This is a genomic window from Streptomyces sp. JJ38, assembly GCF_019303475.1.
Classification (GTDB): domain Bacteria; phylum Actinomycetota; class Actinomycetes; order Streptomycetales; family Streptomycetaceae; genus Streptomyces.
In genome coordinates this window covers 162,078-252,120 of sequence record NZ_JABLSI010000013.1, presented here as the reverse complement: position 1 = coordinate 252,120, position 90,043 = coordinate 162,078, and the positions used below count along the sequence as shown (strand labels likewise).

Here is a 90,043-nt window from a genome sequence, read left to right as displayed (position 1 = left end):
GGTGCGGCGGCCTCCGGCGGTGCGGCGGCCTCCGGCGGTGCGGCGGCCTCCGGCCGTGGCCGGGCTGGCGACGGCGTGCCGGCGAGTCGGTCCAGCACGACCAGCAGACGCGTTCCGGCCGCCCCCACCGCCGTCATCAGGGTCCGCAGAGCGGGCAGCAGCGCCTGGACGAGGTAGGCGAAAGCCCCCAGCAGCGCCCCCGGGGTCACTCCCTGGCGCAGCAGCCAGGGAGTGGCCACCAGGAGCAGGGCGACGGGGAGCTGACCCGCCACGCCGAGCGCCACCGTACGCGCGGCGGCCCAGCGGGCCAGGGAGCGCGCCGACGACGCGGCCGCCTCGACCAGCGGCGCCGCCTCTCCCTCGGCCTGCTGCCGCGTCCCGCACGCGGCGATGTCGCGCAGCCCGCCGCGCAGCGCACCGGCCCGGTCGGCGAACGCCTCGTCCCGGTCCAGGAACCGCCGTTGTGCTGCTGCCATCGGCGCCAGGGTGCACAGGAACAGCAGGAGACCGGCGGCCAGCGGGGGAAGCACCACCAGCAGGAACTGCGGGGCGAGGGAGGCCAGGCCCACCAGGGCGCCGAGCGCGGTGAAGACGAAGGAACGGGTGGTCAGGACGAGGCCCGCGAAGCTGTCGCGGGCGATCTCGGTCTGCTGGGTGAGCCGGGACACCACCGCGCTGTCCGCGCCCGCCGCAGAGCCGCCGCCCGCGCGTGCGGGGTCGGCCGTCGCCCGGTACAGCGCGCCCGTCACCGCCCGGCGGACGAGCCCGTCCCGCAGCGGCTCGGTCAGTTCCGCCAGCGCGCCGAACACGGCCCGCACCACGGGACCACTCACCAGGACGGCGAGGGCACCGGCGCCCAGCCAGAGGAGACCGACTCCGGAGTTGCCGGCCAGGAACCCGTCGTCCAGCGCCCGCGCCAGGGCGTAGCCGCTGAGGAACGTCCCCCCCGACTCCAGCAGGGACAGCAGTGCCAGGCGGACGAGTACCCGGGTGCGGTGGCGCAGGAACCGGCGGGCCTGGGGCAGCAGGCGACGCAGTGCGCCCCGGCCCGGTCGCGGTGCTCGGCTCATCTCCGGCTCCGTTCGTGGGCGGTGGCGGCGCCCGCCGCGGCGTCCGCCTCAGCGCCGGACTCGGCAACGGACTCGGTCTCGCGCGCGGCGCCGGGCCCCGCTCCGGACCCCGCTCCGGACCCCGCGTCGGCTTCGGCGAACACCGCCCGGTAGTGCGGGTCGTGGCGGAGCTCGGCGTGCGGGGCGACGGCACGGACCCGGCCGCCGTCCAGCCAGACCACCAGGTCCGCGCGGGCGGCCGTGGCCTGGCGGTGAGCGACGATCAGCCGGGTTCCGGGGCGTACCTCCCGCGCCAGCGCCCGGTCCACCTCCCGCTCGGTCGCGGTGTCCAGGCTGGAGGTGGCGTCGTCCAGGATCAGCAGCCTGCCGGCGTGCGCGAAAGCCCTCGCCAGGCCGAGCCGTTGGGACTCCCCGCCGGACATCGGGGTCAGGGCGAGTGAGGTGGCGTACGCGTGCGGGAGCCGCCGGATGAAGCCGTCGGCCCCGGCCGCGCGGGCCGCCGCGACCACCCGGGAGGGCGGGGCCGCCTCCGCGCCCCAGGCCAGGGCGTCCTGAACGGTGTCGCCGAAGAGAACGGGCCTGCTGAAGGCATAGCCGACCTCGCGGCGCAACGCGGCACGGGGCACCGAGGCCAGCTCGACGCCGTCGAGCAGTACCCGGCCCTCGTCGGGGTCGGCGAGCCGCCCGGCGATCGCGGCGAGGGTGCTCTTCCCGGCTCCGGAGTGCCCGACGACCGCCGCGGTCACTCCTCCCGGAACGGTCAGATCGACATCGTCCAGCAGGGTCCGGCCCTCGCGCGACACCCGAACGTTGCGCAGGTCCAGTCTGCCCGGCCCGGCCGCCGGAAGCGGGGCCGTGCCGTAGGTGACGGGCGGCACGGCCAGCAGCTCGGCGAGCCGGACTGCCGCGACCCGGCCCTGCACCAGCGCCTGGAGATGACCGGCGACCGCCCCGGCTCCGGCCGCGAGCGCCGCGTACCTGGCGGCCGCCAGCAGTTCCCCGACGCTGAGGCGGCCCTCGGTGAGACCGAGGCCGCCGACCGCCAGTACCGCGGTCACGAGGAGCGGCATCAGGACGCCGCCCCGGGCGACCGCCCGTCCGTACGCGCTCCACATCCGCCGTCCCTGGACGCCGAGTTCCGCCAGGGGAGCCAGCACGCGCCGCCGCTCCTGGTCCTCCGTCCCCGCCGCGGCGATGGTGTGTGCTCCGGCCAGGGCGTCCAGCAGCCGCGACGCGATGTCCGACTGGACGCGTTGATAGTGCGTCACGCTCTCGGCGGACCGGCGGGCGAAGGCCCGCAGCAGCAGCACCAGCGCCGGAAGTCCGACGGCGAAGGCCAGGCCGGTGCGGACGTCGATCAGGAACAGGGCGATCAGTCCCCCGGCCGGCGTCAGCAGCGAGGCGACGAGCCGCGCCCCGGCGGCCGGCCCGGCGCCCGCCTCGGCGGTGCGGGCCGAGAGCAGCGTGGCGGCGTCACCGGGAGTGACCCGGGAGAGTCGGTGCGGGGCGGCGGCCAGCAGCGCCTGGAGGCCCCGGGTACGCAGCCAGGCGGTCGAGCGGCCCCCCACCGCCCCGGCCAGATAGGCGAGCGCGGCCTCCAGAAACACGTCGGCGGCCATCAGCGTGACGCAGAGGGCCAGCCATCGGCCGGCGCCGGGACGGCCCTCCATCAGCAGGTCGAGGGTGTGTCCCAGCACCGCCGGCAGGGCCAGGGCGGACGCGGCGGAGAGCGTGGCACACAACAGGACTCCCGCGGTGCCGAACCTGGCGTGCCAGGCGGTCCGCAGGAGCAGTCGCCGTCCGGAGGTGCCACTCCCGGCGGGCCGGGGAGGAGCGGGCGCCATGGGCGGTATCTCCTTGCTTCGGACGGACGGCGGTTCCACGGCCGCGGCCCCGGGGCGCGCGGCGGCGCGGCCAGGGCCCGGACCGCCACGGGCCTTCGGCTATGCGACGGCGGCCGTGTGCGGTCCGGGCCCTGTGGAGCCGGTGTCAGCAGGTGGTGACGCTCAGGGAGCTGTCACCGCAGAGCAGCAGGCTGGCCTCGCTGCCGTGGGCGGTGTCGCCCATGGCCTCGTCCTTCACGGTCTCCATCGTCTGCAGGTCGAGAAGGGTCATGATGGTTCCTCTCCACTCGGGATGGTGTTGCGTTTTTCCTGCTTCGGCCCCCTGTTGGGAACCGGTCCGTGGGGCCGCCCCGGGGGCGGCAGGAAGGGCAGCGCGGCCGGGTGTCCCGGCTGTGCCGCGGCCAGCGCCAGCAGCACACCGGCGGAGCCCGTGGCGAGATCCATGGACAGCCGCATCATCTGCTCTCCGGGAAAGGCCAGATGGCCTTGGAAGTTCATGGCGTGCCAGGCCAGCGCCCCGGACTGGCGCTGGAGGTCGGCGGCGCGGGCGCCGGGCGCGGTGGTGCGGCCGAGGTAGAGCACCATGCCCGCCAGGCCGCGGAACAGCCCCGGCTGGGCGTAGAACCCGGCCCGCGCGGCGCGGACGATCCCGGTCCGGGCCCGTTCGAACCGCTCGTCCGGGCGGTGGGCCAGGTAGTCGTCCAGGACCATGCCGACGCCGACGCTGCCCGCGCCGACGTAGGGCAGGGTGCGCCAGCCCTCGTCGGTGTGCAGGGCGCCGCCGGGTCGGGTGACGCACCGGTCCAGGTCCTGGCCCAGCGCGTCGGCGGCCAGGTCGAGGAGGGATGCGTCGCCGGTGTGCTCGTACAGCCGGATGCCCAGGAGCGCGGGCCCGGTGGCGCCGCGTAGCAGGCCGGTGTGCGCAGAGCCGTCCGGGCCGGTCGGCCGCTGCCGGGCCTGGATGATCTCGGCGCAGCGCAGGGCCGCTGTGCGCAGCTGGTGCTCGCCGGTGGTGGCGGCGAGCGAGTCCAGGGCCAGGCCGAACCCGGCGAGGCCGCCGTGCAGGCCGGACGGCAGCGACTCCCAGGGCTGGTCGAGGGCGAACTCCACCAGGGAAAGGGCCTGGTCGCGGTGGCCGAGGTGGTCCAGCGTCCAGGCGAGGCCCGCCAGTCCGTCGTAGAAGCCCAGCGGGGTGCCGGACGGGGGCTGCTTGGCGCGGGTCAGCAGCCACTCCTCGGCTTCCAGGCACCTCGGCGCGCCGCTGGCGGAGAGCGCGTACAGGACTCCGGCCGCGCCGTGGGCGAACGACAGGCCGCCGCCGGTCGCGGTGAACTGGGCGATGTCGCCGGGGAAGCAGCGGTCCTCGCGTTCGGGAGTCACGGAGGCCGCGATGCCGCGTGCCAGCGACTCCCCGCTGTACGGCCAGTCGCCGGGGTCGACCGGGGGTATGCGCCGACCGGTCTCCCCCTGGGCCGGGGTCCGGAGGATCTCCGCCACGCCACGCCGCAGAAACGCTTCGGCTTCCGGGAACCGCCCGGCCGCCACCTCGGCCAGATGGGCGGCCTTGGTCCGGTCGATGGCGAGCAGGCTGGTCAGCGGCAGGAACAGGGCGAGGCGCAGACAGGCGAGCGCGTACCGGTCGATGTCGAAGCCCCGGAGACCGGGCGGGGCCACGAAGGCGGGGTGGGCCACCGTCTGGCGTCCGGCGTCCGCGACGTCCTGGGCGACCTCGAAGTCCAGCAGCACCACGGAGGATTCGTCCTCGGAGACCATCACGTTGAAGAGGTGCAGGTCGTGGAAGACGATGCCGCGCGCGTGTACGGCCTCGACGGCCTGTTCCACCAGTGCGTGCATCCGCATCGCCCACCGCGCGTACTCGGCCAGCCGCTCCGGCTCGGGTTCGGGGTCGATGAGCGGGTGGCGCTGGGCGAAGAAGGAGTTGAGCGGCTTGCCGTCGATGTACTCCAGCACCAGGAAGTGGTGGTCCCCCAGGACGAAGGTGTCCTTCACCTCCGGCGCGCAGCTCAGGCCCGACAGCCGCTCCAGTGCCCGGCGCTCCCGGTGCAGGCGTTCGACCGCGTCGGCGCCGTCCGCCGCCAGCCCCGCGTGCGGCCGGGCCTCCTTGAGCACCACCCGTTCCCCGGTCCGGGTGTCACGCGCCTGGTACACGCCGCCGCCGTTGGAGAAGTGCAGCGCCCGCTCGATCGTGTAGGGCAGGCCGGTGACGTCGACCGCGGAGCGCGCCTCGATGTGCGGCTGGAGGAACGCCGGGACCGTGACCCATTCGGGCACCCGGAAGGCGTTACCGCGCTCGTCCGGCACCAGCACGCCTTCCGGCGTCTCCACCGCGGGGACGGCCTCGCCGGCGTCGTCGTAGGCGTGGCGCCGGGTGAAGCTGCCGTAGCGCAGGTACACCGGGCCCTGGTTCCAGCGCACGTCGCTGAGGATGTAGGGGCCCGGCTCGCCGGCCAGCAGACTGTCGAGGTCGCGTGCCGTGGTCTCGCACGCCGCCTCGTCCGGCGGGTAGACGGTGACGAACTTCCCGCTGGCGCCGCGGTTGGCGTACTTGGCGTTGCGCAGCCGCAGGAGGTGCGGCCCGGGAACGAACTTGAAGGCGAGTCCGCGCTGGACGCAGTACTCCCACACCCGCTCCAGCACCGACTCCGCGTTCCGCAGGGTGGCCGATATGTGGATCTTCCAGCCCTGCTTGGGGAGTTCGGCGTCCTCAGGACGCAACGCGAGCCAGTCGCCGGCCCGGTGCGTGCGCCAGCCGTCCGGCACGGGGCGGGCGGCAGCCCGGTACTCGGCGGACGACCGGCCGTCGTCGGAGGCGGTGGCGGGGCGCCGAGGGGTGTCGTAGAAGAACTGGTCGGTGCCGCAGAACGCCGCGTACCCCTGGTTCACGCGCACTCCCTTCGGACGATTGTCTCCGCAGGGCGTCACTCACCGTGTCGCCGTGAGTACGTTTTCACGACGCGGCGGCGCGCCAGTAGTCACAAGTGTCACCGTCCGGCCGTGCGCTACTCACACGTACGTTCCGCCCGGGGCGGCTCCGTTGACGCAGCGGCGGCGCGCACGGAGCCATGAAGACGACCTTGCCGGGCCGTGCCAACACCACCGGGGCTGCATGCCGTTGCCGCGCACCCTGGCACGCGGAGTGCGCGCGCCCGCAGGCCCGATCCCCGGCACACGGGCACATGAGGCGAGGGAGGGTGACACGAGGCGATGCATACGCGTCGACCTACGCAAGAACGGCTCTGACCGGCATTACTGCTGGTCAGAGCCTTGATTCCGAAGCACCCCCCGGCAGGGTTCGAACCTGCGCACACGACTCCGGAGGCCGGGGGACACCCACACGTTCCCGCAGGTCAGAGCGCTTCCTTGCGGGAAGGCCAGTCGGCCATTCCGCGCACACCCCGCAGCGATGAAGTGCCCTATTTGCGAAGGAGATCGCGTTTCGCCCGCCCATTGGCGTCAATCCAGCCCGTGCCGGTGATCAGGATCGCGCCCACATCGCTCCATGGATCGCGGACATCGCGGCGGTGCCCGGCCTCGGGCCTTGGCTGCACCAGTCAGAGCGATGGCGAGCCGCGGGTCACAAGGGCGCTCGCCGAGTACCACAGAGTGCAGGGCGACCTCGCGCTTGGCCCTGCTGGTTGAGTCGGTGATTTGTGACGAAATCACCATCTCGAGCGAACACCCCGTCTCGTCGATGGGCTAAGGCGTGCGCCGGCCAAAGCCTGGTGGCCGCAGAGCCGGGCGTTGCGTCGATGGCGCGCTTGCCCATGGCAGAACGGCGTTGGAGAGAAGGGACGGCGTAGCGCCGCTGGTCTCGTGATCGGCCCGACGGCCATGCGGAACAACTTGTTAACCCTGTTGGGCGTTTGACGAGGTAACGGTGGACTGTGCAACATCAACTGGGCGGGGGGCAGTTAGCGAGTCCGTTAGCTCAATCTTTGAGCACCGAGCTCGGAGATGTTGGAGCCGCCGGTCGCAGCTGGTCGCGCTATCATACCCGCGAGCCGTGCTCAAGTTCGTGGCAGGCGATTCGGGGGAGTGGATGGCGTTCACACCAACACGGCGGGCAGATCTCCCGTCTTCGGCGCGACCGACGCGGCTGGCGATCCTGCGCCCTGACAATGACCTACTTTGCCTGCTCGATGCCGACTACACCAAGGAGAGGTCCTACTCCCAACCTTGCCGCGACTGGCCTGAGGTCAAACCACATCTCGCGGTCGTGCTTGCTCCTTCCGGCCAACAGGGTGACGAAGCTGGTCCGGAGCAACCGGAGCGGATCTGGGGGCTGGGCATCGTGCGCCCTGCTCACGAGACCGACCGGGACCGGAAGGTCATCGTCACCCGGGCACGAAGGATTCGGAGCCTGGTGCCCTTCTCAGGACTCTGGTGCTCCGCCGGCGAGCGAGACGACTCACTCGCCCGGTCCTTACCGGAAAGCGGTCCTGTCACGGTCGGCGCGGACGTCGTGCTCGCCAATCTGCGACGTATCGCCCCTGACGTCGAAAGAGAAGTCCAGAGGCTGTTGCCACTGCTCGACGACGGCGAAGGCTGGAGTGACCGGGAGCTCCGGTGGCGCGATGAGCGTGACGCCCTGCTGCTCTTCGCCAAGATCGCTGGGCTGGCCCCGAACGACTTCGCGCCGGTGCACAGCTGGGAGAAGACGGTCGCCCGGGGAGGCTTCCTGAGCGGGTTCACCGGGACTGCGGTTCAGCCGACGCTCGACGACATCCGCGGACGAGTAGCGGAGAGGTTCAGCGGCGTCGGTGAGACCGTGGTCCAGACGTTCGCGAGCGGCAGAGGTCGCCAAAACTATGACTTCGAGGCCACGTCGGTAACCGGTCAGCGGGTGGTCGACGGCGGGGAGAGCTCCCTCGACGCCTACTACTACCACGTCGGCACCCAGACGCTCATCGTACTGCGCTACCTGAGTCCTGGCCCGAACGGACTCTTGTCGTGCGCCACCCGGCACAGTCTGGACGACTTCCTCGACCGTGTTCGCCGCTTGCCGAGACCCATCCGGGGCAGCGCTGACGACTACGGCCTGCTGGACGATCCGCTTTTTCTCCGCGTTCACGACCACGTGCCCTTCACTGCTGCCCTACACCGGACGAGCTCTGGTGCCATCTACCCCTACGGCCAGATTGCAGCAGCCGACTCGACCGCGGCGGAGGCTGGCCTCTCAGGTCCGTCCGTCGATGCCCTCACCCGCCACCTGGTACCGACCGACTTCGCCCGGCTGGTGCGCGACGGCTGGTTCGGTGCGCGCGACGTGCCCATCGAAGTGGCCTTGGGCTGGGTGGAGGCCACTGTCGATACGGTCGGTGTCGCTCTAGTGGTCGCCGACTTCAGCAGTCGGCCGCGCGGCAACGGCTCAGGGATCGGGACGCGGGCTCAGGGCATCGCATGACAGCACCAGAGAAAAGGCAACCATCCATGGCCACCTCGGCGGCGGACACGCCTCGCCAGGTAATGCAGGTCCGCGAGCAACTGCACGAGACTTTTCACGGGGTGATCGACGACAGTGACATCGCCCACTTTCGCGGGGGCAACTACGAACAGCGTTTTCTCTCCCGCGCCCTCGCGGCCCTCGCGGTACGACGCGTGGCTCAATGCACTGTGGCCGAGGCGGCCCAGTTCGTCACGGACGGTATCGCGGACCAGGGATTGGATGCCATCGCCCCTCTGCCGGAGAGCGGGCAGGCTCTGCTCGTCCAGGCGAAGTGGAGTGACAAAGGTACGGCAACCTTCGACGTGGACGCTGCCAAGACGATGGTCGACGGCCTGAATCGGATCGACAATGAGCTGTACGACCAGTTCAACCAGCGTGCGGGTGCCCTCGCCCTGGAAGCCAGGCCGTTCATCGTCAACAGCAAGGCAACTCTGGTCATCGCACTGATGGGCACGGTGAAGCCCTCCCCGCCCGCAGTCGAGGTTCTCGAGAACGCTCTCGGCGAGTTCAACAAGTATGGCGCCCGCTTGAGCATCGAGGTGCTGTACGCCGCAGACTTCCACGACCAGGTTCATGCCGACCTTCGGCCGGAACCGATCCGCCTCGACGTACGTCTTGACGACTGGTATCAGCAGAAGGGGCCGCTTGAGGCCTATCAGGGCACGGTCTCCGCCGAGAGCGTTGCCGAGTGGTACGAGACGCACGGTAGTGGCCTGTTCGAGCAGAACCTCCGGGCCCCGCTCGGGCCCACCGTCACCAATGCGGAGATCGGTCAGACCCTCACATCAGATCCGACCAAGTTCTGGCATCTGAACAACGGTGTCACCATGATCTGCGACTCGCTCACGGCAAGGCACGACAGCGCCAAGTCACCGCAGAGCAGACCGACCACTCTCACCGTGACGGGTGCGAGCATCGTCAACGGCGCCCAGACGGTTCGGGCTGTCGCCAGGGCCATGCACGACGACGGCGAGGCCGCAGCCAACGCCACCCTCAGTATCAAGGTCATCAACACGCAAGAGGACCGGAAGTTCGGAGTTCAGGTCTCGCAGGCGGCGAACCGGCAGAACGCCATTGAACAGCGCGATCACATCGCGCTCGAACCCGTGCACCAGGCCATCAAAGCCAACCTGCGCGCCGAACTGCGGAAGCAGTACGTGATCAAGCGGGGAGAGCCGGTCGCCGCACCTGAGACCGGCTGTTCACTGGACGAACTCGCTCTGGCCCTTGCCTGCCTGTATCCGGATGCCGCACAAGCCGCCCGGGCCGCCAGTTCCACGGAGAACCTGTGGGAGCAGGGCTCCACGGGTAGCCACACCCTGCTGTTCAAACGCGAGCCCTCTCCGCAGAAGGTGTGGCGCTCCGTGCTCACACTGCGCGCGGCGCGGAGCGCGGTCTACAAAGTAGGCGGTAACGGCCGCGAAAAGCAGAACAGCCGCGAGGCGGCAACAGCGGAGCACGGCGGCTTTCTCGTCACCCACCTGGTTTTCCATCATCTCGGCGCCACGAGCATCGACGACCCCGACTTCGACTGGCACAGCGAGGTCCTGGAGAAGGTCCCCGCGCTCGTGCCAGAACTGGTGCGGCGGCTGACGCACCTGGTCGTCGCGCGTTACGGGCCCCGTCCTCAGATCAGGACCGCCTTCCAGACCGAGAAGACGTGCCGAGAACTCGCGGAACACGTCCTCGGCGACCTGGCCGACGGGGTCGCCGTTCCCGCACCTCCCAAGAAGGAGCGCAAGCAGCGCCGCAGGAACACGGTGCCGCTTCTGGTCGACCGCCGTGCCATCAAGGACGGAGCCCCACTCCGGTACGTGGCTCAGGGCGAGCCCGAGCGCGACGCCATGGAAGGATGGCTCGCCGAGGACGAGAGGCGACGCCAGGCGACCTGGGTCAATCACCGCACCAAGTCGATCCTGTGGGCGTACGACGAGCAGCAGTACTCGCCGTCCGGGCTGGTGTCGAAGATGTGGGCAGACGCCGAGTGGGACGATCGCCCGGTGGCCAACCAGGGGACGACTCGCTGGTTCCTTGCGGATGGCCCCAGCCTGTGGGGCCTGGCCCAGGGTTTCCACAACGAGGAGGAGGAAGAGGGCGAGGACGAGGAATGACGGTACCTGCGGACGTCAGGAGAGGCCTGGCCCCTCCGGGCGGTGCAGCCGGGCGAGGAGGTCGGCGATCTCGCGGGTCTCCTCGTGGTCCTCGCCGAGGACAATGCACATGTCCTCGTGGAGGGCGTCGAGGACGCCCTCGGCCTCGGCGCGGCGGCCCTCGGAGAAGAGGAGGACGCCGATGCTGCGGCGCAGGTCGAGGGCGGTCGCGGAGGCGTCTCCAGCCGCGTCGGACACGACCTCCAGGACGGCCTGGAACTCCCGTAGCGCGGCGGTGGCCTGGCCGAGGTTGGCCCGGCAGTGGGCGGCGTGCCGACGGCACTCCAACGCGTTCTTGCTGGACGGTCCCGCCGTACGGACGTAGATGGCGGCCAGCGCGTCGAACTCTGGCAAGGCGCGCCGGAAGTCCTCGCCGGCCATGAGGACCGCCGCGCGCTGCCGCCGCAGGCCGAGCACCCGGGGGTTGTGCGCGCCGAGGGCGGTGGCCACCGTGACGATCGCCGCCTTGAGCACGTCCGCGGCCTGGGCGAACCGCCCCGTCTCGGCGAGGTCCGCAGACCGGACGTAGGCGTCTTTGATCGTGTCCCGCAACGCGGTGTCGACGCGCGCCGGAACCGGCACCGGAGCCGCCGACTCGGGGGAAGGCGCAGGCACCGTGGTCCGCCGCAGGGGTGCGTTCGGCTGCCGGTAGACCAGCGTCGGGTCGGGCGCCTCGGAAAGGGATCCGTCGTCGGCGAGGGCCACGGGGTCAGCCGCTGAACCCGGCTGCGGCAGGTGCGGCGACAGGCGCTCGTAGACCGCGTACGCGTCGACCGGACGCTGTTCGGGCGCCTTGGCCAGCAGGTCCAGGGCCAGCACCTCCAGGTCCTCCGGCACCTCGGGCCGCAGGGCGCGCAACGGTGTCGGTGGCACGTCCATGTGCTGGTGCAGGAGCTGGTAGTCGGTGTCGCCGCTGAAGACCGGCTCGCCGGCGAGGAGTTCGTGCAGCACGCAGCCGAGGGCGTAGAGGTCGCTCAGCGGCGTGATCTGCGCGCAGTCGATCTGCTCGGGCGGCATGTAGCGGCTGGTACCGATCCGGCTGCCGGTGGCCGTGAGCTTGGTGACGTCCGTGCCCAGCAGCTTCGCGATGCCGAAATCCAGCACCTTGACCGTGCCGTCCGCGGCGATCAGGACGTTGTCCGGCTTCAGGTCGCGGTGCACGACCGGGATGGCGTGGGCGTACGACAGGACCGTGCAGATCTGCGCGGCGATCGAGGCGGCCCAGCTCACTGGAAGCCGCACCGCCGCTCCGTCCTCCGCACCCGTGAGCACCCTGCGCAGGGAGACCCCGCGCACGTACTCCATCACCAGGTACAGCCGGTCGTACGACGCCTCGTCCAAGACGGCGTCGAAGACCTGCGGCACCCCGTGGTGGCCGATGCGTGCGGTGACGCGCGCCTCGCGCTCGAAGCGGCGGGTGAACTCCTCCGCCTGCGCGGGTGTCGCGACGACGTCGGGCCGGATGATCTTGACCGCGATCTCCCGGTCGAGAACGGCGTCGTAGCCGCGCCAGTCCGTGCCCATGCCGCCGGACTCGATCTCCTCGATCAGCTCGTAGCGGCCCTGCTCGCCGATTCTCCGTGCCTGCGCCACGCGGTCCGCCCCTGCCCTTCCTGAGGCCTCGTCAGCCGATGGCTGTACACGGTACCGACTGGCGGCGGTGCCCGGCAGCTCCTACAGCAGGTGGTCGGCCTTGCCCGCCTTGATCTCGGTGATGAGGGTGCGCAGGGCTTCGAGGGAGTCGGTGAGGTAGTGGTCCTCCTGGCCGGCAACGGCTATGTAGCCGTTGCCGTCGGCGTCGGTGCCGAGGCGGAAGCAGGAACTGCCTTCGGCGCAGAACGGGCTTTCCCAGGTGATCTCCGGCACTGGTACTCCTCACAGTTGGCGTGCGATGTCACGAATGAAGTCTCGGGACTGCTCTGGTGGCAATGCCAGACCTTCCAACAAGTCGAGTTGCGCGCGGTATTTCGCCAACTGTCCCTCGGCGTGGAGAAAGGCGGGGCCGTGGGAGCTGTCTACCTGCACCGTATCGAGTTGCGGCACAGGCCCTTCGATGTAGACGACGGTCTGGCCAGCACCGGGGAAGGCGCCTTGGGCGAAGGGGAGGACGAGCACGGTGACGTTGTCCCGCTCAGAGACCTCCAACAGGTACTCCAACTGGGCACGGGCCACGTCGTTTCCGCCGAACCGCATCCGAAGTGCCGCCTCGTGGATGACGGCGATGTACGGGATCGCCTTCTCGCCGGTGATCACCTGCTGGCGTTCCGCGCGCAGCGCGAGTCGTAGAGCAACCTCGTGCTCGGGCATGGCAGGAACGGCAGCGCGAAAGATGGCCATTGCCTGTTCCGACGTCTGGAGCATGCCGGGCACGTGCACGGTGTTGGCGCCGTGGAGGCGCACGGCGCTGTTTTCTGATTCCGCGATGTCCAGCAGGCCTTGGGGCAGGATGCCTCGGTATCGCTCCCACCATCCCGTACTCACCTGAGCCATCTCGACAAGTGCCTTGACGTACGACTCATCGGTCACATCGCAGTTGCAGGCCAGTGTGCGCAGGCGGTCGGCGCTGATACCCCGGACGCCGGACTCGATGTTGGAAATCTTGCCTCGGTCCACACCCAGCAGACCCGCCGCGAACTCTGCGGACATGCCTGCCGCAGTGCGGATACGCCGCAGTTCACTTCCCAGTCGCTTCTGCCGTTCCGTAGGGGTCGTCCTCGGGGGCATGGGGTTCCTTCCGTCCGACAAGAGTCGCTGAGCCGCGCGCGGAGGCTGCCTTCACCCTCTGGGGTTAATCTACCTAGGCGCGTGGAAAATTTACCACCTCGTGCTCTACCGTCAGTAGTGCACACACTGCACATCGCAATGTCGGAAGCGCACCGCGCGAGCACGCCCGCCTGCCCTGGGACGGGTGTGCCCGCGACCAGGGCGGTAGGCCACCGGCGATCCCAAACCCTTCACACACCCGTGGAGTTCGCCATGCCCGAGATCCCCCTCGTCCCCGTCCGCTGGCACTTCCCCGCCCGCCCTGCCTCCGTACGGCGGGCCAGGCACGCCGTCGCCGAATCGCTGCCGCACGCCCTTCGTCCTCTCCTCCGAGACGATCTGGTCCTGCTGGCCTCCGAGCTGGTCACCAACGCTATCCGCCATGGAGCATGCGGGGAGGACGAGGACCTCATTGAACTCGTCCTGTGGCCCGCCGACGGACACTACTGGCTCGCCGTCTCCGACACCGGTACCGGCACCGGCAAGCCCGTGCTGGCCCACCCGGACTCGGACTCCGAGAGCGGTCGGGGTCTGCTCCTCGTCGACTGCCTCGCCACCGCCTGGACCGTCCGGCCCCGCCCCACTCGCGGAACGTCCGTGATCGCGGGACTCCCTCTCCACCAGGGCGGTTGACGGGGCTGAGCTGGCCGCCGGGAGCGGGAGCGGAGCCCGGGCGTGCGGGTCAGGCTGCCTCGTCGTCGATGTTCTCCTCCCGGCGGATCATCCGCCAAGCCGCCCGGCGAGCGCTCTGGTTGAGCGACTGCTTGAAGCTGTCGTCGTGGCTGAAGTACTGCCGACCCATATCGGCGATGCTGTCGATGTGCTCGGCCATCTTGTCCTCGAAGACCTCGTCGAAGACGAGCCCGAAGTTTGCCTCGTCGTTGACCGCGGCAGCGCGGACCTTCGGGTCCGCCTTCGCCTCGGAGAACGGCGTGATCACGTCCTGTTCGGTGAAGTCGGTGCCGAACTTGTCGTTGAACTTCTCGATCAGCTCCGACAGCAGCGACTTCTCCTGCTCCTTGGCGCCGCCAGTGCCCTCGCCGAAGCCGCGTAGCTCCGCAGCTCCCTCGGCGGTCAGCGCGAGGTCGTGCTCCCCGGTCTTCTGGATGCGCAGGTGACTGAGATCGACGTCCCCGATGTCCACGCCGCCGTCTCCGCGTCGCGGCAGACGGTTGAGCAGGTGGCGGCCATAGAGGTAGAGGCATTCGAGGTCGGCATCGCGGTACGGCACGATCTGCGAGAGGAAGCCGTACTTCCGGACGTAGTCGTTGAGGTCCGCCCGGAACTGCTCGGCGGCTTCGGCGGCGTCCTCGTCCGGGTCCCCCGCCGCGTCCTTGTGGTCCAGCAGCTCGGTGAACCGCTCGACGGCAGGGCCCAGATGCCGGTACAGCTCGGCGTGCAGCTTCTCCCAACGGGCCACCGAGCCCGCAGCCTTCTCCTCGGCCGCCAGGTAGGCGTCGGCGAACGCTCGCATCTCCTCCTCGACGAGGATGTCGGGCTGCATGACCCTGCTCTGCGCGGTGTAGAGGAGGTTGGGGTCGGAGGGGAGGGTGTTCGCCTCCTCGAAGTACGGACGGAAGGACTCCTTGATGTCCTCGGCGTCGTTGACGAAGTCCAGTACGGCCAAGTCCGCCTGCGACTTGCGGTCGGCCGTGCGGTTCAGACGGGACAGGGTCTGGACGGCGCTGATGCCCGCGAGCTTCTTGTTCACGTACATCGTGGTGAGCAGCGGCTGGTCAAAGCCGGTCTGGTACTTCTCGGCGACGACCAGGATGCGGTACTCGCGCTGTGTCGCCCTCCCGCCGGTGCGCACGGCCTTGTCGTCCTTGCGTGTGTACGCGAACGCCTTCGGCAGCGCGGATTCGGCCAGGCCGCCGTTCTCCTTCGGCTCGGTGGTCTCCTCGCCGTCGTACGTCAGGCTGCCCGAGAAGGCGACCAGCACGCCGGGGTCGGCGTACGCCTGGTCGTCGATGTACTTCCTGATCGCACGGGCCATCTGCACGGCGCTGTGCCGGGAGGCCGTCACCACCATGGCCTTGGCGCGCCCGCCGAGCCTGCCTGCGGTGTGCGTGCGGAAATGCTCGACGATCACCTGCGCCTGCTGCGTCACGGTGGAGTCGTGCGTGAGCGCGTACCGGGCGAGCAGCGGATTCGCCTTGGACGGGTCCACCTCGCGCTCGTCCGGGTTCTTGTTCACCAGCTTCCAGTACGTGTTGTACGTGACGTAGGTGCGCAGGGGGTCGAGGATGAAGCCTTCCTCGATGGCCTGGCGCATCGAGTACGTGTGGAAGGGGACGTACGCCGGCTTCCCGTTGACACTTTCCAGGGTGCCGAAGAGTTCGAGGGTCTTGGCCTTGGGCGTGGCGGTGAACGCGAAGTAGGACAGGTTCGCAGCCTTGCTGCGTTGGGCGGCTTTGCGGATGAGCTTGGCATCGGTGGTGGCCCCCGCTGCCAGCTCGGTGGCCCCGGCCTCGTCGGAGTCCGAGTCCAGGCCCAGGTCACGCAGCGCCGCGCGTACGGCCGTGGCCGCGTCGCCGGACTGCGAGGAGTGGGCCTCGTCCACGATGATCGCGAAGTTGTGGCCCTGGATCTCGGTGGGGTTGCGGCGTAGGTAGTCGATCAGGGCCGGGAAGGTGTGCAGCGTAACGGTGATGATCTTCCCGGTCTCGCGGGACAGCGCCTTGGCGAGCTGATCGGACTTCGCACCGTGCTTCTCGTCGATCTTCACGACCAGACCGGCGGTCTTCTCGAAGCTGCCGACGGTCTGGCGGAGTTGAGCGTCGAGATTGCGGCGGTCGGTGATGATCACGACCTTGTCGAAGACGGGTGCGCCGGGCTTGAGTCCGGCGGTCAGGGCATCGGGGTCGATCTCGGCGGGGTCGGTGGGCGTGTGCAGCGACGAGAGACGGTGCGCCAGCCACCCAATGGTGTTCGACTTGCCGGATCCGGCAGAGGCCATGCCCAGGTAGTTGTGACCGGCGCCGTGGCGGGCCGCATGGTCGGCGAGCTTCTTGACGATGTCCCACTGGTGGTAACGCGGGAAGATCAGCTTCTTGCGGGTCCGCCCGTCCGGGCCCTTCTCCTTGCTGAGGTGCACGAACCGCTCGATCAGGTCCAGCCAGGTGTCCCGCTCCCAGATCTGCTCCCACAGGTACGAGGTCGCGTAGGTCCCGGGGACGGTGGGCGCCGGATTCCCCGCGCCGCCGGGCTTCCCCGGGCCCTCCGACCCGGTGTTGAACGGCAGGAACCGCGTCGGCTTGCCCCGCAGCTCCGGCGCGACGAACACCAGGTCCGTGTCGATGGCGAAGTTCGCGATCACGCGCCGCGCGAAGATCAGCTCGGTGGGGTCGCGGTCCATGCGGTACTGGTCCTTGGCGGCCTCCACTCCCTGGCGCGTGAGGGCGTTCTTCAACTCGGCGGTCGCCAGCGGGATCCCGTTGAGGAAGAGGGTGAGATCGAGACGCTTGCCCTTGTCCGCCTGCTTGGCGGCGTACTCCAGCTCCTTGACGAAGGTCAGCCGGTTCGCCCGGTAGTCGTTCAGGACCGCGTCCGACGCGACGAGCGACGGCTTGAAGTAGGCGAGCCTGATCAGGACGCCGTGGTCCTTCACGCCCTTGCGGAGGACGTCCAGCACCCCGTCGGCCGCGATCGCCTGGTCCACGCGCTTGGCGAACCCTGCCTGGGCGGTGTTGGGATCCCCGCCGTAGAGGGCCACCAGTTCGGCCCATTCGTCGGCTTGGGTCTTTCCGATGAACTCGAAGAGCTGCGCGGTGTCCAGGCCGAGGTGGGGCTGGTAGTGCGACCGGTTTCCTTCACGCCAACCGCGCTCCAGCAAGGCGGTGACTATGGCGTTCCCGAAGGCAGCTTCGTCGTGGACGGCCATGAGCAACTATTCCTCCCCTTTCCGGTGACCAGGTGGGTGATGTCACGGCAGAACTTGTCGCGGCGTGATCATTTCTCGATCCCTCGCCCGCTGGCAGTGGACACATCGATCTGACCGGTGACGGCGGCGGTGATCAAGGCTTGGCGCCGCTCGGCGAGAAGAGCTTGAGCTTGGCTCAGCTTTGTGCGGACTGACGTCAGCCGCGAAATCTCCTCGCTAGTCCTCTCAACGAGCGAGTCGCCGTCAATCGGGATCGGGATTCTGTACCGCCGTAGTTGCTCCCCAGTGAGATGAGGAATCGTAGCAACGTTCCCCTCGGCTTCGAAAACCCCACATGCCTTGGCGAGTCGCAGCCAATACATGAGCCACTCAACTGGCACCGGTCCGGCTCTACGTACTCGGTGGAGTGACTTTTGGAAGTAGCACTCCTGTAGTCTCCCATCCCAAACAGCGGCTTCTGCAACCCCGGCTCCGCCTTCGCAGATCAGCAGGTCGCCTCGTGTTACTGAGTATCGACGAACCTCGTCCGCCGCAAAGTCCATGGTTGCCAAGTCATCGATTGTGATCTCGTACCAGTGCACGTTGGCGTTCCGCAGGTAAGGGAGCTGGTTTCGGCCGTTCGCACGGCCCACGTTGAGCATTTTGCCGAGTTCCGTCAGAAAGTAGGCGTAGACTGGCCCGATTGACCAATTGATCGGGATCTCAGGTAGCCACGGCCAGCCAGTCAACTGACCCTTCCCGCTCTCCACGCTCCCCGACAACATGTCGGCGATGAGAGCCAACTCGCGCTCAGCCATCGCCTCGGTCTGCTTACTTCGTCGCGAAGCAAGTGTATCGATGCGGGCAGTCTCGGCGTCGAGGAAGTCGGCGATGCGGCGCTGCTCCTCTACAGAAGGGAGCCACATCCTGTATTCAGAAAGCAGCTCCCACGCCGTGCGAGGCATCTTAGTCCCGTATGCGGTCGCGTTGGCCCACTCCAACCACGGATGCGAGAGAGTCACATAGAAGAGAAAGCGAGGATCGATCTGAGCGCTTGGACGCAGGACAAGGAGTTCACCTGTACCCGTGCCCGGCTTGCCGGGAAGGTGCGACTTCGCCAAATAGGGCCTAAGCTTGCTGAATAGCACGTCCCCCGGACGGTGTTCGATGCTGTCTTCGGCTGCTTTCAAGGGAAGTCCGTCGACGAGCAGCCGTCCCGTACCTCCTTCGAGGTCCTCAAGACTCAAGAATGGTTGCGGAAAACCGTCTGACTTCGTCACAGAATTCTGAACAATAGACTTGACGCGAACCGAAGTCACTCCGTCACCTCCCCCAACAGTGCCTGGATCTCCGCCTCAAGCCCCTTCAACTCCGCGTCGATCTCCGCCAACGGCCGTGGCGGCTTGTACACGTAGAAGTGCCGCGTGAAGGGGATCTCGTACCCGATCTTCGTCTTGCTGTGGTCGATCCACGCATCTGGGACGTGCGGCAGTACCTCGCGGCGCAGGTACTCCTCCACGTCCTCCTCCAGCGGCACGTTCTCGTAGTCCCGAAGCTCCGGGTCCGGCTCCGCCTGGCCCTTGATGCGCTGGACCTCGCCCTCCGGGTCGCGGACGCCGACCGCCTCGCGCAGGGCCTTGCCGAACGGCGCGCCCGTCGGCCACAACAGGCCGGCCGCGACGACCGCGTCCTTCAGGTCGATCCACGCGTCGGACTTCGTCGTCCAGGACTTGCCGACCAGCGGGCGCAGCGCCGCTACGAACGCCTCGACGTCAGTCGCCCGTGCGATCGGCTTCGACGTGGTGATGGTCGCCAGCGTCTCCTCCGTCACCTCGAAGCGGAGCTTCAGCGGCCGTTCGACGGTGATCCGCCGGTACCCGAAGTCCTCGTTGCGGAAGACCCTGATCTTCCCGGCCCGGTCGGTCAGGTCGTGCCCGCCGCCCTTCTCCGCTGCGTCGACGACCGCCAGCGCCTCCGTGTAAAGCCGCGTGATCTCGGCGATGTGCTCCTCGCCCAACTCCTTGCGCTTGTCGCCGAGCGACTTCCGCATCTTGCGCCAGTAGTCGCGCGCGTCCAGCAGGACGACCTTGCCGCGCCGGTCCCTGGCCTTGCGGTTGCTGAGCACCCAGAAGTACGTGGAGATGCCGGTGTTGTAGAAGAGCTGGTCAGGCAGGGCGACGATGCCCTCCAGCCAGTCGTTCTCCAGGATCCACTGGCGGATCCTGGACTCACCTGACTCCGCCGCCCCCGTGAACAGCGGTGAGCCGTTGAAGACGATCGCGATCCGGCTGCCGCCCGAGCCCGTCGCGTCCACCGGCTTCATCTTCGAGATCATGTGCTGGAGGAAGAGCAGCGAGCCGTCGTTGATGCGTGGCAGGCCGGCCCCGAAGCGTCCGCTCTCACCGAGGCGATCGTGCTCCTCCTCGACCGCGTCCTTGACCTTCTTCCACTCCACCCCGAACGGCGGGTTGGCGAGCAGGTAGTCGAAGGTGGCGCCGGTGTGGCCGTCGTCGCTGAAGGAGTTGCCGAACTTGATGTTCTCCGGGTCCTGGCCCTTGATCATCATGTCCGACCGGCAGATGGCCCAGGACTCGGGGTTGAGTTCCTGGCCGAAGACCTTGACCGTGGCGTCCGGGTTGTGGGCCGTGATGTGCTCCTCGGCCGCGCTGAGCATGCCGCCGGTCCCGCAGGCCGGGTCCATGACCGTGCGGACGGTGCCCGGCAGGGCCAGCGCCTCGCTGTCCGGTGCGATGAGCAGGTTCACCATCAGCCGGATGACTTCCCGCGGCGTGAAGTGCTCACCGGCCGTTTCGTTGGACTGCTCGGCGAAGCGCCGGATCAGCTCTTCGAAGATGTAGCCCATCTGGTGGTTGGTAACGATCTCGACCGGCTTGCCGTCCGCGTCGAGTACGACCTTGCCGTCGGCGTCCCTCTTCACCGGCCGCAGGTCGAGGTCGGCGAACCGTCCGACCACCTGGTACAGCAGGTCCGCCGCGTCCAGTCGCCTGATCTGCTGAGCGAACTCGTACCGCTCCAGGACCTCGCGGGCGTTGGGCGAGAAGGCGCCGTAGTACTCGGTGAGGTACTTCGCCGCGTGCGAGGGGTCGCCGGCGATGGCCTTCAGCGTGTAGGTGCTGGTGTTGTAGAAACTGTGGCCGGACGCCTTGCGCAGGAAGCGGTCGGGGTTGATGTCCTGGTCCTGGTAGCGGGCGGCGACTTCCAGGACCTTGTCCTTGGTCGGCGCGAGGACGCACTCCAGGCGCCGTAGCACGGTGAACGGCAGGATCACCTTGCCGTAGTCGGACTGTTTGTAGTCGCCGCGCAGGAGGTCGGCGACCGACCACGCGTGGTTCGCCAGTTCCGTGTGCTTACTGCTGTTCAACGGAGTCCTTCCGGTGTTCGCCGTCCCAGCGGGACGGAGACTCAAGTCTGGTCGTTCGCGGTGCTGCGGCGCACGTTTCACGCCGATCCGTGACCCTCCGGCAACAGTGCGCCGCCGGTGAGTCCGGTGCTGAGGAGACGTGTGACGTCCTCGGCAGCCTGGTCGGCACGGCGGGCGGCGGTACGCAGTTCGTCAAGGCGGCGGAAGGCGGCGCCGTAGCGCTGCTGCTCGGCGAGCGGGAGCAAGGGAACGCGTAGTCGCCGGGGGTCCACCCGGATGATGGACGTGCCGGTGGCTGCGGCGTTGACGTTCTGCTCCGCCGCGAGAAACCCGGCGAGGAACCACGGGTCGAGCCGACGCCGGTCCGGGCGGAACAGCAGCAGGTGGGGTCCGAGGAAGCAGCCTGCCTCGCCCGGCTCGACGACCCGGGCCACGGCCGTGCGCCCCGCGCGGAGGATCTCTGTGAGCAGCACGTCACTTGCCTGGACCAAGGGGAGGGCGACGCCGGTGGGAAGGTCCGCTTCCGTTCCGGAGGCGGGCCGGTTCCCGAAGACGTCGGCGGCCGTGAGCGCCGGTCGTGCGCCGGGTTCTGCTTCGGACCGGGGCTGCGGTTGGCCGCTACGGGTCCGGCGGCCCGGGGGCGCGGTGTGGAGCAGGCTGAGAGCTCCGCCGCGCAGGAGGTCCGCGACCGTCGCGGTGCGCCAGTCGCGGGGCCGGTCGTCGGCCGGCGGCCAGTCGCCGTCGGTGCTGAGGCCGGCCAGGTCTGTTACCGCTTGACGGAGTTGGTCGTACAGCTCCGATGCCTGCCGGGCCAGCAGGGCGGGGCGGAGTGCTTGCCGGGAAGCCGTCCGGATGCGGCGGGCCGGGGTCAGGTCCACGGCCTCGTCCAGGAGGTCGGTGACCGGCATGGCTGCGGCGGTACCCGGGACGCCCGTGAAGCCGTGCTGGTCGTCGAGGTAGGGCCTCCACGCTGAAAGCACGGTGTCGTTGACAGCGTCCCAGTCCAGCTCTCGCATCTCGGCGGCGGCATCGACGAGCAGGACGGTACCCGGGGCTTCAGCCTGTGGCTCGGGGCGCTCGAGCACCCACAAGTGTAGGCCGATGTGGAGCGGGGTTGCCGCGCCCTGGGGAAGCGAGACGACCGCGCGCAGGGCTCCGTCGCGTACGAGTTGAGCCCGGATACGCCGGCCGGCGGTGCGCTCCGCGACAGCGGGCGGCATGAGCAGTACGGCACGGCCGCGTGGGGTGAGGTGGGCCAGGCAGTGCTGGACCCAGGCGAGCTCGGGCTCGCCCTTGGGAGGCACGCCGTAGGCCCAGCGTTGGTCGTACGCCAGATCGTCGTGCCCCCAATCACGGACCCCGTACGGGGGATTGCACAGGATGGCGTCCACGGTGAGGCCCTTGAAGGCGTCGGCACGCAGGCTGTCCCCCGCACGTACGGAGATCGCCGCCTCGGGGGCGCTCAGCCGGAGCCGCACGGCGGCCTGGGCGGCCTGGGCGACGAGCACGTCCTGGCCGTGCAGTTCGCTCGCGCCCGCGGACGCCGCCGCGACGAGCAGCGATCCCGTACCGCACGCGGGGTCGAGAACGCTCGCGGGGAAGGTGCCCGCGCGGTCGGCAAGGAGCCGGGCCATGAGGTCGGCCAAGGGGCGTGGCGTGAGGTAGGTGCCGGAGCCCCCCGCGTCCTCCAGCAGGCGTTCGGCCAGGACATCCGTCGCAGCCTCGGCGCCATCCGTGACGACGCACTGCAACAAGGCCCTCAGCGGTTCGGCCGCCTGGGGCGCGTATACGGCGTCCTCGGTTCCCGGGACGCCCTGGGCTTCATCGCGCGCGGCTGCCCGGACCCATCGCAGCAGTGCGTCGTCACGCAGTTCGGGAAGGGCTTCGCGCTCTCTCCGATCCAGCCGGGCGGCTGTGAGTACCACAGGGAGCAGGGGCAGAGCCAGTTCGTCGTCGCCGGGGCGGGAGCGCAGCGCGGTGCGAAGCCGGACCAGCGGTGTTTCCTCGGGGAGTTGACCTCGGGCGGAGAGCCAGGCGCGTACGGCGTCGAGATCGTAGGTGGGGCTGGTGTCCGTGCCTCCCGCAGGGGCCGGAAAGTCCGGATGCCGACGACGCCAGTTGCTCACCGTGGCGCGGGTGACTCCAGCTAGCCGGGAGATGTCGGCGGCGGTCACGAGGGCACTGGCCTGCTGGTTCATGGGCTCCTGCCGGGTGACGTGGGGCGGGCGTGCTGGACGGCTTCACTCTATACCGGCACCCACCCCACGTGAAGTGTTTGACAGTGCTTTCAGTTATCGCTCTACTGGTAGTGCTTTCACTCGGCTCGTGGCTTCCCCGAGCCTCCCGGGCTTTCTCCTGCCCACAACACGTCGATGCGAATGGAGCGGCACCATGGCCACCAGGACTTCCGGCACGTCCAAGCGCACCCTGTACCGGCTCACGGGTGTCGCTCCGACGGTCGACGCGATGTTCGACGTCCTCGACCCGGATCGGCTCGAGGCCGTGGACGCGGAACTGCACTTCCCGGCGGAGCGGTTGGGCGTTCCGGCGCTGCTGGTCACCGGCAGCTTCGAGCAGCCGGTCGCGAGCTGGTGCGGCGAGATCAATCGCACGACCGGGTGCGAGGTGTCGCGTCCGGTGAACCGGTCGGCCGGGCTGCTCATGCTCGTGGTCGACGGCGAGGTGTACGCCATCGGCTACGACCAGGGCTTCCGCCTGGTGCCCGACCGGCTCAAGGACCGGCGGTTCGGGCTCGGTTTCGTGATCCGCAGGGTGGACCCCTCCCAGATCCGGGACATGGTCTCCCATACGCCGGGCGGCGGCCGGACCGACATCACTCTCGTGCCCGGCGGCACTCCGGTCTGGAGCCTGGGTGTCCAGGAGCACGCGCAGATCGTGCGGCGGCTGGGCGGTCGGCTGGACGGGATCCAGCTGACGATCGCCCAGCACGACCGTACGAAGGTCTCCAGCGTCGAGGGCGGTACGGGGCTGCGGATGCGCCTCGGTATCGAGGCCGAGGACCTGGTCACGGACGTCCGGACCATCGCCCGTGTCCTTCGGGACGAGGCCCCGGCCCCGGAACTCGAGTTCGTCGAGCACATCGTCCCGGTCAAGGACGCCGACCTCGTCACGCGGCTGGAGGAGCGGCTCGATGGCATGCTGGGCGAGGTATCGGACGGACGTATCGCAGTCGCCGTCCCCTCCAGTCACTGGGAGGACTACGGCGCCGCCCAGGCGTTCGCCACCAAGGTGCACAGCCCGGAGGCGCACCTCACCGACGACTTCAGCCTGGAGTACGTCCTCAGCCGGGCCCGCGTGCAGAGGGCGGGAACGCGCTTCGCCGCGCTCCGCGACGGCACCGTCACCCTCTACGCGCACACCCGGGCTTCGAGGGGCGACGTCATCGGGACGTCGGGCGTGCTCCAGTGGATCGAGGCGGAGGTGGCGCTCGGTGCCCGCCGGTTCTTCCTGCTGGACGAGCAGTGGTACGAGATCGGCGAGGCGTACCTGGAGGCGATCCGCTCGCAGGTAGAGCGACTCATCACCGACACGCCCTCGGTCGACCTTCCGGCGTGGGTGCTCGGGGACAGGGAGCGGGACTACAACGAGTCGGTGCCCGACCTGCGGCCCGGGTACGTCTGCCTCGACCGTGACAACGTCCGGACCGCGCTGCACCGGGGCAACGGTGTGGAGATCTGCGACCTGCTGAGCCCGGACGACGTCCTGGTCATGGTGAAGCGGGCCAAGGGTTCCGACGCGCTGAGCCATCTGTTCGGCCAGGCCGTGGTCGCCGTTCAGACGCTGCTGCACTCGCCGGAGGCCATGGACGGATTCGCCCAGCGGGTGGCCGCGGCCCGGCCCGGCCAGGCCTTGCCGGACGGCTTCCGGCCGTCGAAGGTCGTATTCGCGATCCTGCTGAAGAGCGGAACCGACCTCACCGCCGACACCCTGTTCCCGTTCTCCCAGGTCACCCTCGTCCAGACGGCCAAGATGCTCGAGGCGTGGGGAGTCGCCGTCGAGGTCATCGGGATCCAGGCCACGGCGGCGCCTCCGATTCGGGCGGGAATCCGCCGCCTGGCCGCGTAGCGGGGCCACCTCAGCCCGTGAGTGCTGCGGTTCGGCACACAGGCCGACGTGCGGCCGGTCGCTTCGTACCGACGGGATCGGAGGAACGACAACGTCTCAGAAGCGGCTGTCGCGGGCTACACGGCCACGTACGCCATCAAGAGAGCGGAGTCCGCCGATGCTGTAGACGGTCGAATGTGTCATGCGCGGGGGTGGGATACACGCATGGCCGTTGTCCGAGCGGCGCACGCCGTCGCAGGTGGGCTCGCTGCTCAGAGCAGTGGCGTGAGCGCCATCGCCTAAGCCTGGTGGATCTTGACCAGACGAGCGTTCCCGCCCGGCACGTCATCTTCCCGGAGTCCGGACGGGCCATGGTGCTCCACCTCTCCGAACAGCTGGACGTCCCCATGCGTGACCGCAGCCCCCTCCGGCTCACGGCCTCTTACGTCCCCGCCCACAGGCAGAAGCCGCTCGCGGGCCCCGCGATGGTGTGGGATTTCGTCCGCCTGGTGCCGTGGAGTTGCAGGTCAAGGCCCTGCCCAACCGAGTGGGCAGGGCCAGGTCGCCGTGTGCGGACTGGCATACGCAAGAAAGGCTCTGACCGGCATTACTGCTGGTCAGAGCCTTGATCCGAAGTACCCCCGGCAGGATTCGAACCTGCGCACACGGCTCCGGAGGCCCGTGCTCTTCAGCATGTTTCCGCAGGTCAGCGGACTATCTGACGGTATGTTACCAGCCTGATCCCGCACATATCCCGCGATGTCGAAATGTCCCATTCTGGCCAAGTTGACTTGATTGTAGTATCCCGCCCTGCACTCGGGCCAGAGCCAGAAGTAGCCGGAAACAAATTCGACAGCCTCTGCTGTTGAAGGTCGGTCACACTGGTCGCACGGGAGGGGCGGTGTTCGGACCTGAAGCTCTACAGCACGAAGGGCGGCGCGACGGAGATCGCGCCGCATCTGGCGGAGGCCGAGGCGGAAGTGCAGGGCCTCGTCGAGGCGGACATGGAGACGCTGCTCGGCACTCGGTTCCTGGCGAGTGAGTACGGCACCGGGCCGGTCCACGGGGGCCGGATCGATTCGCTCGGGCTGGACGAGAACGGGTCGCCGGTCATCGTCGAGTACAAGCGAGGTGTCGACGCCGGCGTCATCAACCAGGGCCTGTTCTACCTGGCCTGGTTGATGGACCACCGTGCCGAGTTCGAGCACCTGGTTCGCGACCGGCTCGGGGCGACGGCCGCTTCCCAGGTGCTGTGGAGCGGCCCGCGTCTGATCTGCGTTGCCGGCGACTTCACCCGCTACGACGTACATGCCGTGCGCGAGCACCGGAGGTCCATCGACCTGGTCCGCTACCGACTCTTCGGCAGCGACCTGCTCGGGCTTGAGACCGTGGCCTCCGTGAGCGGCGGCATGCAGGTAGGCCAGCGGGCGCGGCGCCAGGCGGCTGCCCGTGCGGCGGCCGACGTCCAGGGGGCGGCGATGATGGAGTTGGCGGGCGCGGTCGACGAGGTGCTACTCGGGCTCGGGGACGGCGTGAACCGCGTTGAACGCAAGACCTACCGGGCGTATCAGCGGCTGCGGAACTTCGCCTGCCTGTGCCGGCCGCAGCGCAGCAAGCTGCTGGTCTATCTGAAGGTTGATCCGAAGGACGTCGACCTCGTTCCGGGCTTCACCCGGGACGTGTCCGGGGTTGGCCACCATGGGACGGGCGACCTGGAGGTCCAGCTTCGTACGCCGAGGGACGTGGAGCGGGCGCAGGATCTGTTCCGGGCGAGCTACGCGGTGGCGTGATCGGATGCCACAGCCCGTCTCGTGGCGGGCTGTGCTTCGTGTTGTGTCTGCGGTCGTGGGCGGGCCTTTCGACGTCCGGGCAGGGGGGTGGCGGTGGACTATCTATGGTGCGCGGGATCGCCGGTTTGGCCAACCGGCGATCCCGCGCTATGTTGCCCCGCCCGTGTGGGTCGATGATCAGCGTGAACGGCTGGCGGGGCGGCTGGCCGTGACCGCCGGTGCCACCGGCGTCGCACTGGTGGCGAGCCGGGTGAGGTGCTCGCGGCACGGCTGGGCCTGGCGCGTACCGGTCGCGTGGGCGAGGGTCTCGGAGAGATCGGTCAGCAGCGTACTCGGCGTTTGCGGGGACGCGGTGATGGTCCAGGTGGGCTGGTCCGGACCGGTGCCGGCCCAGACGGTCCAGGTGGCCAGGTTCTGACTCGGGTGCTGTGCGGCGAAGGCGTCGAACTGGACGCCTGCGTCCCCGTCGGGGGATGTCCAGCGGATCCACCGCGCGTCCACAGTGTGCTTCCAGCCGGCGTCGGAGAGCGGCTGGGTGGCCGTGGTGACCATCCTCTCGTGCACCGGGGCGCCGATGACCGTGTCCCAGCCGTCGCCGTCGGCGAGGTGGGTGAGCAGTTCCTGCAGTACCGGGGCGGGGGTTGCGCTGGTCGCGGTGAGGACCCACATGCGGTCGGAGACGGGTGTCTCGTAGGCGGCTATGGTCCATGCGGTCTCGTGGGCGGGGGTTTCGTGGACGTGCTCGATGCGCAGGGTCTGCGATTCGTGGATGGCGTGGGTCGTGTCATCCGACCAGGTCCGCCGCTTCTCGAACTCGCCGTGCGCGTCGAGGAAGGCGTCGAGGAGAGCGTCGTGGTCGCCGGTATCGGCCAGGTAGACGGGGACGGTCTCCGGCTCAGGGAGGGCGGGAGCGGACTTGGCCGCGGTGGCGTCGAAGGCGGAGCGGGCCTCAATGGCGGCGCGTTCGATGTCGGTCAGGGGCGCCGGACCGGGGCGCATCTTGGCCGCGTGGGCCTTCTCGAAGGCGAGCAGGGCTTGCGCGGGTGAGTCGTAGGTGATGTCGGTGACCTGGCGCAGGTGGTCCTCGCCGTGGAGGCAGACGGACTTGCCGTCATCGAGATAGGTGCCGATCGCGACGGTGGTGTGGCCGTCGTGGGCGTGGGCGTGGATGAGGAGTCGGCCGTCGCGGATGTCGTCGTGGATCTTCTGGGCCGCGTTGGAGACCTCGCGGATTTCGCTGCGGGTACACCAGGGCATCGGATAGTTCGCCCAGGTCCATTCCTCGTCCATGGCTTCCTGGAGCCGCGGGGTGATCTCGACAGTCATGCCTTCGGTGATCAGCCGCTTGGCTGCGTCGTCGGCCCAGTAGGGCTCCTCGCGATCGATGCGGGCCAGCACCAGGATGTTGTCGGCGACGACGCTCCAGCCGGCAGCCTCCAGAGCCATGAGAGCGACGCGGGCCTGCGTGCCGGTCAGGTCGGCGGTCACTGCGCTGGGATGAGTGGGGTGGGTGTCGAGGCGGACGTGGGCGTCGATGGCGGGAGTCACGTGGGGTCTCGTCTCTTCTGCTGGCAGCCGGGCCTTCGGGCCTGGCCACCGGTGTACGCGGGGGCTATCGGGTTGCTCGCGTGGGCCGGGCGGTGTGCGCGGCCGTGGTGGTCGGCGGGCCGGCGCGGGCGGCGGGCGGGGGCCGCCGCTGTGGCGGGGTGGCTCCGGTGGCGTGCTGCCAGCGGGTGCGGACGGTGGCGGTGTCGGCGAGGGCGCGGCGGGCGCCGACGACGAGCTGGAACGGGGTGTTCGCCGGGTCGCTGGCGTACGCCTTGATGCGGCGGCCGGTGTGCTCGGCTGTGGCCAGGAGGGAGCGCTGCAGGGCGCGCTCGCACCAGTGCTGGACGGAACCGGCCGGTTCGGCCAGCAGGCGAAGGACGCTGCCAGGTTCAGCGCCGTCGTCCAACAGGCCGCGCTGCTGCGCCTCCCACAGAACCGTGACGGGGTCGACGGGCTCGCGGCGGCGGGCGAGGGCGGTCAGGCACTGCCACAGGCCGGCGTGCAGGGGCAGGGTGAGGTCGTCGGGGAGCAGCCACCGGACGGCCTCGATGTCGGTGGGGTAGGCCGTGGCGGTGGCGAGGAGGATCTGCTCCTCCTCGACGGCTACGGGGTCGGGCGTGTCGGGCGGCGGCGGTGCGGTGGTGCGGGGCAGGACACCTGCGCGTGGTGGGAAGCGGTTGGCGATGTCGTCCACGACCGCGGTGAGCGCGTCGGCCTCGGCGAGCACCGTCTGGACGGGGTGCGGGAGGGAGACGTCGTGGACGGTGTGCACGAGGCGTTCGGCGGCCGTCTGCAGGCGGCGGCGGGCGCGCTCGGCCTCGACCATTCGGGCATAGGCGGTGGCGTGGCTGGGCCAGGGGCAGACCTGGACGAGGGTGTGCAGGTAGGAGGCGGTCAGCCCGCGCGCTTGCTCCTGGCTGGTGGCGAGCACGCGGTCGAGCCATTTGGTGTTCTTCGCGTGCTCGGCGGGGTCGGGCCGCGGCAGGGTGGTGATCGCGGCGTACAGGGCGGCGTGCGCGGCGGTGGAGAACGAGTCGGCGGTGACGCCGCTGGCGTCGTCCAGACGGTGTGGGTCGAGGAGGAGGGCCCCGAGGAGGGCCTGCTCGACGTGGAACACGGGCTGCGGTGGTGGGATGGCGTGGAGGTCGTCTTCGTCGGGTTCGGCGTGGGGCATTAGGCGGCGAGGGTGAAGTCGTCGGGGTCGAGGGTGACGCCGAGATGTGGGGCGAGGAGGTGGCCGGCGAGCAGCGGGGGTACGGCGTTGCCGATCTGGGAGAACTGCTGGCCCTTGTTGCCGGCCCAGGGGTAGTCGGCGGGGAAGGTCTGCAGGAGTCCGGCCTCGCGGGCGGAGATCCGGATCGGCGCGGGAACCGCTGGGGTATCGGTTTCTCCGGCCGGAGGTGAGGCGGGCTCGGCGACCCAGGTGCACTCGTTTGCGCGGTGCCCGAAGAACAGCGTGCCTGCCGGCTCCTGGATGGACCGGACGGTGGCGTTGGCCTGGTTGTTGCTGCGCAGGGACCAGGACCAGCGGTGGGCCTCGGCGGTGAACGTCGGCGCGGGAGCGTCGGCGGCGCAGTTCTCGCGTGTGGCCTTCCGGGCCGCCCATCCGGCGCCTTCGCGACGGGACTGCAGGACTACGCCGTCCGGTCGGGGCATCCAGGTGCCGCGCTCACGGGCGTCGGACAGCGTCTTGCGGGAGCCGGACGGGAAAGGTTCGGGCCCGCCGCCGGGCCCGCCGCCCGCGCAGACGGTGGGGACGGGCCGGTCGGTCGCGCCCCATCCGAGGGCCTCGGCCATGCTGACCCAGCGGGCGCGGCCCGGACCGAACAGCGATTCCGGTTCGGCGACTTGGGCGTGCGTGGGCGTGGGAGGCTGCGCTGTACGGACCCGGGAGGCCAGGAGGATCGCCCGCCTTCTGGTCTGCGGAACACCGAAGTCGGCGGCGTTGAGGATTCCGCACCAGACGGAGAACCCCCACCCGCGCAGAACGGCCGAGTACTGCTTCCACAGCGGCAGGACGTCCGGCACTTCCTCCATGGCGACCCACTCCGGTTCGCCCACCGTATTCAGGGCGTACAGATACCGCATCGGCTCGGCCGCGAGCAGGGAGCGCTCGTCGCGGCACACGCTGACGAGCCGGTCGCGGGTGTCGCGACCGGCGGCCAGATCCTCGACCGCCGCGTGCACCAGCGGCTGGTCGAGCAGGCCGAGGCGCTTGCCGGCCATGCTCCACGCCTGGCACGGCGGCGATGCGATCACACCGCGGGTGCGGCCGATGAAGGGCCAGGTCGGATACATCGCCACGTCGGTCCGGATGGTCAACTGCCCGGCCGCCGCGCGGGTTTTACACGCCCACTGGTCCCATTCCAGCCCGATGTCGCGCACGCCGAGGACGTGCAGTGCCCTGCTCCAGCCGCCCGGCCCCGCGAAGAGGTCGAGTATCACGTGGCCAGTCCGAAGTCGTCCTGCGTCAGGGCATCGGCGTCGCCGCGGCACGCCCAGGGCGAGCAGCCGTCCTCGACCCCGTTCTCCAGTACGTCCGCTTCGTCCGCGCTGATCTGTAGGGCGGCCCGCTCGGCGCGGGTGACGTGGTCGATCGGCGCCCGGCTGAGCGGGACGCGGGAGCGGTGCAGGAACGCCTCGCCGAGCAGTCTGCTGCCCGACGCGTTGGCGCGGGCATTTCCCTGCCGGATAGCTTCGTCGAATTCGACGACGTCCGCCCATTCGGACGGAGAGGTGTCCCTGATGTGTCTCCACTGCGCGTTTCCGTGAAATGGGCACCCCAGGCAACTCGATTTCGGTGTATCGGCGAGACCGAGCGAGGTCAGGTAGCGAACGCAGTCGGCCCGGCTCCAGGACATGTCCAGAAGCGGATGCCTGTTGCGCATGTACTTGACGTCAGCGTCCTTGGCGCGGTGAAATTCATCGGTCGAGATCCCTACCCATTGTTCGACGAATACTCCCTTCGGAATGCGGGCAGGATAGGGGTACCCGAGCAGTTCGCGCACCTTCTGCTTTATTGGCTTTACCTTATATTCGCCGGTGCACTGCCGTCGGGTCATTCCAGGCCGCCCGTCCTTGTTGAGGATGTGGAGTGGCATGGATGCGAACCGGTGATCCGGGTTCAGGGCGTCACTGCGAATATTTCCGGCCGACACGCGCAGCATCGGGATTCCGGCAGGCGCGGCTATCTCTTCCTCTAGTCGGTCAAGGTGGGCATACACTGCTTTGGGTTCCCAGCCGGTGTCGGCGAAAATCGCGTAGTCGACTTTGGGGAGAACGCCCTCGGCTGACAGGGTGAGAAGGGTGCTGGATTGAACTCCGGCGCCGAGGGAAAGGGCGCGGAATCGGGGCTGATCTGAAATGGGCTGTCCTGGGTGTAGGGAAACGGGAGGGAGAGTGTCCGCATCGAGGCCGTTGCGTGAGTGGCAGGGGATTCCGGCCGGTGGCGTGGTGGGGATCCGGGAGATCGGTTTTCAGAGATGAGCGGTGGGGGTGGCGCAGCGGGAGATTCGCTCGCTGACCAGCTGTGCGTGACGCAATGGCAATGCGTGGGTGGCGTCCGGCACGGTCTCCAGCTGGGCGCTGGGCAGACAGGCGGCAACGCGACTCGTCTGCTCGGGCGGGATATGGGTGTCAAGGCTTCCGGCGAGGAGGTGGACCCGGCTGCCGAGCTGCTGCAACGGGCCGGGGTCGGGCTGCTGGTCGGCGAGGTCGTGCCACAGGGCGGCGATGTCGCCGGTCGCCATGGAGTGCAGGCCCTGTCGGCACGGCAACGGCTGTGCACCGGGCTCCGGATGGGCGTGGGGACGCAGGGCCCACCGGCTGGTGGTGGGAAGGCGCCGCCGGACGGCGTCGAGCAGGTACGGCGCGTGCGTGCACGCGGACACGAGAAGGGTGCGGCCCAGGGCGAGGAACGAGTGGGCAGGGCCGGTGCCCGTGCGAGTGCTGATGCCGCCGTGCGGGGGCGAGATGAGTACCAGCCTGCGGATGCGGGGTGCGAATTGGGGGTGGCGCGCGACCAGGCGCATGAGCGTCATCGCTCCCATGGAGTGGCCGGCGAGCACGAGTGGTCCCCGTGGCGCTGTCGTCTCAAGAACCTGGGCGAGGTCGTGGGCCAGCTGGTCGAGGCTCAGGGCGGCGGTGCCGCGGGTGGAGTAGCCGTGTGCGCGCTGGTCGTAGCGCACGACGCGCATCCCTTCGCGGAGCAGGAGCGGTAGGTGCGAGCGCCACAGGGCAGCGGTGACCGAGAGGCCATGCACGAGGACTGCCGTCACGGGTGCTTGTGCAGGTCCGTCGACGTGGGTGCTGAGCTGGGCACCGTCCGGGAGCCGTATCGATCTCATGCTGCGGTCCCGAAGTCGGTCTGCCGCGGTGCGTGTTTGGCGACGGCCCGCTTGGTGATGCCGTCGGAGGCCCTCTTGGAGGCGGCGGAGAGTTCGGCGGCGCCGGGCTCCAGATACCACGGGCGCAGGTCGAGCATCGCGGCGCGCATACCGGTGGCGAAACACAAAGCAGTGCCCTTGGGCAGGGCGCGAATCGCGTCGGCGGGCAGGATCCGCTCCTGCCGCATCGACACGGAGGTCGACTTGCCGGACTCCGAGCGCGAGGTGGAGGTGGTCTCGACGTCGTGGTCGCCGATCAGGCGGGACAGCTTGTCGGCGAAGTCCGGGTCGTCGATGCCGCTACCGATGACCTTCACGGTCGAGGCGGACCACAAGGCATCCATGCCCGCGTCGCCCCAGACCTTCTGGCCCTGGCGGTAGGACTGCAGAATCGTGATCGGGATGATCCCGCGTGACCCGAGGTGGGAGTACAGGTCGGGAAGGTCGCTGATCTTGCAGACGTTGGCGGCCTCGTCGAGGATCGCCAGCATGGGCGGATCCAGGCGCCCGCCGGCACGTTCGGCCTGCGCGGTCGCGGCCCGCATCACCGAGTCCGCGCACGCGGCGATCAGCGCCGAGGCTCCGCCTCCGCCGTCCTTGCTGAGCAGGAACAGCGTGTCGGTGGAGGTGACGAACTGCTCCGGCCGGAACTCCGGGACGTCCTTCTGCGGGGTCACCCACGCGGCGATTTCCGCGTTCAGAAGTGCGGAGGCGTACTGCCGGGCGGTCTCGTAGATGCCGTCCCTCGTTTCCGGAGGGCCTTCGACCGTCCCCTTGAGCTGGGCGGCGACGGCGGCGAAGCCGTGGTCGCGCAGGATGTCCAGCGGAGTGCGGTCGGCGGGGAAGGCGAGCCACTGCATGATGTCGGTGATGGGCCGCTCGTCGAGTGCTGCGGCCAGGAGCAGCTGGGACAGGATGTTGCTGCCGGCCTTCGACCAGAAGTCGCCCTGCTGGGAGGCGTCCACCGAGGCGGCGAGGAAGTGTCCGGCGAGCCGGTTCGCCCCGTCCAGGGTTCTCGCGCTGGCGAGAGGGTTCCACCACATCTCGCGGGCGGCGTGCGCGATCTGCTGCGGGTCCATGGTCCACACGGTTCCCGCCCGGGCCCTCGCCTCGTAGGCGGTGGTGAAGGCGTCGCCGGCGGCCTTGTTCGACGTCAGCAGGACCGGGCCGGGTGCGCCGAGCATGGAGGGGATGGCGAGCGAGGTGGTCTTGCCGGACCTGGGTGCCATGATCGCGACGGCAACGTCCTCGAACCCCATCCGTACCTCGTGGCGACTGCCCTTCAGGTTGCCGAGAAGGATGCCGGTGTCCTTCGCGTCGATGTGCTTGCTGTTCTTCAGGCTGGGGCGCAGGGAGCGGGCTTTGTCGGTGATTGCCTTGGCCATCAGCGGCTCGATGTCCCGGGCCTTGGCCATGTCGGTGATCTTCTTCTTCCGGCCGCCGCTTCGGTTCTTGTGCCGGGCCCACAGGACGCCCGCGCCTGTCCCGAGGGTCAGGAGCAGGAGGACGGGGACGATGCGGGCACCGATCAGCAGGGACGTTTCTCCTGCGGCGGGCCAGACCTGCTCGGGGTGGAGTAGGGCGTTGGTCGGCTGATATGTGGCCCAGTTGGTGCCGGTGAGGTAGGCGGTGATGTTGCCGGACAGCCAGGCCAGGTGGGACAGGGGGACGACGACGGCGAGCACGCCGAGGAGGAGGCGCAGGACGAGGTCGTAGCCGTCGGTGTTGCTGCTGGAGGAGGAAGGGGGCAAGGGCTACGTGCTTCCGGGCGGGGACGGGAGGGTGAGCGGCTGCGGCCGCCTGGGCGGCGCCTGCCGTGAGGGGGCCGGGCCGGCGGAGTGGTGGTGTGTTCGGGCAGCGAGGTAGTGGACGCGTTCTTCCAACGCGCCGGCGATGTACACGGCGAGCACGTCGGTGGTCTTGCGGGTGACGACGTTCGGGTCGCGGTCGGGAGACTGCGTCTGCTGTCGATGCGCGGCGCGGGCTTCGGATCGGCGAGCGCAGCGGTGAACGCGGCTACGAGGCGGGCGGGAGTGTGCCCGCCGAAACGGGCCTGCCACACCGGCCGGTCGGGGCCGAGTGTGGCGGTGACGATTCAGGCGCCCGGTTCTTCCGCGCTGCCCACCCCCTGGAAGTACGCGGTGTCGTCGGGTGACAGGAGGCCGTTGTCCGCGGAGGCGGGCGACCGGCTGATCTGTCGAAGTGGCTCGAACGGATCGGAGGGCGCGCCCGTCGGCGGGGCCAGGTCGGTGAGGGCGTCGGTGGCGGCGGCGATGAGTTCGACAGGGGGGCGGGCGCCGAAGCTGGCGTACCGGCCGGGCCTGTCCGGCTCCGCCGCGTGGCTCAACGTCCACCACTGCTCGTTAGGCTCGGGCTCCAAGCGCAGGAGGGCCTTCTGGCCGGGACTGGAGAGCAGGACGCGCGGCATCAGAGGGTCGTCACCGTGGCTCCATCCGCAGGCACGGTGGAGAGGAACGGTGCTCCGAGCGGGGTCACCGCCGCCGGCGAGATGACGCGGGGAGACGAAGTCGACCTCGACGGTCTCGGGAGCCGGGGGCATGCTCACTTCCGTGTTGCAGTTCGCCGGACGAGTGCGCGGAGCGGTATGGGGGCAAGAGGCGAACGGGCCTTGCGGGCAGCGGCGTTGATTTCCCGGAGAGCCGATCCGTGGGTGGCCCAGTTGTCGAGGTAGCTCCACGATTCCGCGTGATGCTCGGCGAGGGCGTCGTCGAAGTCGGCGGTGCCGGCCTTGGCGGTGGCGGGGAGGGCGTCTCGGGTCTTCAGCCACTGCTCGTGCAGTTCGTCGAGCCGGTCGAGGGCGTAGCGCAGGACGCCCAACTGGTAGACCCAGCGGCTCTGCACTGTGTTCTCGGGCAGCTGGGCCAGCTGTATCTCGGCTGTGGCCAGCAGGTGACGGGCACCGTAGCGGAGCGGCTCGAACGCCGTGAGCGTGTCGGCGTCGCGCTGGCTCGCGCGCATGCCGTAGGCGTGGTCGTCGTAGGGCCAGCCGTCGAGGTCGGTGTGTTCGTCGGAGTAGGCGTCCCAGGCGTCGAGGATCTTCTTGCTGTCGCTTAGGTAGTCGTCGAGGTGGCGCAGGAAGTTGCGGTGTTCGCGGTGGTTCATGGAGATGAGGAGGGGTCCTGTCGGTTCAGCGGCGAGCAACTGGATGGGCTGGGCCGGCCTTCGCCGGGGTCGTCGCGGGTTTCGTCTGCTGCCGGCGGGCGAAGCGTGCCTGTGCGCGGAGTGCCTTGATGCGGGTGGTATGGGCGTCGACCACCTGCTGTGGGCGCAGTGGGCTGGGTTCTTGCACGGCGCTGTAGTGGCCGGTGCGGTCGTACATGCCGCGCTGGAGCGGGCTACGGTCGGCCAGTGCGGTGAGGAATGACCCGACCAGGCGGGTGGGGGTGTGCTCGTGGAAGTAGGCGTGCCAGATGCGTGGGCCGTCGATCGTTCCATGGCCGGGCTCGCGGGTCTCGACGCGCCAGGAGGGCCGGTCGTGGAGTTCGCTCGACGGGCGCAGTTCGATACGACACATGGAGTCCGGTGAGCGCGCTGTGTCGTCTGACTCGCGGTGCCAGCCCGCCGAGGACACCGGTAGCCACGGGTCCGACTGCTGTGGCGGCGGGACGACGAGGGCGTCCGTGAAGCCGGCGAGGACCTCGGCGGGCACGAGTTCGCCGAACTCGGCGTACCAGCCCGGCTCGGTGTCAGTGGGCTCAGCCTGCAGCCGCCACCACGCGGAGGTGCGGGACTGGGGGTCGAACTGGAGGCGATGGCGAAGGTCGGGGCTGTGCAAGGTGATTTCGGCGCTCAAAGGGTCGGAGACGGCGCTCCACCCTGCGGCGGCGAGGCCGTGGGTGACGTGGCGGGCGTCGCCGGGGCCGGCGAGGTGGCGGGGGCTGATGTCGAACGGGATCTGCCAGGCGTGCTTGTTGGCGAAGTCGGCGAGCTGCCGTTCGCTCACCGGCACCGGCCGCACCCCACCGTGGGCGACGGGGTCTTCGCGTTCAGACGGCGGAGGTCGTCGAGGACGTAGTGGAGGGCGTGCTGGTCGGATTGTTCCCGCGCAGCGATGCGCAACTCCGTGATCAGCAGGGCGGCTTCGGCGGTGCGCGGGGTGTCCGGATGGTCCTGTACGGCGCGGGCGAGGGCGCGCAGGGCGTCGGCGAGCTGGACGGGGAAACCGGTGTATTCGTCGAGCAGCGGCTCGACGAGGGCGAGCGCCTCAGCGGGCTCAGGGGTGTCGCGCAGGTAATCCGTAAGGTGGGACAGGGTGTCGGTCGCGGTGCGGATGGTGTCCGGGGTGAGCGCGGGCACGGGGATCCTTCGGTGGTCGGTGTCGGAGGTCAGCGACGGGCGCGAGCCCCGCCGGTGTGGGCGTGGGGGCGAGCTGTCGTACGGGGCCGGCTGCTTCGAACCGAGTTGCGGGCCCAGGTGGCGGCGCGGGCGGCGGTGATCCGGGCCTGCTGCCAGGCGCTGAGCTGGGAGGGCAGGACGGAGACGGATGTGGTGCGGATCTGTGCGCTGTGCGGGACGCGTCCGCGCGGGCGCATGACGGGTTCGGGGCTGGCGAGAGCAGCGGAGAAGGCTTGCACCAGGTGCATTGGGGTGGTGGCCGTGAACTGGGCTGTCCAGCCGTTGCCCTGCTGGTCCTTGGCACCGGACCACCACGTGGCGTCGCCGCCTGGGGCCTGGCGGAACTGCATCCACGCGGTGTTGTCGGGGCTCGTCGCGGTGTAGTGCCCGGCCTCCGGCCGAGTGTGCCAGTGCTGTTCCTGCAGCGGAGCCCACACATCGGGCGCGTGCGCGGAGCGGGGCCGGGTCAGGGCATCGCTGAGCCCGGCGACGATCTCCACCGGTGTCTGCCGGCCGAGCTTCACCCACCACTCGTCCTGCTGCCCGGTCGCCTTGCCATGGATCGTCCATCCACCTGGCAGGACAAAGGGGTCGTAGGCGATCCGGACCATGCGGTCCGGGCTCTCCAGGAAGAGGGACCCGACTGCCTTGGACTTGTCCCGCCAGCCGGAGGCGCGCAAGAACTCGGAGACATGCCGGACGTCGCCGCCGCCGGCGAGGGCGCGAGGCTGGACGAGGTAGTGCTGCTCGGCTTCTTCGCCCGGGCCCCAGCCCTGCCACTGCTTCCTCTTCACCGGCGCCGCCGTACGACGAGCGGAGCAGGGACTGGTGGCTTCGCCGCCGTGGCGGCGGGCTGTGTGCTGACGTGCCGGAGGGTCTCGCGGTGTTCGTCAAGGTCACCGCCGATGGCGTCGAGTTCGTTCGCGGCCCGGCCGAGAGCGAGCCATACCTCTGCCGGCAGTACACCGCGCTCGGCCTGGTTCTTGGCGAACACGCTGCTGGTGGCCACGAGGTGGGTGGCGCCGCCGAGGACTCCGTCGTCCGGGTTCAGGACACGGGCGATGACCTGCATGGCCTCGTGAGGGGGCAGTTGGGCCATGTGCTCGGCGAGCTGGCCGAGCTGGCGGGTGATCTCGTCGGCCAGCCGCACCGGGTATGGGGTGGAGTGGGGCATGCTCCTCCAGGTCGGAGTGGGTTCAGTGGTGGTGGCGGTGCCCGATCCGCTGCGACTCGGCGAGGACGGCCTTGGGGCGTGCGCCGGCCAGCAGGGAGGTGCGGTCGGGGCCGATGGCGATGCAGGCGCGCAGGTAGCGGCGGAAGAGAGCGGTCGCGAGGCGGGGCTTGAGGCGGTGGGTGATCGGTGGAGGCGTGCGGGGTACTACGGGGTTCTCCGATGGGTCGGGCGGTGCAGGGCGGCCCCGGCGAAGTGCCGAGGCCGCCCGATGAGGGTTACGGACTACGCCGGGACGGTGCGGGGCGCGAGGCGGCGGCGACTGGCTCCGGTGTCTGTACGGCAGGGCTGGACTTGCCGGCGCGGATCTCGTGTACGGCCTGCTGATAGGCGGCCTCGTCGAAGACGGGGTGCGCGCGGCGTGAGTGCGGGCGAGAAGGACCGGTGGACGGCGTGTGACAGCGTGTCCGGTGTGGTGCCGAGTTGAAAGGCTGGTGTCGGGTCTTCGCTCATGGCTCCGGGCGGTGGGACCAGGCGATCCAGGCCCTGACGACAGTCTCGCAGGGGGAGCGGCAGCAGGCCCTCGGTCGGTCCGGCGATCTCGGTCAGGATCTTGGCGATCTCCGTGCTGCTTTCGGCGCGGGAGGCGCGCTCAGAGAGCTGGGCGAGGTACCGCAGAGCCGCTTCGCGTTCGCCGTCCAGCATGGTCAGCGTGTTCAGGGCGGGGTCGAGGTGGGCGCTGTGGCCGACGGCGAGGAGAGCGTGCGCGGCGGACGCCTGCACGCGCTGCTGCTCGACGGTCAGGGTATCGGGAAGGCGGTGGAAGTGCCCGCAGGGGCCGGGGCGAGGAGGAAGTGCCGGTTCGCTGGGGGATGTCTGCCGCCCGCTCGGTCCCCCTCGACGGCGACGACCAGCCCCGTGCCTCCAGGATGTCCGGCTCCGTCTGCTTCATCGAACCCTGTTGGCCGGGGTACGGGGCGCAGCCGGGACCGGTGGCATGGCGGCCTGTGTGGCGGTGGGCACCATCCGGCCCGAGGGGTGCTGGAGCGCGGTACCGATGCCGTGCGCGTCGAGCCGTCGGCCGGTCTCGCGTACGGTGCGTGCCTGGGCTGCGGTGTCGTCTCCGCTGAGGCGGTAGATGCCGGTCTGCTTGTCCTGGACGAAGCCGTTGTCCGTCAGCACGGCGGTGGCCGTTTCGCCGACGGGTGCGGCGGCGAGACTGCCGTCCTGCTGCCAGGTCAGGACGACCCGCTCCGGCTGCGACGGGTGAATCCCGTCCGCCGCGTTGTGGCGGACCTGGGCGAGCGCGGTGTCGTAGCGGGCGAGCAGGTCGCCGGCGACGGTCTCGGCGCCCAGGAAGGGATCGTCCGTCAGTGCGATTCCGCCTGGCTCGCGTACGGCGCGGTACGCCTCGTCGGGGAGTTCGCGCGGGGCGACGGCGGCGATGAGGAAGCCGTCGCGTGCGTCGTGCCGGTCGAGGAGGACGAGCTGGGCGCCGTCCGGGCGGCTCAGGACGGCTGCCTGCTGGAGCGGGTGCTCGGCGAGGGACTCGGCGACGAGGTCCAGGTCCCAGATGCGGTCGGCCAGTTCGGCGAGGTCGTCCTTGTCCTCGGGTGGGTGGTAGGAGCTGGTCCAGGTATCGGGGAGTTCACTGGCGAGGACGTCGGCGTACGAGGAGAGGCGCTCGGAGTCGTTGCGGTCGTGCATGGTGTCCTTGGGCGAGGTGGGGGTCAGCGGCGCAGGCCGACGGCCACGGGAGGCGGTGGCGGGGCCGGCACGGTGCGCGGCGGGGGCGGGCAGGCGCACACGGCGGAGCGCTCGCGTTCGGTCGCCGGGACCTCTTCAGCGCAGGTGCTGCGGCCGGGGTGGGGGACGTGCCGGTCGGCGAGGGCGTTGCGGGTGTGGGAGAGGTCGCTACGGATGGCCCGGAGACGCTCGTCAGCGAGGTAGCGCAGACGGCGCGCGACGTGCGGGTCGGCCGTGTCGCCAAGGCCGTCGTGGAACTCGGCGGTGGCGATGAGGACTTCTTCGAGAGCGGCGAGGATGCCGTCGTGGGAGGCGGTCAGCTCGGTGAGCACGCCTGCCGCATCCCAGGTGGTGGTGGCCTCGCGGATGCGCTCGGCGAGATGGGCGACCGAGGCGCCCAGCGGCAGATCGCGGACCGAGCGGCGGTCGGTCTCGAAGTCCTCGTCGCAGTCGACGTGGTATCCGACAGCCCGAAGCCGGGCCACGGCTTCGATACCGAGGCGCGTGTCGTCGCCCTCGATGAGCTTGATGGGGGCACGGTGGTAGGTCTCGTGGACGCGGACCACCGGGACGAAGCCCGTACGCTGCAGGATGCTGTGGGCGTCGGGGTCTCCGCCGCGGGCGAGGACTTCCTCGGAATGCGGATCGCGGCGGACAGTCAGGAATCGGTCGACCAGGGGCAAAGCGACGTTTCTCCTACGGTGATCGACGTGGGGTTGCCGTGATGGCGGGCGGTACAGATCAGGGAACGCTCACGCTGCAGATCGGCGTGCACCGTGATGTCGCCCGGGGCAGAAGGTCCAGGCCCGGTCGATGGCCGCCCGCCCATCGTCGTGTCGGCTGAGCCGATGAAGGGCGCCGGTCATGCGGCGTCTGCGCACACCTCGGCCGATTCCCGCCAGTCGGCGTCTAGTTCGCGCAGGTCTTCCGTGAGGCGGTTCGGCCAGGCGGGGTCGGCCGGATGAACGGAGGCTCGGGCCTTGGCCTTGAGGCGCGCGAGGGCGCGGCCGGGGCGGCGGACGGGGATGGTCACCGGACGCTCCGGGCGTCGGCGATGTGCACGAGCTGACCGAGGGCCGTGGTGGTGTACCAGCTGCAGTCGACCAGTGCATTGTCCCCGGTGTACTTCGGTAGGAGGTAGTTCTCCATGGCCCGCAGGTAGACCAGGCAGTCCGGACAACGGCGCGAGAGGTGCACGAGGTAGCGGGGATGAGCGGTGATATACGTCTGCGCGCCTCCGGTGGCGTCACGCAGACGCCATCCGTCCTCGTCTGTCGGCGTGTGCCAGGACGGTGCGACGACGCGCATCGAATCCCCCCACAGCTCCCCGCCGGCGACCCCCTTGAGGACGACGACCTGGTCGCCAGCCTGGAAGTGCTGATGGGTGATGTCCCGCGCAGGGGTGAGCGGGTCGTGCGTCGGCGCGAAGGCCGGGGTCGGCGGAGGCGTCCAGGACGGCGGGATCATGCAGGTCCTTCCACACGGATCGGGGTGGCGGCGGGAGGATCAATGGTCCGGAGGATCGCCGGTTTGGCTAACCGGCGATCCCCGGCTATGTTCCGGTCCGCTCAGCGGAACGGGTTCTCCGTCCCGCGGTCCGCCTCACCGGCTGCGTCAAGGAGCTCGAGCAGGTCGGAGCCCTCCGCGTCCCGCTGGTCTATCCACCATCCGGCCCGGGTGACCGCTCGTGCCTTCTCCTCCAGCTCCGCCCAGTCCGCCTCGTCCCAGGTGCCTTCGACGACCAGCGCCGTGTGCGCGGCCGTCATAAGCTCGTGGCGAGAGCGCTCGCCCCAGTCCAGGGTCCGGTCCGGGCCTTCCAGCGTCGACATGTCGAACTTCTCGGCCCACTCGGCGGCGGCCTGCTGCTCCTCAGCGCGCCTTGCGGCGAGCCACTCCTCCTTGGACTCCGTGTTGGCCTCGCGCGCCGCCTTCCAGCAGTCAGTGCAATCCCGGCCTGCGAGCCAGCGCGCGAAGCCAGCCCGCCGATCGGCAGGACGGTCGGACAGGTCGTGGACGGCCTCGTGGCCGCACCGGTGCTCAACGTTCCATTTCGTACGGACAGCCATAGATGAGTCTCCTTAAAAATCTTGTAGCAAGGGGAGGTTGGGGGCCCTGCCCAGGGGCGTGCGGGACGGGCCGCACGAGGGCTGCGATGTCGGCCGCGCTCGGCGAGGGAGTGGCCGGGGCGCGCGAGGTGCAGGACGGCGAGTGCGACAGCGGTCCCGCACGTGGAGGCGAGGGCGGCGGGAGGATCAATGGTCCGGAGGATCGCCGGTTTGGCCAACCGGCGATCCCCGGCTACATTCCGGCCGCTGCCGTGAAGGCGGACCTGGTACGCCTGGCCTTGCACGGAAGCCTGGCCGATTGCGGCGAGACTTGGGCCGCGCATGCGGACCGAGGGACTGGGACCGCCGCCCTGTCAGTACCGGACGGTAGCGTTCCGCTTCATGACTATGGACGCTGCTCCTGCCGTGGACTGGGCCAGCCTGGGCCAGTCCTTCGCCGACGCCTACGCAGAGTTTGACGCCAACGACTACCTGAGCGGGAAGGAAGTAGTGCCCGAACCTGCGGTGGTGGATGCTGAGGAACCCGAGGGAACCGACAAGCTGCGCCGGGTGTGGCTTCGCCCGGTCGAAGACGTGCGTACGTACTTCGCTCACGAGGCAGCCAGCTTCACTCCGTGGCTTGCCAAGCGGCTCCACATCATCGAGAACGCGGCGTGGTTCGATAATCCGCTCACCCTTGTAGGCACTGAGCAGAAGATTGCCGGATACCGAATCGACATCCTCGCCAAGACTCTGGTGGGCAACCGTGAACGGTTCGTCGTAATTGAGAACCAATTGGAACGGACCGATGCCGATCATCTCGGGCGACTCATCACATGCGCCGCCGAGGTGGAGGCGAGCCACGCCGTGTGGATCACCACGGAGTTCAGGGATGACCACCTAAAGGTGATGGAGGCCCTCCAGCGAAACCACAGAGACTGCTCGTTCATACCCCTCGTGATCGACGGTGCGCTCGCGACTGAGAGAGCAGCCAGCTTCGATCTGGTGACGCCGCCGACGTACTCGAGCCCAGACGATCACCTGCGAGAGAAGCTGCAAGAAGCTCTTCGTAAGGCGCACGAGGTCCACATCGCCATGCAGCGCCTCAGGGACCTGCTCGTTGATCACCCTGAGGTCGACTTCTCCCGCTACCGAGACATCGTTGAAGAAACCGGCTCGTGGAGTCATTCGGTGGACGATTTGGTCGATCAGCTTCTTGTACACATTCCTGAGGAGCGGCGTAAGCGAGCAGCGTAGGCAAGTCTGCAAGGCCACCGGGGAGCCATAGATGACAGACTTGCTTGTCCACGGAGCCGGCAGCAGGGGTCTCCACCGAGTGAGTCCAGAATCATTCCGAGGGCAGCGTGCGGGGAGTATTTACGTCCGTGCAGCGGCCTGTGGCATGCACTTTGAAGCGCGCCAGCATCCCGTTCTCTGCCTCTCGGCGACTCTCTTTCAGGAAGGCCGGTGAAGAGCCGGCGCGCGCGGAGAGTCCGCGATCGGTGGCGTTCTGCTTCCGGCCCAACGCTTTTCCGCGCTGAGTGCAGGGCCGGCTTCCGGGCGGGACGATGGCGATCAATTGCGGGTATGCCGCCCTGCTTGGCTTGAGATCGTCGCTCTCTCCAGGACGTACCTGGCTCAAGACTTCGAGAGCGATTTCACCTGGCGGGATGTTCAGCAGTGGATTCACCCGGAAGGGTGAATCCTGACTCCAGCGTACATTCAGATTTTCGCCCACGCTGGGAGTTTGCAGGGTGCCGTCGAACACCCTCGGGCGTATTGGTGCCGAATCGGAAAGATTCTGACCGATCTGTACCGTTGCTGAGCATTTGGCGCGGAGTTCCATACTCCGTTTTCATGTTTACGCACGGAGGTACGTGAAGTCTTGCGGCGCTAGCGTTCGGGCGTGGGCAAAGAAAAGGGCTCCGAGGCGATTCGCGTCCAGCCTCGAAGCCCTTCATCCCGTGCCCGAGTCAATCGCGAACAAGGAGTACGAGAATTGATGCAGCACGTGCGAAGGAACTTCTTGCGCCTTATTCCTCCGCCTTCCGAGCCTAGCATTCCGCTGTCCGCTGTGGTCCAAACCTCTCCTGCGAGCATTTTCTTCGTGACGCTGCGCCTGAGTCTTGTGCCGGTGTCCGGTATCGCTCTCTCGTCGGCGTGGAACCCGGTGGAGGTGTCCGCACATTTGCTCGGGCTGTTGACCGCCACGGTGCTGGCCGACCGCAGTGCGGTTGCGTACCTGAAGATCCGCAGGAGCTGACAGCTCCTAGCCTGGTTCATCAAGTGATGCCTTCGCGCCCCCTCATGGGCGCGAAGGCACCCCCTTCTACCCACAATGCTGGCGGCGCGCGCTCTGCACGTATGACTGCCGATGGTGCCCACCACACGCCTCGAAGGATCTCTCCCGCTGGGGCGGCCTGAGCAGGAGTGGATCAGTCCGTCATCGAGCGAGTGCACTACGAACGGAAAGGTGTGAGAAGTGCGGACTCCTCAGGGCCTGACTCCGGCTCTGGAACGTCGGAGGCGCCTGTGCGACTTGAGGCACGTGGATGTGCACACAGGCGTGATGTCTGGTCTGCCAGTGACGTATGAGGTGTTTCGCCAAGACTGCTGGCCGGTCTACCGTCGGTACAGCGCTGCCTGCTCCGGCTCTTCCACGGTGGGTGCAGCGGTTGCTGCTGCGGCCCTGAAGGGGCTGGAGGAGCGGTGGGACGCAGTGCTGAGCAGCCCTTCTCCAGCCGTCACGGCTTGGGAGTTCCTCGTGGAGTGCACGAGCTCGCGCCGCACGGCCTCCACCCAGTGGGTGTACCGCAGCCTCGAACGTCGTGAAGCAGACGCGTTGCTGCTACGCCACAAACTGGGCTTGAGTGCGCACCAGGGCGGCGAGGTGATGGGGCTGGACAGTGCCGAGTTCACGCTGCTGAGTCGGCGGGCGCTGTGCAAGATGACGACTCAGACCTGAGCCGCATATGCCAAAGGCTGTTGTCTCGCATGATTTGGCAGGGGTGCGTCGACGCGTACGTGAAATCTGAGGTAGCTGCTCGGCGTCGAGAAGTGATCCCTCGATCGTGGACGCGGGTGGCATTTGCCTGTTGGACACTCCTAGCATGGGTTTCTTCCGTTGAGGTTCGCGTGCTCTCATCGGGAGCATGCGGGCGCGAGTGTGGGGAGCCGGCTCATCATTGACCTCAGCAGGCCCAGCGTCGCCCGAATGTACGATTTCCTACTCGGTGGCACCGATAACTATCAAGTAGACCGTGATGCGTGTAACGAGCTGCTGCGGATGGCGCCCAGTTCGAAGGACCTGGCCCTCGTCAACCGCGCCTTCCTCGTGCGTGCCGTGCGATACCTGGCGGCCGAGTGCGGCGTGCGGCGCTTCCTCGACTTCGGGTCAGGACTTCCCACGCGCCCGAACGTCCATCAGGTAGCCCAGGAAGTCGACCCCTCCAGCGAGGTCGTGTACATCGACAACGACCCCCTCGTCCTGGCGCACGGACGGATGATGCTGGCTGAGGACCCCAGTACGACCGCCGTGCTCCAAGCGGACCTGCGGGACACCCGCGACGTCTTCGCCAGTTCCGAAGTCGACCGGCTGCTCAGGGACGACCAGCCGGTCGCAGCCCTGTTCGTGTCGGTGCTGCACTGCATCCCGGACAAGGACGACCCCTGGGCCTTGGTCCGCGACGTAGCACAACGACTGCCGTCCGGCAGCTACATGGTCATCTCGCAGCTCGCTTCCGATGACGCCGAACTCCGCGCCTCCATCACGGACTTCATGGCCCGCGTCACCAACGACAACTGGGGCCAGGTCCGCTCCTTCAGAGAGGTCAACCGACTCTTCGAAGGGCTGGAGCCCGTGGAGGGCATCGGCCCGGTGGAGGTGTCCCGGTGGAAGCCCGACAGTGATCTCGCCCCACGGCAGCGAAGCGACGAGTGGGTCGAACGCGGTACCGTCGCACGCATCCCGTGACTACCGCGGGTCCACCAGCCTGTCGATGTAGTCCTGCAGCAGGTCCAGCGTCTCGTCCTTCCTCCCGGTGCGCGTCCACAGGTCATCCATGCATGCCTGGTAGGGCTCGACCTCACTGGGATCTACGAGGTACTCCCCGCCCCGGTTGGTGTTCTCCAGGTAGACCATCCGACCCTCAACACCATCGTGCGGTTTGAAGAGCGTCATGGACGGATGCCGCGCACCTCCCTGCTCCTGCGCGGCATTCGGCAAGATTCGGATGTGCACGTTGGGCTTGTTTTCGGCCAGATTGAACAGGTGGCGCAACTGCTCGCGCATGACGGCCGTTCCGCCCACGCGCTTGGCCAAAACGCTTTCGGCGATCAGGGCCTGAAACTCGGGGGCGTCGGGCTGGTCCAGCAGGTTCTGGCGCTGTCGACGCACGTCGAGGCGCCGGCTCACCAGCTCCTCGTTCCTCCGCCGCGTCGCTTCGTCAGCCGGCAACCGGTAGTAGTCCTCCATGAGCGCTCGCGCGTAGGCCGCCGTCTGCAGCATCCCGGGCACATTGAACTCCTGGTAGGTGCAGATGCTCTTGGAGACAACCTCGGTCGCGAAGACGCGCGCCAGGACGTCGCCGACTACGTCCGCGTAACTCGACCACCATGCCCGCTGCAGCGACTGCTGTACGAGCAGGAGGATTTCGTCGATTATTTCCGGGGAGGCGCCGTAGAACTGGCACAGTGCGACGACCGTCTCCTCGTCCAGCTTCCGCTTGGCGGCAGTTTCATACCGGCACAGGGTTGCTGTTGATCCAATGCCCGGTACCTTGCCGACGACATCGCTCTGCCGTAGTCCGGCCTGCTTGCGCAGGTACGTTAGGTAATTGCGCACCACGCGTGCAGCGGCATTAGGTGTGGTGGGCGACTCGTTGTCGCCGACCAGGGCCAGAACTCTCCCCTGCAACCGGACCTCTCCTTGCGTACGGGCGACGCACCTTCGCGTCGCCCGTACAGCATCTACATCAGTCGCCCCGGGGGCAAGTCGCTGGCGGACTGTTTCAGACAGTCATGTTATTGAACTCCCCCCTGGTCGCGCCGTCGAGGAAAGCCGTGAACTCCGACCGCGTGAACACCAGTGCGGGCCCATCAGGGAAACGCGAGTTGCGGACTGCGACTTCGCTTTCATTGACGCGTGCAAGCTCGACACACTCATTGAGCGCATCGCTTGCAGTTGCCTTCACCCATCGCGCACCGGCGATCCCGCTGGCCGGTGTGCCGTTGGTGAACGTGTTCATTTCCGCACCTGCCCTTCGCTCTTGACCAGCGCCGATCTCGTCGAAGCTGGTCGCTTTCCGTCGCCCTGCAGAGCCGCTTGCGCGGGCATCTGAAATTTTCACTGGGCGGTGAACATGTGCCGGAATCATAGCGGGATGTACCTGCAGAAAGCGTCCCTCGAAGGAGTGTTCTCTCTGTTACTGGAAAATGCTTATAGGACTACCATTAGAGCTGCAAGGCGATCTTGAAGTCTGGTCGAGAAATGGCTTGAGTTGCTCCGGTGGCGAAGGGTGGCGCAAGGACATGGGGACCCGGGTGCCAGCCGGTTCGCGACCACCTGTGGGACGAAGCGCATGTGACGGATGGAGAGCGATGCAGCACGTCAGCTTCCGCGGAACTCCTGCGTTGCGTGGAACCGGCGCGAACGCGGCTGGCGCGCGCCGATGTGAGCGAGATCGTGAAGCGGATCGCCGTCGAACGGGGCATTGGCCCTTCCCAGGCCGACGGCTGACTCGGCCCGTGGTGGTCCGGCCTCACAGCGGGAAGCGCGTTGTTGGTGCGGCGCTGTTCAGCCGCAGGAGCTAAGGGGCCTGCTACGTGACGGGGCCCGGCATCCTTCAGTTCTACTGATCGTTGCAACACCCCAGTTCAAGGGGTCCAATGGACTTCGAGTTCCGCAAGAACAGGTAACCCGCGTGCCGCGAGGTGTCCGTTCGGTGAACGAGTCGAAGGGGTCGACTTCATCGATCTCGCCACCCGGCCTGCGTGGCCTGCCCAGTGTCGGAGGTCATCGACGCCGCCCGGTGGCAGAAGCGGTCAGGTGGATGGTGGGTGGGTAGGCGGGCTTCGGCGGGATCGGCCGGGCCGACGCCAGGGAGGTCATGGGCGGTGTGGCGCGCTGCGTCGTTCGACCGGCGGCGGCCTGGGCGAGACGGCTGCGGCCTTCCTGAAGCTGGTTGGGGCGGAACGGGCGTGGCGGGTTGGCGGACACGGCCGGGTCGAGGCGAAGGTCGGCCTGCACGGTGTAGCCCTGGCGGCGAAGATCGCGGACGGTCTGACGGGTCCGGCGGGGACCGTCGCGCTCGGGCTCGCTGAGCCGGTACAGCCCTGGTTCACCGGGGGCAGGCTCGAACTGCTCGCGCTCCAGGTACCAGTGGGCGAGATGTGCGGGCATGGAGGAGGTGAAGGAGGCAACGAAGCCGTGCGTGTCGTGGGTGCCAAAGGTGAAGTGAGTGCCGGGTTGCAAGAGGGCGGGGCTCCTCACGTTGTCGGACTGAAGCTCTCAGTGGTCGTGATGCGAGGGGACGGGCTGCGGTGAGGGGGCGGAGCGGTGGGGAGAACGGGGCCCGGGCGGCGGTGGGTGTGCGCTCGCGCGAGCGTGGTGGAGAATCCAAGGCTCTGCAGGGTGGAGTGGTCAGCGCGTACGGCCGACCGATGGCGCGGCCTTCGGCGTCGTCGGCGGAGGGGCGGCGCCGGTAGTGAGCGCCGAGTGGCGAAGGTTCACGCCGATGCCCTTGGCCGTGAGCTGTTGAACCACGCTGTGGACGCGAAGGGCGCGACCGCTGTCCCCGTAGGCGGTGGGCAGGAGGAACGCTGATTGGTGCGGGTGGTACTGGAAGCCGTGGGCATACAGCGTCATTCGGGCATCGGGCGGCACACTCTCATACGGGGCACCGAGGGCGCCGTCGCCGTACAGAGTCAGAGTGAGGACCTGGGATACCTGTGGTGGGGCGGGCCGGTGCGGGGGGTCGGGCTGGTCTGCCGCGATGTCGAGCACCGCTTGCAGGGCCTGTTCGTAGCGGGGAAGCACCCGCCGGGCAACTCGTGCCGCTGCTCGCGCGGGGTCCTTGGGAACGGCGATGCCGTTGGGTTCCTCGACCGCGTCGAAGTGGTGGGGCTTGATGTGCGTGCCGTTGGGGGCGAGCGGGGCGACGACAAACTGGTGCGGGTAGTGGGGCCGGTCGGCCACGTACAGCCGCTGGTTGGCCGGCCCGTGGAGCACGGCATCGTGGGCGGGGAGGTACTGGCTGATGATGTAGCCGACGTGGCCGGCGGCCCAGAGCTCGTCGGTGTGGGGGAATTGGTCCGCGCACTGCGCGTGGTGCTGGTACTCGCAGTACCAAGTGCCGGGGAGACGGGTGGCCAGGCCCGAAGCGAAGTCGGACAAGTCGGTGCGGGGTGAGGTCATGTGTTCCTGGAGAGACCGGTGGTCTGGCGTCAGGGCTTGTGCCGTCGCTGTGCCGCCAGAAGGACTCGCGGAGGAAGGGACGGCGGACCGCCCGGGTGGGCGTGAGCTGCAGTGCTGGCACGAGCGAGGTCGGTCCCGTCCAGTCCTCGGCGACGTGCAGCATCTCTCCGAGGCTGCGGATCTCGGCGACGGCGTCGGCGAGGCTGTAGGAGGGGATCTGGTGCAGCGGGGAGCGGCTCCGCATGCGACTCGGCCTGTTGAGCCGGTCAGCAGAGCATGGAGCGCGTCGGCGTAGCCGGGAGCGCGTTCCGGTCGGTGGATGAGACGGGGCTTGGGAGCAGCCCGAGCTGGGGCGAAGTGATAGTCGATCGCCTCGATCAGGGGCTGCACGCTGCCGCCATGACGAGCCTCGGGCTTCTGGGGGAGGCCCATGGTCAGCGGAGGGAGCCGAGTCGTAGCTGACCTCGGACAACGCTCGGTCGTCCAGGTACTTTCGCGTCGCGGTCCAGCCTCCGGATATCCCGGGGGCGGTCGGAGGAGGGTCCTGCGGCGGACCGGTGATCAAGTATGTGTCGTTGGGAATCCATAAGCGCACGATGTAGGCGCTGCGGCCGAACTCGATGATGCGCTCCAGGCCACGCTGCCGCGGCGTGGTGATGTGCGCGTGGCGGCGTCACAGCTCCTGCCACCACGGGGCGGCCACATGGGGATGGTCGGAAGCGGCGCAAGCGGAGCCGCGTGGTCGCCGGAACGGGCGCTTGGGCTGTCAGCGCCCACGGCTCCTCCTGCAGGAGGCGAGCGCGCGGCGCAGCGGTGGTGTCCGGCGGGCGGGGCTGGGCTGTGGCTCCGGAAGCGGGCTGAAGTCGAATTCGTACTCGTCGTAGGTGGCGATCAGTTCGTGTTCCATCTGGGCTTCGCGTTCGGCGACCTGGGTCATGAGGTCGTCGTGCTCGGCCTGGTGCTGCTGGTACTCCGCCCAGTCGGCGCCGCTGTAATGAGCGGGGCGGTTCAGGGGATTCCTTGAGGTGGTGATGCTGGTTCGGGCCTTCGAGGAGGGCTAGCGGTGGCGACCGCTCGGCCTGGGCGGTGGAGGCGCCGGGCGTTTCCGAGGGGTGAGCGTCGAGAGGAAGCGGTGGAAGTCGAGGTGGTCGTTCAGTTCCTTGGCCGCGTCGCGGAGAGATTCCGACGTACGCCGCAGGAAGGCTCGCGCCGAAGCATGGTCTATGACCATGCGGTTCTTGCGGTGGTGACAGTCGGTCGGGTTGGAGGACCGTGGCAGGGCCAGGGCGCTCTCCGCAGTGTCGGTGAAGTGCGGTGCTGCGTGGCTCGACATGCTGGCCGCCATGACGAGGTGGGCGAGGACGGAGGTGCCAGCGCGGGTCGTGCTGTGCTGGCTCCGGGCGAAGTCAGTGGCCAGCCGGAGGACGTCGCGGGAGAGGTCCTGGGCGTCGGCGGCGTGCTGGAGCAGCGCGGCGTAAGAGAGCGTGATCGGCACGTGCCCGCTCTCGTCCAGCAGCTCCCACTGCTGGGCGGCATCGAGCAATCTATCCCTCATTGAGCTGATCGCATCGATGAGATCGAGAGTGTCATCGCGTGGGATCAGTTCGTGCTGGATATCGGGTTTCACGGGTAACTTTCTGTTTCAGTGCATGCGGGCGTCGGTGTCGAAGAGCGCCAGCTCGTCAGCGTGCAGGAGGTGTTGGACGATGAAGCTGCGGCCGGCGACCTTCCACAGGCCGCGTCCGCGGTTGAGGCGGGAGATGGCGTCAGTCTCCACCGAGGTCAGCCCCAGCAGGGCTGCGGCGGCGTGCAGCTGGTCGGTCTCCTGGCGGTAGATGATGCGGGTGGAGCAGTCCGCGAGCAGACCCTCCGCGAGGGCGCGACCTCGGGATCCGGCGTCGCCGGCGGTGAGCAGGTCGCTGAGCCGGTGGATCACCATGAGATTCGCGATGCCCAGGCCGCGGCTCAACTTCCACTGCGACTGCATGCGTTGCAGCAGACCCGGGTGGCGCATCAGCCTCCACGCCTCGTCGTACACGATCCACCGCCGACCACCCCGTGGATCGGTGAGGGCGGACTCCATCCAGGCGGAAGCGCACGTCATCGCGAGGACCAGCGCGGTGTCGTCACCAGATGCGCCGAGCCGGGAGAGGTCGATCGTAAGCATCGGCGAGCTGGGGTCGAAGCGCACGGTAGAGGGCGCGTCGAACATACCGCCCAGATCGCCGTGGACAAGTCGGCGCATGGCGTGGGCGAGGTCGCGGGCCGACTCCCCCAGCCGTCCGGACATCACCCCGGCGGCCCTGTCGAGCTGGTCGGAGTCGTTGAGAGCTGCGGCGACGTCGCCGAGAAGAGGGGTACGGCCGGAGTCGGCGGCGTGGGTGACGACCGCGTCGAGGGCGACGTCCAGAGCGGTGTGCTCCATGGGCATCAGGTCCCGGCCGAGGACGGTCCGGGCCAGGGAGCCGAGCAGGAGGAGTCGGCGCTTGCGGATCTCGCCGGCCCAGTCGGCCTCTGAGACGCTCTCCGGCCGGGGCGCCGCGTCCATCGGGTTGATGCGCCCGGGGAGCCCGGGGCCGAGGGCAACCGACATGCCGCCCAGCGCCTGGGCCACTGGCGTCCACTCGCCCTTGGGGTCGCACGGGACGTAGATGCGGTAGCCGAAGGCCACGGAGCGCAGGGCGAACGACTTCGCCAGCGCGGACTTGCCCTGCCCGATCACCCCGGCCAACAACACGTTCGGGTTGGTGAACCCCTCGATCCGTCCGTACAGGGCGAAGGGGTCGAAGACGAACGACGCTTCGGCGTGGACGTCGCGGCCGATGTAGATGCCCTCGGCGCCGAGTCCGCCCTCGGCCAGGAAGGGGTACGCGCCGGCCGCGATGGCGGTCGTCATGCGGTGGGCGGGAAGCCTGAGCCGGTTTCCGCGGGCGGAGCCGGGACCGGGGCGTCCGCTGGGCGGGTAGAGAGGCGCGGGTGTCGCGTGGTCGGCTGGTGCGGTGCCCGCCGGGTGGGTGGTTGCTTCGGCGCGGGCCTTGGCCGAGGCTTCGGCGAGCTGGCGGCGGGCGGCCTTGCGGCTGGCCCGGTCGGTGCCGTGCGGGGTGAACAGAGGAGATGCGGAGGCGCGACGTGCGCGGCGGGCGGGCCGGTGGCTCATCGGAAGCCCTCGTTTCGGCGGGTGATGCTCATCGCGCTCATGCAGTGGTGTGCAGCGGGCGGTTGAGGCCGGTGGGGGTGGTCTTGCGGCGGACGGTGTGCCCGGCGGCGAGGTGGCGCTGGCAGATCGTGAGGACCGGCGGTCCTTCCGGGAGCCGCTCGGGGCGGCACTCGGTGGAGTCCGAGGTCGCGGACGGCAGCAGGTGGAAGGCCGCGTGGACCTCGGCGGTTGCCTGCCACAGCCGGGCGTACGCGGCGGCGAGGTGCCGACCGGCACCGGGATAGGGGGGACGCGCTGCCTCGGCGAGCTGGTTGAGGAGCCGGTGCACGGCGGTGAGGTGAGCGTGGAGTACGTCGAGGTGGAGGCGGTCCACCGGCTCCTGCGGCGCTGACCGGTCCAGGGTGCGGGCGTGGTGGCGGATGCCTGCGGTGGAGGCGCGCAGATAGGGGTGCGCGTCGTCGGCGCGCGGAGGAGGGGGCACAGGGACGGGGGTCCTTTCTGCCGCCGTACGGGGCAGAGGGCGGCGGGGGTCAGAGAGTGGTGCGGGCCAGTGGCAGTGCGGCGACGGAGAAGGCGTCGGGCTGCTGGTAGTTGAGGCGGCGCAGGTCGACGCCGGCGGTGACGGCGGCGGTCTCGATCTGCGCGCAGGCGGAGTCGAGGAGGGCGTCGGTCTCGGCGGTGACAGTGACCAGACCGGTCAGGGCGACGTCGGCGTGCCCGGCGATGAGCTGTCGTTCGCGCTGTTTAACGTCGGCGTACTCGACGGAGTCCTCTTCGTTGTCGACCTGGCCGCGCCGGGCGCGCTCGCTGGCGTCCGCGATGATCTGTGCCTTCTTGCGCTGGACGTCGCGTAGCGCGGACTCGAGCTTCTGGGGGACGTAGATGAGGGACAGGCTGCGGCGAACCCCGGCGGTGAACATCAGGCCGTGCAGGAACCCGGCATTCGACTCCGTACGCGGCCAGTTCTCCACCCAGTACGTTGCGTGCCGCGCGCTGTCGGTGGCGACCCGGTCGTACTCCTCGACCTGGACGACGGGCCCAGCGGCAGCGGGGTCCGCTTCGGCACGGCCGGTCTCGGACCAGTGCTGAAGGGCGGAGAGGGCCGCCGGGTCGTAGGCGGTGCGGATGACGGCGGCGATCTCCTGGGCGCTCAGCCAGCCGGTGATCATCAGTCCGGCGTTCCGGGCGGCCTGGGCGACGCTGGCCGTGGTCTGCTGCATGACGGTGAAGGCGCCGGGGAGTCCCCCACCTGCTTGCGATATCAGGCGTCGGGCGGCCTTGAGGTCGAGGGAGATCGCGATGTACGTCTCGTGCGGGGCTGCGGCGGGCCCGGCGGCGGCGACCAGTTCGGAGTAGACCTGCCCGGCAACTGGGGTTTCGGGGCGGCCGTGCTGGGCCCAGTGCCGGGCGAGGGTGTCGCCGGAGTCGGGGACGGTGCGCTCCAGGACTTGCACGGTGGCGACGTGCCCGGTGCGGGCAATGCCTGCGAGCGCCCGGCCCCAGCCGTTCACGTTCGCGTTCTGGGTGATGGGGTCGAGCAGGACGAAGGCTCTGCTGGAGACGCGGGCGATGGCGGTGAGGGTCTGCTGGTGCGGGTCGTGGACAGCCGCGGCGCCGTTGGTGGAGTCGCCGGGGGTGACGACCTTGAGGGAGGCGGCGCTGCCGGGCAGGTGGAGGACGCCGTCCTGCCGGGGCCGGGTGATGGGCCGGGCGAGCCACAGGGTCTGGCCGGTGCGGCGGCGGTGTGCGTAGCGGGTGACGATCGGAGCCCAGTCGATCAGGGACCGACCGTGCCGGCGGACGGCGACCAGGGCGGTGACCGCCGCCCACAGCGGGGTCAGAGCGATGGCACCGAGCAGTCCGGTGGAGACGACCGTCACCAGCAGCAGCGCCAGGGCCGAGGAGACGAGAACCAGTTGGGGAAGGGTGAGACCGAGGAGGATGCCGCGGCGGGATCGGTGCGGAAACTTCACCGTGACCGGAGCGATGGCGAGATCGGACAAGCGTGGTCCTGGAGGCGCGGGGCCGGGGGTGGGAGGTGAGGGGCCTCCCACCCCCGGGTGGTCGGGCAGGTGGTCAGAGGCCGGTCGGGGAAGGCGGCGGCGAGGCCGGCCCGGTCGTGCCGGAGTTGTGGGTACTGGCCGGCGGCGGAGCGCCCTGCGGCGGCGGGGTCGTGGTCGGCGGGCTGGACTGCCATCCGCCGACTCGGCCTTGCGCAGCGCCCGGTCCGGAACCACGCGGCCTCGGGCTGCCGCCCACCTGACCGCTGGTGTCTTCGGTGACGCTGGTCGGCGGCGGCTGGACCGCCTTCTCCAGACCGGACTTGGTGCCGTCACCGCCGGGTGAGGCGCCCGAGCTTCCGTGCTGGGAACTGTTCTGGTCTGCGCCGGACGAGGTGGGGGCGATGTCGCCGGGGAAGCCTTCACCCCCAGGGATGGAGTCCGGTCCCTGCGGTGCAGGTCCCGCACCCGCGCCGGCTCCGGCCGCCGCCCCGCCCGTTCCGGCGGTGGCTGCCGCAGCGGCGGCCTTCTTCCCGGCGCGCTCGGCGTGCTGCTTGGCGAGCTGGGCTCCAGCGCCGCCGGCCCGATGGATCGTTTCCCCGTCGGTTCCTTCGGCGGCCCAGTGGACGAACTTGAAGGTGGCGTACGGGCAGAGCATCACCAGGATCATGATCACGATGCCTGCGAGGACGTCGGCGAGTGCGGCCAGGCCGTCCTTGGCTTCGGTCTTGCCCATGGCAGCGATGCCGAGCACGAAGATGATCGTCATCAGCAGCTTGGAGACGACAAGGGTCGCGGTGGCCTCGATCCAGCCCCTGCGCCAGCGACGTGCGGCCTCCCAGCCGCCTCCCGCACCGGCGAAGACGGCCAGGGTCACCATGACGAGGATGCCGACCTTGCGCACCATCATCACGCACCAGTACAGGATGGCGCCGATGGCGGCCCCGAGTGCGGCGAGGACGGCGACGAGCCAGCCGAGTCCGGCGAGCCCGGGTATCTGGTTGACGTTGACCACGCGGCGCACTGCGGAGGCGATGTCCGTGTTCGCGGCTTTGAACAGGCCGGCGGACAGAGCGTCGACCACCTCGATCGCCACGGTGGTCAGGGCGATGGCCGCGAAAGCGAAGATCACACCGGATGCCGTGCCGGTGAACGCCTGCGTCAGAGCCTGCCCGTCACGGCGGATCGCGGCGCGCACGAGTTGGGCGCAGAAGGTGGCCACGAGAACGACGAGACCGATGGGCAGGATCATCTCGTAGTTGTCGCGAAACCAACCCGCGTTGAGGTCGACGCGGGTAGTGGCGTCGACCGCCTTGGCGGCAAGGTCGGCCGAGGCAGCGGCCAGTTCACCGGCGCTCTTGGCCATCCAGTCGCCGATCGCCTTGCCGGGGTCGGAGGCGAAGTCGACGGCCTCACCGACCGCGCAGACCTTGTCCGCGAGGGGAAGATCACAAAACCCCATGAGGACTCCTTTCGGTCAGGGCGCGACGCGCGGGGCGATGGCGACGAGCGAGCAGTCGGCCGACGGACGGCACTGCACCGCGAGCGTGATGGAGCGCTCCTCCGCCCCGCCGCCGCGCTTGGCCCAGGTGATGGTCTGCTTGCCGGTGACCGTCACGGCGTAGATATACGCCTCGGTGATCGCCGAAGGGTCGTCGGCAAGGGCCTGCTTGAACGCAGCCGGATAGTGCGCCTCGGAGACGGTGGCAGCGGCGTGCTGCTTCTGGTCGGCCATCCTCGACCACAAGGTCGGGTCCGGCATCTGCGCGGAGACCGAGACCCAGTCGCGGTACTCGCTCTCCTCGGTCATCCACGCCTCCATGCCGGCGAGCTGCTGCTCGCGGCTGGTGGTTCGGGTGTCGTACGTCCAGAGCATCTCGGCGGCGGCCTTGGCGAACTGGACCGGATCGGAGATCCGCGGGGGCCGTGCCACCGAGCCGGTCTCAGCTGCCGGCTTCGTCGTTTCGGCGGTGGTGCTGTTGGCCGGCGTGGGGGCGACGGAGGGCGATCGGTGCTGTCCGCCGCCGGTGACGTAGGCGGTCGCGGCGGCAACGGCCAGCAGGCACGCCAGGCCGATCGCGATCAGGGCGATGCGCCGGTTCGGCGACCAGCCCATGCCGTATTCGGAGAATCGTTTGCGCATCACTGGACCTGCGACCCCAGGGTCGAGAAGAAGGCCACGATGCCGTTGGCTGCGCCCAGGCCCAGGGCGGCGCCGGCGGCGACGGTCGCGCCCTTCTTGCCGTTGGCCTCGGCCTGGTGGCCACCGGTGTGGTGGCCCCAGGCCCAGACCGCGAGGCTGACGGCGAGCGCCCCGACGACGGCGACGAGGCCGAAGAGGTTGATGGAGTTGACGACGTTCTTCAAAACGGACAGGCCAGGCAGGCCGCCGCCGGCGGGGGTGATGCCCGGGTCGTAGGCGAGCTGGATGAAGCGGTCGGCGATGGGTGACACGGGTATGGCGGGCTCCTTGCGTGCCCAGGCCAACAGGGCTGGGCAGGCGGAAAGGTGAGGGAGAAGGGGGAAGTGCGCGAACGGCGCGGGAGGGGAACGGCGGCGTCAGACGACGCGGCGCGCGGCAAGGACGGCCCAGTCCTTGATCAGGGAGATCCGGGTGGGTCTTCCAGTGCGCGGGGCCTCGATGACGAGGCCCTCGCCCAGGTACATGCCGACGTGTTCCGGGCGGGCAGCGGTGCCGCGGCTGAAGATCAGGTCGCCGGGCTCCAGTGCCTTCGGGGAAACGGCCTTGCCCTCGTTGACCTGTGTGTATGTAGTGCGGGTGAGGGCGATTCCGGCGTGCTTGTATGCCTGCTGCATCAGCGAGCTGCAGTCGCAGCGGCCCATCGGATCAGGGCCGTGCGGGGCCGTGCACGAGCCGCCCCACTGGTACATCGTGCCGAGCTGGTGCATCGCCCAGACGATCGCCTTGCGGGCACGCGGGTCGGTGTCCTCCGGGATGTTGTAGCCCTTGGGTACGGCACCTTCGGGGATCGGCCCGAAGGTGCCGTCCTGCGGGCCGCAGCCCGAGAGGGCCGGTTCGTCGCCGGCGTCCTCGCCGGGGTTGCCGCGGTCGGCGCCGGGGAAGGTGGCGGCGATGGCCTTCTGCAGCGCCGTTGCGAGCGGCTCCCACTGCGCGTACGCGTCCGGGAAGCCGGACTTCTGCACGGCCTGTGCTGCCTGCGTCACGGTCATCTGCTGCCAGCCGTCAACCTTCAGCAGTGCCTTGTAGAACCGCTCGCTCGCGTACACGGGGTCGCGGATCTGCTCGGCTGTACCCCAGCCTTGGGTGGGCCGCTGCTGGAAGAGGCCGAGCGAGTCGCGGTCGCCGTAGGCGAGGTTGCGCAGTCGGCTCTCCTGCATTGCTGTGGCCAGCGCGACGATCTGGCCCCGCCGGGGCACCTGCAGGCTGATGCCGGTGGCGACGATGGTCTGGGCGTGCGGGATCTGTTCGCCGGGCAGGTCCAGGCCCTCGATGCGGATGTCGGAGGCGTCCGCGCCGTCGAGGATTTTGGTGACCTGCTCGGTGACCTCGTCCGTGTCCAGGTCGGGGAGGCACTGGCTGATGGCTCTGGTGGGGGTGGCGGCTTCGCTGGAGCTGGCCATCATCATGGCCGCGCCGCCGAGGAGGAAGGGGGAGAGGCAGACGACGCCGATGCCGGCGGCGAGCGCCTTCAACCCGTGTGGCCCGCTGGCCGGTCAGGGTTTGCGGGCAGGGGAGGATAGCGAGACGTCATGAGGTGTCCTTGCGGTGCGGTGTCCGGCGTGCCGTGTGCGCGTGGCGTGTGGCGGAAGGGGCACGGCAGCCGGGAGGGCGGGCGATCGGGAATGTTGGCCGGCGCGGGCGAGTTGCCGCTCGCTTGGCGGGCCGACCTGTGAGCTAGGTGTGCCGCGGGAGGGAAACCTCCGCGAGGCAAAGGCGGGGGAAGCCAGCGGCGGTGAGCGCCGGCCGGTTCAAAAACAGTAGGCCCGAATCGGCCGTTGACCAAAAAGTCGGCGCGACGTACCGGAATCCGGCACTTCAGCAGCTGACTTCTTGGTCGTCGGCGAAATCGCGTCTACAGTTTTGGAACTCCCCCTCGCCTCCCCGGTTTGCGGCCACGGGCTTCTGTATGCCCAATCCCGGCCCGCTGGGATCCGTGTGCGAGATGGGCAGTTCCCTCCGCGCTTCCACACCCGAATCGGGGTTCTTCTTTGCCTTTTTCCCTGCACCAGGGCGACGCCCTCGCCGTCCTTTCCGAGCTGCCGGACGGCTGTGTCGACTCCGTGATTACCGACCCGCCGTACAACAGCGGTGGGAGGACCGCGAAGGAACGCACCAGCCGCTCAGCGAAGCAGAAGTACACCTCCGCCGATGCCAAGCACACCCTGGCCGACTTCACCGGTGAGAACATGGATCAGAGGTCCTACGGCTTCTGGCTGACGCAGATCATGACCGAAGCCCACCGGGCGACCCGCACCGGCGGCACCGCGCTCCTGTTCACTGACTGGCGCCAGCTCCCCATCACAACGGACGCGATCCAGGCGGCCGGCTGGCTGTGGCGAGGGGTACTGGCCTGGCACAAGCCGCAGGCCAGGCCCCAGAAGGGTCGCTTCACGCAGAACTGCGAGTTCATCGTCTGGGCCTCGAAGGGTGCGATCGACGCCTCGCGGAATCCGGTGTACTTGCCGGGCCTCTACAGTGCCTCGCAGCCGTCAGGTGCGAAGCGCCAGCACATCACCCAAAAGCCCGTGTCCGTGATGCGCGAGCTGGTCAAGATCGCCCCGCCGGGTGGCACGGTGCTCGACTTCTGCGCCGGATCCGGCTCAACAGGTGTCGCCTCCCTGCTCGAAGGCAGGGACTTCATCGGCGTGGAGAAGACGCAGCATTACGCCTCTATCGCGGCCGACCGGCTCACAGAGACGATCCGCGAATCCCTCACGCAGGATGACGTGGATCTCACCGCCTGACGCCGCAACGGCATTCCCTACGGCCGGTTACCGGGGCGCTAATTCGCCCCCATGGGCGATGGCTTGCCACGCCTCATTCATGGCACGACGGGTGATCTGCTCGTCACCGCTTCTACTTCCCTTTCTAGGAGGCCGCGCCTTTCATGTCTGAACCCGTAAAATCCCCGGCTGAGGGGGAGTTGGAGCCGGTCCGGATCCCAGATCCCCAACTGGAGGGGATCGAGGCCAGCGTCCGGCGGCTGATGGAGCAGTCGGCGCAGCAGGCGCAACAGCTCGATCATCTGGCCTCCGCACCGGACCCCGGCGGACCGTCGCCGTTCACGGCGTTCGGCATGCCAGGGCTCGGAGGACCACCTCCGGCGGCCGAGCCGCGCCCGATTCTGGAGCTGGACGGGGAGGAGCGCGAGGACGAACTCGACGCCTTGTCGGACTGGGTCGACGACTTCCTCCTGCCCGTATACGGCGCGGAGGTCACCACGGCGGCGCCCTGGTGCCTGCGGTGGCAGGAGCACGACGATGTCGTGGCGTGGCTTCACGCCCTGTGGCTGGCCTACCAGCAGCACAAGGACCCCGAGGCAGGGTTGTCTGGTCCCTTCGTGTGGCACCGGGACTTCCTCACGCACGCGATGGCTGCCATCCGTGCACCCGGCGGTCCGCTGTCGGCCTGCATGACCTCGCCGGAGCGACCCGCCCACCGGATCCTTCCCAGCCCGCCGCCCTCGGCTCGTAGGGAGAAGGCGGCGGCGACCGGACCGGAGCCTTCCGGGCCCGGTGAGTCCAATGAGCTGACGGCGTGAACGGCGGGCAGCAGCGGGCGGCCTTCGGGTTGAGCTTCGACCCCCGCGCGCTGACGGATCTCCTCCAGGCCCCCAGCGACATCCGCGACCTCACCCTCGTCTACCTGCAGGAAGTGGTGAACGCCGAGCGCTTCGGGCTCAGGCTGACGGGCGACTTGGAGGGCTACCGCAAGCTGTTCGTGGACTCCCGGAAAGACTGGCGCGTCGTCTATGGGGTGCGTCCTGCGCCTGAGACGTCTGCGCACCGGCGGGAGATCCACGTCATCGCGGTCAGGCCGCGGGCCGGCAACGACGTCTATGACGAGGTCGGCCGCCGCCTGGGGATGACCCGCCGACCGGTCAGCGCCCGCACCCACGCGGCCCGCTCCCACTCCCCGCAGCTCACCACCCGCCGCCCGGCCCCGGGGCCAGGACCGCTGCCCACCACGATGCCGGGCCTCCCGCGCCCCGCGCAGAACCCCTCGCACCGTCACTCCCGCTGACTACTAGGAGCCCCCGCTTATGCCCTCTGATCCCGCGCCGGCATCAGCCCGGCGTGCGGTCTCCTCACTCGACCACCGCATCGAGGCCGCAGCCGGACACGACATCGACACCCTGTGGGCCCAGCGGGACCGCGGCCTCCTCGATGAGCCGCATGCCCGCCTGATCGACCAGCACCGCGAGCTGGCCCAGGCCGAGAGCGGTGTGACCTTCCACCGAACGCTCCTCCACCGCCTGTCCAGCGGCGAGTTCCCCGTCGACAGCGCTCTGTTCGAGCGCATCAACCGCACCGTGAACCAGATGGAGGAGGCCGCCGCCCTACGCGACGCCGCGGCCCGAGAGGTGATTGCCCACCTGGAGCCGATCGAGGCCGCCGCCGGCACCGTGTCAGTGGCCACCGGAAGGCCGATCTCGGCTGCGGACCAGGCGGTGCTGCTCGCCATCGCTGGCGGAGCCAAGCTCTACGAGCATCTCCTGACCCACCGGCTGTCGGTGACCACTGCCTCCGGTACCCGCATCCCCTACGCCGAGCTGCAGCGGCTAGAAGGCGCCGGTCTGCTCTCCCGGGACACCAGCCACCCCGTGCACGCCGGCCAGCCGGTTGCTCTCACCGCCGCCGGACGCGCCGCGCTGGCCGCTGCCCTACGGCCGGCCAGGACACAGGTGCCGAACACCGCAGCCCGGCCCGGGGCATGGCCGTCCACCCCAGCACACCGGCGCTGACCTCACCGAAAGGCCCCTGCTTGTCCTCCACCCCATCGACGCCCTCCCAGGGGCGCATGCCTGAAGTCGACTTCGAACTGGACGAACTCGACGCGGACGAGCGGATCTCCCGCGACTTCTACCGCCACATCGCGGTACACGAGGACATGCTAGTCCCGCTCGCCGAACACCACACCGCCAGCGCTGAGCACAGCTACTACGTCCTATTCGACCGCACCGCCACCTACGGCCACCCCGGCGACCCCCAGTACGTCGCCGTCCACCTACACCGGGACCACGAAAAACGGACGTTCGACTTCGAGCAGGCTCCGCTGCCGCTGCCCTCGATGGCGTAGTCCTGGCTGGTACACCGCGGCTGCCCTCCCGACGCCATCAACCTCGACCCCGACGTTGGACCTCCGCCGGCGGATGAGGCGACACGGACTCTGGAGCGACGCCTCGCAGGCGACGGCGACCACTACGCGATGGCCTACTCCTACACCCGCGACGATCCGGACGACATGGTCACCGTGGTGGCGCTCCGCTCCCTCGACGAGCGAACCCCGTCTCCGTTCCGCGTCGTGGCCAAGGAGGTCGACACCGACGCGTGGACCCACACCCTGCGCGAAGGCGGCTTCGCCACCGCCGAAAAAGCCCTGCAGCGGTGCGAGAACCGACTCGGCGGCACGGCCGGACCCCTCCCGCCATTCCGCCCGGCCGCGCCGCAGATCCGCTCAGCCCACCCGCCAAGGACGTCTGTTCCGCGACCGCCAGGTCGATCGCGTTGACCGACAAGGCCGATTGGCGCTGCGAAACATAGCCGACGATCGCCGGTTGGCCAAACCGGCAATCCTGCAGACGCTTATACAGCCGCCGGGACATCACCCCCGACGTCTTCCCGCGTATTCCCCCTTCCCGTACGGAGGTCCCTTCCGCATGTGGTCAACCCGGAGAATTTCTTGTCCGATGAAATAGTCGACGGCCCAGATGATGTCGTGGGCGTGCTCACCGAACAGATCGAAGCACGCTTCGGGATGGACATGGAGCAGCTGACGGCCGCGGTCGCCGCCGCACCGGCTGTCCACGCGGATGCCACCGACGTCGTCAAGTGGCACGGCCTTTTGACCGCGTCCCAGGCGGCGCTCGACCGGGCGGAGGACGACCTCCTCGCCGCGCTGGAGACACAGCCCAGCGAAGTGGACGACGACCCGACGATGGACCTCGCCCACCGCGTCAACGCGGCCGTCGCCGCACGCGATGGCCGGGCTCAGGTCGTGCGGTGGCTTCTCGACCCCGACGCTCCAGCGAAGAAGGATCTCGCCGCCGAACGACTCGCCCGTCTCCGCGGCGCGTGTAAGGGCCCTGCCGTGCAGACCAGCGCACCGCGCCCGCCCTCGGCTTCACCAGCAACAGCGCCACGAACCAGAAGGGCCGCCCAGCGATGAACGTCCGGCTCAAGCCCAGCACCGCCGACGATCGGCTGCAGGACGTGTTCGGCGCACCCGTCGTCGAGCTCTACGAGACGGCGGCCAGTGCCGATGCCTCTGCGGCGATGACCCGCGCATTGGAGCTGAGGTCGCTTCTCGCCCTGGCCGAGGAGCAAGTCGTCCGTGTCCGCGACCGCGTGCACGATGCCATGGCGCCCGACCGAGACATGTGCGGACTCTCCGCAAACGACTTGCGCATGGACGCGCAGTGGCTGGAGGCCGCACTTGAAGCCCGCGACGGCTACCGCGCCGCGCTCGGCGACTTGCTGCGCACCATGCCCTCTCCCGCCCAGCAGCGCCGGCCCGTCCAGCGGTCACAGCACAAGGTCACCGCCCCGCTCCGGACCGTCGCCGCCCCAGCACCGCAACGTGCCGGGGCGGCCCCGACCCCAAGACCGTGAAAGCTCCCGATTGCTCGACCTCACGTCCACCGAGGTAGCCGGACGGATAGAGGACCTGTACGCCGCCCCCCTGGCCGACCTCGAAACCCACGCACAGGGCCAGCCGCCCGGCATGCTCTCCGCCCTGCTCGGCATGCACGACGACCTCGCTCTCGCCGAGCGGAGCATCGCCTTCCACCGGGACCGCCTCGCCCAGCTCGTCCATACCGAGCGGCACATCGGCGGACACGAGGTCTCTCACGTTCTCGACTGCGCCCGCCGGCTCGCCGAAGCGGTTGCCGTACGCGATGTCCAAGCAAAAGCGGTCTCCGCCGTTCTCCAAAGTCTTGGACGCGCTCCCGCGCCCCAGCCGTCCCCGGATCCCGTGCCGGGCGTACCCGCCGCGCCCGCTCTCCCCGCCCCGGCTGCGAGCGCTGCTCGAAGCCGCTGACTGCTGCCGCCTCCTTTCACCCACCCAGGAGTTCCTCCCTTGGCCATCACCGCTCTGCCCCCCGACACCGACGCCGACATCGCGCGGGTTACCGAGGCCCTCGCCATGATCACTCCGCGATGGAACGTGCGGATCATGCTGGCCCTTTCCGGCCCGCCGCTGCGCTACAGCGAGATAGCGGCCAAGGTGTCCTGGCTGCAGAGCGGCCAGCTCCATCCCAAGCTGCGGGCCCTGTGCGATGCCGGCCTCGTCCAGCGCACCGAGCACACCTCGCGCCACGTCACCTACGGCCACACCGACCGCGCGACAGCGCTGCTGCCGGTACTGCCGCTGATCGTCACCTGGGCCGAGACGCATCTGGAGAAGACGGACCGGCCGCTGCCGGCGATCGAGCAGATCGAGGACAGCCTCACCCTCCTCACGCGGCGGCACGCCGCCGCCATCCTGTGGGTGCTGAAGTCCCGTGGAGAGGCCAGCGGCCGGACGCTTGCCAGGGTCGCCATGCCCGGCAGCGACTGGACCAACGTCTACCCGCCGCTGCGGCAGCTCGTGGCCGACGGCCTGGTCGACACCGACGGCCTCGGGCAGCCCTACCGCCTGTCCGACGCCGGCGGCGGCCTGGCCCCCGTCTTCGGGGCGCTGTCCGCATGGTCTGCCGGACAGCCGCTCTCCCAGGCCGTCCGGCACCCGGTCTGGGGACGCCCGGATGCCGCGCCCGCTCCCACTACGTGGGTCAGTAACCAATCACTGCTGCCGGCCCCAGCTGCACGCCCGGCGCCGGTCCGAGTGGGCCACACCTCGCCACCGACGTGGCAGCACCGCGATCTGTTCTCCCACGCCACCCCCGCCCGCCCGAAGACGGCACTCCCGGCGGGAGGCCCGCGCCGATGACCACCGCACCCTCCACAGCCGACGTCCGCCACGCCTGCACGGTGCTGTCGTCACCGGCGCTGATCCGGCTGATCACCGAGATCGACGACAACGGCCCCATCCCGCCGCGCGGGCTGGCACGCACCCTCGCCGATCTCCCTGTGCACCGCCTCCGTCAGGCTACGGACCTTGCCCGCGCCCTCGGTCTCGTCCGCCCCGGCTCCGGTCTCGGCCTGACCGCGCCGGGGCTGGAGCTGGCCGACATCTACGACGCGAGCGCTCGCTGGGCACGCCGCCACGCCTACCCGGCCGCAGTCTGCGACTTCACCGGCCGGATCCAGCACACGCTTGCCGCCCTGGCCGAGGCACCGGTCGTCGCCGCGGACGGTAGTCCTCGCGCTGCAACAGACGGTCCGCTGCCGAGCGCGGACGCCGTCGCGGACCTCGCCGGGCCGCGCGACCTGCTCCTCCAATGGCTACACACCAACCCGCAGGTCGCCCAGACCGCGCCGGCCGCGTGACGGCACACACCGCCCGGCACGCCCGCCGCACCGCCCCAACCCTGCTACGCGGCATCTACCTGCCCCGAAGCGCCGACGGCGCCGCGTTCGCGATGACCACCTACGGCATCCCCCTCCTCGTCCTGGCGACCACCGGCTCGGCGACGTTGACGGGGCTCGCGTTCGCGCTGGAGTGGCTGCCGCGCTTGGGTGCGTTCACCGTGGCCGGCACGGTAGTAGACCGCTACGGCACCGCCCGCGTCTTCCGTATCGCGTGCGTCATCCGGGCCTTGGTCGTCCTCGCCGCGGCTTTCCTACTGACGGTTCTCGACACCGCGGAGCCGACGGCAACGGTCACGGTGATGGTGCTTGCTGCGGTGACCGGCGTCGTCACCGAGTTCAGTTACGTCGCGGCCGAGACCGCCGGCGGCGAGGCAAGCCGCACAGCCGGAGCGCGAGCGCACCGAGTGCAGTCCGTCCTGCTGGGGATCGACCAGACGGCGATGCTCGCCGGGCCGCTGGTCTCGGGCCTGCTGCTGGAGCACGGAGGGCCGGCCGCAATGCTCGGGGCGCTCGCCGGCTTCTCCCTGCTCGCCGCCACGCTCGGCGCCCGGCCGCAGGCTGCCCCGGCCGGTGCCACGGCGGCGCCGGGAGGGCTTCGGACGGGCTGGGCAACGCTGCGCTCGCGGCCTGCCCTCGCCTGGCTGGTCGGCGGCCTCGTCGTCTCCAACTGCGCCATCGCCCTTCTCCAGGCGGCCATGCCGGTGATCGTGGTCACCGAGCTGGGGCACTCCAGCACGGACGCCGGACTCATCTGGTCCGCAGCGGCCCTCGCCTCCCTGCTCGCCATCACCGCAACCCGCCGTGCCATCGACCACTGGGGCCTGTGGCCGGTCGGCGCCGCAGCAGCCGCCGTCGCCGCCTGCGCAACCCTGGCCGTCGCCCAGGCCGACACCTACCGCGGCTACCTGCTGCTGATCGCCGTCCTCATGGCAGGCGAAGGGGGCCTCACCGTCGTCCTTCGCACGCTGCGCTCCCACCTGATCCCGCCCGACGTCTTCGGCAGCACCCTCAGCCTCACGATCTTGCTGCTTCTCCTGCCCTTCCCTGCCGCGGGCCTGCTCGTCGCGGCCGTCCCGCCCGCCCAGCTCGGGCACGCCATCACCGCCGCCGCCCTCGTGCAGGCCCTCGGCCTCGCGACCGCCTTCGCCCGGCTGCGCACCTTGGCCGCAAGCCCGGCTTGACCTCCCGGAACGAGAGGATCCCCACCGCTCATGTCCCCCACCACGCAGGACGGGCTGCCCGGCCTCGGGCTCACGCACCGGGACAGCCCGACGATCAGCGAGCAGTTCCACGCCTTCGACGCCCAGCACCCCTGGGTCTACCGGGCCCTGGAGCAACTCGCTGCCCAGCGCCTCGCCGGAGGCGCGAAGCGGGTCGGGATGAAGGCTCTGTTTGAGGCCCTGCGCTGGCGCCACCCGCACGGTGTGAAGGGCCTCAACAACAACTACACCGCCCTGTATGCGAGGCGGCTGCTTGCCGAGCACCCGCAGTGGGCCGCCGCCATAGAGGTCCGACGCCGACGAAGCCCGTGAAACCGATGCATTCCCGGCCACCATCCCACTCTCTCCGAGGAGCTTGTTCTTGTCCGAACGTCCCGTCGTCTTGGTCGTTGCCGCGGCCGATATGGAAGCCGAGGCATACCGCGGCTACTGCCTAGAATCCGTGGCTGCCGTCTACGACGTGGTCCTCATCACCGGCGAGGAGCCGTCGTGGGAGGTGCCGCACATCCGGGACTGCGTGGTCGTGCCCGATCCGACCGACGAGGCCGCGCTGTCTGCCGCCGGCCGTACGCTGGCCGAGCGCTACGACCTGGCCGGGGTGCTCACCTGGACCGAGTGGTACCTCGTCCCGGTTGCCCGCCTCGCCCGCCAGCTGGGACTGCCCACCACCGCGCCCGAGGTCATGCAGACCTGCCGCAACAAGGCCACCGCGCGCACGCTGTTCGCCCGCCATGGTGTCCCATCGGCCGCCTCGTGAACGTCCGTAGCCTTCAGGAGGCGCACGCCGCAGCCGAGCGAATCGGCTACCCGGTCGTCCTGAAGCCCGCCGCGCACGCAGCCAGTCTCGGCGTGATTCGCGCCGACACTCCCGACCAGCTCCCCACCGCCTACGAGGTAGCCCACCGGGCCGTCGGTTCGGGCGTTGAGAGCACGAGTGTCCTGGTCGAGGAGTATCTCGACGGGCCGGAGGTCTCGGTCGAGTGCGTCACCTACCGGGGCGAGACCACCGTCGTCGCGGTGACCCGCAAGACCGTCAGCGCCCCGCCGTTCTTCGAGGAACTGGCGCTCTCCGTCGATGCCGCCGACCCGCTCCTCGACACCGTCGCTCCCGCCGCACGGGCCGCGATTGACGCGCTCGGGATCACCAACGGCGTCAGCCACGTCGAGATGCGCCTCGTGGGCGGCCGACCCCGGCTCATCGAGGTCAACGGCGGCATCGCCGGGGACATGATCGGCCACCTCGTCCATCTCGCCACCGGCATCGATCTGCCGAAGGCAGCAGCCGACATCGCCTGCGGCCGGGCACCGGACCTCACCCCGACTCGTCGCAGGGCGGCCGGGATCCGCATGCTCTACCCGGCCGACTCCGGCACACTCACCAAGCGGCACATCAACCAGCAGTTCGCCGCCCACACCCCGTGGCTGCGGCAGATGCAATGGCTCCGCGAGATCGGCGACCCGCTCCTCCTACCGCCCGACGGCGACCTGTTCGCCGCCCGGGCCGGGTTCTACATCGTCACCGGCCGCGACACCGGCAAGGTCAACGAGCGCCTCGACACCGCCGCCGGCGAGATCACCGTAACCACACGGGCGGGCCGATGAGCCCCCAACTCGATCCGCGGCACGACATCGACGGCGACGTCTACGTCTCCCCGCGCTACCTCGCCTCCACTACCGGGATCGGTGACCCCGCCCTCGCCCCGCTTCTCGAACTCGGCTGGGAACTCCAGCACGACGAGGACGGCAACGTGTATGTGAGCGCCCCCGACCGGCGCGTACGCCTGGGCTACCTGCCCGAAGGCGAGGACGACGGGCTCTGGCGCATCAACGCCTACAAGGACCCGTTCGGCCCGCCGACGTGGGGCGTCTGCTTCAACGACCGCGTCCCCACCGAGTTCGTGGCCGCCTTCACCGCCGCACTCGCCACGGCCTACGAGCAAGGGCCGGACGCCTACCTCGCCGCGCCCGACCCGAGGAACACAGACCACGATCCGTTCCTCGCGGTGGCGCCGCTCATCCAACGTGGCTGGCAGTTCGACCTCCCCCGCCGGGGCGTGTTTGCAGTCCAGTCCGCCGACGGGTACGCGGGTCTGGAGTTCACCACCGGAGACCTCGATCCGGAAGCCGAGCTGACCACCCGTGACGCCCGCTGGAGCCTGTGGGCGGGAACCTCAATCGAGCGCCCCGCCTGGTATGCCACCGCCAGCACCAACACCCCCGTTGCCCTGCTCCAAGCCGTCACCGAGTGCGTCTCCGATCCGGCCCCGCTGCCCCGCTGGCGGGAGGACACCCACAGCTACGTCGAGGGCATGGCCCAGCTCACCACCATCCTCCCGCCAGGCCCGCCGGCCCCGACCCCGCTCGAGGTACAACGGGCCGTCGCCCGCCGACCGGCCGCGCTCCCCGCCTCCAGCGTGCCGCGCTGGAGCACCATCAGCCGGCAGGCCCTTCCCGGTCCGCGCCACTGACCTGCACAAGGAGGCCACATGTCAATGTACGCCCGCGAGTTCTTCGACCAGATGGGGCTCCCTTTCGCCGACTGCGCCGTAGTGGGCACCACCTACTACGCCACCCCCGTTCCCGACGGTCCCCTGCGGCTGCGGATCGACTTTTGCCGGACTATCCGCGCCAACGAGTACGACGGCCTGCGAGTCGCCACCATTCACCCAGAGCAGGGGGAACTCGACGCGGCCGTCCTGCGGTTCGATGACCATAAGACCTTCAACCATCGCGACGCGACACTCGGCCGCACACCCCAGGAGTCGGGGTACGGCACATTCCAGGAGTTCCGCGACCGACCCGACTGGGTGCCGTGGGAAGGTGCCCTCACCAGCGGGTTGCGCGACGCCATCGAGCAGTACACCGCCGTCTGGTTCCCCGGTGCTTGGACAGGGTCCGTCCCGGGACGCGCTGCGGGCCGCATCACCCGCAAGAACCTCCCGCCTCCTCCGGGCCCTGGCCCTGGTCCCGGCCGGTCCCGATGACCTCCCCACCACCTGAATCAAGGAGCCCCTTTCTCGTGCAAGCTCGTATCATCCGCGGCGCCGTCCGATCCGCTGCCCTCGCCGCTGCGGTGACCGGCACCCTCACCTGGACGCCGACCGCCACTGCCCAGTCGGCCGAGCCGACGCCCTCCGCCTCCGCAGCTCCCTCCGAGACCCCCGCACCCGACGCGGGGGCTGTCGCCATCACCAAGAAGGACCCGGCCGGCGACCCCCTCGCAGGAGCCTCGTTCCTCCTCCTGGACACCGCCGGGCAGGAGGCCGGACGCGGGAAGACCGACGCCCAGGGGAAGCTGACCTTCCCCGACCTCCCTCCGGGCGTGTACCGGCTCAAGGAGACTTCCAGCGGCAGCCCTCTGCACGACGTCATCGACGACCAGGACATCATCGTCACCCCCGGTGCCACCGCCCACCTAACGCTCACCGACCCGTTCAAGGCTGCGCAGGTCGTCTTGAAGGCCAAGGACAACAACACCGGCAAGCTCCTGGCCGGTTCCACAGTGAACATCGGCAGCGGCGACAAGACCCTGCTCACCCTCACGACCGGCCCCAAGGGCACAGCATCCGGCGAACTCCCTGTATCCAGCCGGAAGACGGAGTTCTGGGTCAAGCAGATCAAGGCACCCGAGGGCTACGACCTCTACAAGCCGACCAAGACATTCACCGCCGGCCCCGGCGCCCCGGTCACCGTGACCGTCACCAACGCCAAGACCCCAGCCACGCCCAGGCCCGATCCGTCGGGGAAGCCGACGGATAAGCCCACCGACACCCCCTCCACACCCGCGGACAAGCCGAGCGAGGGAGGCACCGGTGGGCCGAAGCCCACCCCGGCGGGCACCGGCACGCCGGACGCCGACTCCTCGCTCGCCCCCGCAGCAGACGCGGGCGACGACACGACGTCGAAGGCTCCAGCCGACTCCCTCGCCCACACCGGCGCCGACACCACCCCGTGGCTCGTCGGTGGCGCCGGCCTCCTCGTCGCCGTCGGCATCAGCACCGTTGTCGCCACCCGCCGCCGCACGGCGGCCGAGCCCGGGCCGGACGGCACTGGCGAGACCCGCTGACCCAGCGACCACTCCTCGCGGGGCAGGCCCCCGGGAAGCTCTGACACCGTTGGCCAGTGCAGCCCGTTGAGTTCTACTCAGCGGTGCCGGAGGCTGCCAAGTGCGAGCACGGGCTCGTGGAGGGGTGGGAGATGGTGGTGGGCGGCGCCACCGCCCCGATGCGCGGAGGGCACGTTCGCCGAGCGCGACGTGACCCGCTGCGCCCTCACAGGGGCGACGACCCAGTGGACTGGCCGCAGGTGAAGGCCGAGCTCACGACGTACGCGCCGATGAACACGGTGCGTCGTATCGCTGGCGAGCCGATGCTCCCGCCTTACTGAGCCGGGCGTCTCCACCAAGGGGCCTTCGCGTCCTGCCCGGCTACAGCGCGGACGAGATCTGCCACGACGCGCAGTGCTTCCTGAGCCTCCGGTAGCGCCGCAACACTCGGTAGGTCCTGTGCGGCTCCCGAGTCGACGAGCAGTGCGACCAGACGACCATCCATCCGGTTCAGATGATGGACGTCCAGCGTGGCCAGCATGTCGCCGATCGCTTCCTGGGGAATCTCCGTGCCTTCGCGGGGGCCCAGCATCTTGAGTGCCTTCAGGTCGGATCGGCCCGGCGTCCACTGTCCGCTGTCCATCTCTGCTCTCAGGGCCTCAGCCCGCGTCCGCAGTTCCCGCATGCCCTCAGGTCCCAGACTCATGGCCAGATCCTGACACAAGCCCTGCGGGCGTTCCGAGCGGTGGAGGCGATCTCGGACAACGCCGCATTTGATCTCAAGGGGACAGCAGCGTCCGCTGGGTGCACTGAGGGGATGGGTGAAAGGATCGGGGCGTGAGTGAGATAGCCAGACGGCTCAGCAGCGCTCCACGGTCGGACCTCCGTGCTCTCGACCGGGTCTGTGAGGAGGTGGCCGCAGAACTGATCGCCACGGGCACGACGCCCGACTTCGTCATCTCCTCGGACTTCGCCACTGACGCGTTTCTGATCTGTGCCGACCGCTACTGGCGGCGCCGCTTCCTCGCCGAGCCCAGCCTCGACACCGCTGTCCAGTGCGCTCTGTGGCTCGCCGAGCACGCCGAGCCCGAGCACCGGCGGATGATCGAGGAGAGGTGGGGTCTTGGTTTCGGGTTCGTGACGTCCGACAGCGTGGACACCGACACGGCCGTGGAGGCGGTGACCGTACAGATTGAGCAGCGCGGCGAGCAGGCGGCTGACGTCGCCTACTTCGCCTGCTTGTACCAGGCCGGGAAACTCCGCACGAACTTCGCTTTCCGACAGCTGTACCGGCTGCTCGCCTACAGTCGGCTCGCCCAGGCCGCCGCCCACCGGCGTACGGAGCCGGTGCTCACCGCCTTGCGGAGTATGGCCGCGTTCGGCGACCGCACCTACACTCCCGACCACGCCCTTGACCTGATGCGGGAGGCATGGACGCATCCCAGCCGCGGTCGGGCGGCGGTGGACGTCTGCCTCAACGGGCTCGCCAACTCCAGGCCCTTCCCCGGGCAGGGCGAGGTCCTGGTCGAGCACGCCCGGCAGGCGATCGCCGAATACCCCGACGATCACGGGATGCATTACTGGCTGGCCATCGGCCACCAGCTCTCCGGCAACTACGAGGAAGCCGGCACTGCGATCGACGATGCCCTGCACCTCCTCCCAGCCCACGGCAGCCGGGGCAGCCACGGCCTGCTGCTCGAGCAGTACCGGCAGCGCCGTATGGCGATCCACGACCACCACCGGCTCGCTCGGCCCCCGAAGGCCGTCGAGAACGGGCCCGGGACGGAGGCGGGCCGGGATGGCGGAGAAGAAGTCCGGCCGTCAACGGGCTTGCCGAGCAGGTGGCTCGCGGTGAAGTGGGCGGCTGCGGCCCTGCCGATCGTGCTCCTGTCCGCGCTACTCGGGCAGCTCGTCGGGCCCAGCACCGGTTCGAGGCGCGCTGTGGTGGCGGTCGCGGCCGTGGCAGCTGCCGGGGCCACCGTGGCCTGGCTCCGGTTCCTCGCCAAGCAGCGCGACCGATCACAGGTCCGCCGCAGCAGGTGACGAGCAACACCTCGCCAGCCGCCGTGCTCACCGCCACCGGCCCGAGCCGTATAGCGGGTCAGGACGTACGAAGTTCGAGCGCGGCCAGGAGGAGAGCTGTCGCGGAGCACGCCTCAGTCACACGGCCAGCGCGGACAGCGTCGATCACGGAGGCGAGGTCCCACCAGCCCGTGGCCATGTTGATCTCGGTGCTGTCCCGGCGTTCGGTGCCGGGACGCAGACCCGTGGCGAGAAAGAGGTAGGTGCGAGCGGCTGTGATCGCCGGGAGCGGGTCAACCACGCTGAGGAGGGACCAGCTCTCGGCCTTGTACCCGGTCTCCTCGGCCAGCTCTCGCTTGGCTGCGTCCAGGGGCTCCTGGCCGTCAGCGCCGCCGCCGGGCAGGAGGAGGCAGCGGCGACGCTGGAGGTAGAAGTCGTCCTCCACCATCAGAACCCGGCGCTGCTCATCGAGCGCCACGACGCGGACGCCGTCGGAGACCTCGATGTGCTCGTAGATGCCCGTAGCGCCGTCCGGCTGGACCACGGTGTCACGCAGCACCTTCTTCACGAACTGGCCTTGGTGCAGGATCTCCCGGCCCGTCATCGCCCAAGTCATGTCCTCGCCCTCCTCGCCCCTTCTGTAGATCCCTGGCGGACGGGCCCACCGTAGGTGGCGACGCTGGCGGCGGTTCCCCGATCACCCCAGCCGTGGCTGGCTCAGGCCCAAGGCTCGGGCATGGTTGGCCGACGTGGCGGGAAGACGTGGGCGGGGTCACCGCAGAGCGCGGAAATGGTCTCCAAGGCTGTGTGGTTCCAGGTGCGCAGGGTGTGGCGGCGTTGTCGGGCGTTATCGCGGAGTTCCTCCTGGAGGTCGGTGTCGTCGAGCCACTCACGTAGCGCGGAGGTCCATGCGCTGGTGTCCCAGTCCAGGAGCCGGCCGGGGTGGCGGCGCGGGCGCCCGCCGGTGGGGGTGACACGGTCGGGGATGGTGCCGAGCGCGTCGGGCATTCCGCCGGTGTAGTGGGTGAATACGGGAGTGCCGTACGACAGTGATTCTGTGATCGCCATGCCGAAGGCTTCGCGCCGTGAGGGATGCAGGAGGAGGTTGGCCCACCGGTAGGCGGTCTCGAGATCTGTGCCGTGGAGTGGCCCGGTGAGCGTGATCCTGTCGGCGAGCCCGGCTTCGTCGATAAGGCTCAGCAAGGTGGCGACGTGTCCGGGATCACGGTGCGTGGGGCCGACGATCCGCAGCTCCCAGCGGGGATCATCAGCGAGCGGCGCGAGGGCGGATACCAGCCGGTCGTGGCCCTTGACCGGTGTGACGGCGCCGACAGACAACCACCGCCCACCCGTGGAGCGGGCAAGCTTCGCCTGGGCGGTGACCAACGCCTTATCGTCGAGGTCGGTCACCGTCTCCACGTCGAGCACGAGCCGCTCCCCACCCGCGTCCACGGCCTGCTGGGGCAGATGGACTCCGGGGGCGGCGACGTGGACTTTCTCCCGCTCAAGTCCGTACCGCCCAAGAAGCTGGGAGGCGGTGTGCAGGCTGGTCGCGATGACGGTCGTCGCGCACCGCAGCGCCCGTGCTTCGGACGCTTCCAGAGCCCGCCCCACCGCGGGGTCAAGTCCGATCTCGTCGGCGAGCGGCATATGTACGAGCACAACGACCCGCAGCCGCCGCCCCTCCGACTCAAGGATCTGTGGGGCCGCACAGCCAATCAGGCCGTCGATCATGACAGTGGCGCCGTCCGGCATCGCGCCCAGCACTTCCGCGAGCGCGCTCTGGTGATCCTCGGTCGGCCGGGGCCAATCCCCCGCCATCAGGCACATCTGGAGCTGCCAGCCGCACTCCGCCAGTGCCCGTTCCACCTCGAGGTCGTAGCGGTTCCCTCCGCTGGGATTGGCCGGATCGGCCACCGACTCCGGAACCACGAACCACACCGAAAACACCTTCGCCCCCCTCATCTCCGCCGTGCTGCTGGCTGCCGTCACGCCGGTGATCGGACTCCCGGCGGCCGAACCCAGGCAGTGACGAAAAGCTCGCCTTCACCCGCTCCGTCGAAACATCTCGCGGGCATCCCATGTCATCCGGCGTGCGCTTACGCCGTGAGATCAACCTCATCAGACACCACAACTAATGTGGCGAGACCAGCTCATATGGCCGGGATCCATTCGAAGGATTGGATCGTGCCGCCAACAGTGGCGAGCGCCTAACCACAACGCGTATGAGCCTGGGGGCGGTGCCGTGTAGCCAGCACACAAAGGGAGGTTCACGTGCGCTACGACCTCGTCGATGTCTTCACTTCGCGTCCGCTGGCCGGAAGCCAGCTGGCCGTCTTCGCCGACTTCGCCGTCAGCGCCGACGGTCGATCAGGTCTTTGATCCGCTGGATGATGTCGCCACGTCCGACGATCGGGTGCTTGGGTTCTCTCAGGAACACGTTGTCCTGCTTCGGATCGCTGTGCCGGGGAAGGTCCGTTGACGCGATCAGTAGTTCCTGGAGCTGATGCCTCCCCTGCGTGAACGGCTGAGCGCCCGTTGCCCGAGCGACCGCCATCCTCACCCGAGCAGCGTCAAGCTCCCAGTCAGTCGTGACGTGCCCCTGATCGCATTCGTGGGTGGCCTCGGGGCCGTCTACGCGCACGGTGCGCGCCTCGTCGTTGTGCACACAGCGGAGCCCCCTCATGCTCGTGGCGGTCACGATCTGGACCCGATCGGCGGCGACGACGAGGGGGCCAGAGGCGACCTGCGGTGCGTTCACCTGGCCGTGGGCCTGGCTCGGGAAATCGGCGAACAGACGGGAGAGCCGGGCGGCCGCAGCTCGCATGGGGGACGGGCCAGGGCGGGGAGGCTCGACATCGTCGGCCAGCGCGCTCACGCCGAGACGGCCGACGTACTGGTCGTGGGCCGAGTTGAAGATGTTCCATAGCGGTGTGTTCCGCGTGGCGGGATCGTATCCCTGACCGCTCTCGGCCAGGGCTCGGTCGATCTCGTCGACAATGCGAGGCTCTCGGTCTGCTGGCTCATCGAGAGCCTCGCGCAGTTCAGCGATCGGCACGTCCCGGGGCAGGCGATCGCCGGTGTACGTGCGGGCGAACAGGAGCAGGGACAGCGTGGACAGGTCGGCGGCGGGGTAGCTCTCCCGATCCCAGCGCTGGTCAACGAGGAGGCGAGCTGCTTCATGGACCGCGGCGCTCCAGGAGGCCGGCGCGGAGGAGGGGAGCAGCAGGCTCATCTCCAGGCCAAGGTCGTATGCGCCCTGAACAGGGTACTTCGTCGTCGGGATGTCAGACATGGCTTCCATACTGCCGATTATCTACTGGCGACATAGATAGAATGGGGAAACAGTACGGCCCGGGCCGCCTCCCTCGACGGCTACCGACGGCTCGGCAGCCCCGAAAGACACGCCTGCCGAGTGGACCGGGCATCGGCCCGCGGCGGTCCGGCCTAGAGAGCCCGTGACGGACTGATGGCGGCCACGATGGGCAGCCGCCGTCGCGGCACCCACACTCCCGCTCGGTCATGGGTCAGGCTGTGCGGGTCCAGGATGGCGGCGATCTCGCCCTCCCCGAGGGATTCTGCGGCCAGAAGGGCGCGGGTGAGGGCATCGACGGCGCGCTCGGCAGAGGGGTCGGCCAGGAGCCGGATGCTGTCGCGGATGGCCTGATCGATGTCGGCGACATAGCCGCTGGTGACATACGACTGGGCGTTCGCGAGGTCACCGGATGCGCAGAACTGGCGGATGCACTTCTCCAGCTCGGGGTGGCTGTATCCCGCCTTCTGTAGCCGGGCCGCCGGGAACGGTCCGGCGCCGACGCAGACGACGACGAATTGCTGGGCGTCTGCGGTGCCGGTGGAGCTGTAGGTTCCGCCGGCGACCTCGTCGCGACTCCTGGCCAGGGCGACCCGGGTGGGGGTCATGCCCACCAGACGGGTCAGGACCGCATGTGTTGCTTCGTGCACGGCTGCAGACTCTCGCCACACCTCCTGCGGCAGGAACTCGTGACACCACACGTCTGCCTGGGAGCCGGGCGCGGTCTGCAGAGCCTGCGGGTTCGCCGTCAGGAACTCCTCGTGGACCCGGAGGTGGGTGCGCGATGCCTCGTCGCGGGTCGGCGTCGGGGCGTTGCCGGGAGCCGTCATCGGCGTTCCCCGAGAGGGACCGTAGCCAGGTGCTCCCAGGTGATGTGCCGGTTGTCGTGCGACTGAGCGACCAAGCTGATGCTGGTCACCGGGAGCGTAACCGGCTCGCCAGGAAGGTCGGACAGCGCCACCTTCAAGGCAGTCCTGTCCGCCTTTGCCGCCTCGGCGTCCGCGTAAGCGAGTGAGGCATGTGGATAGTGCGCCGCCGGAATCACCGGAAAGCGCCCGCCGGTGACTTCAGCATCGATCCTCGTGGTCAGCTCCCACAGGCGCCTGGAACGCTCTCCGGGCCATGCCGTCAGCTCAATGGCCACATTCCCAACCGACGGCCGGCCGTAGGTCAGCTCGAACGGGGTGATGGAGACGCACTCCTTCGCGACCCGGGCGGTGATCTCGTCGATCTCGCCGGGTCGGTATTCGGTGATCGGGCCGCCGTGCATCAGCGTGGTGTGCAGCCACCGGGCCTCCACCCGCGCGAGGCCGGGGCCGCTGGTCAGCTTTCGGTACGGGCCCACGAGTCGGTCTTCGACGACATCGGCCGGGAAGAGGATGTGCCAGTGCAGATCCGCTCTTCCGGCGGGCCAGGAGGCATTGCGCGTGCGCACCCTCGCGAAGAAGTCGTCCATGTCCAACACGCTACCTGGCAGGCCGGATCCCCGAGCCGTGTTCGACCAAATCCAGAGCTCACGCCTCCCCGACGACGACTCCCTCCGGCCGCAGGCTTAGGTCACCCAAGCCAGGCCGGCGAGGTCGAGGGTGACGCTGACCGCGGCGTGGTCGGAAAGTCCCTGGTCTACAGGCTCCATGTGGACGGTGTCGTCGGTGACGCGGGGGCGAGCGGAGGGCTGACCAAGACGAAGTCCTAGCCCGGCGGGCCACACCCCTTTCTCGAACTCACCGGTTGCGGCGGACTGCCCCTCGCGAAAGTCTTGTTGCAACACGCCTTAGCGGTAGGTCCAGGTCGCAGCGGTGTCGATGGCGCCGGTGTCGATGCGGGATACGAGGCCGTGGTGGTCGCTGGCGTCCTTCGGCTCGTTGAGTAGACGGTAGTCGGAGACAGCCCCCGCCAGCGGGCCGGAAACCCACGCCTGGTCGATCCGGTCGTCCGTTCCGGTCGGCGCGATCAGCGCCGTGTCCTTCCTCTGTGACTTCTCGAACAGGTGCCAGGCGACGTCGACGTATCCGTTCTGGGCGAGTTTGCGTGCCACGCGGCGGTCGGGTTCGGGGGGCGTGGTCACCTCGAAGTCGCTGTCGGGCAGAAGGGTGCGCGACCCCAGGTTGTACGGCCTCATCTCGGAGAAGTCTGGGAGCGGATGCCTGGATGAGGCCGGCGCGTAGTTGATGTCCCCGCCGAGGACCGCGAACGGCCCGTACTTGTAGCAGCGGGTGGCGGCGTAGTTGGCTTCGATGAGCGCTTGCTCTGCGGACATGGGCGTGAAGTGGACCGGCATGAAGCTCAGGGGTGCCGGGAGGCCGGGGATCTCGAAGCTGGTCACGGCAATGCCGTGCAGAACTTCGAGGCCGAAGTCGGCGTTGTGGCGGACCCAACGGCCCAGAACCTCTCTGCGGTAGAGCAGCGCGGTGCCGATGCCGCTTCGTGACGGGGGCAGAGGGGCTGTGTCGAGATCCAGGTCGGCCATGGCGCGGGCGAGCTGCTTGTGGCCGTAGCGGTCCCATCCCGCCGCCTCGCACAGCAGGACGACGTCGACGCGCTCCGCGGCCCCGTTGATCCGCTGCGCCAGCTGGGGCCATCGGTCCTGCGGGTTGCCGTCGCCGTCCTGGAGGCCGCCCATCCCCAAGTTCTGTATGACTACTGTCAGTTGCATGCCTACCCTTTCTGGTGCACGGTGCGAGTCGTAGGGATTGTGTCTGTCGGCGGGGGCGGCACCGGGGGCCCGGCGCGGACCCGTGCCTATCGCTGGGGCACGATGCCCTCCTTCTCCAGGAGCTGGGCCTCCAACTCGGCGATGCGGCGGTCGGCGAAGCGTGCGTTGTCGCGGAAGGGCGGCCAGCCCGCATCCAGTTCGGCATGGAGGGCGGCCTCGGCGCGGTCGAAGCGGGCGGTCTCGATGTCAAGCAGGTCGTGGGTTCCCTCGCGGCTGCGGGCTGATGGGACCGCCGGGTATCGGAAGTCGCCGAATGGCTCGTTGCGGTGCAGCACCGTATGGTTCCCCTTCCTCCAGCGAATCTGTCATCGTCGGATCGAGCGAGCCGTCCGCCGCGATGCGCTTCGAGGCTGCTCAGCGGTCCGGATCGTCGCTCCATAGGAGGACGTGGCTACGGAGGGAGAGGCCGTAACCCCGTGACAGGGCGGCGTCCGCGATCTGCTGGGCTGTGGTGATGTTCGTGGGCCCGTCGGAGCCTTCCGGCATCACCATCACGCGTTGCACCGGCACCGGCACGTCCGTGGCGTGAAGTGCCGCGAGGACCGTCGGCTTGTACCGCTTGGAAAGCCGGTTTCCACTGCTCGCCGTCTCGATGTGCACCTCGTTGCCCCAGTCACGCAGTTGCTGCAGCACGGGGAACAGGGCCTGCTGCTGCATCATCGGCTCTCCTCCAGATACCACGATGATGGTCGAACGCGTCTGGATGTCCCACAACTTCCGTAGACCGGCGAGGACATCGACAGGCTCCATGAGCTTCAGGCCGTACGCCGGGTCGTCCCGATCGTAGCGGCGTCCACTGCGGGTCTTCGCCGCCTTCTCATCGGTGACTGCCCACGTGTACGCGGTGTCGCAGAACGTACATTCCAGGTTGCAGTCGAAGACCCGCACGAACAGGCAGTGCCGGCCTGCGGCACTGCCTTCCCCTTGGATGGTGGGTCCGAATAATTGGCTGATCTTGAGCACCTGTGCTCCCCTCGTACGCCGGACTGAGAATGAGCTGGTCTGCCCCGGGAGACGGAGGCTTACCGGGCCTTGCCGAGGTGCACGGCCGGGATCGTCTCCAGGTCGGTGGCCTCGACCTCGGCCAGGAGGTAGTCCGCCAGGCCCGGGGGAGCTGAGTGCCCACCCACTGGTGCACCCACCCGGCCAGCCACCGCTCGTCCGTTCCGGCTTCAACACCTCCGTCGAGCCGGTCCAGGTCCTTTCCGCGCAACGGGCCTTCCGCTCGCTCCAGAGCGGCGGCCGCCGTGCGCAGCCGGGCTGCGGCGTCCTCAGTGAGGAGATCAAGCGGCGCGAGGACCTCGATCCGGATGCGGTAGTCATGCCGGTGGTGCCGGCCCTGCCCGCAGGGGTGATTCCTGAGCTGTGCCGGCATGATGTGGTGCGCGGAGACCTCGATCACGTGGACGGATGTCACCTGCCCGTGCCCGGAGCCCGCGGGGGTCTGCCGCCCGGCCGTGGTGCGAGACAGATAGGCGGTGTACTCCTGGCGGACATACCGGTGCGGGGCGTCGTCCCACCGGCTGTCCGTGGGCGGAATTTCTCCACGCCACAGGCCGCTTTGCGCGTCCTGCTCCCGCAGGGCCTGCGCCGTGGTGTGGGCGTTCTCCTGCTGCTCGGGTGAGGCGTAGTCGGCGAACGCGAGAACCGTCCGGTCGTGCAACGCAGCGCGTACCAGCAGCAGTTCACGGCTCAGGGCTGGATGGACATCCCCAGTGATCTGCTGGACCCGGTGGTGGGCCTTGAGTGATTCGGCCGCCCGGCGGTGTGCTTCGCGTGAGGGACAGTCGGCTGGCTGCGCCGCGGGCGGTGCGCCACTCTCGTCCACCGGATACGGGAGAGATGTGAGGCGCTCGAGCGCCTGCTGCAGAGTGGGGATGGTGCGCAGCCGCTCACCGACCGTCTCGCCGTGCTCGGCGTGGGCCCGGATCACGCGGTTCGTCAGCGCAGTTACCGCATCCTGAACGGCGAGCCCGTCCGGGTCCTTGGTGGTGAGGAGGCGCCCCAGGAGTTCGGGGGCCTGAGGCCAGATGACGTCGTCCTCGGGGACAGCCTGTTGCAGGACATCCAGGTCCGGGGCGGTGACGAGTTGGACCGCCGGCTGGAGCGGAACGCAGCCGGGCCCCGTCGGGGGTATCCAGGCCCTGTTCGATCGCGGTCGCGTGCAGCGCGGCCGCGAGCATGGCGGTCACGGTCGCGATCAGCTCGTCCCGGTCGGGCGCCGCTTTGCGCTGAACCGAGTGAGCCACTCGCCGACGCGGCAGCGCAGTCCTGCCTCCTGGCCGTCGACCGGACCGACCCGCCATTTTCCCAGCCGCCCGGCTCACCGGCGGACCGGGCCCCGTGATGATGCACAGCGGGACCCCGGGACGGCAGCGGTAGTAGGATGAAAGCATCTGCTTTCGGGGGAATTGCGCAGGTATGAAGAGGTGCAGCGGGCGTGGTCGGCCCCGTGACCTGGGGTTTCATTCTTGGCCCGCTCCCGTTTTCCCCGCCCGGGAGATGCCATGCCGACTCAGAAGATCCCCAGCCCCTTCCCGGACCAGTTCTCCGACCGGCAGTGGGCCCGGTACGTACGCCAGGGCCGTGACCTGGTCGAGGAGGAGAGCCAGATCCAGTTCAAGCTGGGCGACATCTCCTTGAAGATGGTCGCCAGCGGGGCCCGCGACAGCGGCGTCTTCCGCGTCATGGACCGCTACGCCGACCTCATCGGCATCAACGTGCACACCCTGCTCGGCTACCGGCACGTCGCGCACGCATGGCCCAAGCAGCACCGCCAGCCTGGTGTCTCCTGGTCCATCCACCGCGCCCTGGACGCGCTGGAGGACCGCTTCGAGGTGATCCAGAACCCGCCCGGCGGCGCTGACCGCTGGACTGAGGACATGGCGCTGCGGCACGCCGGACGCCTGCCGCACCGCCAGCTCACCAAGGGCGAGAAGCTCGACCGGGTCCGGGTCCTGCTGCGGCAGGAGGAGAACGCGGTCGACGCCGTGGGAGAGCTGATCCGCCGGCCGGACGTGGCCGCGAAGGTGATGGACAACCCCGCCAACAAGCGGATCTTGTACCGGGCCCACCAAGAGCAGCGTCAGCAGGCCGAACAGGCGCGGTGGCAGGCCGCGTACACGCGCGTCGACGAGGAGGAACCCGCGGCAGAGGATGAGGGCATCCTTGAGGATGCCGTGGAGGAGGAGCCCGCCACCCAGGACGCGCTGCAGCAGCGCGAGCCGGCGGTGGACTACACCCGCGCCTCGCGTGAGGTGCTGGAGCTGCTGGGCATGGGAACGAGCTTCCTGGTCGAGCTCCAGCACGCCATACCGGACCTGCACGTCGCCGAGTTCACCGAGCGCGAGGTCCGGGCGATCTTGGACAACCACCGGCGCATCCGGGCTGCGCTGGACTGGTGCGACACCGTGGTGACCACGGGCGACAAGACCATGGACGAGGAACTGGCCCGGATCTTGGACGAAGGCGATGAACTGCCATGACCGCCCGCAAGACGGCTAAGGGAACGACCGGGCGGACCGCTCCGCCCACCCAGCGCGCGGCACCGGTGCCCACTCAGCACCTGGCCGAGGTCGCCTGGCACGTCATGGAGGACCAGGGCGAAGACGTCCTGGTGCCCCGGGAAGTGATCATTTCCCGCATCCATGCCAGCGACAGCCAGTTCGAGCGCTTGAAGGGGTACGTGCGCGACCACCTGACCATGGAGCACGGCAAGGCGTTCCTCGCCTACCGCGGCGGCTACATGATCACCACCGACCCGGCCAAGATCGCCGAGAACGTCACCTGGCGGCTGCGGCGCATCGACACCGAGCTGCGGCGCCTGCTGACCGGCTGGATCAACCCGCTGGGCTCCGATGTGAACAGGTACGAAGTGCTGTCCATGTACCAGGACGACATCGGCCACATGCTGCGCGTCTCGGAGAGGATGCGCAGTTCCAGCGCGCAGCTTCCCAAGCCCGTCAAGACCCGCACACGCCGCCGAAGCCGCGCCAGCCGGTGACGCCGAGGACCCGGCATGCCCCGACGGCAGCCGGCCCCAGGACCGGCCAGCGCCCGGACACTGCACCGGGCCCTGGAGGCCCTGGGCGCCGCTCCCCGAGCCGATCCCGCGCTGCGTCCGCGCGGCGCGAGGGAGGAAGACGCCGCCCTGCTGCTGGGCATCCTGCTGGCCAAGGTGGAACTGGACGCCGCTGTCCGCGCCGACCCCGGCCTTGAACCACCGGATGGCCTGGCCGCCCTTGTCAGCGGCTACCGGGCCATGACGGTGGACCAGCGGGCCGAGGGCGAGGAACTCCTGTGGCGGCTGCTGTCGCTGCGCCTGATCCGCACCGCCTCGGAGAGCAGCACCTTCGCATCACATCCCGACGAGCTGCTCGACGCCGCCGCGAACGCCGCGATGGCGGCGGCCAACCTCCTCAACGCCAAGTTCGCCGACCACGGCACCGACGGAACGTCTCCTTCGGACCAAGCCCTGGAGTCCGCTGTCGCCTTCTCCTCGGACGCGCACACAACCGCGGCGCACACCCTGGGCCGCCAGGCCGTGGCGGCCCTGACGGAGGCGGAGAGCCTGCCACCCAACACGTCCACGCGCCGACCCATATCGCCCATGGCGCGGCAGTGCGTGGCCGCCTACCTCGACACCCTCACCCGCGAGCAACTCCGGCACATCGCCGCACGCTGCGGCCGACGCGGCTACTCAACGATGAACCGGGAACAACTCCGCACCTTCCTTCTCGACCGCGCAGCGGCCGCCGCCCGAACCGGCGCCCGCAAGGTGACGTGACGAACCCAGACGACGACCGACGTCGGGTCAGCGGCGTGTGGCAGTGCGTGTCCAGCCAGCGCACACCGGTGCGCAGCCTGGCCCTGGCCGGGGCAGAGTTCCGGGCGCGCAGCCTACCGACGGGTGCTGACAGGCTGGCTGCGCTGCCGCCACGGCAGCGGTGGAGCGGCCTTGGCCTCCCGGCACTCCGGGCAGCGGCAGTGGCCGAACCGGTAGGCGCTCTTGCTCCCGTGGGCGAGCTCGGGGTCACGGCCGGCCATGAGTGCGGCGTCCAGTTGTTCGGCCCAGCCGGGGGCCTAGGCCCGGTTGCCGTGGACCTGTTGCTGTGTGATCTCCAGGTCCTGGCATACCTCGGTGAGGTGGTCCCCTGCGGCGAGACGATCAAGGAGCTTGGCGCGGACTGTTGTCCGGTACCCCGGCGGCCTGGAGCATCCTCGGCGCGGCGGTCAGCCACTCCCGCAACACCGCCCTGGCCGCCGCCCGCGGCGAGTACGTCGCCTCCTCGATGACGACGTGTACCTCCCCCAGCATCTGGCCGCCGCTCATCGCGCCCTAGACGAGTAAGGCATGGGCACAAACTATCGCCCCCGGCGTCTTGGTTGAGTGGCAAGACGGCTGGATTGGTTGTCAGAGGAACCAGTTCGCCTGCGGCAGACAGGGAAAATCCACGGAAGACTGGCCAACGGGGGCGGGGCATGTCAACGTAGACGACCCTCCAGGAAAGTGCCAGGTCAGAGAGGTGATGGCCCTGACTGTTGTTCCCCTGAGCCCCGGATTCTCCACTACCGCCGATGCCATTCGCCTGCGTGAGTGGCAGCTCGGCCCGGGCCAGCCCGCGCTCGTGATGGACCAGTTTTCGCCCAACGACTTCAACCTCGTCGTTGACGACCGCGCGGACGTGCATGTCAACTCCAAGGACGGCCGTTTCTACCTCGGGTGGTTTCCGCTCGGCCGTCCCGGCACCGACGGCGAGGGATGGAGGATCTCCGTCACCGGCACGGCCAAGGTGCGCGGCTACCACTTGTCGTTCGACACCGAGACGCCGGCCGAGATCGTGGCCGCCGCCGTGGCGCGCGTGTTGGAGACCTCGCGTCGCGTGTGACCGCGCAGGCGGACCCCAGGAGTCATCGCGCAGAAGGCGGCCGGCTGACTGTCGGCCGGTTCCATTGCTCACCGTTTTCTTCACCCCCAGGAGGCTTTTGTGACCCCGGAGATGACCGTCGGCGATCTCATCGACCTGCTGTCAGGTTGCGACCGGGACGCTCCGGTCCGCCAGGCCATGAACCCGTTCTTCCCGATGGCGCACCGCCTGGCGCAGGTCATGCAGTCCGTGGACGAGACCGGCAGGACCGTCGTCTACCTCGCCGAGGACCGCGACGAGAACACGCAGCTCGGCCATCTGCCGCCCGAGGTCGCCGTCGTCCTGGCCTGGCAGGGCCCCGTCCAGGCACCCCCACGCCGGTCCCGCCGCAGTGCTGGCCACAAGTAGAAGTATCGAGCCCTTGGAGGCGCCGCTGTACCCCGAATCCCCGCTCGACCCGTCCACCCCGCCCGGCGTTCAGCCCGCATGGGTCGGCCCCCGGCACTTGGCCGGCGACGACAAGCGCCTCTACGACACCGTCGCCGACACTCTCAGCGGCCTAGGCTGGACGAGCCTGACCATCGTCCGGGGTCGCCACGAGCCGGGCGAAGCAGACGAGGACCGCCAGGTCCTACGCAGCACCGTGCTGCACATCAGCCCCGACACCCTCCGGTGGGCCCAGTGGAGCCTGGCCGACGAGCCGTTCTACCTGGGGGACCTGCCGATCGCCTGGCAGATCTCTGCCCGCGCGGACTCGAGGAGTCCGCTCGCTCAGTGGTCGGCCTACTTCACCCCCGGCGTCCCGTGCGAGGCCGTGGCCGACTTCCTGGTCTCGCTCGACGCCCGCGACCAGTCCGCTGTGCCGCTCGCCGACCCCGAGCTGGTCCTGGATTCCGTCGCCGCACACGGATGGCTCCGCGACCTCGACCAGCCCCAGGCAGCAGCGACGGACCCGACGTTCACCTCGCATCTCAGCCTCGGCGAGGTGCCGCCCCTCATCCAGGACGGCGACCCGCGCGCCCTGACCATCGAGGCCGATGAGGCGGGACCGGCTGGGTGGCAGGCGTGGTGCGAGCCCGTGCTCGGCGCGCCGTGCCTGTGGGTGGCGTCCTTCAGCGCGAGCGTCCCGCACGACCTCGTCGCCGCCTTCGCCGCCTCCGTCAGCTCGACGGCACCGGTCCTGCGGCGGGTCCTGCCCGAGGCCACCCAGGACCGGCTCCTTCGTGCGCCGGTCATCTAGCGCCGGGCAGTCGCCCCTTTGCCCGACGCATACAGCCCGGCCTCTCCCGAGGGGAGGGCCGGGCTTCTTGCACGGATGCCCCGACCGTCAGGGTCGGGGCATCCGTGTGTCGGGGCCGGTCAGCTCGTCGCCGTGGCCTTGGCAAGCGCCTTGTCGAGGTGGCGGTCGACGAGGGCCGGTGAGCCGGAGACGATCAGCAGCAGACTGCCGTCGCGGATCGCGGTCTGCTTCATCACGGTGCTCCGTCCTCCGACGGAGAACGTCAGAAGCTGGCTCCACTGCTCGTCACCGAGGTCGTGGCGCGGGGTCAGCTTCTGCGAGCCCATGTCGATCGGGGTCCCGCCCGCGACGACCTGATAGCTCGGGCAGCCGGTCATGGCGTCGAAGATCCGGCTCATGCCGTCAGACAGCTTCTTCGCGCTGTCGCTGTACAGCTCCTCGGAGACCTCGGAGCTACTGCTGCCATGGGTGAAGGTGGCCTTCGCCTTGTGTGGGAAGGCGAGCGTGCCGCCGGTCGCTGCGTCGCCGCCCAGCTCGTTCAGCGCCGGGCAGCCGACTACGGTGACGTCGTCGTGCTGGGTGGGCTGCTCTGGCTTGCGCAGGTAGCCGCTGCCGAGATCGCTCTCGTCAAGCAGGCGCGTCTCCAACGCGGCCGACGAGAGCAAGGCAGTCCTCTGGGCGGCGTCGGCCGGTTTCTCGGCGCGGGCGGAGGGGGCGGCGTCAGGTTTCGTGCCCGTCGAGCAGGCGGGCACGGCGAGAAGAGCGATGGTGATGCCGAGGGCGGTGGTGGCGACGCGAACGCGCATGACGGAACTGGCCCCTTGGTGCTAGGTGGCGGGTGGTCAGTGCGGGCCCCGGAGCCCGACAGGGTTGTGTAGGAGTGGGGTTCAGTGGCCTAGGTGGCGCAGGCAGTCCTCGAACGTGGCATGCGTCGCGTCGGCTGGCCCGGAGCTCCGGTTGTACCAGGCGGTGTCGAGGCGGGTCTCCTGCTGCTGGTGCCCTTCGCGGCAGCGCAGCCAGATCTGGTCGCGGGTGGAGAGGATGAGCCAGTCCCGGTACGCGCCGCACTCGAAGCAAGCGACCATCTCGCCGTCGAGGACGAGCGGGTGCATCCAGGGCATCATCCTGCCGTCGAGCTGATCGTGGCTGGGCACCCGTAGCCCCGGCGGAAGGAAGTCGTCCACCGCTACGGTCGGCTCACTGCGCTCCGGCTCGGCCGGCGGCCCCCCGAGTCCTGGCGGGACCTGGTCCTGCAGCTGCGCCGACAGCTCGAAGAATCGGCGCTGCGCTTCGCTGGGCTTCGCCACCCGGCGGCGTATCCGGTGAAACACCCTGACGTCCTCCCCTGCCTCGACCTGCTCGCGTCATGATCGTGCCCTAGGCCACCGGGAGCTTCAATTCACAAAGCCAACAGTCACCTTCGAAGATGAGGCCAGACGGTCGTGGCGGAGTCCCCTCTCTTGGCGGTGTGCTGACACCGTGGTCCGGCACTTGAAGGGTTTACCGGGTCTTGCCAACTGGGCCCTCCCCGCGGCGACGTCGGTCAGATGCAGAGGGCCGGGATGTCGCCCTGCGTGTGGTGGACGGGCCACCTATGGTGCCGTTCGCCGGCAGTTCCGAGGCATCGGCGGGCAGGTCGGCCATCCGCCGCATCCGCCACACCAGCACGTCGCTGACCGACTCCGCGGTATCCAGTTCGCGGCGCTCGACCGCGTCGGACAGGAGCGTGGCCGTGTCGTGGCCGGCGGCTTCGGCGTCCGCGATGGCCGCGGCCAGGGCGTACCAGCCGGGCTCGGCGAGGATCTGCTCGGCCAGCCCGGGCAACGCCTCGCGCAGCACCACCGTCTGCCGCTGGAGCAAGGGGCGGCTCAGACGCCGGCCTCGCTGGTAGAGCACGCCGAGGGGCTGGGCGGCGGCTACTTGGTAGGCGGAGCGCAGGTGCTCGGCGGCCTGGCGAGCGGCGGCGGCCTGCTGCGCGTGGCCCTTCTTCGCGTGCCAGTGCACGGATGCCGTGACCAGGAAGAACAGCATGTCGATCGCCATAGCAGTGCTCGCGCCATCCTCACCTCGTCCAAGGGCGGGACCGCCGTGAACGAGGTCGCGGGCGGCCTGACGCAGGGCCCGGTCGTGTCCGTGTACGGCGCGGACGTGGGAGCGCGAGGCCCGTTCGAAGGCCGTTGCGGCATCGCGCAGTTCCCGGCGGGTGTGGGCGGCGGACGTTTTCGCGAGGGCGTCCAGGATCTCGCCGGCTGCGGCGATGTGGGCGGCGGCGACCGCGTCGTCGCCGTGTTCGACGACGAGCAGGGCCTGCCACGCGGCCGATGCTGTCCTGCGGCGGGCAGCGGCCGGAGTGACCGGCTCCGCACGACCGGCGTCCTCTTGCCGGGGAGCCGGGTTGTTCTGGGCGTCGCCGGACCAGCGCTCCCGGATGCGCGGCAGCGAGAGGTCGGGGGCGAGGCGCGCGCCAGGGTAGAACACCGGCTCGCCGTCCTTGTTTTTGTCGTCGGGCAGGGCGACCTTGTAGCCCAGGAGGTCCCCGGAGGGCGCGGCGCGCTTGCGGATGAGAAGGCCGGCACCGGCGAGCCGGTCGAAGAACTCCTTCTCGCTAGTCGCGCCAGCCACCGCCCGCCGCACTGTCTCACGCAGTTCCTCGCGGGCGGTGCGCTCCCGTCCCTGGCGTGTCGCCTTGTGGCGTTCGGCGCTGGTGGGCCGCTGAGCGGCTGTGCCGTCCCCGGGCGCGACCTCGTGGAGCCCGAGTTCCTTCTCGATGAGCCGGGCTTCGGCCTGGGCGCGGGCGCCGGAGCGGTAGTCGTCGGGACGACGGCCGTCCTCCCGCACGAGGGTGGCGACGATGTGGATGTGGTCGTCCGCGTGCCGTACGGCTGCCCAGCGGCAGCCGGGCTGTCCGTCACCCGGGTCGATACCGGCGGCGGCGACGATACGGCGGGCGATGGCGGCCCACTCCTCGTCGGACAGGGTCCGGTCTCTCGGGTCGGCGCGGACGGAGGTGTGCCACACGTGCTTGGCCGGACGAGCGTGCTCGGCGAGGGCCATCACGGGCTGGTCGAGAAGCTGCTGGAGGTGCTTGAGGGTGGCGTTCGGGTCGCGGCCGGGGTCGGGGGCCATGCCGTCGAAGGAGGCGACGAGGTGGGGGTCGACGTGTTCCTCATGCTTGCCGGGGCCGTAGAGGTAGGCGAGCAGGCCGATGGTCCGTTCGCCGGGCGGGTTGACGCTCGGGATCATGCTGCCTGCTGGTGTTCGAGGACGGCGGTCGCGGCGGCGTGCACCGCGTCGGCGGCCCGCCGCACGGCCACGAGGCTTGCCTCCAGCTGAGGGATGGCGGCATCGGCACCGGCGTTGAGGGCCTTCGTCACCTGGTTGAGGTTGCTGCCAGCCCAGCCGAGCTTGCGCCGGCTGTCGAACAGGGCGGTCAGCACATCGCGTTCGGTGGCGATCTCGGCGTTCGTTCGGTCGAGATCTCCGGCCGCAGCAAGCGCAGCACGGGCGAGGAAGCCGCCGACGGTCAGGTTGCACTGAGCGGCGGCGGAAACGATCAGGGCGTACTCGGCGTCGTTGAAGCGGGTCGTACGCAGGTGGCGGCGCTTCTTTTCGGGCGGCTGACGAGGACGCTGACAGGCAGGACGCTCACGAGGTCGACGATTCGGCTTGCGCTCCTCCTCCGGCTTCAATCCGCCCTCGGTCGAAGCCCCCAGGACCTGCGCCCCCCGGTGCAGGTCCTCTCCCGCCCCTTCAGGGGCGGACTTGGCGGAAGTACTACTTCCGCCCCAACTTGCTCGCTCCCAGACCGAGTTGCAGTCGACGGAAGGAGTGGGGGCGTGACGGTCTTCGTTCGAGTTCGTCATCGGGTTCGGGGCCTCGCCGAGCGGATACGGTGCTGAATGGTGGCGGCCAGCTCGACGATGTCGGCCGGCCCGGTGAGGACGTGCACGGGGCTATCGGCTCTGTGCTGGATAAGCCATTGGCCGTTCGGAACGCGGACTGCGGCATGCAGGAGCCCACAGCGGACCAGGACCTCAGCCCAGGCGTCGGCCTCGGCTGCCGTGGGCTTGGAGCAGCGGTTGGGACGGGGCCCCACAGGTTCCTCCTGGAGAGGGGCGGTGGCCCGGAACGGAGCCGGGCCACCGGGAGATGGGCGCTTACCTGCTGCCTTACGGTCAGCCGCACTCGGGGCAGCGCCCAACATGGCCGCTGAGCGCCCGCGCCATCCGCGCCTTCGTCGAGGCGGCGTGCTTCGCGCTGGACTTCGCCGACGGCCTGCCGGCGTGCCGCTCGGAGTGGGCGCTCAGGAAGCCGATCTCCCGCTCGTACTCCTCACGGAGGGTCGCGAATCGGGGGCAGGTCTTCATCCGGTGCTCCTTGTTCTCGTGGCGCTGCCCTCGCTCCGTAGTTGCTGGAGGACGAGGCTCAGCCGGTCGTTTCGGCCGCCCTTGAGTCCCTCGCGGCGGAGGATCTCCCGTAGCTGGACTCGGGTGACGGCCTCGTTGCCGTCCCGTTCAAGCAGGGCGGGTACGTGGGGGCGGACCTGCTCGACAAGGTGGTCCACGGACAGCTCCGGCTCGCGCGGCGCACGCTGCGGCTGTGCGTTCCGGGATCGGCCGCGCTTACCTTTGCCCTTGGCCTTCGAGGTGGGCTTCCGCCGAAGGGGAACCTTGTGTCCCCGGTCCCCGGTGGGTTCGGTCCCCGAGTCCGTACTGCTCGGTCCCCGGT

At 69.4% G+C, this 90,043-nt stretch carries 92 protein-coding genes and 2 pseudogenes (1 of these 94 running past the window's edge); 35 read left to right on the top strand and 59 right to left on the bottom strand.

Translation table 11 applies throughout. The features are described from left to right. The 4 genes and pseudogenes from HPT28_RS09730 to lanKC all read right to left on the bottom strand — a co-directional run. Positions 1–1,070 (bottom strand): annotated as a pseudogene (locus HPT28_RS09730) (ABC transporter ATP-binding protein); the annotation flags it as partial. Further along, the gene (locus HPT28_RS09725) at positions 1,067–2,914 is read right to left on the bottom strand and encodes an ABC transporter ATP-binding protein (protein WP_219090565.1); all 1,848 of its coding nucleotides are present in this window, start codon (positions 2,912–2,914) and stop codon (positions 1,067–1,069) included. The gene HPT28_RS09725 and the pseudogene HPT28_RS09730, both read right to left, overlap by 4 nt. 145 nt (positions 2,915–3,059) lie before the next feature. Beyond that, on the bottom strand, positions 3,060–3,185 hold the full coding sequence (locus tag HPT28_RS09720; RefSeq protein ID WP_219090564.1) for a SapB/AmfS family lanthipeptide: 126 nt from the start codon (positions 3,183–3,185) through the stop codon (positions 3,060–3,062). Next, entirely contained in the window at positions 3,182–5,818 is a 2,637-nt protein-coding gene (lanKC, locus tag HPT28_RS09715; protein ID WP_219090563.1) for a class III lanthionine synthetase LanKC, read from the bottom strand. The genes HPT28_RS09720 and lanKC overlap by 4 nt, the downstream gene beginning before the upstream one ends. Before the next feature lie 1,120 nt (positions 5,819–6,938). Here lanKC and HPT28_RS09710 point away from each other — a divergent pair. Together HPT28_RS09710 and HPT28_RS09705 are read left to right on the top strand one after the other, a co-directional pair. Then, entirely contained in the window at positions 6,939–8,339 is a 1,401-nt protein-coding gene (locus tag HPT28_RS09710; RefSeq protein WP_219090562.1) for a hypothetical protein, read from the top strand. A 26-nt stretch (positions 8,340–8,365) separates the two neighbouring features. Then, entirely contained in the window at positions 8,366–10,492 is a 2,127-nt protein-coding gene (locus tag HPT28_RS09705) for an AIPR family protein (RefSeq protein ID WP_219090561.1), read from the top strand. Positions 10,493–10,507: 15 nt separating this feature from the next. Here the strand turns inward: HPT28_RS09705 and HPT28_RS09700 are convergent, their stop codons facing one another. The 3 genes from HPT28_RS09700 to HPT28_RS09690 form a co-directional block, all read right to left on the bottom strand. Then, complete coding sequence (locus HPT28_RS09700; RefSeq protein WP_219090560.1) at positions 10,508–12,124, bottom strand: serine/threonine-protein kinase; 1,617 nt, start codon at positions 12,122–12,124, stop codon at positions 10,508–10,510. A gap of 81 nt (positions 12,125–12,205) precedes the next feature. Continuing rightward, a complete protein-coding gene (locus HPT28_RS09695; RefSeq protein WP_219090559.1) occupies positions 12,206–12,397 on the bottom strand; it encodes a hypothetical protein in 192 nt (63 codons plus the stop codon). Between the two features lie 9 nt (positions 12,398–12,406). Next, on the bottom strand, positions 12,407–13,255 hold the full coding sequence (locus HPT28_RS09690; RefSeq protein ID WP_219090558.1) for a helix-turn-helix transcriptional regulator: 849 nt from the start codon (positions 13,253–13,255) through the stop codon (positions 12,407–12,409). A gap of 252 nt (positions 13,256–13,507) precedes the next feature. On the opposite strand from HPT28_RS09690, the gene HPT28_RS09685 reads away from it, so the two are divergent. Then, positions 13,508–13,927 carry an ATP-binding protein gene (locus HPT28_RS09685; protein WP_219090557.1) on the top strand — a complete coding sequence of 140 codons (420 nt, stop codon included), beginning with the start codon at positions 13,508–13,510 and terminating at the stop codon, positions 13,925–13,927. A 49-nt stretch (positions 13,928–13,976) separates the two neighbouring features. Here the strand turns inward: HPT28_RS09685 and HPT28_RS09680 are convergent, their stop codons facing one another. From HPT28_RS09680 to HPT28_RS09665, 4 genes are all read right to left on the bottom strand, one after another. Beyond that, positions 13,977–17,177, bottom strand: coding sequence for a type I restriction endonuclease subunit R (locus HPT28_RS09680; protein WP_219090556.1), 3,201 nt, complete (start codon positions 17,175–17,177; stop codon positions 13,977–13,979). Positions 17,178–17,245: 68 nt separating this feature from the next. Beyond that, positions 17,246–18,436 (bottom strand): restriction endonuclease subunit S, encoded by a 1,191-nt coding sequence (locus HPT28_RS09675; RefSeq protein ID WP_219090555.1) that lies wholly within the window; start codon positions 18,434–18,436, stop codon positions 17,246–17,248. 35 nt (positions 18,437–18,471) lie between these two features. After that, positions 18,472–20,538 (bottom strand): class I SAM-dependent DNA methyltransferase, encoded by a 2,067-nt coding sequence (locus HPT28_RS09670; protein WP_219090554.1) that lies wholly within the window; start codon positions 20,536–20,538, stop codon positions 18,472–18,474. A 77-nt stretch (positions 20,539–20,615) separates the two neighbouring features. After that, a complete protein-coding gene (locus HPT28_RS09665; protein WP_219090553.1) occupies positions 20,616–22,736 on the bottom strand; it encodes an N-6 DNA methylase in 2,121 nt (706 codons plus the stop codon). A gap of 193 nt (positions 22,737–22,929) precedes the next feature. On the opposite strand from HPT28_RS09665, the gene HPT28_RS09660 reads away from it, so the two are divergent. Continuing rightward, positions 22,930–24,624, top strand: coding sequence for a TIGR04141 family sporadically distributed protein (locus HPT28_RS09660; protein ID WP_219090552.1), 1,695 nt, complete (start codon positions 22,930–22,932; stop codon positions 24,622–24,624). 860 nt (positions 24,625–25,484) lie between these two features. After that, positions 25,485–26,393, top strand: a complete 909-nt coding sequence (locus tag HPT28_RS09655; RefSeq protein WP_219090594.1) for a DUF5655 domain-containing protein — start codon at positions 25,485–25,487, stop codon at positions 26,391–26,393. A gap of 177 nt (positions 26,394–26,570) precedes the next feature. Here the strand turns inward: HPT28_RS09655 and HPT28_RS09650 are convergent, their stop codons facing one another. The 18 genes from HPT28_RS09650 to HPT28_RS09565 form a co-directional block, all read right to left on the bottom strand. Beyond that, positions 26,571–27,941: a DUF317 domain-containing protein gene (locus tag HPT28_RS09650; RefSeq protein ID WP_219090551.1), complete on the bottom strand. Its 1,371-nt coding sequence runs from the start codon at positions 27,939–27,941 to the stop codon at positions 26,571–26,573. Between the two features lie 64 nt (positions 27,942–28,005). Then, complete coding sequence (locus HPT28_RS09645; RefSeq protein WP_219090550.1) at positions 28,006–29,115, bottom strand: DnaB-like helicase N-terminal domain-containing protein; 1,110 nt, start codon at positions 29,113–29,115, stop codon at positions 28,006–28,008. Then, positions 29,115–30,386 (bottom strand): DNA cytosine methyltransferase, encoded by a 1,272-nt coding sequence (locus HPT28_RS09640; RefSeq protein ID WP_219090549.1) that lies wholly within the window; start codon positions 30,384–30,386, stop codon positions 29,115–29,117. The genes HPT28_RS09645 and HPT28_RS09640 overlap by 1 nt, the downstream gene beginning before the upstream one ends. Further along, positions 30,383–31,306 (bottom strand): hypothetical protein, encoded by a 924-nt coding sequence (locus tag HPT28_RS09635; RefSeq protein ID WP_308119144.1) that lies wholly within the window; start codon positions 31,304–31,306, stop codon positions 30,383–30,385. The genes HPT28_RS09640 and HPT28_RS09635 overlap by 4 nt, the downstream gene beginning before the upstream one ends. 111 nt (positions 31,307–31,417) lie before the next feature. Next, on the bottom strand, positions 31,418–32,218 hold the full coding sequence (locus HPT28_RS09630; protein ID WP_219090548.1) for an alpha/beta fold hydrolase: 801 nt from the start codon (positions 32,216–32,218) through the stop codon (positions 31,418–31,420). A gap of 65 nt (positions 32,219–32,283) precedes the next feature. Beyond that, a complete protein-coding gene (locus tag HPT28_RS09625; protein WP_219090547.1) occupies positions 32,284–34,077 on the bottom strand; it encodes a type IV secretory system conjugative DNA transfer family protein in 1,794 nt (597 codons plus the stop codon). 344 nt (positions 34,078–34,421) lie between these two features. Further along, on the bottom strand, positions 34,422–34,886 hold the full coding sequence (locus HPT28_RS26740) for a DUF317 domain-containing protein (RefSeq protein ID WP_257578307.1): 465 nt from the start codon (positions 34,884–34,886) through the stop codon (positions 34,422–34,424). A 2-nt stretch (positions 34,887–34,888) separates the two neighbouring features. After that, positions 34,889–35,449 carry a hypothetical protein gene (locus tag HPT28_RS09615; RefSeq protein ID WP_219090546.1) on the bottom strand — a complete coding sequence of 187 codons (561 nt, stop codon included), beginning with the start codon at positions 35,447–35,449 and terminating at the stop codon, positions 34,889–34,891. A gap of 25 nt (positions 35,450–35,474) precedes the next feature. Next, positions 35,475–36,296 (bottom strand): DUF317 domain-containing protein, encoded by an 822-nt coding sequence (locus HPT28_RS09610; RefSeq protein WP_219090545.1) that lies wholly within the window; start codon positions 36,294–36,296, stop codon positions 35,475–35,477. Further along, positions 36,287–36,643, bottom strand: coding sequence for a hypothetical protein (locus HPT28_RS09605; RefSeq protein WP_219090544.1), 357 nt, complete (start codon positions 36,641–36,643; stop codon positions 36,287–36,289). The genes HPT28_RS09610 and HPT28_RS09605 overlap by 10 nt, the downstream gene beginning before the upstream one ends. 29 nt (positions 36,644–36,672) lie before the next feature. Continuing rightward, entirely contained in the window at positions 36,673–37,476 is an 804-nt protein-coding gene (locus HPT28_RS09600; RefSeq protein ID WP_219090543.1) for a DUF317 domain-containing protein, read from the bottom strand. Further along, positions 37,473–37,856 (bottom strand): hypothetical protein, encoded by a 384-nt coding sequence (locus HPT28_RS09595; RefSeq protein WP_219090542.1) that lies wholly within the window; start codon positions 37,854–37,856, stop codon positions 37,473–37,475. The genes HPT28_RS09600 and HPT28_RS09595 overlap by 4 nt, the downstream gene beginning before the upstream one ends. Before the next feature lie 282 nt (positions 37,857–38,138). Continuing rightward, entirely contained in the window at positions 38,139–38,636 is a 498-nt protein-coding gene (locus HPT28_RS09590) for a hypothetical protein (RefSeq protein WP_219090541.1), read from the bottom strand. A gap of 165 nt (positions 38,637–38,801) precedes the next feature. Next, a complete protein-coding gene (locus HPT28_RS09585; RefSeq protein WP_219090540.1) occupies positions 38,802–39,560 on the bottom strand; it encodes a hypothetical protein in 759 nt (252 codons plus the stop codon). A gap of 23 nt (positions 39,561–39,583) precedes the next feature. Next, positions 39,584–40,282 (bottom strand): hypothetical protein, encoded by a 699-nt coding sequence (locus HPT28_RS09580; protein ID WP_219090539.1) that lies wholly within the window; start codon positions 40,280–40,282, stop codon positions 39,584–39,586. A gap of 179 nt (positions 40,283–40,461) precedes the next feature. After that, complete coding sequence (locus tag HPT28_RS09575; RefSeq protein WP_219090538.1) at positions 40,462–40,632, bottom strand: hypothetical protein; 171 nt, start codon at positions 40,630–40,632, stop codon at positions 40,462–40,464. Next, positions 40,629–41,066, bottom strand: a complete 438-nt coding sequence (locus HPT28_RS09570) for a hypothetical protein (protein WP_219090537.1) — start codon at positions 41,064–41,066, stop codon at positions 40,629–40,631. The genes HPT28_RS09575 and HPT28_RS09570 overlap by 4 nt, the downstream gene beginning before the upstream one ends. Before the next feature lie 101 nt (positions 41,067–41,167). Then, a complete protein-coding gene (locus tag HPT28_RS09565) occupies positions 41,168–41,665 on the bottom strand; it encodes a hypothetical protein (protein WP_219090536.1) in 498 nt (165 codons plus the stop codon). 381 nt (positions 41,666–42,046) lie between these two features. On the opposite strand from HPT28_RS09565, the gene HPT28_RS09560 reads away from it, so the two are divergent. Further along, positions 42,047–42,901, top strand: coding sequence for a hypothetical protein (locus tag HPT28_RS09560; protein ID WP_219090535.1), 855 nt, complete (start codon positions 42,047–42,049; stop codon positions 42,899–42,901). 91 nt (positions 42,902–42,992) lie between these two features. On the opposite strand, the gene HPT28_RS09555 is transcribed toward HPT28_RS09560, so the two are convergent. Next, positions 42,993–43,412: a hypothetical protein gene (locus HPT28_RS09555; RefSeq protein ID WP_219090534.1), complete on the bottom strand. Its 420-nt coding sequence runs from the start codon at positions 43,410–43,412 to the stop codon at positions 42,993–42,995. 339 nt (positions 43,413–43,751) lie between these two features. Between HPT28_RS09555 and HPT28_RS09550 the strand changes: the two genes are divergently transcribed. The 3 genes from HPT28_RS09550 (at position 43,752) to HPT28_RS09540 (ending at position 45,617) form a co-directional block, all read left to right on the top strand. Continuing rightward, positions 43,752–43,907, top strand: a complete 156-nt coding sequence (locus HPT28_RS09550) for a hypothetical protein (RefSeq protein ID WP_219090533.1) — start codon at positions 43,752–43,754, stop codon at positions 43,905–43,907. A 321-nt stretch (positions 43,908–44,228) separates the two neighbouring features. Next, positions 44,229–44,609 carry a hypothetical protein gene (locus HPT28_RS09545; protein ID WP_219090532.1) on the top strand — a complete coding sequence of 127 codons (381 nt, stop codon included), beginning with the start codon at positions 44,229–44,231 and terminating at the stop codon, positions 44,607–44,609. A gap of 219 nt (positions 44,610–44,828) precedes the next feature. After that, entirely contained in the window at positions 44,829–45,617 is a 789-nt protein-coding gene (locus HPT28_RS09540; protein ID WP_219090592.1) for an SAM-dependent methyltransferase, read from the top strand. Here HPT28_RS09540 and HPT28_RS09535 read toward each other — a convergent pair whose 3' ends face one another. The 13 genes from HPT28_RS09535 to HPT28_RS09475 form a co-directional block, all read right to left on the bottom strand. Beyond that, on the bottom strand, positions 45,618–46,559 hold the full coding sequence (locus HPT28_RS09535; RefSeq protein WP_219090531.1) for a helix-turn-helix transcriptional regulator: 942 nt from the start codon (positions 46,557–46,559) through the stop codon (positions 45,618–45,620). A gap of 94 nt (positions 46,560–46,653) precedes the next feature. After that, positions 46,654–46,890, bottom strand: coding sequence for a DUF397 domain-containing protein (locus HPT28_RS09530; protein ID WP_219090530.1), 237 nt, complete (start codon positions 46,888–46,890; stop codon positions 46,654–46,656). A 767-nt stretch (positions 46,891–47,657) separates the two neighbouring features. Further along, positions 47,658–48,116 (bottom strand): hypothetical protein, encoded by a 459-nt coding sequence (locus HPT28_RS09525; protein ID WP_219090529.1) that lies wholly within the window; start codon positions 48,114–48,116, stop codon positions 47,658–47,660. A gap of 168 nt (positions 48,117–48,284) precedes the next feature. Then, positions 48,285–49,058 carry a hypothetical protein gene (locus HPT28_RS09520; RefSeq protein ID WP_219090528.1) on the bottom strand — a complete coding sequence of 258 codons (774 nt, stop codon included), beginning with the start codon at positions 49,056–49,058 and terminating at the stop codon, positions 48,285–48,287. 766 nt (positions 49,059–49,824) lie between these two features. Continuing rightward, on the bottom strand, positions 49,825–49,995 hold the full coding sequence (locus tag HPT28_RS09515; RefSeq protein WP_219090527.1) for a hypothetical protein: 171 nt from the start codon (positions 49,993–49,995) through the stop codon (positions 49,825–49,827). A 120-nt stretch (positions 49,996–50,115) separates the two neighbouring features. Next, entirely contained in the window at positions 50,116–50,613 is a 498-nt protein-coding gene (locus HPT28_RS09510; protein ID WP_257578305.1) for a hypothetical protein, read from the bottom strand. A gap of 87 nt (positions 50,614–50,700) precedes the next feature. Further along, entirely contained in the window at positions 50,701–52,215 is a 1,515-nt protein-coding gene (locus HPT28_RS09505) for an ATP-binding protein (protein WP_219090525.1), read from the bottom strand. A gap of 37 nt (positions 52,216–52,252) precedes the next feature. Beyond that, positions 52,253–52,696, bottom strand: a complete 444-nt coding sequence (locus HPT28_RS09500) for a DUF6238 family protein (protein WP_219090524.1) — start codon at positions 52,694–52,696, stop codon at positions 52,253–52,255. A 49-nt stretch (positions 52,697–52,745) separates the two neighbouring features. Continuing rightward, positions 52,746–54,218 carry an SCO6880 family protein gene (locus HPT28_RS09495; protein ID WP_219090523.1) on the bottom strand — a complete coding sequence of 491 codons (1,473 nt, stop codon included), beginning with the start codon at positions 54,216–54,218 and terminating at the stop codon, positions 52,746–52,748. A 73-nt stretch (positions 54,219–54,291) separates the two neighbouring features. Then, a complete protein-coding gene (locus HPT28_RS09490) occupies positions 54,292–55,677 on the bottom strand; it encodes an ATP-binding protein (RefSeq protein WP_219090522.1) in 1,386 nt (461 codons plus the stop codon). Positions 55,678–55,692: 15 nt separating this feature from the next. Beyond that, entirely contained in the window at positions 55,693–56,358 is a 666-nt protein-coding gene (locus HPT28_RS09485; protein WP_219090521.1) for a hypothetical protein, read from the bottom strand. After that, on the bottom strand, positions 56,358–56,675 hold the full coding sequence (locus HPT28_RS09480; protein ID WP_219090591.1) for a DUF6112 family protein: 318 nt from the start codon (positions 56,673–56,675) through the stop codon (positions 56,358–56,360). The genes HPT28_RS09485 and HPT28_RS09480 overlap by 1 nt, the downstream gene beginning before the upstream one ends. Positions 56,676–56,774: 99 nt before the next feature. After that, positions 56,775–57,890 carry a C40 family peptidase gene (locus tag HPT28_RS09475; RefSeq protein WP_219090520.1) on the bottom strand — a complete coding sequence of 372 codons (1,116 nt, stop codon included), beginning with the start codon at positions 57,888–57,890 and terminating at the stop codon, positions 56,775–56,777. A gap of 516 nt (positions 57,891–58,406) precedes the next feature. Here HPT28_RS09475 and HPT28_RS09470 point away from each other — a divergent pair. From HPT28_RS09470 to HPT28_RS09395, 17 genes and pseudogenes are all read left to right on the top strand, one after another. Then, positions 58,407–59,162, top strand: a complete 756-nt coding sequence (locus HPT28_RS09470; RefSeq protein ID WP_219090519.1) for a site-specific DNA-methyltransferase — start codon at positions 58,407–58,409, stop codon at positions 59,160–59,162. Between the two features lie 242 nt (positions 59,163–59,404). Then, on the top strand, positions 59,405–59,959 hold the full coding sequence (locus HPT28_RS09465) for a DUF4913 domain-containing protein (RefSeq protein ID WP_219090590.1): 555 nt from the start codon (positions 59,405–59,407) through the stop codon (positions 59,957–59,959). Further along, complete coding sequence (locus HPT28_RS09460) at positions 59,956–60,441, top strand: hypothetical protein (RefSeq protein ID WP_219090518.1); 486 nt, start codon at positions 59,956–59,958, stop codon at positions 60,439–60,441. The genes HPT28_RS09465 and HPT28_RS09460 overlap by 4 nt, the downstream gene beginning before the upstream one ends. 19 nt (positions 60,442–60,460) lie before the next feature. Next, on the top strand, positions 60,461–61,162 hold the full coding sequence (locus tag HPT28_RS09455) for a hypothetical protein (RefSeq protein WP_219090517.1): 702 nt from the start codon (positions 60,461–60,463) through the stop codon (positions 61,160–61,162). A gap of 56 nt (positions 61,163–61,218) precedes the next feature. After that, positions 61,219–61,497 carry a hypothetical protein gene (locus HPT28_RS27725; protein ID WP_374226942.1) on the top strand — a complete coding sequence of 93 codons (279 nt, stop codon included), beginning with the start codon at positions 61,219–61,221 and terminating at the stop codon, positions 61,495–61,497. A 129-nt stretch (positions 61,498–61,626) separates the two neighbouring features. After that, on the top strand, positions 61,627–61,929 hold the full coding sequence (locus HPT28_RS27720) for a hypothetical protein (protein ID WP_374226941.1): 303 nt from the start codon (positions 61,627–61,629) through the stop codon (positions 61,927–61,929). A 171-nt stretch (positions 61,930–62,100) separates the two neighbouring features. Beyond that, entirely contained in the window at positions 62,101–62,586 is a 486-nt protein-coding gene (locus tag HPT28_RS09445) for a hypothetical protein (RefSeq protein ID WP_219090516.1), read from the top strand. Further along, positions 62,583–63,029 carry a hypothetical protein gene (locus HPT28_RS09440; protein WP_219090515.1) on the top strand — a complete coding sequence of 149 codons (447 nt, stop codon included), beginning with the start codon at positions 62,583–62,585 and terminating at the stop codon, positions 63,027–63,029. The genes HPT28_RS09445 and HPT28_RS09440 overlap by 4 nt, the downstream gene beginning before the upstream one ends. 10 nt (positions 63,030–63,039) lie before the next feature. Then, complete coding sequence (locus HPT28_RS09435) at positions 63,040–63,459, top strand: hypothetical protein (RefSeq protein WP_219090514.1); 420 nt, start codon at positions 63,040–63,042, stop codon at positions 63,457–63,459. A gap of 39 nt (positions 63,460–63,498) precedes the next feature. Further along, a complete protein-coding gene (locus HPT28_RS09430; RefSeq protein ID WP_219090513.1) occupies positions 63,499–64,350 on the top strand; it encodes a winged helix-turn-helix transcriptional regulator in 852 nt (283 codons plus the stop codon). Continuing rightward, positions 64,347–64,850: a hypothetical protein gene (locus HPT28_RS09425; protein WP_219090512.1), complete on the top strand. Its 504-nt coding sequence runs from the start codon at positions 64,347–64,349 to the stop codon at positions 64,848–64,850. The genes HPT28_RS09430 and HPT28_RS09425 overlap by 4 nt, the downstream gene beginning before the upstream one ends. A 92-nt stretch (positions 64,851–64,942) precedes the next feature. Next, positions 64,943–66,073, top strand: a complete 1,131-nt coding sequence (locus HPT28_RS09420) for an MFS transporter (protein WP_219090589.1) — start codon at positions 64,943–64,945, stop codon at positions 66,071–66,073. A gap of 30 nt (positions 66,074–66,103) precedes the next feature. Then, complete coding sequence (locus HPT28_RS09415) at positions 66,104–66,424, top strand: hypothetical protein (RefSeq protein ID WP_219090511.1); 321 nt, start codon at positions 66,104–66,106, stop codon at positions 66,422–66,424. A gap of 91 nt (positions 66,425–66,515) precedes the next feature. Further along, positions 66,516–67,714 (top strand): annotated as a pseudogene (locus HPT28_RS09410) (acetyl-CoA carboxylase biotin carboxylase subunit family protein). Further along, positions 67,711–68,580, top strand: coding sequence for a DUF317 domain-containing protein (locus HPT28_RS09405; protein WP_219090510.1), 870 nt, complete (start codon positions 67,711–67,713; stop codon positions 68,578–68,580). The pseudogene HPT28_RS09410 and the gene HPT28_RS09405 overlap by 4 nt, the downstream one beginning before the upstream one ends. A gap of 18 nt (positions 68,581–68,598) precedes the next feature. Then, a complete protein-coding gene (locus tag HPT28_RS09400) occupies positions 68,599–69,096 on the top strand; it encodes a hypothetical protein (RefSeq protein WP_219090509.1) in 498 nt (165 codons plus the stop codon). Between the two features lie 35 nt (positions 69,097–69,131). Beyond that, a complete protein-coding gene (locus tag HPT28_RS09395) occupies positions 69,132–70,178 on the top strand; it encodes a SpaA isopeptide-forming pilin-related protein (protein WP_308119141.1) in 1,047 nt (348 codons plus the stop codon). Positions 70,179–70,491: 313 nt separating this feature from the next. Here the strand turns inward: HPT28_RS09395 and HPT28_RS09390 are convergent, their stop codons facing one another. Continuing rightward, positions 70,492–70,800 carry a hypothetical protein gene (locus HPT28_RS09390; RefSeq protein WP_219090507.1) on the bottom strand — a complete coding sequence of 103 codons (309 nt, stop codon included), beginning with the start codon at positions 70,798–70,800 and terminating at the stop codon, positions 70,492–70,494. 194 nt (positions 70,801–70,994) lie between these two features. Between HPT28_RS09390 and HPT28_RS09385 the strand changes: the two genes are divergently transcribed. Beyond that, entirely contained in the window at positions 70,995–72,200 is a 1,206-nt protein-coding gene (locus HPT28_RS09385; protein ID WP_219090506.1) for a hypothetical protein, read from the top strand. Between the two features lie 58 nt (positions 72,201–72,258). Here HPT28_RS09385 and HPT28_RS09380 read toward each other — a convergent pair whose 3' ends face one another. From HPT28_RS09380 to HPT28_RS27620, 8 genes are all read right to left on the bottom strand, one after another. Continuing rightward, the gene (locus tag HPT28_RS09380; RefSeq protein ID WP_219090505.1) at positions 72,259–72,795 is read right to left on the bottom strand and encodes an NUDIX domain-containing protein; all 537 of its coding nucleotides are present in this window, start codon (positions 72,793–72,795) and stop codon (positions 72,259–72,261) included. A gap of 101 nt (positions 72,796–72,896) precedes the next feature. After that, positions 72,897–74,171 (bottom strand): glycosyltransferase family 4 protein, encoded by a 1,275-nt coding sequence (locus tag HPT28_RS09375; protein WP_219090504.1) that lies wholly within the window; start codon positions 74,169–74,171, stop codon positions 72,897–72,899. A 361-nt stretch (positions 74,172–74,532) separates the two neighbouring features. After that, complete coding sequence (locus HPT28_RS09370) at positions 74,533–75,483, bottom strand: hypothetical protein (protein ID WP_219090503.1); 951 nt, start codon at positions 75,481–75,483, stop codon at positions 74,533–74,535. A gap of 143 nt (positions 75,484–75,626) precedes the next feature. Further along, positions 75,627–76,322 carry a hypothetical protein gene (locus HPT28_RS09365; protein ID WP_219090502.1) on the bottom strand — a complete coding sequence of 232 codons (696 nt, stop codon included), beginning with the start codon at positions 76,320–76,322 and terminating at the stop codon, positions 75,627–75,629. Further along, entirely contained in the window at positions 76,319–76,948 is a 630-nt protein-coding gene (locus tag HPT28_RS09360; RefSeq protein WP_219090501.1) for a 2'-5' RNA ligase family protein, read from the bottom strand. Before HPT28_RS09360 ends, HPT28_RS09365 begins: the two co-directional genes overlap by 4 nt. A 318-nt stretch (positions 76,949–77,266) precedes the next feature. Beyond that, positions 77,267–78,148, bottom strand: coding sequence for an endonuclease/exonuclease/phosphatase family protein (locus tag HPT28_RS09355; RefSeq protein WP_219090500.1), 882 nt, complete (start codon positions 78,146–78,148; stop codon positions 77,267–77,269). 86 nt (positions 78,149–78,234) lie between these two features. Next, positions 78,235–78,483 carry a hypothetical protein gene (locus HPT28_RS09350; protein WP_219090499.1) on the bottom strand — a complete coding sequence of 83 codons (249 nt, stop codon included), beginning with the start codon at positions 78,481–78,483 and terminating at the stop codon, positions 78,235–78,237. 79 nt (positions 78,484–78,562) lie between these two features. Further along, on the bottom strand, positions 78,563–79,171 hold the full coding sequence (locus HPT28_RS27620) for a 7-carboxy-7-deazaguanine synthase QueE (RefSeq protein WP_219090498.1): 609 nt from the start codon (positions 79,169–79,171) through the stop codon (positions 78,563–78,565). Positions 79,172–79,340: 169 nt separating this feature from the next. On the opposite strand from HPT28_RS27620, the gene HPT28_RS27615 reads away from it, so the two are divergent. From HPT28_RS27615 to HPT28_RS09325, 4 genes are all read left to right on the top strand, one after another. Continuing rightward, positions 79,341–79,832, top strand: a complete 492-nt coding sequence (locus tag HPT28_RS27615) for a hypothetical protein (protein ID WP_219090497.1) — start codon at positions 79,341–79,343, stop codon at positions 79,830–79,832. Between the two features lie 883 nt (positions 79,833–80,715). After that, the gene (locus HPT28_RS09335; RefSeq protein ID WP_219090496.1) at positions 80,716–81,693 is read left to right on the top strand and encodes a DUF6192 family protein; all 978 of its coding nucleotides are present in this window, start codon (positions 80,716–80,718) and stop codon (positions 81,691–81,693) included. After that, positions 81,690–82,211 (top strand): hypothetical protein, encoded by a 522-nt coding sequence (locus tag HPT28_RS09330; RefSeq protein ID WP_219090495.1) that lies wholly within the window; start codon positions 81,690–81,692, stop codon positions 82,209–82,211. Before HPT28_RS09335 ends, HPT28_RS09330 begins: the two co-directional genes overlap by 4 nt. Before the next feature lie 15 nt (positions 82,212–82,226). Beyond that, on the top strand, positions 82,227–82,994 hold the full coding sequence (locus tag HPT28_RS09325; protein WP_219090494.1) for a hypothetical protein: 768 nt from the start codon (positions 82,227–82,229) through the stop codon (positions 82,992–82,994). Positions 82,995–83,107: 113 nt separating this feature from the next. Here the strand turns inward: HPT28_RS09325 and HPT28_RS09320 are convergent, their stop codons facing one another. Beyond that, the gene (locus HPT28_RS09320) at positions 83,108–83,254 is read right to left on the bottom strand and encodes a hypothetical protein (protein WP_219090493.1); all 147 of its coding nucleotides are present in this window, start codon (positions 83,252–83,254) and stop codon (positions 83,108–83,110) included. A gap of 143 nt (positions 83,255–83,397) precedes the next feature. Between HPT28_RS09320 and HPT28_RS09315 the strand changes: the two genes are divergently transcribed. The 4 genes from HPT28_RS09315 to HPT28_RS09300 all read left to right on the top strand — a co-directional run bounded on the left by HPT28_RS09315 (position 83,398) and on the right by HPT28_RS09300 (position 85,315). Further along, entirely contained in the window at positions 83,398–83,550 is a 153-nt protein-coding gene (locus tag HPT28_RS09315; RefSeq protein ID WP_219090492.1) for a hypothetical protein, read from the top strand. Positions 83,551–83,736: 186 nt separating this feature from the next. Then, complete coding sequence (locus HPT28_RS09310) at positions 83,737–84,096, top strand: DUF317 domain-containing protein (protein WP_219090491.1); 360 nt, start codon at positions 83,737–83,739, stop codon at positions 84,094–84,096. A gap of 111 nt (positions 84,097–84,207) precedes the next feature. After that, a complete protein-coding gene (locus HPT28_RS09305; protein ID WP_219090588.1) occupies positions 84,208–84,483 on the top strand; it encodes a hypothetical protein in 276 nt (91 codons plus the stop codon). A gap of 13 nt (positions 84,484–84,496) precedes the next feature. After that, entirely contained in the window at positions 84,497–85,315 is an 819-nt protein-coding gene (locus tag HPT28_RS09300; RefSeq protein WP_219090490.1) for a DUF317 domain-containing protein, read from the top strand. A 119-nt stretch (positions 85,316–85,434) separates the two neighbouring features. Here HPT28_RS09300 and HPT28_RS09295 read toward each other — a convergent pair whose 3' ends face one another. The 6 genes from HPT28_RS09295 to HPT28_RS09270 form a co-directional block, all read right to left on the bottom strand. Further along, positions 85,435–86,121, bottom strand: coding sequence for a hypothetical protein (locus HPT28_RS09295; protein WP_219090489.1), 687 nt, complete (start codon positions 86,119–86,121; stop codon positions 85,435–85,437). 81 nt (positions 86,122–86,202) lie between these two features. Next, positions 86,203–86,646: a hypothetical protein gene (locus tag HPT28_RS09290; RefSeq protein WP_219090488.1), complete on the bottom strand. Its 444-nt coding sequence runs from the start codon at positions 86,644–86,646 to the stop codon at positions 86,203–86,205. 169 nt (positions 86,647–86,815) lie between these two features. After that, entirely contained in the window at positions 86,816–88,558 is a 1,743-nt protein-coding gene (locus HPT28_RS09285) for a relaxase/mobilization nuclease domain-containing protein (protein ID WP_219090487.1), read from the bottom strand. Further along, on the bottom strand, positions 88,555–89,004 hold the full coding sequence (locus HPT28_RS26730) for a hypothetical protein (protein ID WP_306824597.1): 450 nt from the start codon (positions 89,002–89,004) through the stop codon (positions 88,555–88,557). Before HPT28_RS26730 ends, HPT28_RS09285 begins: the two co-directional genes overlap by 4 nt. Positions 89,005–89,490: 486 nt before the next feature. After that, entirely contained in the window at positions 89,491–89,682 is a 192-nt protein-coding gene (locus tag HPT28_RS09275; protein WP_219090486.1) for a hypothetical protein, read from the bottom strand. Further along, positions 89,679–90,043: the 3' portion of a hypothetical protein gene (locus HPT28_RS09270; RefSeq protein WP_219090485.1), read on the bottom strand. It continues 1,210 nt past the right edge of the window; the window shows 365 of its 1,575 coding nt (coding positions 1,211–1,575); its start codon lies beyond the right edge, outside the window; its stop codon occupies positions 89,679–89,681. The genes HPT28_RS09275 and HPT28_RS09270 overlap by 4 nt, the downstream gene beginning before the upstream one ends.

Excerpts from the sequence above, each read along its gene's own strand:
- HPT28_RS09725 (WP_219090565.1), bottom strand. The coding sequence starts at position 2,914 with ATGGCGCCCGCTCCTCCCCGGCCCGCCGGGAGTGGCACCTCCGGACGG.
- HPT28_RS09720 (WP_219090564.1), bottom strand. The coding sequence starts at position 3,185 with ATGACCCTTCTCGACCTGCAGACGATGGAGACCGTGAAGGACGAGGCC.
- HPT28_RS09705 (WP_219090561.1), top strand. The coding sequence starts at position 8,366 with ATGGCCACCTCGGCGGCGGACACGCCTCGCCAGGTAATGCAGGTCCGC.
- HPT28_RS09690 (WP_219090558.1), bottom strand. The coding sequence starts at position 13,255 with ATGCCCCCGAGGACGACCCCTACGGAACGGCAGAAGCGACTGGGAAGT.
- HPT28_RS09685 (WP_219090557.1), top strand. The coding sequence starts at position 13,508 with ATGCCCGAGATCCCCCTCGTCCCCGTCCGCTGGCACTTCCCCGCCCGC.
- HPT28_RS09680 (WP_219090556.1), bottom strand. The coding sequence starts at position 17,177 with ATGGCCGTCCACGACGAAGCTGCCTTCGGGAACGCCATAGTCACCGCC.
- HPT28_RS09665 (WP_219090553.1), bottom strand. The coding sequence starts at position 22,736 with ATGAACCAGCAGGCCAGTGCCCTCGTGACCGCCGCCGACATCTCCCGG.
- HPT28_RS09660 (WP_219090552.1), top strand. The coding sequence starts at position 22,930 with ATGGCCACCAGGACTTCCGGCACGTCCAAGCGCACCCTGTACCGGCTC.
- HPT28_RS09645 (WP_219090550.1), bottom strand. The coding sequence starts at position 29,115 with ATGCCCCACGCCGAACCCGACGAAGACGACCTCCACGCCATCCCACCA.
- HPT28_RS26740 (WP_257578307.1), bottom strand. The coding sequence starts at position 34,886 with ATGCCCCCGGCTCCCGAGACCGTCGAGGTCGACTTCGTCTCCCCGCGT.
- HPT28_RS09615 (WP_219090546.1), bottom strand. The coding sequence starts at position 35,449 with ATGAACCACCGCGAACACCGCAACTTCCTGCGCCACCTCGACGACTAC.
- HPT28_RS09595 (WP_219090542.1), bottom strand. The coding sequence starts at position 37,856 with ATGCCCCACTCCACCCCATACCCGGTGCGGCTGGCCGACGAGATCACC.
- HPT28_RS09585 (WP_219090540.1), bottom strand. The coding sequence starts at position 39,560 with ATGCACGACCGCAACGACTCCGAGCGCCTCTCCTCGTACGCCGACGTC.
- HPT28_RS09570 (WP_219090537.1), bottom strand. The coding sequence starts at position 41,066 with ATGATCCCGCCGTCCTGGACGCCTCCGCCGACCCCGGCCTTCGCGCCG.
- HPT28_RS09565 (WP_219090536.1), bottom strand. The coding sequence starts at position 41,665 with ATGGCTGTCCGTACGAAATGGAACGTTGAGCACCGGTGCGGCCACGAG.
- HPT28_RS09560 (WP_219090535.1), top strand. The coding sequence starts at position 42,047 with ATGACTATGGACGCTGCTCCTGCCGTGGACTGGGCCAGCCTGGGCCAG.
- HPT28_RS09530 (WP_219090530.1), bottom strand. The coding sequence starts at position 46,890 with ATGAACACGTTCACCAACGGCACACCGGCCAGCGGGATCGCCGGTGCG.
- HPT28_RS09520 (WP_219090528.1), bottom strand. The coding sequence starts at position 49,058 with ATGACCTCACCCCGCACCGACTTGTCCGACTTCGCTTCGGGCCTGGCC.
- HPT28_RS09515 (WP_219090527.1), bottom strand. The coding sequence starts at position 49,995 with ATGACCCAGGTCGCCGAACGCGAAGCCCAGATGGAACACGAACTGATC.
- HPT28_RS09510 (WP_257578305.1), bottom strand. The coding sequence starts at position 50,613 with ATGAGGGATAGATTGCTCGATGCCGCCCAGCAGTGGGAGCTGCTGGAC.
- HPT28_RS09505 (WP_219090525.1), bottom strand. The coding sequence starts at position 52,215 with ATGAGCCACCGGCCCGCCCGCCGCGCACGTCGCGCCTCCGCATCTCCT.
- HPT28_RS09490 (WP_219090522.1), bottom strand. The coding sequence starts at position 55,677 with ATGGGGTTTTGTGATCTTCCCCTCGCGGACAAGGTCTGCGCGGTCGGT.
- HPT28_RS09485 (WP_219090521.1), bottom strand. The coding sequence starts at position 56,358 with ATGCGCAAACGATTCTCCGAATACGGCATGGGCTGGTCGCCGAACCGG.
- HPT28_RS09465 (WP_219090590.1), top strand. The coding sequence starts at position 59,405 with ATGGAGCAGTCGGCGCAGCAGGCGCAACAGCTCGATCATCTGGCCTCC.
- HPT28_RS09455 (WP_219090517.1), top strand. The coding sequence starts at position 60,461 with ATGCCCTCTGATCCCGCGCCGGCATCAGCCCGGCGTGCGGTCTCCTCA.
- HPT28_RS27725 (WP_374226942.1), top strand. The coding sequence starts at position 61,219 with ATGCCTGAAGTCGACTTCGAACTGGACGAACTCGACGCGGACGAGCGG.
- HPT28_RS27720 (WP_374226941.1), top strand. The coding sequence starts at position 61,627 with ATGGCCTACTCCTACACCCGCGACGATCCGGACGACATGGTCACCGTG.
- HPT28_RS09440 (WP_219090515.1), top strand. The coding sequence starts at position 62,583 with ATGAACGTCCGGCTCAAGCCCAGCACCGCCGACGATCGGCTGCAGGAC.
- HPT28_RS09425 (WP_219090512.1), top strand. The coding sequence starts at position 64,347 with ATGACCACCGCACCCTCCACAGCCGACGTCCGCCACGCCTGCACGGTG.
- HPT28_RS09420 (WP_219090589.1), top strand. The coding sequence starts at position 64,943 with ATGACCACCTACGGCATCCCCCTCCTCGTCCTGGCGACCACCGGCTCG.
- HPT28_RS09415 (WP_219090511.1), top strand. The coding sequence starts at position 66,104 with ATGTCCCCCACCACGCAGGACGGGCTGCCCGGCCTCGGGCTCACGCAC.
- HPT28_RS09405 (WP_219090510.1), top strand. The coding sequence starts at position 67,711 with ATGAGCCCCCAACTCGATCCGCGGCACGACATCGACGGCGACGTCTAC.
- HPT28_RS09400 (WP_219090509.1), top strand. The coding sequence starts at position 68,599 with ATGTCAATGTACGCCCGCGAGTTCTTCGACCAGATGGGGCTCCCTTTC.
- HPT28_RS09390 (WP_219090507.1), bottom strand. The coding sequence starts at position 70,800 with ATGGACAGCGGACAGTGGACGCCGGGCCGATCCGACCTGAAGGCACTC.
- HPT28_RS09380 (WP_219090505.1), bottom strand. The coding sequence starts at position 72,795 with ATGACTTGGGCGATGACGGGCCGGGAGATCCTGCACCAAGGCCAGTTC.
- HPT28_RS09370 (WP_219090503.1), bottom strand. The coding sequence starts at position 75,483 with ATGGAAGCCATGTCTGACATCCCGACGACGAAGTACCCTGTTCAGGGC.
- HPT28_RS09365 (WP_219090502.1), bottom strand. The coding sequence starts at position 76,322 with ATGACGGCTCCCGGCAACGCCCCGACGCCGACCCGCGACGAGGCATCG.
- HPT28_RS09360 (WP_219090501.1), bottom strand. The coding sequence starts at position 76,948 with ATGGACGACTTCTTCGCGAGGGTGCGCACGCGCAATGCCTCCTGGCCC.
- HPT28_RS09355 (WP_219090500.1), bottom strand. The coding sequence starts at position 78,148 with ATGCAACTGACAGTAGTCATACAGAACTTGGGGATGGGCGGCCTCCAG.
- HPT28_RS09335 (WP_219090496.1), top strand. The coding sequence starts at position 80,716 with ATGCCGACTCAGAAGATCCCCAGCCCCTTCCCGGACCAGTTCTCCGAC.
- HPT28_RS09330 (WP_219090495.1), top strand. The coding sequence starts at position 81,690 with ATGACCGCCCGCAAGACGGCTAAGGGAACGACCGGGCGGACCGCTCCG.
- HPT28_RS09325 (WP_219090494.1), top strand. The coding sequence starts at position 82,227 with ATGCCCCGACGGCAGCCGGCCCCAGGACCGGCCAGCGCCCGGACACTG.
- HPT28_RS09320 (WP_219090493.1), bottom strand. The coding sequence starts at position 83,254 with ATGGCCGGCCGTGACCCCGAGCTCGCCCACGGGAGCAAGAGCGCCTAC.
- HPT28_RS09310 (WP_219090491.1), top strand. The coding sequence starts at position 83,737 with ATGGCCCTGACTGTTGTTCCCCTGAGCCCCGGATTCTCCACTACCGCC.
- HPT28_RS09305 (WP_219090588.1), top strand. The coding sequence starts at position 84,208 with ATGACCGTCGGCGATCTCATCGACCTGCTGTCAGGTTGCGACCGGGAC.
- HPT28_RS09295 (WP_219090489.1), bottom strand. The coding sequence starts at position 86,121 with ATGCGCGTTCGCGTCGCCACCACCGCCCTCGGCATCACCATCGCTCTT.
- HPT28_RS09285 (WP_219090487.1), bottom strand. The coding sequence starts at position 88,558 with ATGATCCCGAGCGTCAACCCGCCCGGCGAACGGACCATCGGCCTGCTC.
- HPT28_RS09275 (WP_219090486.1), bottom strand. The coding sequence starts at position 89,682 with ATGAAGACCTGCCCCCGATTCGCGACCCTCCGTGAGGAGTACGAGCGG.